The following is a 115343-nucleotide window of genomic DNA, read 5'->3' as shown; positions in this document are numbered from 1 at the left end:
CGTCTCAAAAGAGCAGCACGCAAAGAAAACTTGTACCAGTAGCACGGTCTAATCTGTGTATTTAGAATCAGTTATTAGTACCCTAATATTTTTGTTTACGCTGGGTTGAAGAGCCAATATTCATAGCTTCTCGGTACTTGGCGACAGTTCGTCTAGCGATCTCGATACCCTGCTCTGCTAGCTGCGTTTGTATACGGCTATCGGACAAGGGTTTTTTGGCGTCTTCATCCGTGATGAGCTGCTTGATCATCGCACTGATAGCGGTTGAGGACACATCACCTTCGCTACTACTCACGTGCGATGAGAAAAAGTGCTTGAGTGAAAACAGCCCCTGCGGCGTTAAAATACTCTTGCTAGTGGTCAAACGCGAAACCGTAGATTCGTGCAGTTCAACTTCTTCTGCGATGTCCTTTAAGATGAGCGGCTGCATAGCAGTTGCTCCTTGACGCAAAAACCCTTGCTGGCGGCGCACAATACTGGTCGCCACTTTTAAGAGGTTCTGATTGCGCTCCTCGATACTGCGAATAAATAACCTAGCGTCGGTTAGATTTTCTTTCAAATACTGATTATCAGGACTGTCATCACCGCGCTTAACTAAGCTTGCGTACTCTTGATTGACGCGCAGTTTGGGCAGGGTTTCAGGATTGAGGCGAACGTGCCAGCCTTCATCGGATAGCGATTGTTGATGACTTGATACCTCTTGGTCGGGTAATGTTTGATTTGACGAGTGGTCTTTTTGCCGTATTGGCGTCACCAAAACATCAGGAATATCATAGCTATCAGGAGCGCGGGTATAATCTGGCTGATCACTTTGAAAGGACAAGCCTGGTGAAGGGTTCAAGGTACGCAATAATTCAAGCGCTGGGGTGATACGCGCGGCTGGCAGTCCCGTCATCTCAGTCAAGGCTTTGATATTGTTACTGACCAGATGCTCACTGGCGCTCAGTAGTGCCTGCGCATCTTGTAGATACTGGGTGCTGGCCTCTAATTTGGACAACTGTATGGCTAGGCACTCACTTAGACTACACGCCCCAACGCCTAAGGGATCACAAGATTGAATAATGCGTAGAACCGCTTGTATCTCATCGTATTCAACGCGCTCCTCCCACTGATAGAAGCTGGCCATAGTTGCAAAGCTTTGGGCTAGCTCATCGATATCTAAGCGTACAAAACCCATATCGTCCATAGAATCAATCAAATACTGTGCAATTAGTGCATCGGTACTCGATAGACGTTTAAAGTTGAGCTGCCAGCGCACATAGTCTTGAATAGTCGCCTGCGTGCTGCCTTGATAACGCTCCATCTCATCGAAATCTATTGCGCTTGAGCCTGTACCGCTAGGCGCTGCCGACGCATAGTTACCCGTGTCATAGCTGTCGCTATCGAAACTGTCATTAGAGCTGTCATAGTTATCGTCAAAGCTATCGTCAAAGCTATCATTGTCATCACTAAAAGCATCGGCGTCTTTTGAGGTGTCCTTGTCTGATGCCTGATTCCAAGTTTCAAGCGACAAAGCTTCGCTCAACTCGTCGTCTATATCATCTAAGCGCTCAAACTCCTCTTCTTCATCTTCAATACGTTCAAGCAAAGGATTACTATCGAGCTTGATTTGCACCTCTTGCGCCAGCTCAAGACTTGAGAGCTGAAGCAGTTTGATCGCCTGCTGCATCTGCGGCGTCAGCTTTTGTGAGGTACCAAGACTGGTTGCAAGTCCGAACGACATACTCATGAAAGGGTTATTACACTCCAGTATAATTAGGCTATTGATGGTTGGGATAAATGTGGCTAATGCGGCATTAGCATTATGCATTGGCATTATGCGTTTATGACGATAGCATTTTTTATGATAATTTTGCTATGATAATTTATTCCCTTATCTAAAAACGCTTATTTATCTATAGCTTATAAGTGACTCTAAAATTTAAATATTATTGATAAAAACAACGATTTGATAAATCTTAACAACTACTGAGCTTATTATGAATCATGCTAACCAAGAATCCGTTACCGTCGCCGCCGTACAGCTAAATAGTCAACAGGACGTAGACGCCAACCTTACCGCTATAAAATCTGCTATTAGTGAGGCAAGCGAACAAGGTGCAAGCCTTGTCGTACTACCAGAGAACTGCTGTAGTATGGGCGCGCAACATGCCACCGCCGAGCGCTTTGACGAGATATCGACAACGCTAGCAAGTTATGCTCGCGCGCATAATATTTATCTGTTAGCAGGTACGCAGCCGTGTTTTTCTCGCCCTGATGGCGTGATCGTCCCTGATGGACGTCTGCGTCAAGTCAGTCAACTGTTTGCACCAGATGGCACTCAAATCGCACGCTATGACAAGATTCATCTGTTTACCGCTACCGTTGCTGATAAGCAAGGCAGCTATAACGAAGCGGCGACCTTTGAGCCGGGGACGCAGACGGTGGTTGCGCCGATTGAGATCAATAATAGCGTCTATCAGTTGGGTATGATGGTCTGTTTTGACTTACGTTTCCCTGCACTCGCGCAGCGTTTGCGTCAAGCGGGCGCGGACATATTAAGCGCGCCTTCTGCTTTTACTTATATGACAGGACAGGCGCACTGGTCACTACTATTGCAAGCGCGCGCACTTGATAGCCAATGTATGGTCATAGGCGCGGCGCAAGGCGGTGAGCACTTTGGCAAAAACGGCAATAGTCGTCAGACATGGGGGCATAGCGCTATCACAGACTACAACGGCAAAGTGATAAACAGCTACGATCACAGCGCGTTTGATAGCTCTGATCACGACAATACTAACAAAAAAGACTATACACTTGTATTTGCTGCCTTAAACAAACCTGCGCAAGAAGATGCAAGGCAAAAAATGCCTATCTTTCAATGTCACCGTTTGGCCTGATATTGCTATAACGCTGAGTATTAAAAAGCACTTTTACAAGCCTTACTCTATTTCGTTTTGTGGATGGCTTGCACGTGGATGGGCGCGATCATAGACTTGGGTCAGTTTGGCAAAATCAACATGAGTATAAATCTGCGTGGTACTAATATCACTGTGTCCCAGCATCTCTTGCACCGCCCGCAGATCACCGCTACCTGAGAGCATATGCGAGGCAAAACAGTGGCGTAGCAGATGCGGATACATGTTTTGGGCGATACCTGCGCGCAGAGCGGCAACCTTGAGACGCTGCTGTACCGCTCGAGTTGAGAGCCTAGTGCCCAGCTTTTCACTGATAAATAAAGCGCTATCGACTTGCTCTACCCACAGATTGCGATGCGGTAAGTAGCGCCTAATGGCATCGCTTGCTTTAGCCCCTATCGGCACAAGGCGGGTCTTATTACCTTTACCCGTCACGCGCACGCGCAAATCAGACAGATCGATATCCGTTATATCAAGGGCAACCAGCTCACCGACGCGCAGACCACTGCTATAGAGTAGCTCAAACATCGCCTTATCCCGCAGCCACAAACGCGCTTGTTCTGGCGTATCAGGAGCAGGTTGATCCAGCAGCTGGGTGAGCATATCGATATCAGCAATAGAGGGTAGCGGGCGCGGACTGCGTTTAAGCTGATAGCCTGTCGTTGGATTGATCCGAGCAAGGCCCTCCTCAATGAGCCAGCCATAAAAATGCCGAATCGCTGACAGCTCTTGCTGAACGCTGGCAAGGGCGAGCTTGTCTTCATCTAGGCGCTGGGAGATGTGCTGAGCCAACTGACGCTTATCGCAGCGCGTCCACGTCGAGCGCTTACCGCGCAAAAACAGCGCCAACTGATTAACCCCAGAAAAGTAAGCACTCAAAGTGTGCTCTGAGTGATTGCGTACCTTGAGCGTGCTTAACCAGCGATTGACGGGTATTAATAAATTATTTAACTCAGTATCTAACTCTAGCGTATTGGCTAAGTCTGTCGTTATCCAAGGCTGACTGTTGGCAGTAGACATTTTTATCACCCCTTATTTATCAAGCCTGAGCTATCAAAAATCAGCTATTAAACATTAGCTATCAGGATTAGGCGTAATACCTGCTTGTGCCATGAGACCATCTGGACTAAACACCCCTTCATAAACAAAAGCGGTCGGACCGGTCATCATCACAGAATAGCCCGGTTGCCATTTGATAATCATACTGCCGCCGTATAATTGCGCGCGCACATCTTCGCCTTCATCAAGCCAGCCCTCACGGATACCAATAGCCACCGCCGCGCAGGCACCCGTGCCGCACGCTTGCGTCTCGCCTACGCCGCGCTCGTAGACACGCAAACGGATGTGGCGCTGGTTCATCACCTGCATAAAGCCGACATTGACCCGCTCGGGAAAGGCAGGGTGCGACTCTAACGCCTTACCCAAAGTCTCGACATCGGCCTCGAGCACGTCATCTACCTTTATTACCGCATGTGGATTACCCATGCTCGCCACATAAAGCTGCACCGGCGTACCTTCGACATTTAGATGATAAGCATTTTGAATCTTGGTTGTCGCTTTGGGCGTAAAGGGAATCTCGTCAGGCTCAAATTTGGGCTTACCCATATCGACCTCGACCCAGCCGTAACGATCGGTCGTCAAAGCAATAATACCGCTTGCTGTCTCAACACGCAGACGCTGCTTAAAGGATAATTTTCGCGCTTGCACAAAACGGGCAAAACAGCGCGCGCCATTACCGCACTGCTCAACCTCTGTGCCATCGGTATTAAAAATGCGATAGCTAAAATCCACATCAGGGCGCATCGGCGGCTCAACGACTAAGAGTTGATCAAAGCCCACACCCAGATGCCTATCGCCTAATAATTCTACTAATTCTTTGGTCAAATCCAAGCGCTGCGTCACCAAATCGATGACCATAAAATCATTGCCCAGCCCATGCATCTTTGTAAACTCTATTAACATATCCTTGTGCCCCACTCTATTATTATATGTCGGTTATATTAGCACGCTACCTGATACAATGATAACTACCAGCATGTGCTAATAGCGACTTAAAGTAATAAAAGACTGACCATAAAAAACCCACTGTCATCATGACAATGGGTCTGTTTTTGACTTATTTGTGCAAATGCTAGTTTTAATAATTGTTTATGACTTATCCCGCTACTTGTTTAATCCTGCCAAAGCATCTCATCACGGTATAAGTCCTCAATCGTTTCGCGCTTACGGATCAGTTGATGCTGAGTGCCAGCTATCATAACCTCGCTTGCTCGCCCTCGCGAATTGTAATTACTACTCATAGTAAAACCGTAAGCGCCTGCGCCTGTGATCGCTAAAATATCACCTACGGCTAGTGTCAGCACGCGATCCTTTGCCAAAAAGTCGCCCGTCTCGCAGATAGCGCCGACAACATCCCAAGTCATAGCCTCATTACCAGCATCAGTGCCAGTATCATCACTTGGCAACGTCTCAGGAATCACCGCCATCTCAGCCTGATATAGTGCAGGACGGATCAGATCATTCATCGCCGCATCAACGATAGCAAAGTTCTTGTGCTCAGTTGGCTTTAGAACATCCACGCGGGTGATTAACACGCCAGCATTGGCAACCATGCTGCGACCCGGCTCAAAGAATACTTTTAATCCAAGCGCTTGCAGTTTAGGCAACAAAGCTTGCGCAAACTTATCAATGGTCACAGGCGACTCATCGATATAACGTACCCCAAGCCCGCCGCCCAAATCGATATGACGAAGATTGATACCCTTGTCACGCAGCGCGCCAATCAGCTCAATCAGTTTATCTAACGCAGCAACGAAAGGGGCTACCTCAGTCAATTGCGAGCCAATGTGACAATCGATACCGACGATATCAATATTGTCCATCATAGCCGCCTGCTCGTAGACGCCAACGGCCTTGTCATGAGCAATGCCAAATTTATTATCCTTGAGACCCGTTGAGATATAAGGATGTGTACCCGCGTCGACATCTGGGTTGACGCGTAGCGATATTGGCGCGCGCTTGCCCAACTGCTGAGCGACATCGTTAATGAGTGCAAGCTCGCTGATAGACTCAACATTAAAACAACCAATGCCCTGATTGAGTGCAAACTCGATGTCGTCATAAGTCTTACCTACACCTGAGAATACGATGCGATCTGCGTGACCACCTGCCGCAAGGACGCGCATAAGCTCGCCGCGCGAGACAATATCAAACCCTGCACCTGCTTGCGCTAGTACGCCCAATACCGCAAGGTTAGAATTGGCTTTTACCGCGTAACATATTTGATGATCAAGACTTGCAAAGCTGTCGCTATAGGCTTGATAGACGTCCAATATTGCCTGTTTTGAGTAGACATAGCACGGCGTACCGTAGTGCTCGGCGACATCACTTATGCTGACCTGCCCCATGTGCAGTGCTCGGTCTTGATATTGCAGCGCAGGCAAATGCTTGCTCAAAACGATGGGGTCTATATATAGACCTTGTTCAGTTTGGGTGCTAACAGAATTAGGGGTGCAGGCTTGCAAGGTCGTATTACTCATAGCTAAATCTCAAATGTAGGGCGTGTTTTTAATAGTGGCGCGTGTTTTTACCCGCGCGTGCTTTTAGTTAATAGTCGTTGGGATCATCACTGGCAGTGGGTAGTATTTGCTTTCGCTCAAGATAGCGGGTCTTATCATAATCGGTATCGTCTAAATTATCAAAAGCGGTATCCTGCGGCTGACTACCACTGGCTAGGACTGCAGAGGAGGTCTCGATGGCTGCTTGATCGCTTGTATCGACTAAATACAAAGCACCCTTTTGTCCGCAGCCAGCTAGCCCAAGCGCGGTAATGCTAGCCGTAATGACTAAAGCATTAACTAAAGCATTGGCGCGCCGCGTAGCTCTGCTCGGTAGATAGCGGTTGGTAGAGGATAAACGAGATAAAATAGACATAGGGGTTAACCTTGAGATAAGCCTGCAATAAAAAGTAAATTTTGCATCATTAGCAATGGCGCTAATCATAGCATTATTCAATATCAGTGTCCGATAATGTAAATGACTGTTTGATAAATTTACTTACAACTAATATTTCAATACTTCAATTTTGTGCATAGCTTGCTACGCTTTATATTGAGTGAACATCTGTATTAGATACTTGACCTCTATCACTCCTAAACCTTATAGTTGTCGTGGTATAGCGCCCAAAATATGTTACATTATTGATAATATCTGCTTTGTTTAAATAAGTAGCCCCTATGCTGCTTGCTAAGTGATAAGCGAATAACACCCCACTGCGGCTACTATTAAGCCGATTCACCCCCTACCGACAACCATCTAAGGATAGAGCATGAGCGATAGCACAACCACCCAAACCTCTAAGCAAGAATCTGATACCTCACAATTAACCAATCCTACTTTAGTCTTAAACTGCGGCTCATCGTCCATCAAATACGCCCTCATCAGTGAAGATGAGTCGACGCGTATCACAGGTCTTGCTGAAAACTTAGGACTTGATACTGCGCGTATCAAGCACACAGCTTTGAGCGGTGAAAAATTAGAGATTAGCATTCCAGGCGGTCGCCATAAGCTTGCGCTACAAAAAATCCTTGAGCTCCTTGAGCAATATCATTTCATCGCCGTCGGTCATCGCGGCGTCCATGGCGGGCGTGAATATTCAGAAGCCGTGCAAGTCACCGATCATGTATTATCTGAGGTCAAACGCCTCAAGTCATTGGCCCCGCTGCACAATCCTGCCAATGCGCTAGGGATTGAGGCGGTACAAGCCATTTATCCTGACATCCCGCAAGTGGTCGTCTTTGACACCGCCTTTCACCAAACTATGCCAGCGGTTGCTTATCGCTATCCCATTCCAAAAGCGCTTTACGAGGATCATAAGATTCGTCGTTATGGCTTTCATGGTACCTCACACGCTTATGTCTCAGAGCGCGCCAGCCAAATCACCGAAGCGGGAGGTACGCATGGCTGGTTGACCGCGCATTTGGGCAATGGTTGTTCAGCGGCTGCCGTTTATGACGGCAAAAGCTTAGATACTAGCATGGGTCTGACCCCGCTTGAGGGCCTGATGATGGGTACGCGTAGTGGTGACGTCGATCCAAGTTTGCATATTCATCTTAAACGCCAGCTCGATATGAGCTTGGAGGATATTGACAAGATGCTTAATAGTGACAGCGGTCTGCTGGGTATCTCAGGTCTGTCTAACGATATGCGTACAGTTGAAGAGGCCGCTAATGAAGGTCACAAAGATGCTAAGCTCGCCATTGAGATGTTCGCCTATCGCGCGGGCAAATACTTAGCCAGTCTTAGCTGCGCCTTGCCTGAATTTACAGGTATTATCTTTACTGGCGGTATCGGTGAGAACTCAGCATCGACTCGTGCCCGTATCTTGAATGTTATGCGTCACTTTGGTATCTCGTTTGATGCCGATAAAAACAAAACGCTGGCAGGCGGAGCCGAAGGTAGTTTCCATAGTAGCGATAGTAGTGTTGAGCTGTGGGTGATTCCAACGGATGAGGAGCGCCAGATCGCCAAAGAGACACGCCAAACGCTAGGTTTAGCGTAATCATTTATATATAAAGATAAAAAGAGCGTTTTGCCAATGGCTTTATTCATAGCTTTATAAAACGCTGTACACTATTTAATCAAAATAAATCGTAGGATACGCTATGCAAACTATTTTACTTGTTCCTATTAGCCGCGGTATCGGTGTGACCTCAGCGGCGCTAGGGCTGATCCGTGCCCTTGATTACAACGGTATCAAAGCGGGTTTTATGAAGCCGTTTTTGCAAGATGATACGTTAGATAAACAAAAGAGCTTAGATAGCTCAAGCGCACTTGCTATGCACGCCTTTGGTCTAAAAGCACCTAAATCTATCGGGCGTCAGCGCGCACTACGTATGATCGGTGACGGCAATATCGATGAGCTAATGGAAGAGGTTATCGGCAGCTTCCATAGTATCGGCGATGATCAAGATGTTGTCATTTGTGAAGGCCTAGTCTCAACGACAGAGGCCTCTTATGCCTCGCAAGTCAACCGCGCTATTGCTCATGCTTTGGATGCCAAAATTATCTTTGTCAGCGATGCTGATATCAACAATCCTGCGCACCTAGCGGACAAGCTCGACGTCCATGCGCGTGAGTTCGGCGGTATCGCAAGCGAGCGCACCCTTGGCTGTATTTTGATGCGTGTTGATGTGCCTAACACCTATGACAATCAACCTGTGGCCCCAGGCGAGGCGGTGTTTGAGCTTGATCAAAGCTACATTCAAGAAGTACAGCGCTTATCACCGCATTTTGATAGTGAGCAGTTTCGCCTGATCGGTGTTGTGCCTTTTAGCGATACATTGTCAGTGCCGCGTACTTGGGATATCGCCGCCGAATTAGATGCCACTTGGCTCAATGTTGGCGATGCCAAAACCCGCCGTATCAATAATATCAGCCTAACCGCGCGCTCTATTGCCCGCGTTGATGAAGTCTTTAATCGAGGCACACTGATCGTCGTTCCAGGCGACCGTGATGATTTGCTCCTTGCCGCAGGATTGGCCTGTATCAATGGCGTACCCTTAGCAGGTCTAGTGCTAACGGGCGGCGTGACACCGAACGCTACTGTCGCAGAGCTGTGGATATCAGCCCTAAAGACGGGCATTCCTGTGATGAGCGTCGAAACCGATAGCTTTGAGACCGTACAAAAACTCTTGCACATGAGTGCTGAGATCCCAAGTGATGATACCGAGCGCGCCACCGATGTTACGCGCTACGTCGCGGCTCACTTAGATTTGGCTTGGATCAAAGAGCAATTTAGCGGTGATCATAAGCCGCGTCTGTCTCCAGCGGCCTTTCGTCATCAAGTGGTCAAGCAGGCGCAGCAAGCCAAAAAACGTATTGTACTGCCAGAGGGCTCTGAGCCGCGCACCGTTGAGGCCGCTTGTATCTGTCAAAGCCGCGGTATCGCTGACTGCGTGCTCTTAGCGACGCGTAGTGATGTTGAATTAGTCGCCAAAAACCGCGATTTAATTCTGCCAGAAGGCCTAGAGATTCTCGATCCTGCCAGCCTCGATATGGATAAATACATCGCCGCTGTCGTTGAGCGCCGTAAAGGCAAAACCACGCCAGAGGTTGCCGCTGAGCAATTAGAAGATACGGTGTTTTTGGGTACGATCATGCTACAAATGGACGAAGTCGATGGCCTCGTCTCAGGCGCGATTCATACTACGGCTAATACTGTACGCCCAGCCTTTCAGCTGATTAAGACCGCGCCGCAATACTCGCTAGTATCGTCAGTATTCTTTATGCTGCTACCAGAGCAAGTGGTCGTCTATGGCGATTGCGCCATCAACCCTGACCCGAACGCAGAAGAGCTCGCTGAGATTGCTATTCAATCAGCGCAGTCGGCTGCCGCCTTTGGTATCGACCCCAAAGTGGCGATGATCAGCTACTCAACAGGCTCATCAGGCACAGGCGCTGACGTTGAAAAAGTCATTCGCGCCACCGAAATCGTCCGTGAGCGTGCGCCTGACTTAGCCGTTGATGGACCGCTACAGTATGACGCCGCCTCAGTCATGAGCGTCGGCAAACAAAAAGCGCCTGACTCAAAAGTCGCAGGTCAAGCCAACGTGTTTATCTTCCCGGATCTGAACACAGGTAACACCACGTATAAAGCGGTGCAACGTAGCGCCAACGTCATCAGTGTTGGGCCGATGCTCCAAGGCCTTAACAAGCCTGTGAATGATCTATCACGCGGCGCTCTGGTCGATGATATCGTCTACACTATCGCCTTGACTGCTATTCAGGCTTATAGCGATTTGATTTAAATTAGCTCAAACCGTCTTATTAAACTTAAACGCTCACTATAACGTTATGGTGAGCGTTTTTTGTTAAGTTCGCTCAGCAAAATGTGTACCCAATCGCTATAATAGCGCCATGACTCACTCACCTACTCTTACGCAAAACATTAACCCTTTGATTCGTGTCTATCTAGGCGGCTCGTTTGATCCGGTGCATCTGGGTCATATCCAGATGGCGATGGCAGTTTATGAGTGCTTAGCCCCTATTGCTAGCGAGCAAAATCGCACGCTACATTTGTCACTACTACCCAATGCGCGCTCACCGTTTAAAACCGATAGCACAGACCCTCAGCATCGCTTAGCTATGCTAAAGCTTGCACTGCAAGGCACGCCGCTATGCATCGATGAGCTGGAGCTATGGCAAGCGCCGCCCGTTTATACTATCGATAGCGTTCGCACTCTGCGTAGTCGCTACCCAAATGATAGCTTGATATTTGTTATGGGTATGGACAGCGCGCGTAGCTTGGATAAGTGGCAGGATGGATTAGCACTAATAAATTACGTCAATATTTGGGTGTTTAATCGTGTCGATAGCGTCTTAGACGCTCAGCTATCAACTCAGCAAGATAGCACGCAGCTGCTACCTACCGAGCTACAAGCGCAAACGAGCGACTCTATACAAGATCTGCTCACGCCCTTGAAAAACGATAGCCAAGGGCGCATTTATATAGATCTGCGCCCCATAGCGTCAGTATCGAGTACCCAAATACGCCAAGTACTATCTCAATCTTTGACTAAAGCTGTCAGGCCAATTACACGGCTAGCGCCAATAAATGATACTATTGACACTGTGAACCCTATATCATCTCCTCTGCTCACTAAATGGCTACATCCTGCGGTTTATCATTATATAATCACTCATAAGCTATATTCTAAGACTTAATTCCGTTAAAATTACCTTATCCCTATTTATTTAACCGTGTAGCTTTTGATAGACGCGGTGCACCCATACCCTTTATTTTAGATTTAAGAGACCACTATTTATGACTAATACTATGACCGACGAGCGTTTAAAACAATGCTTAGACCTCGTCAATACTTCATTAGAAGATATGAAAGCTAAAAACATTACCGTACTCAACGTCGAGGATTTAACCGACGTCATGGAACGTATGGTAATCGCTGATGGCACCTCAAAGCGTCATGTACGTGCGATGGCTGATAGTCTCGGCGCTGAATCCAAAAAAGCTGGCTTTATGCCGCTTGGCCGCGAAGGCGGAAATGACTCTGATTGGACACTAATCGATCTAGGCGCAGTCGTCGTCCATATGATGACGCCGCAAGCGCGCGAGTTCTATGACTTAGAAGGCCTATGGTCATCGTCTGAGAGCTTGGCTGAACTGGTCGCTGTACCGCGTGAAAAGAAAGCGGGTCGCCGTAGCTAACATAATCAAAGCTTTGATGACGACTAAAAGACTAGATAACTTATCTGGTCTTTTTTATGCGCGACTATAAATCCGTCAGCAAGTTACAAATGAGCTGAAAGCAGGCTATGATTGCGCTAAGATAGCGCTATTATTGGATCGCCAATTAGGACATGCCATGAGTACAGCAATGACTTCGCAAGCGAAAGCACCTCAAGAATTTAATCAGCCTCTGCCCTTACATATTGCCACTTTGACTTGCGTGCGCGCAGGCAAAGCCATGCCATTCGCGCGTGAGCAAATGAGCGCCATCGACAAAGTCCCGATCAAAGCTCCTGTCGCCGTCGACTTTATGGGTTTGACCACAGACGAGCAAGCCGATCGCCGTCATCACGGTGGCCCGCTAAAAGCGGTACACCAATTGCCGCCTGCGACTTATGAGCAGATTAATACAGAATTTAGCTTAAAAGTACGCGTTGGCACACTCGGTGAGAACCTGACGACTGAGGCGGTCAATGGCCTACCTGAGATGGATGAGAGCAACGTTTGCATCGGTGATATCTTTGAATATGGAGATGACAGCCATAGCGTCCAACTGCGTATCGTGCAGCCACGCCGTCCTTGTTATAAGATCAACGACCAAATCGGGCAGTTTAATAAAGTGCCCAATATCGCCGCTTGGGTGAGCAAACAAGGTATCGCTGGTTGGTATTTCGAAGTGGTACGCGCGGGCATGATTGACGCGGATCTGCCCGTTTATCTAGTAGAGCGTCCCTATCCGTTTGCAACGCTCTCGATGCTATGGCAATTGTCGAACTCAAAAGAGAAATATGCTGCTGAAGTCATTGAGCCTTGGTTAGCGATTGAGTGTTTAGAGGAGAGTTGGAAAGTCGTTTTGGCTAAGAAGATTCGGAAGGATTAATTAGTACTTCCGAACTTTACTTGTGCTAATAATGTTTCATAATTTAAAATGGTATATCTTGATCTATGCTGTACAAACCACGACCGACCTCTTTCATTTCATAACTCAAGTTACTCATACTCATTTTTACATAATCTTCGAAGTCTGTATAAGATGCTGTTGTATTATTACCTACGAGATCAATTCTGTTACCCGATAACCTTGAAAAAACTAAATTATTATCAAATTTCAATGCTGTAGCTATTCTATTATAGACGTCATGAATATTAGACTCAGTGTCATTTATTAATGTCATTTTATGAGCATCTCTTTTTACTTCAAGTTGACTATTAATATGTATCGACCTAGATAGGCTTTGAACTGATGATCTGAGTCCTTTAATCTCATCTAACATATACTTATCAACTGATACTGTTTCCTCGTTAATTATAGGAGTCTTGAAATCTCCAAAATTTTTTAGAAAAGTTGAATAGTTTTCTGGATTTTCGAGATAAGTTTTGTAAGTTTTTTCAATTCTATCTTTTAATTCATCTTTAAATATATCAATCTTATGATGTCTTAAGTCTTTAGGATAGCTTAGATGCTCAATAACTGAAGTATCAAAAGAGTACTGAGTAGCATCATCCTTAATGATTATAGTTGGCTTATCAAACGCTAAGCGCAAGCCAAGTTCAAACATAACATTTGGATTTCTACCACTGATATCACAAACTATCATTGGATTTTCATAAAGGTTTTGTACAATACGTTTATGAATAACTCCAATATCGTCTGACTCACTAACTATTCTAGCTTCAAAACCAGCTCCTCTGATAGCAGATTCTAATATTCTTCTAATATCTTTCCAATGAGATTCAGGGTAACCGTCCATTGAAGATATTGGCATTACAATTCCACATTTTTTACTAATAATAATTTCTTCAGTCAAAACTTCTGTATTATTCTCTTGTTCAGAGTCCTGTGACATTTTTATCCCTCATTAACTTGTTAATATGTAAAATACATCTATTCTAATAAATATTTTAAATTATACATTACTTACAGAGCAATTCATGGCAAAAAACTTTACCGCTTTAGCATTAGCGACCTTCTTATCGCTACCTTTGATAGGCTGTATCACCACTCCCCAACCGCAAATGGCGACGACCGAGACCTTTCGCGTCGATAGCGATACTTATCAATCGCAAGGCAAAAGCGAGCGTATCAAAACTATCGTCCTGCACTATACTGTCTCAGACAACGCGCGCTCAATAAAGACCCTCACCACAGGTCAAGTCAGCGCCCACTATTTAATCTTGGATCAAGGCGATGACAAGATCTATAACTTAGTCCCAGAGTCTGAGCGCGCTTGGCATGCAGGCAACAGCTATTTTGCAGGTCGAACCATCCTCAACGATACTTCTATCGGTATCGAGATTGTTAATGCAGGCATCGCTCAGCAGTATCGAGGCGCGCTAAAATCAGGCGAGCTGGACTATCATCCGTACGAGCATTTTGTCACATTTGACGACTTACAAATCAAAAAGGTCGCGCAATTGGTGCAAGATATCACGCGGCGCTATGGCATCTCACCCAAAAACATCGTCGGTCACTCAGATATCGCGCCGTCACGTAAGATAGATCCAGGCGCAAAGTTCCCTTGGCAACAGTTATACGAGCAGTATGATATCGGCGCTTGGTACGATGAAGCCGACAAAAAGTATTTTATCAGACAAATCGCTATGACCACGCCGACGATAGCTCAGATCAAGCAAGCCTTTCGCGAGTATGGCTACCAGATCAATACCACAAACGCGTGGGATAAGCCTAGCCGTGATGTCATCTATGCCTTTCAATTACACTTTCGTCCTCTAAATCCAACAGGGCAGATGGACGTCGAGACCTATGCTATCCTAAAAGCACTCAATAAAAAGTACGCAGGTCGTGACAACTTTTATTAGCATTTAGTGATTAATAATCAGATAACTATAACGAAAAAGGAAACACTATGAGCACCCTATTTAGCGTCAATTTAAACAAACTCGCTTTAATCCGTAACTCGCGCGGCACCGATTATCCTAATCTTTTGTACTTTGCCCAAAAGCTGATTGATCTGGGTGTCAAGGGCTTTACCGTGCATCCACGGCCCGATGAGCGGCATATCAGATACCAAGATGTTTATGATATTAGCGAATATCTCAAAGACTATAAAGACATCGAATTCAATATCGAAGGCAATCCCAACGAGCAATTTTTAAAACTCATTCGCGAGGTTAAACCGCATCAATGTACTCTCGTACCCGATAGCGAAGATCAACTGACCTCTGATCATGGTTTCGATATTATTAAGCATAGCGATATGCTATCTAAGCTTAGTCATGAGCTTGAAGCGTTCGGCACACGCTGCGCAGTGTTTATCGACCCTGATATTGAGCAGATCAAAGCAGTCATTGAGAGCGACGTACAGACGATAGAGATGTACACCGAGGAATGGGCGCGTGCTCATAGCGACGATAACAATGACGGCGACTTTGCTGCGGTCAAGCAGCGCTTTAGCGACTGTATCAATCTCGCCAGCGAAAACGGCATGCGCGTCAACGCTGGTCACGATTTGAATTTAGAGAACTTAGCCGATTTACTCAGGCTTGGCGATATTGCGGAGGTGTCGATTGGACATGCCTTTACCGTTGAATCGTTAGAGCAAGGCATGGATACGGTGGTTGCGCAATATCTGTCCATTTGTGGTTGAGGTTTTTATAGACAAAAATCAATGATTTAGGACTATAATATTTGTAAGAATATCTAAATAAGAGTAAAAAACAGCTACAAGAGTCTAAATAGATTATTGCTAGCAGCAGTCCTAATATCTACCTCACTCAATAGACACATAAAATACTAAAAAAGGAATTTTTATGTATCAAGCCTTTCAAACCCATCTACAGCAAGAAATCGACGAGATACGCGCGGCAGGGTTGTATAAAACCGAGCGCGTTATTACCTCCCCGCAAGATACGCTAATCAAGATCGCCGATGGTCGTGAGGTGCTGAACTTCTGTGCCAATAATTACCTTGGATTGTCTGACCACCCTGAGATAAAAAAGGCGGCGATCAAAGCCATTGAAAACTCAGGTTATGGTATGTCATCGGTGCGTTTTATTTGTGGTACGCAAGATTTGCACAAGCAATTAGAGGCCACGATTTCTAAGTTTTTTAATACCGAAGATACGATTCTTTATGCCGCCTGTTTTGATGCTAATGGCGGTGCTTTTGAGCCCCTGCTAACTGGCGAGGATGCCATTATTTCTGATTCATTAAATCACGCCTCAATCATCGATGGGGTACGCCTGTGCAAGGCGGTACGCTATCGCTATGCCAATGCGGATATGCAAGATTTAGAGACGCAATTGCAGGCAGCGCAAGCCCAGCGTTTTCGCTTAATTGTCACCGATGCCGTGTTTTCAATGGATGGTAATGTAGCGCCAATGGATGAGATTTATGCGTTGGCTCAAAAGTATGATGCCATGATTATGATTGATGAGTGTCATTCAGCAGGCGTTGTCGGTAAGACTGGCGGCGGCGTGACTGAACTGTTTGATCTGCGCGGTGATATTGAGCTTATTACGGGCACTTTAGGTAAGGCGTTTGGCGGCGCTATTGGCGGCTTTACTACAGGTAAAAAAGAGATGATCGAGATGCTGCGTCAACGCTCACGCCCGTATCTGTTTTCAAATTCCATTCCTCCAGTGGTGGCGGCAGCTGGGATCAAAGCGTTTGAGATGCTAGCGAAGGACAATACCTTGCAAGATAAATTGCATGAAAATACGGCCTATTTTGTTCAGCAAATGCGCGATGCCGGCTTCGATATCAAGCCCACCGAATCGGCAATTTGTGCGGTTATGCTTTATGACGCTAATGTCTCCCAACAAATGGCAGAGGCGCTGCTTGACGAGGGTATTTATGTGATTGGCTTCTTCTATCCTGTGGTACCCAAAGACGAGGCACGCATTCGGGTTCAGCTCTCAGCCGCCCATACTCGTGAGCAGCTCGACCAGTGTATCGCCGCCTTTATCAAAGTCGCCAAGCAAATGGAAGTGATTGCTTAATGCGCTATTCACCTTATTAACGCAGCTAAATAAGAGAAAAATATGAAAGCCTTAGTCAAAACTCACGCTAAAAAAGGCATCTGGATGCAAGACGTGCCAGAACCGACGGTCGGTATTAATGACGTTAAAATAAGAATCAAAAAAACCGCTATCTGTGGGACGGATTTGCACATTTATAAGTGGGATGAGTGGTCACAAAAAACCATAAAGACGCCGATGATTATCGGACATGAATATGTCGGTATCATTAGTGAAGTGGGCGATGGTGTTAAGCATTTTGCAATCGGCGATCGCGTCACAGGGGAGGGCCATATCGCTTGCGGACATTGTCGTAACTGCCGCCGTGGTAAGCTGCATGTGTGCGAAAACACTATAGGCGTGGGCGTCAATCGCGATGGCGCAATGGCTGAATATTTGGTGATACCTGTCGATAATGTCATAAAGCTCGATGAGCGTATCAGCGATGAGATGGCAGCCATTATGGACCCTTTTGGCAATGCCACTCATACCGCCCTATCCTTTCCAGTACTTGGTGAAGACGTGCTAATCACCGGTGCGGGACTCATTGGCTCAATGGCTACGGCGATTTGTCGCTTCGCAGGGGCGCGCAATATCGTGGTCAGTGATATCAGTGATTATCGCTTAGAGATTGCCAAAAAAATGGGCGCGACTATGACCATCAACCCAGCCAAAGGCGAAACCATCGAAGACGCCATTGCTGAGTTAAAAATGCACGGCTTCGATATAGGGCTTGAGATGTCAGGCTCGCCTCAGGCCTTTGATTCGATGATTAGTAACATGTATAACGGCTCTAAAATCTCTCTGCTCGGCATTTTGCCCAACACCACGACGGTGGATTGGAGCAAGATTATTTTTAAGGCGTTAACCCTAAAAGGTATTTATGGGCGTGAGATGTGGGAGACTTGTTATCAGATGGAGCAGATGCTGATTAGCGGTATTGATTTATCACCGATTATTACCCATCGCCTGACCATTGATGACTTCCAACAAGGCTTTGATATTATGGAAAGTGGACAATGCGGTAAGGTGATTTTGAGTTGGGATTGATTTTGGCAGGTTTTAGAAATAAAGAATGTTAGTAACTAAATAATAATATTATAGGTCACTTATCCAACAAGCGCATTGGCACTATCGCTACCTCTGTTGTGAGATATCTGTTTCGGTTTGAATCGATTTGGTATCAGGTATGTCATGACTAAACTTTCGGCTTGGTTCAGCCTCCCTTTTAGCAATCACTAATGCTTGACTGAGTGACGTCGATAGATCATCGTAGAATTCATGAATCATGGTTATAGACCTCTTCAATTTTTTGGGCTGATTTTTTAAGCAAGCTTCTATATTACCTTACTATATCAACAGCGGGTTACGCTCCACTGACCTACCCTGCCGATCCTTCAAGGTATCCGTTTGAACCACAACAAATAGTTGCAAGAACACGATGTCACCGCTAGCCTTGATTGCAGTGGATATACTTAGATGACTACTGGGTTGCGGTGACTTGGTTAGAGGTGGTCGCTCGAATGTTGGAACGCCTCTCACCTTAGTCACCGCCCCAGTAGACAGCTAAGATAGTAGCGAAAATCAGGATTAGCTCTAAAAAAAACGTTGGGTGTCGCAAGCTCCACGCCAACCTACTCAAAATTTCTTGATGATAAAATTAAGCTGATATTTTCAATATCTTAAAGTCTCAAACAAAAAAAGGTGAGCTTTAAGCCCACCTTTTTTATTATCTAAGATTAATTCAAGTTTTCCTAGCGCAACCAAGCCCTTGCGTTACGGAACATACGCATCCATGCACCGTCCTCGATCCACTGCTCAGGTTTCCAGCTGTGGTTATAGGCTTTTAGGTTACGCTCAGGGTGCGGCATCATAATAGTGACGCGGCCGTCAGTGCTACATAGACCCGTGACACCGCCGACTGAACCGTTTGGATTGAGCGGATAAGTCTCGGTTGGATGACCTTGGCTATCGACATAGCGCATCGCCAGCTGACCGTGTTTTGCCATACCATCGATCTCAGTAGCGTTAAGGGTGGCAAAACCCTCACCATGCGCAACAGCGATTGGCAAAATGCTGTCTTGCATGCCTTTGAACAGGATAGACTTGGTGCGCTCGACTTTGACATTGACCGTACGCGCTTCAAATCGTGCCGATTTGTTAGCGATGAAGCGTGGGAAGTTTTCTGCGCCTGGGATCAAGTCTTTCAATTGCGCCATCATCTGACAGCCGTTACAGACACCTAAGCTAAAGGTATTAGGACGGGCAAAGAAGCGTACAAACTGCATGCGCAATTCGTCATGGAACAAGATAGAGTTGGCCCATCCCGAGCCTGCGCCGAGGACATCACCGTAGCTAAAGCCGCCACAAGCGACCAGACCATCAAAGTCGCGCAAATTGATACGGCCTTCAAGTAAATCGCTCATGTGCACATCGATAGCTTCAAAACCCGCTCGAGTAAAGCCTGCTGCCATCTCGGTCTGACCGTTGACGCCTTGCTCGCGCAGGATAGCGACTTTTGGTTTTTCTTCACGACTGGCTAAATAGGGTTCTTCGACCTTTTGATTCAGATCAAAGTTTGGCGCTGCGATAAGGCCTTTATGATTAGTATCGGCAATCAAGTCATATTCTTGTTGCACGCAGTCTGGATTGTCACGACGGCGGGCGATTTGATAACTGACCTGACTCCACTGCTGTTGCAGCTCACTGCGGCTAAAGCTGAGGGTTTTATCGCCTTGATGTAGCGGCGTTTGAATAATGAGGCTATCTTCCTCAGTGCTTTGACCGACGAGGCTTAGCATATCGCTGACATTAAATTCTTCTGCCAGTTGCATCAAGGCTGCGACGTTTTCTGGCATGACTTGGATGACTGCGCCCAGCTCTTCGCTAAACAATTGACCTAATAGGTTATCATCAGTCAATGACAGCTTGATACCTTGGCGGCTAGTAAATTGCATCTCAGCAATAGTGGCGAGTAGTCCACCATCACCGATATCGTGATAGGCGCTAATGACGTCTTGCGCGTTGCCCGCTTGAATAAAGTTAAAGAGGTCGACCAAGTCGCTTGGCTTATCGAGATCAGGACAGTCATTGCCAAGTTGGCTGTGCGTTTGCGCGAGGATTGAGCCGCCTAGACGCAATTTACCTTTGGATAAGTCAATACGATAAAACGCGCTATCACCATTAATAAGCTCAGGCGTTAAAGTTTTTGCCACATCAACCACAGGCGCAAAAGCGGTAATCACCAGACTCATAGGTGAGACGACAGATTTGTCTTGGCTATCCTGCTTAGCATCGCTATCATCCGTCCAGTTAGCACGCATCGATAGCGAGTCTTTACCGACTGGAATAGCAATCCCCAAAGCAGGGCACAGCTCTTCACCAACGGTATATACCGCGTCGAATAATGCCGCGTCTTCCGCGTCATCGCCGCATGCCGCCATCCAGTTCGCTGACATAGTGATATCAGATAGCTGAGCGATACGCGCGCCTGCGATATTAGTAATGGCTTCACCAACGGCTAATCTCGCCGAGGCTTTGGGATCAATGAGTGCAACGGGTGTACGCTCGCCAATACTCATCGCCTCCCCTGTCATCGCTTGACCATCAAGCGCGATGAGTCCCGATGCCGTCACTGCGCAATCGGCGACGGGTACTTGATAACGACCAACATACTGATCGCGCACCACCATACCTGTGATTGAGCGATCACCAATGCTAATCAAAAACGATTTGCTGGCGACAGTCGGATGACGCAGCACGTCTTTAATAGACTGGGCTAAATCAAAATTATTGAGCTCAAGCGGTGGCAGCTCATTGGCTTGCACCTCAAAACTGCGCTGCATCTTTGGTGTACCACCAAGCAGAACTTGCATCGGCATATCGACAGGCTGATCGTCTAGCAATTCATCACTGACATTGAGCTGACGCACTCTAGTCGCCGTGCCCAAGATGGCATACGGGCAACGCTCACGTGTGCATATCGCGTCAAACTGCGCTTTACTCTCTGGGCGAATCGCCAGCACATAACGCTCTTGCGCTTCATTTGACCAGATGGCCATTGGCGACATGCCAGCTTCTAATGACGGAATATGACGTAGATTGAGTACTGCGCCCATCTCATGATCGTTGACTAGCTCTGGCATCGCGTTAGACAGTCCACCTGCGCCGACATCATGTAGTGAGACGATTGGATTGCCGTCAGCGCTATCATTGCTAATTTCAATATCATTACCAGCTAAGGCCCAGCAGCGATCGATGACTTCTTGACAGCGGCGTTCCATCTCGGCGTTATCACGCTGCACGGAGGCAAAGTCTAAGCCTTCGTCAAGTGCGCCACTATCGACTGATGATGCCGCGCCGCCGCCGAGACCGATTTGCATGGCAGGTCCGCCAAGGACGATTAATAAATCCCCTTCGCGGATTGGATTTTTTTCAATGAGGTTACGTTTGATATTGCCATAACCACCTGCCAGCATGATGGGCTTATGATAGCCGCGCATCTCGCTGCCGTCTTTGGCCTCTGACATATCAAGCTGGAAACTACGGAAATAACCGCATAGGTTCGGACGACCAAACTCGTTAGAGAAATTGGCTGAGCCCAGTGGTGCTTGTGTCATAATCTCAAGGCTGGTGGCCATACGCTCTGGCGTACCATAGTCCTGAGTGCTAACTTGTCCAGACTGCTCCCACTTCTCAGGCATATCTGGAATGTGCAGATGCGAGACATGAAAGCCTGTTAGACCCGCTTTTGGTTTGCCGCCGCGACCCGTTGCGCCTTCATCACGAATCTCACCGCCCGCCCCCGTCGCTGCGCCCGCATAAGGGGCGATAGCAGTGGGATGGTTATGAGTTTCGACTTTCATCAGGATATCGATAGCTTCTTGATGAAAATCGTACGGATGCGCAGAATTAGGATCTTGAGGATCAGTAGGAATAGGATAAAAACGCATACCCTCAGCCCCTGCCATTACCGCTGCATTGTCTTTATAGGCCGACAAAATACCTTCTGGACTCGCCTGATAAGTGTTCTTAATCATTTGGAACAGCGATTTGGGCTTTACCTTGCCATCGACGGTCCACTCAGCATTAAAGATTTTGTGGCGGCAATGCTCAGAGTTGGCCTGCGCAAACATCATCAGCTCAACGTCGGTAGGATTGCGCCCCAATTCATTGACGTAGGCATTCATCAAGTAATCAATATCTTCACTCGATAACGCAAAGCCAAATTGGGTATTAGCAGACTCTAGCGCTGACTGACCTTGTCCGATGACATCGATATGATTGAGCGTCGCTGGTGGTTCATCATCGAACAGCTGGCTCACTTTTGCCAAATCATAGACCAAACTTTGCGTCATACGATCAAACAATAAACGCTCAGCAGCGCTCGATAGTTTCTCTTGAGCACTGCCTTCTAGCGTGAGCGTATAAACAATCACGCGCTCAATACGATTGATTTTAAGCTCGCAGTTATTAAAGATATCCGTCGCTTTACTTGCCCACGGCGATATCGTCCCAAAACGCGGACTGACAACCACTTGGATTTGCTGATCTTTTGCACTATTAAAAGACGTCTCACTTTTTACACCCAATAGATCCAGCGCCTTTTGGTGCTCATCAGCGTTTAGCTCACGCGATAACACATAGACTTGCTGAGTATCGATTTGGGTGACATTGAGATCAGTCTTTTGGGCAAATTGAGTGATGAGTTGCTGGGTCTGAAAGTCGGTCAAAAACGGCTGTCCGGCGATAGTCATCATAAAGGCAGGTTTCCTAAGATATAGGCTATAGCAGACGCGCTGCTATATAGAGTCAAGGGTCTGCGCATTATAACAAGAAGCCTTGTAATAATCAGGTAAAAGCCAGAAAATTTGCTGATTAACGGAGCTGGTTTTGAGTAATAAGCGCACTCAAATTTTACCTAACCCTTATACAGCTTACAAACGCTCACATCGCATTACGGGCAGCCTATATAACTACAGGCACCTCTATCGTTATTCTACAACCAGTTAATCATTTAAAACCACAATAATTTTAATCTAATAAGGATATATTATGACTAAGCAAGAGCAAATTGATAAAGTACAAGACGTGATTAAAGACGTAAAATTTGCCATGATGAGCACCGTTAATAGCAAAGGTGATGTTCATGCTTGGCCGATGACTACTAGCGAAACCAGCATCGGTGGTAGAGAGATTTGGTTCATTGGTGACAAATCATCCGATGTTGTCAAAGACATTCAAGACAATCCAAAGGTTGGTTTGTCTTATGCAACGCAAGACGAAAAAAACTACGTCTCGGTGAGCGCGAATGCTGAATTACCAACGGATAGAGCCAAATTAGAAGAGCTGTGGTCGCCTGTCTATAATGCATGGTTTGAGCAAGGTATTGATGATGACGAAGTACAACTGATTAAAGTAGTGCCACACGGTGTTGAATGTTGGATAAGTGGTAGCTCTACAATCAATATGTTCAAAATGGTATCAGCTGCGCTACAAGAAGGTAAAACCGCTGAAGACATGGGTGAGCAGTTCAATATCTCTTTATAATATAACTGATAGCACATCACTTTAACGTCAGTACATTTATTTTACTGGCGTTTTTTTATGACTTAAGGCTTTAAAATTTGATGTCTTTTCAATTGTAAATAGCAGCTTTAAATTACAAACAATCACAGCGTATTACAGAGGACTCGTAGCGTTATACCAGCGCATTTCGTTATATTGATAGTGAACTATCGACATAGTCGCTAAAACAGACGCTATATATCAGAGTCAAAATTTTAGTGACTTTATATCTTAAACTTTTACCGGTAAATAGTAAGGATAACTATTATGAGTAAACAACAACAAATGGATACCATTCAGGCGATGGTCAACGACATCAAATTCACCATGATGACCACGCGTACCCACGAGGATCATCTACATTCTTGCCCAATGAACACTACTGAGACGAGTATTGGGGCTAAAGAGATTTGGTTTATCGGTCACAAACCCTCTGAGACGGTCGATAATATCAATAACAACCCGCAGGTGAACTTAGCTTACGTCAGTCAAGATGATAAAAATTATCTCTCGATCACAGGCAAGGCAGAACTGGTAGAAGATCGAGAAAAGTTAGAGGAGCTCTGGTCTGTCACTTACAATGCCTATTTTGAAAAAGGGATTGATGATCCAGAAGTGCAACTGATCAAGGTTGTTCCACACGGTGCTGAATACTGGGCTAATGGTAATGCTATCGCAAGCGCCGCCAAAATGGCAGTAGCGGCAGCTACTGATACGGCTATAGAAAAAAGCTTAGGAGAGAACTTCTCTATTGAGCTGTGATATAAATTCTAGTAGTGGAATAAATACGCAAATAATAAAAAACGCCAATCGTATAGACAACTGGCGTTTTTTTATTGTAAAGGTATAAAGCTAACCGCTTTGCTTTAAATAAGGCCAAGCCGCTTTGAGATAAATCATCATCGACCATAGAGTCAATACTACCGCTGCCATCATCAGTATATAGCCGAGAGTTTCAAGCGATTCCCAATTGAGTAGTAGCACTGTAATTGCAACCATCTGAAAGGTCGTTTTAAGCTTGCCCACATAGGATACAGCAACGCTGGTGCTATTACCCAGCTCTGCCATCCACTCTCGCAGCGCTGACACTGCAATCTCACGCGAGATAATAACAATAGCAGCAATCGCCATGATGATATTGGGATGCCATTGCACTAATATAATAAGTGCTGCTGCGACCATAAGCTTATCAGCCACAGGATCTAAAAAGCGTCCAAAAGCGGACATGACATTGAGCTTACGGGCAAAGTAGCCATCGAGCCAATCGGTAATTGCCGCGATAATGAATACTGCTGTTAATAGTAAGTGGCGTAGTAAGCTATCGCTAAACTCACTCATGCCAACGCGAGCGATAACATTGTCTGAAATTGCAGGCATACCGATACCCATCGCAGGCGGCCAGTAGGCAATCGCCACAAACAATGGAATCATAACAATTCGTGCTATGGTTAGGTTATTTGGCAGATTAAAGATACTTTTCTGATGGTGCGGCGTTGGCGTGTGCAATGGGGTGCTCTCAGTCATAGTAAATAACAACTTAATAATGGCTGCTAGCTTAGCATTTTTCACGAAGGTCGTCATGGTCTGTGTGCAGACGCACGATTTATAAAACAAGAGCTGAGAGTATGTCGATATGTGACACTGTAGTAAAACTGCTGTAAACGTAAACGGATGTAATGAGAGTCAAATAAAGGTTTGTATTACTATTATAATTAAAAGCGACGTAGACTTTTATCTTCGTAAAACAAATATGTTTTCCTCGGTCTACAGATGGTGATCTGTAGGCTTTTTTTTGGGTGATACTTTATTTAAATATAATAGATTTAAATATAAAAGTTAATGCTGAAGTATGACTTTAACTGTCTGCTGCGCTATCAAATAAGCACTTTCAATATTGCCTTTATGGCACCAATCGCCACTCACAATCCACTGTTTTTGTTTATCTACTAATGTCCCTAACGGCTCGCTGTCCTCGTCGGTCACGGTTGCCGCATAACGCCAGCGATGACAGTCAATTTGACTAGGAGCGCTTTCGTCATTCCAGTTCAGTGCTCGCTGCGCTGCGACTAATAACTGCGCTTTAATAGTGTCGATATCCTCATCAACATGCACCTCTGACCAGTCATTACGGGCGTGAATCGTTATGCTTGGTAGCAGCGTTTTGCGGTCTGGCTTTTGATGCTCAATAAATATTCTATCTAATATAGAGTCCTGCACATAGGCCACGTCCCAGTCAGGCTTGTTACTGATTATCTTTGGTAGATACGCCAGATCATCCCAACCAAGCATCAAGGTATAACAGGCCAGCATCTTAGGCTGCATAATTTGTGAGAGTTCACTAAAGCCGCTCTCTGTCATAAGCTCAAAAGCTTGTACGTTGGGCGCGGTGCAAATGACCCAATCAAACACGCCTAAGCGCTCACCATTCTCATCAAAAAGCTCTGTCTGCTTGCTGATTAAAGTGCTGTCAGTTTGCAAGTGAGCATCCGTTTGCGCATGAGTGTACTGTGCTAATGGCGCAACACGCGTCTTGAATTCAATCGTGCTCTGCTGCAATGTATCGGCCAGCTCTCGGCCCCAACTGGTCATTTTTGGAGTGCTGATATAGCGCGCATGGTCGGTATCCCACTGCTCTTTAGCTTCAATGTTTGAGGCGCCCTCTTTACTATCAGCGGGCGTTAAGTTTACGACTTGTGCAAGCCAAGGCTGCAACAGTCCTGAGTCCAGCCAAGGCGCAATAAAGCGTGAAAACTCAGCTGACTTGGCGGTAAAGAACTGCGCGCCAAAGTCCCACTGCCATTGTTTATCACTGTGTGTACTGCTTGTACGATAACGAGTCGCTAGGCGACCGACGCTACGAGATTTTTCAAAGATAGTAATGCTGACCGTATTGTCACCAAGCGCACGCTCTAACAAAGTCGCCGTAAACAATCCTGTCAGACCGCCACCAATGATAGCTATTTTAGGGTTATTGTGATCATTAGCAGATGCGGTAGGATGAATCATAGGGAGGATAGGCCTTATCAGTAGAAGGGGAATGTATGGGGTATAACTTTATAGTGCAGTAAAAAAAGCCATGCGACTTTTGGTAACATGGCAACTTAGACAAACGTACTAGCAAGAGTGTATATTACTCTCTGCTTTGACGACCTCGATGATGTTATTAATCACTGAGCTGTCCGCAAGCGTTGATAAATCACCTAGCCCGACATACTGTCCAGCAGCCAAATCTCGCAAGATGCGGCGCATGATCTTGCCTGAACGGGTTTTGGGCAGCGCATCGACGAGGTAAATGGCATCGAGGTTGGCAATAGGTCCGATCTCTGTACGCACATGACGGTTGAGCTCTGCCTTTAGCGTATCGCTTGCCACCTCACCCATATTGAGGATAACAAAGGCAGCAATACCGACGCCACGAATATCGTGCGGCATGCCAACGACTGCAGCCTCAACGGTCGAGGGGTGCGAGTCGATAGCACTCTCAACTTCGGCGGTACCCAGCCTGTGCCCTGAGACTTTGAGCACATCATCAACGCGACCTGTAATCCAATAATGATTGTCCTCATCGCGATATACTCCATCCCCTGTAAAATAAAAGCCTGGGTACTGGGTAAAATAAGTCTCTAAAAAACGCTTATGATCATTATAGATGGTACGCATCTGCCCCGGCCAGCTGTTACTAATGACCAGATTACCGCCAGCAGGTCCTTCTAATACAGTATCGTCGGTATCAATCACTTGCGGCACGATACCATAAAGAGGGTTCATCGCAGCGCCTGGCTTGAGCGCGGTCGTGCCTGGTATCGGAGCGAGCAGTATACCGCCCGTTTCTGTTTGCCACCAGGTATCGACGATAGGACAGCGCCCCTGCCCGACCACCTCAAAGTACCAGTCCCAAGCCTCAGGATTGATCGGCTCGCCAACGGTACCGAGCAAGCGCAAGCTTGAGCGATCCGACTCTCGTACGAACGCGTCGCCCTCTTTCATCATCGAGCGTATAGCAGTAGGCGCAGTGTAGAGTACGCTGACATCATGCTTGTCAATGATTTGACCGATACGCGCCCACGAGGGGTATTCAGGCACGCCCTCAAACATCATGGTCGTTGTGCCATTAGCTAGCGGCGCATAAACGCTATAGGTATGACCCGTAATCCAGCCGATATCAGCGGTACACCAATAGATGTCATCGTCTTTTATATCGAACACATCACAAAAGGTCGATAGTGCATAAGTGATATAGCCGCCAGTGGTATGTAGCACACCTTTTGGCTTGCCGGTTGAGCCTGAGGTGTAGAGCATAAATAACGGGTCCTCGCTATCCATAACTTCGGGCTCGCAGTGCTCATTTTCACTACTAATAAGGGTGTGATACCAGACGTCGCGGCGACCACTCATCGGTACCGAATTGCCTGTGCGGTGAACGACGACCACTTGGTTGACGCAGCCTGTGCCTTCCATATTGAGCGCGCGATCGACATTGGCTTTGAGTGGGGTAATCTTGTCACCGCGCAAACCCTCGTCTGCGGTAATGACGAGTTTGGACTGGCTATCGACAATGCGATTGCCTAGGCTCTCAGCAGAGAAGCCGCCGAACACCACCGAATGCACCGCACCAATACGCGCGCAGGCCAGCATAGCGACGATAGCTTCAGGTATCATCGGTAGATAGATAGTGACGCGGTCGCCTTTAGCGATGCCCATTTTGCGCATGGCATTCCCTAAGCGGCATACTTCGTTATGCAGCTCTTTAAAAGAGATAATTTTGTGCTGAGAGGGATGATTACCTTCCCAGATAATTGCAGGCTTGTGGGGGTTGGCTTTGAGGTGACGATCTAGACAATTGGTAGCGATGTTAAGGGTACCATCCTCGAACCACTTGATACGAAAATTGTCTAGATCATAACTGACATCGCTAATGATAGTCGGCGCTTTAATCCAGTCAATCCTTTGAGCACGCTTGGCCCAAAAAGCATCAGTATCATCAGTTGATGCCACTGACGCTTTGTAGTCATTAGCATACTGCTTAGGTGAGGTGTTGGCAGTCGCGGCAAATTCTGCTGGTACAGGGAATGATTCTTGAGTCATGGTCATCTTCCTTTGACGGTATTATAGGGCGCTATATATCATGATGCTCTCTAGCAGTTTGGCAAATAAGCGGATTCGTTGCAAGGTGTTGACTACGAATGACAACAATTTCAATTTATAACGGTACACTTGCAGAATTAGACACTTTACAATTACAGAACTATATACCGATAGCTACTATCGAGCGTTTTTGAGTAGTTATTAAGCTATAACTTGTCAAAATTAAGGCTTAAAACCAAAACAAGCCATACGGGTGTATGGCTTGTTGCTCAAAATCGGAAGACGTAGCAAACTACTTAAGCTGAGTTACGGTTTTCCATGCGCCGTTTTGTACTTGCGATAAGTAAATATCGTTGATCGCGACATGGCTCTCAGGCGAAATAGCTACTGTCGATCCTGTGACCCCATCCACGAAGCTAACGGTCTCCATACCAGTGTTAAAGGTATCGGCATTTAGATCTTTGCCTGCAGCTTTTAGACCTTCAACAGTTACTTTAGCTGAAAGATAACCAAGAATAGCGCCTGCTGATACATCCTCACCGGTTGCTGCTTTGTATTTATCGACAAAAGCTTTGGTCTCAGGCTCGTTCGCTCTTAGCGCTAAATCATTATAGTACGATACGGCATATAGCCCTTCACTAGCGCCGCCTGGAGCCTCGGCAACAGCAGGATGAAACCCTGTGACAGGCGCGATAAATTTGACATCAGTCCAGCCCATAGCGTTTGCGGTACCGACTGCGGTAATGGCGCCGCGAATGGTCAAAGATAACGCAACAAGATCACAATTTGCCTCTTTTAGCTTAGCAATTGCTCCTGCAAAGTCTGTCTCATCTGGACGATGCGAACTTGCCATCACCAAGGTAACGTTGGGGTTGTTATCAGCAATGTCTTTGGCCGCTTCATTGGTCTCTTCACCATAATCTGAAGGGATATACATGACGCATAAATTGCTCATGTTATTTTCGGCAATCAGGTACTCCATGCCTAATTTTATGGAGTCATAATATGTACTACCAGAAGTATAGCGACGGTCAAAATCACCCTCTTCTTGCATGGCGCGAGCAAAGGTGAGCGGCATGACACTAGGGACATTGGCGCGATCCATAATAGGGAAACTCGCTAAGTTGTGCGGGGTACCTAGCGACATTAGCATGGCAAATACTTTATCACGGCTCACAAGCTTATTGGCAGACTGTACCGCTTTTGGTACTTGATAAGAGTGATCTTCGACGATGTAGCGAATCATGCGACCGTTGACGCCGCCTGCTGCATTGACCTCATCAAAGTACATATTAGCGCCTGCTACTGCAGGATTACCAAATCCTGCAAACGGACCTGATAAATCATTAGCACTACCAAGGAGGATCTCAGTATCCGTTACGCCTTGTACAGGTACGTCACTCGTCGTAGCAGCGGTTTCAGTATCTGTGCCGCTCGCCGCTGGCGTCTCTGAATTGCTACAGCCGACCAGCCCTATCGTACCGACAGATAGTGCTAGTAGCGTGGTCTTGAATGTCCATTTCATTGCCTCTCTCCTTGCGACTTAAGTCGCTGTTAGTGTTCACTTTTGATACTGCTTTTTGTGCCAAAAATCTAAACTAGTACATAGAATCGATAAGCGCGCGGTGTTTTTTCTCAACGAGATTTCTTTTGAGTTTCATAGTTGCTGTTAATTCATCATCCTCAGGACTGAGCAGCACATCGATAAGGCGAAAATGCTTGAGCGTCTCCACTTGCGCTAGGGTCTTATTGGTGTCTTGAATCACCTCATCTATCAAGGCGATAACTTCTGGCGCATGACATAGCGAACGAAAATCTGAGAACATGACCTGATTGTCTTGTGCAAACTTTTCGACATTTTCTTGATCGATCATAACCAAACAGCTTAGATACTTGCGTCTATCACCAATGATGACCGCGTCTGAGATGTAAGGCGAGAATTTAAGTTTGCTCTCGATAGCGGCTGGCGTGACGTTTTTGCCGCCTGCGGTAATGATAATGTCTTTGATACGACCTGTGATAAATATATAGCCATCCTTTATCTCACCAACATCACCTGTATGAAGCCAGCCATCACGTATATCCTCAGCGGTTTTTTCAGGCTTATTCCAGTAGCCGGCAAACACGTGACCGCCCTTTACGAGTATCTCTCCATTGTCCGCGATACGAACTTGTGAATTTGGTAGTGCTCTACCTACGCTGCCAGGCATTTGCTCCTCAGGCGTATTTACCGATATTACCCCTGTGCTCTCCGTCATGCCGTAGCCTTCATAGATAGGCACACCTATGGCATGAAACCAGCGGATAATATCGAGCGATATGGGCGCCGCCCCTGTGGTTGCGCGGCGGATATTACTCATGCCTATCAGGTCACGTATTTTGTATAACACCAGCTTATCCCAAAACTGATAACGCAAGCGTTGACCCGCTGTCGGCGTGTTGCCTGCCATCGTGATATCTGCGTAGTCATGACCAGCTTTTATGGCCTTATCAAAGGCCCAACCGTTCAATGCACTGGCATCGCTACGCATATTACTGATGGAGGCATACATCTTTTCCCACAGCCTTGGTACGGCAGTAAAGGTATCGGGCGAGACCTCTTTCATGTTCTCAAATACTGTCTCAGTGCTCTCAGCGAAGTTGACGATACAGCCTCGATGAATAGGAAGATCTACTGAGGTGAGGCGCTCAAGCACATGACATAAGGGCAGAAAACACAGCTGCTCATCAGTGGGCAAAATAGGCAGAGTATCGATGCTGGTTTTTAGCTCAAAGAGGATATTGGCGTGGGTGAGAATAGCGCCTTTTGGATCGCCTGTGGTACCAGAGGTATAGATAAGGGTGCGGACATCGTTAGCGTCTCCTTGATCAATATAAGCGCTAAAACGCTCTATTGCGTTGTCCACGTTTTGACCGATAGTATATAGCTCATCTAAAAATATCACCTGATCATCGTCTAGGCTACGCAGACCTTTGCTATCAAAGACGATGACCTTTTTGACATGAGGCGTCTGCTCACGAATCTCCAAAAACTTATGCAATTGCTCATCGTTCTCGGCGATCAAAAACTTAGAATGACTATCCTTTAATATATAAGCGAGCTGCTCGGGACTGTCTGTGGTGTAGACGCCGTTGGGTATGGCGCCTACGCCGCAGACACCCATATCACAATAGAGCCATTCCTTGTTGTCTTCACTCAGTATAGAGACAGTGTCGCCTTTACTCAGGCCAAGCTCGACGAGCGCCATGCCGATATCGCAGCTGCGCTGATAATAATCTGCCCAGCTGTGACTTTGCCAAATGCCAAAGGCTTTTTCGCGATGCGCAATCTTGTCGCCCCGCGCGAGGCACACTTGTCGCCACAGTTTGCTTAATGTATCGCAGCCTTCTAGGATTTGCGGCTCATGATTGTAGGGCGCATTACGTATATTTTTATGAGTATCATGACTGCTGTTTTGGTCAGATAAATGACGGGGCTGATCGTGAGACGCGGCGCTGTGGTTAGGTGCGATCGTAGTGACCGCCGTAGTAGAAGACAAAGAATCGCGTTTAGCATTAACATTAGTATCAATAGAAGTAGTCATGTCTTATCGCCAAGTCTTTTTGCGTTTCCAGCGAGTGGCTGTCGCAGTGTTGTCTTTGGTTTGTCCCAAATAGAACTCTTTAATATCATCAGAGTGCATCAATTGGTCCGCTGAGCCTGCCATAACGATACGCCCGGTCTCAAGCACATAGCCGTAATCCGCTGCTGCCAAGGCTACCCTTGCGTTTTGCTCAACGAGTAAAATGGTCACGCCTTGCTCTTTATTAAGTCTGCGAATAATTGTAAATATCTCTTGCACCAGTAGTGGCGAGAGTCCAAGAGAGGGCTCATCAAGGAGCATAAGAGAGGGCCGTGACATCAGCCCGCGCCCGATAGCGAGCATCTGCTGCTGACCGCCTGACATGGTGCCAGCCGCTTGGGTGCGCCGATCTTTGAGTATAGGAAAGTACTCATATATCATCTCGACATCACGCTGTATCTCACCTTTATCGCGCCGCGTATAAGCGCCCATCGCTAAGTTCTCAGCGACATTCAAGAACGGAAATACCTCGCGCCCTTCTGGTACGTGCGAGAGCCCCTTTTTGACCAAGCGATCAGGTTCAATGCCATCGATACGCTCACCGTGGAACCATACTGCGCCTTTACGGGGATTGATGACACCAGAGACAGTTTTCATCAGGGTCGTTTTGCCTGCGCCATTAGCGCCCAAGATAGTAACAATCTTGCCCTCTGGCACCTCCAAACTCACGCCTCGCAGCGCCATGACTGGACCATAAGCGGACTCTAAATTACGCACCTCTAACACGTTGTTTTTGATCTCAGAGTCGACCAAATTCATCTGGGTTGCAGGCGCGGCAGAGGACAGCGGCTTTTTAATAGTTGACATCACGCACCCTCCTGACCTAGATAGGCCTCGATAACTTGTGGATTGGCTTGTACATCGGCGGCGGACCCTTGCGCCAAAAACTTACCTTCAGCCACTGCCAATACTCGATCTGATACCCGATTTACTAGGCTCATGTCATGCTCTACCATTAGGATCGTTAGACCAAGATCCTTTTGCATATCCTCAATCCACCACGCCATCTCGGACGTCTCCTCGACGCTGAGACCAGAGGCGGGCTCATCGAGCAAAATAAGCTTAGGATTCGCCGCTAATGCGCGCGCAATCTCGACAACCTTCCTAATACCGTAAGGCAAGCCTGCAATCAGCTTATCCCGATAAGGGGCTAACTCTAAAAAATCGATGATCCTCTCGACATGCAATCGATGCTCGCGCTCACTACGGCGTACTTTTGGTAAAAACAATAAATCTTGTATCCAATTTGTGTTGCGCTGAGAATGGCGACCGATGAGCAAGTTTTGTAGCACGCTTGAATGATCAAACAATTCAATGTTTTGGAAGGTACGGGCGATACCTAGTTTGGCGATATCGTGAGCAGGCAGCGTAGTGATATCGGTGCCATCAAAGGTAATACGACCACTGAGCGGCTCGTACAGACGGCTAATTAAGTTAAAAATCGTTGACTTGCCTGCGCCATTGGGGCCGACAATCGTGAATATCTCGCCTTCGTTTACTTCAAAGCTGATGTTATCCACGGCTTTTACACCGCCAAAGGCAATAGATAAGGAGTCGACTTGTAATAAGCTCATCGCATACGCTCCGTTTTAAGATAAGTTTTGGAACGGCGAAACAGACCTTTTCGATACAGTGGAAACAGCTCAAACCAAGTCCGTATTTTTATCCACATACCATATATGCCGCGCGGCTCATAGATGATCATAATCACGATAACTAGAGCAAAAAGCGCGGTGTCGACACCAGGGATGCTAGTGATGCTAGAGCCTGTGCTTTGACCGACAACGTCGCCTAAGATTGCAATGACTTGCGGTAATAAAACAACAACGACGGCACCGAAAAACGCGCCGTGTATAGAGCCTAGGCCGCCAATGACGATCTGTAATAGTATGGTGATAGAAATAACAACCGTAAAGCTCTCGTAGTTGACCGCTTGCACAAAATGCCCGTACATTGCGCCGCCGATAGCGGTAATCGCGCAAGATAGGCTAAAGGCAAGGGTTTTGGCTTGCGGTACATTGACGCCAAGCGCGCGGGCGGAGACTTCGCTATCTCTAATGGCTAAGAAGGAGCGCCCCGTACCGCTTCTAAGCAAGTTGATATATCCCAAGGTCACAAGTATCACAAGCGCAAGGCACAAGTAATAAAAGGCCTTTGGCGTAATGTAGCGATCGATAGTGTAGCCAAAGAGGTTAATCGGAGAGGCAAAGGTGCCAGAGATGCCGCCGGTAATCGGCTCAGCTACAATCGCAATATCCTCGACGATAATACTGAGCGCTAAGGTTGCAATAGCCAAATAGATACCGCTGGTTCTCAGAATCGGTCTGGCAATGATAGCGCCAATAGCCCCAGTGATGAGCGCGCAAGCAATCAAAGCGGGGAAAAAATTCCAGCCGCGTGCCATCAGTGCCATATGACTAAACGCACCAATAGCCATAAAAGCGGCATGCCCTAAGCTGACCTGTCCGGTATGTCCGGTCAACAGCATCAGACCGAGGCCTGTAATAGACCAGATCAATATAGCGCTCAGCTCACTAATGTAATAGTTGCTAAGTAACCAAGGCGCCATTAAAAGCAGCAAGAGAAGAACGCCGTATTTTATGACGTGACGTTTGTCCTCAAAGATATTGATATCTTGGTCGTAGCTGTGTTTAAACTGGGATTTCATTGGCAGTGTTCATCCTTGAAATGTTTTAGCCATCCTTGGCTTAACGCGTCTATACTTTTTTCTGTTTGACCTGAGAAAAAATACCGCCTGGGCGTACGATTAACACAATAAGCATCACCACATAAGGCGCAATTTGACTCAAACCCAGCGGCAAATAGCGACCTGCAAAGGGCTCTATAATCCCAACTAATAATCCACCAGCTAAAGCTCCAGGCAAGGAGCCTAAGCCGCCGATGACCGCAGCGGCAAAGGCCTTGATACCAAATAGCAAACCAACTGAGGGCTCGATAGCGCCTTTTGCCGCAAACAATATACCAGCAAGGGCGGCGACAACGCCTGACAATGCCCAAACGATACCATTGACCCGCTTAACAGGAATGCCCATATAGTAGGCGGCCATCTGATTTTGACTACTCGCCTGCATGGCAATGCCAAGCCGGGTATGAGCAAAAAAGAAGTATAAAACGGAGGTTAACGCAATGGTGGATATGATGATGATGATATCGACGTAAGCGATACTTAGCGAGCCGAGTGCTATCATCTGGCCTGAAAATGGCGTCTGTAGAGAAACGGGGCTATGTCCCCAGATGACACCGGCGACAAAGCGCATCAAAAAGCCAAGCGAGATGGTCAAGATCACCATAGCAAATTGCGGCTGACCAAAGATACCACGCAGTACAAAGCGATCGAGTAAGTAACCAAATGCGCCCATAATAACGGCAGCAAAGGTAATACCCAATAAGAAAGGAAGGTTAGCTTGATCAGTATTAATAAAGGATATGCCTAAAAAGGCACCGAGCATGAGCATATCGCCTTGAGCGAAATTTACCGCTTCTGAAGCTTTGTAAATCAATACAAAACCTAGCGCCAATAGCCCATAGATACAACCATTAGCAATCCCGCTAATGAGCAGTTGTAGGATATCCATAAAGTCCCTTTTGTCTTAACATTGTCATCCGTGACCCTGTTTAAAGTAGCCATTTAAATAGGCTGCTTTCTGATTGTGCTCTTAAAGAATATCATTTTCTTTAAGTTAAAATTATTTAGATATCAGCAAGCTAGCACCTAAAATACTAGTAACAAATAATCTTAGGACTTTCACTCTATAGCAACTCATTATTGATGTCTATAAAGAATATCGGTTTATTTGGTGGGGTTATTCATTAACATGACATTAGTAGAGAAAGCTTGTTTAAATCTTTCATAAAGCGCATTTATCTTGAAATAAGCGAGCAGGCGCGCCTAAACGTCTCATGACTTACCATGATATAATTTGACCCTTTATCTAATCCTATTCTAAAAGTTGCCACCATGAGTCAAATGCCAAGCCAAACGCCAATAGCCAAGTCAGATAACCAATTCGATGTCATCATCATTGGCGCTGGCGCTTCAGGCTTGTACTGCGCGTTGACCGCAGGTCGTAGAGGTCGCCGCGTACTGGTGCTTGATCACGCCAATAAAGTCGGCAAAAAAATCCTTATGTCGGGCGGCGGTCGTTGCAACTTTACTAATTACTTCGTTGAGCCTGAGCATTTTGTCAGTGACAACCCGCATTTTTGCAAGTCAGCACTGAGCCGTTATCCCAGCTGGGAGTTCATCGCTATGGTTGAGGCGCACAATATCGCCTATCACGAACGTGAGCACGGTCAGCTGTTTTGTGATAATTCTGCGCAAGATATCGTCACTATGCTGCTAGATGAATGTGCGGCGGTAGGCGTACAAATACGTATCAATACACAAATCGATAAGGTGACTGTCATCGACGATACACCTAACAACTTTGTGCTAATGACCCGTAAAAAACTCAGTAAAAAAGATGTCGCAAACGATGTAAAACCCTCAAGCCATACATATAGCTGTGCCTCACTAGTGGTAGCAACAGGCGGTCTATCTATTCCGACGATGGGTGCCAGCGGTCTCGGCTATGAGCTGGCGCAGCAATTTGGGCATACGCTGATTCACACTGATGCCAGCCTCGTACCCTTTACCTTTACGGATAAAACAGGCGAGCTGATTCGGGCTTTGGCAGGTATTAGCTTGCCCGTAGTGGCGAGCAATGAGCGTACCTCATTTAAGTTGCCGCTACTGTTCACTCACCGCGGCCTGTCTGGTCCTGCCATGCTCCAGCTCTCCAACTACTGGGAAACGGGCGAGAATATCACTATTAATCTGCTACCTGATATCGATGTCACTGCCCTACTCCTCGCGTACAAAACCTCTCATCCTAAGCAGCTTATCCGTACGGTCTTAAGCGAAAATACTAATAACGCTTTACCCAAAAAGCTACTGGTTGCCCTGCAATCTATGCTATGGGATGATAGCAAAGACATTGAGCTTGCCAATATCAAAGATGAACGCCTAAGCGAGATCGGCAATGCTATTAATGGCTGGCAGATCAAGCCCTCAGGCACTGAAGGCTATCGCACCGCTGAGGCCACCCGTGGCGGCATCAAAACCGATGAGGTCTCGTCTAAAACCATGCAAAGTCGATTGCAGGAGAATCTGTACTTCATCGGGGAAGTGCTCGATGTCACAGGCTGGCTTGGCGGTTATAACTTTCAGTGGGCTTGGGCGAGTGGTTTTGTTTGCGGCGAGGTGGTTTAAACTGCTAAGCACTAATAATGTCGTGATGATAGAACAAAATGATGAGCTACTTAGCAAACAAAAGATTTTAGTCAATAGAATAATCAGCTATTAAAATAAGCTTAGAAAAAGCCGCGTTACTAACAGAGTAGAGCGGCTTTTATTGTATCTTGATGACCAAAAAATATTTCCCAATCCTAAACAAATTTTTGTTTCTTAATTGTTTCTATTATGTTAGTATGGCAAAAACATTTGTTTGGTCTATCTCTAATTTTTAACATCATTATTTTTATTGTAATTATTAAAAAAGGATTTTTATGATTAAGAAAAAACTTACTAAACCTTATCAATTATTGACGCTAGGGTTAACTGCAACTCTACTGCTTGTAGGCTGTGACGATGACTCAAACAATAATTCAAATACCACCCCTAACATCGAAAATCCTACAAATCCTAGCGAAAATTTGGGAAGTATCTCAGGGTCAGTAGTCGATCAAATAAGTCTAGAGCCAATAGCTAATGCCACTATTATAGTAGCAGGACAGCAGTATACTAGCGACGCTGATGGTAAGTTTCAGTTGACTAATTTAAAGGTTGGCGAAACGGTAACGCTAATAATCAATGCTGAAGGTTATCCAGAGCGTAGCTTTACAACATCAGTATCTAATGGTACTGCCACAGAGGTAGAGTATCAGCTCAATAACGATAATACTGTCGTGTCAGTTACTCAAGTTGCCTCAGAAGCCTTCAATCTAGTTATTGAAGATTTGGGTGCACAAGTACGTATTCCTGCCAATGCCTTACAACGCGCTGATGGACAACCCATCGTCGGTAACGTCACTGTCAGTATGGATGTTGTGACCCCAAGTGTTGATCCAGAAGAGATGCCAGGCGGCTATGGTATCGTAGGCGGCGGTTTTATGGAGAGCTGGGGCGCTTTGATTATTACCGCTCAAGATGATGACGACAATGAGTTGGTATTAGTAGAAGGCAATATGGCCTCATTGGTTATCCCAGTATCCACTAGAAGTTTAGCACCACTACAAGAGCAATTGCCTTTATTCTTTTATGACATCGTACAGCAAAGCTGGGTTCAAACCAGTACTGCTACCTTACAAACCTTAGTCAATGGCACACAGGTTTATGCTGCTGATGTGAATGAGATAGGATCATGGAACGTCGATGTCGCTATGGAGACTGTCAATGTCATTGGCTGCGTTGCAGATACTGATGGCGTTCGGATTGACAATGCATTGGTTAAAGGCGATGGCATCAATTACTCTGCTATTACTACTGCTATTACAGATAGCAATGGCGACTTCTCGTTACCGGTGCGCCGTGATAGCAAAATGCTCGTTTTTGCTCAAAACGGTAATCGCACTTCTAACGCTCAATCTATTATTACTGCAAGCGGCAACTATCGTATTACCGAAGGATGCTTAACCGTTAGTACAGAGAACGATAGTCTGTCTATTCGTCTCACTTGGGGCGAGCAGCCAGAAGATGTCGACTCGCATCTTCTAACCCCTTCAGGTGGTCATATTTTTTTCGCAAATGAGGGAAGATTGAGTGCAGCGCCGTTTGCTAATTTGGATGTTGATGATACCGATAGTTTCGGTCCTGAATTTATTACAGTACGTAATCTGATGATAGGACGCTATCGTTACGGCGTAGAGAATTTTAGCGAGACTAAAAATCCTGGTCTTAAAAACTCTCCTGTTAATGTATTTCTAGCCGGGCCAACTATTCGTAGCCGTACGCTAACACCAACAGTAAACGATGATAACATTAACAGTATCTTCTGGCATTCGTTTGATTTAGTTGTAGATGAGAGCTGTAACATCACTTACGAGTCTGTAGATCGTTGGTTAACAGATGAAGAAGCATTCAATACGTTTGAGGTTGTAGCCTCTACTCCTCGTTATTGTGTTGCTCCTTAAGTTATTTTAAGTTGCTCGTCTCTTTCATTAAAAAAGCCACCTTACTACTACAGTAAGATGGCTTTTTACTGTCTTAGTTTTTCAAAACTAAGCCTGCTTTTGTTTCAAATACGGATAGTCGGTATAGCCCTCGCTACCGCCGCCATAAAAGCTTTCTGGATGCTGCTCATTAAGCGGTGCATTTTGACGGATACGCTCTGCTAGGTCAGGATTAGCGATAAAGTCACGACCAAAGGCGACCGCATCAATGTAGCCTTCGCGTACATTTCTCTCAGCCTTTTCGGCAGTGTAGCCACCCGCTGCAATAATGGTATTATCAAAAGCATCACGAATACGCTGACGGAAACCATCATTGTACGGCGTACCACCCGCCCAATCTGGCTCCGACAGATGAAGATACATCAGATCACGTTTGTTGATTTGCTCAATCAGCCAGATGTTGTCGTCTTCCTCATAGCCTGCTTCTACGGCGTTAAACGTACCTTGTGGCGAGAGTCTGACACCGACATGATCGTTGTCCCACTCTTTGACACAAGCATCAATGATATCTAACGTTAGACGCGCGCGGTTCTCACGACTACCGCCATACTCGTCATCACGCTTGTTGGTTTGCTCCACCCAAAACTGATGCAACAGATAGCCATGAGCGCCATGTACTTCTACGCCATCAAACCCTGCCTCTTTCGCCGTTTTGGTTGCATGAGCAAAGTCTGCAATGACTTGTTTGATCTCATCGAGCGTCGCAGCGCGTGGCGGCGTGGTCTCAACGCGGATCGCTTTATTATCACTATCACGCAATGAGGTGCGAGCGCCGACTTCAACGTCTGATGCTGAGATGGGCGCTTTGCCATCAGGTTGTACGCTATCATGCGATACCAGACCCGTATGCCATAGCTGTACGACGATCTTACCGCCCTTGGCATGGACATTGTCAACGATCGCTTTCCACGCGGTCATTTGATCTTGCGTATGCACGCCAGGCGCGCCCGCGTAGCCTTTGGCTTGGAACGACACTTGCGTGGCCTCTGCAATCACCAGACCTGCGCCAGCGGCGCGCTGCGAGTAATATTCGCCCGCTAGAGCAGTTGGTACATCGCCTGGCTCAACTGCGCGCAGACGGGTGAGCGGTGCCATAATAATGCGATTTTTTAGAGTTTGAGTACCCATTTTTACGGGTTCAAATAGATTGTCATATGCCATAAAAGTGCCTTGTTTGTCGTTGTTGACTTGTAGTTGTTGAATGAATGCTCAATACGATATGTTCAGTACTATATCAATACGATATGTTCAGTACTATATCAATACGATATGTTCAGTACTATAAAGGAATCTGCTAGCGACTCTGAAAAGTTTATAAGTGATTAAGTCAACAGAATGTATCTTTACGTGCTGTGAGCGTAAAATAACTGGTGAGCGAGTGATTTGCTTGATGAGGCACGAGCGCTGCTATTCAAGTTTGATTTACAAACGAATACATGAAGCCAAAGTATCTCATCAAACCTAAAATATATTCTCAAATCTTACGATCTCATTTATTGACTATAGGAGCACCCTTAGTGCAAAAAACCCTAATGCCTTTGATAATAGCTATTAGCTTATTACCTCTGACGGCTTGCAAGCCCAATCCAGACATGACCCATCCTGCGCCTGCTCAAACAGATAACACTGCGATTACAGAAGCCACAACGGCAAAATCACTGACCAAAGCGGTCGTATCTGCGTCTGAAAATCAGCTGACAAATGAGCTTATTTGTACAAGGCTGAGTCAGACTATAAATAAGATCGATAATACGAGTAAAATTGAGGACATTTATGCCCTTGAGCGCCAGTTAAACGCCTGCCTACCCATCGCCAATAATTCTGAGATATTAAAGTGGCTCACGGACTATCAAGCGATGTATGCTCGCTTTTTGTCCATCGATCACGATATGGACGATGAAAACTTTTATACCATCATGAGCCTAGCAGAACAACACATCGAAGTGCCATCAGAACACCTAAAAACGACCAGCCCGCGTTTGCGCTATCTGATCAAGCTGGTGGAGAGTGATGCTGACGTGAGCATATTGTATATCGGTGAGGGTCTATATGTCTTTCACCACGATCTACAAGCTATGGCAGATCTTTTTGCTCCTTACTTGCCTAGTGATCAAGCCAAGTTTGTTGAGCGTATGGCCATGGATAATCAAGATATTTTTTGGAACGATGCGGCGGTTGCCGTGCCTTTTGCAGAAGTGATTGATCGTGCCATCTTTTGGGAGAACTACATACAGACGTACCCAGACAGCTATTTCATTAAAAATGCAAAAAACTTGTTTAAGATGTATCGTTATACCCTCTTTTTCGGTTCTGACAATACGGATTGGATCGATGACTTATCTCGCGAATTTTATGATCCTGCGTACGAACCCATGATAAGAAAACTTAGCGCGCGTCCTAATAGCATATTGGCTAAAGATGCCAAAACCTTGCTCAAATTTATGGCAATGTCTGATAATGAACGTAAACAAAAATATCCAACGGACGCTCAAAATGAAGAGAATAGCGAATGGGCAGCTTGGGCAAAAGCCTCTGAGCAATTAAATCAAGCCCTACCTATACCGTCACCGTGGGGGGATAATGACGATAATAATTATAGAGATTGCCTGAGCAGTATCATTTGCATAGATTATGATTATTAATAAAAAAACGTTTGATAGTATGCTCTATCAAACGTTTTTTTATATCAAGAGCAGATAAGATTTGTATTCTATAGCGTCACTTTGTCCAAAATAAAATCAATATCTTTATCGCCGCGCCCTGATAGATTGACTAATATAGTCTCATCAGGCGACATGTCTTTTGCCACTCGCATCGCATAGGCAATCGCATGTGCGGTCTCAAGCGCTGGGATGATACCCTCTAATCGTGACAACGCCATAAAAGCGTCCAAACACTCGCTATCGGTTGCCGACTCATAAGTCGCCATATTGTTATCTTTTAGTAGCGAATGCTGCGGGCCGACGCCCGGATAATCAAGACCTGAGGCGATTGAATGCACAGGCGCAGGCTCGCCCTCTTTATCAAGTAGCACGTAGCATTTAAAGCCATGAATCTCACCCTTGATCCCAAGCGTCATCGTCGCCGCATGATTGGGGGTATCCAAGCCCTCACCCGCAGGCTCGACGCCGACTTTTTCAACGTCCGTATCACCCAAGAACCCACTGAATATACCGATAGCATTGGAGCCGCCACCGACACAAGCCACTACTTTATTGGGCAACTGACCAGTCGTCTCCAAGAACTGTGCGCGCGCTTCACGGCCAACGACCGACTGAAAGTAGCTGACGATTTCAGGATACGGCGCAGGGCCTAACGCTGAACCAATGGCAAACATACTGTTATCTAAATCACCAAGATAGGTCTCAAACGCGCTATCGACCGCTTCTTTGAGCGTGCCTGCGCCGCGCGAAACAGGTACTATTTTGGCGCCTAAGATTTTCATTCGGCTAACATTGGGATGCTCTTTTTCGATATCGACCACACCCATATGGATCTCACACTCAAGGCCCATTAGTGCTGCTGCGGTTGCTAATGCCACACCATGTTGTCCTGCACCTGTCTCGGCGATAACTTTAGTTTTGCCGAGCTTTTTGGCGAGCAGTACTTCACCTAGGCAGTGATTAATCTTGTGCGCACCCGTATGGTTTAAGTCTTCACGCTTAAAATAAATCTGCGCGCCGCCGCAATGCTCGGTTAAGCGCTTAGCATGGAATATCGGACTAGGTCTGCCGACGTAAGTCTCGCGCAGACGTTTCATCTCTTTGATGAAGTCATCATCTTTGATGATCTCACGAAAACCTACCTCAATCTCCTCCATAGCTTTTGCCAATTCGGGATGACCGATCTTGCCGCCAAACTCGCCATAAAGACCGTCGCTGCTGGGCAGGAGTAATTGATGTAAGCCGTAACTGTTTGCCGTATTTTCAGTTGTCATCGTTAAACCTTAGTTTTTGGGATTTTAGTCTTTGGAATTTTAGTTTTGAAGCTTTAATATCTGGAAATTATCCAAGCAAATTATTTTTGTGGCGTTATAATAAGGCCGTTGTATCCATGTTCTAGTACACTGAAACGTATTTTAAGTTAAGTCCTGTATAAGGTCAATAACTAGAGTTGATTTGCACGTATTTATAGTGAGCTTTTATTAGCTGGTTTGATTCATTTAAGAGGATGTTGAAATGCGACAAGATGACCATCAGGCAAAAAATCAGGCAAGCGATGCTTATGATTATCTACTTAAGCTACTGGTAGAGACGGATGACAGAACGCGCCTATCAGCGATATTTAATGCGCTCATGACGGAAAAAGAACAAACAGAGCTGGCCAACCGCTTAACTATATTTGTGCTATTGCAACAGGGCATGACCCAAAGAGAGATTAGCGCCCAGCTTGGTGTCGGTATCGCAACTGTATCAAGGGGTGCTAAGGTGTTTGAGCAGCATCAGGTTGATGCGTGGTTAACTGATATTGGTAAAGAGATTAAGCTGTGAAGTCTGCATAGCGGCTGCGTATTGGGATTGGGTTTGGCGACTGACGAAGTTGGCCGCGTCAAAAGGCACAAAAATATTTATGTGCAAGACGGCGCGTTAATCCTTGGCAGCGCAGGCGTCAATCCGTATGTGTTTATTACCGGACTTGCTGAGCGTAATATGGCGAGGATTTTGAGGGAAGATTTTGGGTAGGGTTTGTGGGTGTTAGGGTCTGGTTAGATGAAAAACGCTCTTTATGGGCGTTTTTTATCTAACTAATTTTTATAGCAATAACTTATTGGCCGTTTGTCACTCTTACCTGCGCCAAGCAAAGAATTACGTGCATAACCCTATCTGCTACAGAGCAATTGAATGCTTCTGATGGACTTATCGCATGGCATACGTCATTACGTATATTCCAACCTCTCTGTTCTGTGAGTAATATCCTAAAATAAAATGATAAATCAATACCAAAGCATTCTTGGACTTTCTCATCTCTAAGTAAGTCATCAAAGGTTCTTAACTGCAACCCACCTTGCCTATTTCTTTTTGAAGTTGCCCCTCCTGTTAATTCGACTAACGACCGAATAGCAGCTTCTGTTTGAGGTACTAATATATGTATTGCTGAAATATAATCTTGATCCAAATACGCTTGTAAACCAGCATGTATAAGATCCTTTTTTGTTTCTTCAAATATAGGTGACGCTAATACAAAGTCAGCCAAATCTTGCACTTTTATATTATAAACTTCTAAGGCCTTTTTTAATGAATGCTTAAGAAAAAAGGCGTTAGTATTTAAATTACTAGAAAGTTGGTGAATCACGTGCCCTTCTAAATCGTCTTCAACGCTGCCAATATTTGCGATAGGTCTGCCTTTGTGATCTTGAAGTGTCTTAGTAAACAAGTATGTCAGCGGATAATTTTTTGCTAGCTCTAAAACCTGCTCCTCTACTTGATCTTTCTTTGGGATAAAATGTGCTGCAATTCTTACAAGTGTATTTTCTAGACCACCATTTGTCATTGAGTCGAGATAAGCTTCTAACTGTTCTTTTGGTATCTCTATGCTGTGAGAGAAGGATTGCATACTATCTACAACTTTTGGACCTATCTCAGTTATCTTTCTCGTTACTCGCTCTATGTCACTTTTCATATTGAAGCTAACATATATATTGTGCACATGTTGCAACCATGAAGAAGCTTGTATAGGTGCCACGTCATCGCACGCATCCTCGAAACTTTTACCAACTACCTTTATTACTCGAGTTGCTTCTTCTTTATTTCCTTTAACTCTATAATAATCTGCTAAACGGACGCCTGCTGACTCACACCCCCATGGAGAGCTATCTTTAGAAAGTCGAGTTAATCGCTGCTCAAGATCTTCTATCAATTTTTCTCTTTGATCCTCAGATAGATACTTGCTCTTACCTAAAACAAAAAGATCGAAGCAAAACCCCCAAAGTCCTGCTTTACTATCCTCCGCTATACGATCTTCAAGGTTAATAGCACTTTCAATACACCTTTTTATGAGATCGCTATTATTTAAGCCAACTGCAACCTTGTAAGCTCTAATAATTTTTTTAATAGCTTCAGTCGGATTCTTACAAAGATCTTTATCTGTTATCTCAAGAAGCGCGTTTATATAATCAACGGCAATAGTATATTCAGGTTTTTTATTAATGGCAGGTTTAGAAAAATCCCATATAAGACCACAATAACGTGCTTTTAATATTGGGTTAGAGGTACTTTTTGATCTACTTATCCAGTGTTCCACAACTTCTTCAGTAATCGAAGAAATGCTAGGGCTTTCATAAGCCTTACCGTCATCTCCAAACCATACCATCATAGGACCAAAGTAAGTACCCCAACCACTCTGTTTATGCTGATAGTCTTCACAAAATCCAAATGCAATTCTCTCTGCAATAGACTCCGAACTTGGATCTTCGTGTGTAACTTCATTAATCTTTGTTGCAATGGATGACTCGGTAATCTTTTCATCTGACTTATCCAACTCACTAATTAGCTGGGCTAGCTCAATATTCATCGCCATTCTCCGTTAAAACCATTCAAGACTTTACTCAGCGAAATAGTTTTTTTATTTACTTAAGTTTAGTCCTAATAATAGCATAGGAGTAAGTGAAGCTTTAAGATATCAATGGTCAACTTGGGGAGCGTTTTAGCCCTGATAGTAGCGGTATCCTCACGCAGACGATGGCGATGCGGAATATGGCTGGAGGTGGTCGCTCGAATGTTGGAACGCCCCCAGACAAACCAGTCCGCACGCCATCGACAAGTTAGATACAAGCGGATAGCAGAATTGGCTCCAACAAATACTTTTCTTTCAAAACCTATAAAATCTCGTCCAAAATACTCCGCCTCCCCCTACCACACACCCATTGAATTAAAACCTCACATCAGCAACAATAAAGGGTATCTACTATTAATAATAAAAAGGACAAAAAATGAAACTGCGCATTCTAAAATCTGCCGTGACTAACCCTTGGTTTAACCTCGCCACCGAGGATTGGATATTTAATACGCTCAATCCCGACTCGCACACGCTATTTTTATGGCGCAATTCTGAGACCGTGGTCATTGGGCGCTCGCAAAACCCATGGGTAGAATGCAAAATCGATAAGATGGAAGCCGACGAGGTGTTTTTGGCGCGGCGTCAGAGTGGCGGCGGCGCGGTGTTTCATGACTTGGGCAATACCAACTTTACTTTTTTATCGCCTAGAGACAATTACGACCAAGAAGCGAACTTTACCATTATCATCAATGCGCTAAAAAAATTGGGTATAGACGCGGAGTTATCTGGTCGTAACGACATGCAAGTCGGTGATAAGAAGATATCAGGCAGCGCCTTTAAATATGCGGCGGATCGTAGCTTTCATCACGGCACGTTGCTGGTGAACGCCAATATGCAAAAGCTGGGCGATTATCTCAATCCGCATCCGCTTAAGCTTAAAGCTAAAGGCATCAAATCGGTGCGTTCTCGCGTCGCTAACCTCGTTGAGTTTAATGCAGACATCAATCATGAGACTTTATCCGAGGTGATTATCGAGGCATTTTGTGAGTATTATAATGATATCGCGCCAGTCGAAGAATTAGATGAAGCCAGTCTCGCCAAGCAGCCAGCGCTTAATAAATATTATCAGCAAATGGTAGATTGGGATTGGCGCTTTGGTAAGACGCCGCAGTTTAGCCATCATATCGAGACTCGTTTTGATTGGGGTATTATTGATTTGCATATGGACGTGCAGCAGGCGGTGATCACTGAGGTGGTTATCTTCTCGGATGCGCTAAATGTAGAATTAATTGAGCTATTAAAAGAGACTTTAACAGGTATTAAATATGATAAACATGAAGTAAATGCCAAGCTTGGCGAGCTAGCTAAAGCGCATGCTGAGTTGGCGGCGCAAGTTAGTGATGTCTCGGAATGGTTGCTGAGTGAGATGGAGGGTTAAGGTTTTGCGGTTATAAACAAGGTACAGTCTTACAACCGCTACTATTTTATTCTAAGCCATCCAAAACGGCTTTAACCTCAGTGACATACTGACCCAAATCTGGCTCCAAATTGAACCCTTCAACTGGCGTGGGCAAGCCCTTTTGCTTCCCTAATCTAACGATAATCGCGTTCTCCTCTGGGAGCACGAGCACGCGCTGGCCTAAATGTCCCAGCATCGCATAATAAGGTATCGGACTGTCCATATCCGTCCATACTGAATGTCCGTAGATTGGCGCATAACCGTCAGGAAAGGCATCTTTATTGGGCGTAATCATAAAATCTATATGCTCTTTGGTGAGTAATTGCTCGCCCTGCCACTCGCCACCGTTCACTAGTAATTGCCCAAATTTGGCAAAATCAAGCGCACTGGCATTGAGGCAGCAATATACCTTTTCGATATTCGCAGCGCCATCAAGCGACCAGTAGGCGTCGCCTTGCATGCCTAAAGGTTGCCAAAACTTCTCTTCCAAGTAACTAGAAATAGTATAACCGTGCGGTTCTAACGCCCTTGATAATGCAATCCCCAGCATTTGCGTATCGCCGGAGGAGTATTCAAATTGACCACCGCATGGCTCAACAAAATCACGATTGACCATTTGCTTGACCAAGTCATGACCGTAATAAGATTCAGCCGTCGGGTTAATGGGGAAGTAATAATCCTCGGTCCAATCATAACCTGAGGTCATCGCTGAGAAATCTGCAAGGGTACAATTCTGCGCGTATTCGCTATCTGCGTATTCCGGCAACCACCTAGTAATCGGCTCATCGACGCTGCCAATATAGCCGTCTTCTACGGCTTTGAGATAGAGCATAGTGGTGACAGTTTTTGCCATCGAAAAGCTATTGGTGTGCGAATTGGCATCGTAACCTTGCCAGTAGTTTTCGTACACTAGCTTGCCGTCTTTGATAATTGCAAAGGCCACCGTTTCGTCGGTATCTAAGGCGTTTTGTAAGGTTGGCGTGAGTTTGACTTGCTCAAAGCTTGGATCTTTTTCCCAAGCGATAGCGTCTTTGGCGCGAATCGTACGATTATCAAAATCAATATAATCATCGATATTGGCAGTGGCTTCACCTTTAAGATAAGTGAGCTGTAAGCCGCGGAAGATATAGCCATTGCCTGTCACTACTAGACCTAAACTGATAATAATAAGCAGCGCTAAGATAGGTAACACAATCCATTTAAACAGAGTCTTTAACACAGCCATGTTCAAATCCTTTTTTATGGCGTGAATGATGAGTACGATTGAGTATCATTGATAGGATTTAATCTAGCATGAATGGAGTGTTTTGGGAGGTGGATTTTTGAATGGTGAGCTTAGAGTGTAGGCTGGGTTTTTAGCCCAGCTTTGAAACTTTGCAAAGTCAAAATGCTGGGTCAAAAACCCAGCCTACACATAATTTTATGATGCGCTGGACGTACCCTATGACCACGACCAATACTTGCAAGAAAACAGCTCTTACCGCTAGCCCTGACGGACGCGGTATCCTGTCGCTGATGATGGCGCTGCGGACTCTGGCTAGGGACGGTATCGAGGTAACAGGAACGTCACTAGACAGTTTAGTCCGCACGCCATCAGCAAGGCAGATACAAGCAGACGGCAGGAAATTGCTCCCCTACCGTCTGCTAACTTGCCCTAAGAGTTTAAACCAACCCTAAATCTGCACCGCGACCTCAGCTCCATCACGAATGGCACGTTTGGCATCCAGCTCAGCGGCCAGTTTTGCGCCACCAATCAAATGATACTGCGCATTTGGCGCATCGCCAACGTTTGGCATCAGTTCAGCGACAGACTCTTGACCGGCGCAGACGACGACGCTATCGACACGCAGTAGCTGGCTTTGACCTTGTGGATTAGTCACCCAAATGCCTTCGTTGGTAATTTTGTCGTACTGCACGCCTGAGACTTGAATGACGCCGTGCGATTTGATATGCGCGCGGTGTACCCAGCCTGAGGTTTTATTTAACCCTGCACCCAAACGGCCCTTGCTGCGCTGCATCAGATACACTTGGCGAATCGGGGTGATGCCTTCAGGCTTAATTAAGCCGCCGTCCGTTTGATAGTTGGTGTCACTAGTGACGCCCCATTCTTCGCGCCACTCCTCAACAGATTGTGGCTCGGGGCGATAGTTTGGATCTTTGAGCGTTTCAGGGCCGAGCTCATCTAGCGGCTGACCGTGACGCGCAGTGAGGTATTCGCTCACATCGAAGCCGACGCCGCCAGCTCCAATGACTGCAACGGTATCGCCGACAGATTTTTCACCGGATAATAATTCGGCATAGCTGATCACTTGCGGCAGGTCTGCACCTTCGAGTTTGCCATCTAAGCTTTTAGGCACCACGCCTGTGGCGACAACGACGTGTTGAAATTTACCCTCCTCAAGCATGGCTTTGTCGACTGTAGTATTTAGGTTAATCTCAACGCCTAAATGCTCAAGCTCATTGATGTAGTAGCGAATGGTCTCAAAGAATTCTTCTTTACCTGGGATGACTTTGGCGTAGTTGAACTGCCCGCCCAAGATATCTTTAGCTTCAAAGAGCGTGACGTCATGACCGCGTAGCGCAGCTACGTGAGCCGCTGACATACCTGCGACGCCGCCACCGACGACAGCCACTTTTTGTGGCTTTTTGGTTTTGGTATAGACCAGTTCAGTCTCATGACAGGCTTGTGGGTTGACCAGACAGGTTGAGCGCTTATTGGCAAAGGTGTGATCGAGGCAAGCTTGGTTACAAGCGATACAGGTATTGATACGATCGGCTTGACCGTTTTTGGCCTTGTTGACCCAGTGCGCATCAGCGAGGAAGGGACGCGCCATTTGAATGAGATCGGCTTGGTTACTTGCGACAATATCTTCTGCCGTATCTGGCATATTGATACGGTTTGCCGCCATCATTGGAATACTGATGTGCTTTTTGATCTCGCTTGTGAAGTCAACAAAAGCGGCGCGCGGTACGCTAGTCACAATAGTCGGTACGCGTGCTTCATGCCAGCCGATACCCGTATTCATAATGGTCACGCCAGCAGCTTCTAGTGCTTTAGCGACGGTGATGACCTCATCCATGACGTTGCCATCTTTGACCAAATCGATGACAGATAGACGAAATATGATAATAAAATCTTCACCAACCGCAGCGCGCACCGCTTTGACGACGTCAACGGCGAGTTTCATACGTCCTTTAATATCACCACCGTACTCGTCATCACGCTGATTAACATGGCTTGATAAAAACTGATTGAGTAAGTAACCCTCAGAGCCCATGATCTCCACGCCATCATAGCCTGCTTGCTTAGCCAATTTGGCAGAGCGCGCATAATCTTCAACCGTTTGCTCGATTTTGCTAATACTCATCTTACGTGGTTTAAATGGCGTAATCGGTGATTGAATCGGGCTTGAGGATAGGATAAATGGATGATAGCCGTAACGACCACTGTGCAATATTTGCATAATGATTTTGCTATCGTACTTGTGCGCGGCGCGAGTCACGCGTTGATGATTGATAACATCTGCTCGCGTATTCATAGTGCCGCCAGCAGGCAACAGCCAGCCTTCACGATTGGGCGAGATACCACCCGTAATCATCATCGCTACGCCGCCTTTAGCACGCTCAGCGAAATAGGCGGCAAGCTTGCCATAGTTATAAAAACGGTCTTCAAGTCCAGTGTGCATCGAACCCATAACTAAGCGATTCTTAAGCGTAGTAAAGCCTAAATCTAGCGGCTCAAAAAGATGAGGATAATGCGCGTTAGCATTAGCAGTGTCTATTGTATCTGTCGTGCTGGCAGTGCTTTTAGCTGAGGTGCTGGCGCTCATAGGGTCGTCCTTGTCAACGAGATAAAATTAAAAATTATAGTTATCCTACCACACCGCTACGACTATCAGCTATGCGGACAAACGACTGATGAGTGAGCATTAGATCAATATCAATATCAGTAGGCTCAAGGCCTCTTAAAAATCATCCCAAATTAAGCCCACTTTTGACGTGTCTTTGGCTATAATAAAGGCTAGCTGTTCGCCTAAGAGCCGTTATTATAAAGACAATCGCCACCCAAATACGATAAAGGACTATCATAATGACCGACTTTCACACAGGTCTTGGCAAAAACGCTGCCAATTACCAGCCGCTCACCCCTATTGATTTTATTATTCGTAGCGCTCAAGTTTATCCTGATAAGACCGCTATCATCTATGATGACCTTGAGCATAACGAATTAACTCAAACTTGGGCGCAGACCTATACCCGTTGCCGCCAGTTATCTGATAGCTTGCGCAAATTAGGTGTGGATAAAAACGATACGGTGGCTGTCATGCTGCCTAATACGCCAGCCATGGTAGAGGTCGCTTTTGGTGTGCCCATGTCAGGCGGCGTACTGTGTACGCTAAATACACGCCTTGATATCAATGCGCTAACCTTTTGCGTGCAGCATTCTGAAGCCAAAGTTTTGATCATGGATAGCGAGTTTGCTGACTTGGCTGAGATTATCGATGAGACCTTTCCTAATCTGATCGTCATTCATGCCACAGATAGCGCTCTTGATGTGGAACGCTTTGGTAAAATGAGCTATGAAGAGCTAATCGCCAGCTCAGATCGTCTGGATAATTGGGAAAAACCTGAAGACGAATGGGAAGCGATCGCCCTCAACTACACCTCTGGTACCACAGGCACCCCCAAAGGCGTGGTCTATCATCATCGCGGCGCCGCGCTAAACGCAGTCTCCAACATTCTAGATTGGGATATGCCAAAGCATCCGCTGTACCTATGGACGCTGCCTATGTTTCATTGTAACGGCTGGTGCTTTCCGTGGACTATCGCTGAGCGTGCAGGCACTAACGTCTGCCTGCGCAAAATCGATGGCAATTTGATATTACAGATCATCGCTAAGCACAAGGTTAGTCATTACTGCGCTGCCCCTATCGTCCACAATATGATCGCAGGTGGGGAGGCAAGGCATAAAGACGCTATTAATCATAACGTCAAAGGCTGGGTCGCAGGCGCGCCGCCGTCAGAAACCATGCTTGCTGCTATGGAAGCTATGGGCTTTGATATCTCTCACGTTTACGGGCTGACCGAAGTGTATGGACCCGTCACTGTCTGTGCCGAGCAAGACCAGTGGGATGATCTTGATGTGACAGGACGCGCGCAAATGAAATCGCGTCAAGGCGTACGCTCGCATCTAATGACAGGGTTTGAGGTGCTTAGACAAGGTACGAGCGAACCGGTTGCCGCTGATGGTGAGGAGATGGGCGAGCTGGCACTACGCGGTAATATGATCATGAAAGGTTATCTCAAGAGCCGTAAAGCGACTGAAGCAGCATTCAAAGATGGTTGGTTCCGTACTGGTGACTTAGGAGTCAAATACCCTGATGGCTATATCAAAATCATGGATAGACTCAAGGACATTATCATCTCAGGTGGTGAAAATATCTCCAGTATCGAAGTCGAAAACGTCTTGTACAAAATGCCTGAGGTCGAAAGCTGCGCAGTAGTCGCCGCCCCTGATGAGCGCTGGGGTGAAGTGCCTGTCGCCTTTATCGAGATTCATGAAGGCAGCACGCTACAACGCGATCACGTCATCGCGCATTGCAAAGAGCATTTAGCAGGTTTTAAAGTACCTAAATATATCGTCTTTGCCGAAATACCCAAAACCAGTACCGGTAAAGTACAAAAATTTGAGCTGCGCCAAGCGGCTATTTCACTTGCTCACGAGACACCAAAGGTGACCTCCAGTGCAAAGTAGCGATATGGTTTTAAATTATCTGCGCTAAAATATCAAAAAGGCTCCGTCTATTTTTTAGACGGAGCCTTGTTTTATTTGCTTTGTTAATACTAGCTTATTTTTGGCTCAAGCCATTGAAAGGAAAGCATCCCAACGATCATCGCAGGGATAAATATAAAGGCTTGCCACGCTCCTGTACCCAGTAACACGATACCTGGGCCTGGGCAAATACCAACCAGACCCCAACCGATACCGAACATCATGGCACCGATAATAAGTCTTTTGGTGATGACTGTTTTGCCTGGCATATCAATTTCAGTACCGATCCAGCTCAGCTTTTGACGCCGCGCCAATTGCACACCAACCAGAGCTACCGCTAAGCCGCTGCCCATGACAAGTGCTAGTGAGATATCCCAAGCGCCAAAGACATCCAAAAACCCTAAGACCTTTTCAGGATTGGTCATGCCTGATATCAGCAGCCCAAACCCAAATAGCAAACCAACTAGTAATCCGATTATATTTTTTAGCATTGTCTTCTCTTTATCATCTATTATTGACTATGGCCTCTCAACCAACTCACCTTTTAAATCAGTTTAAGGCTAAATCAAACCCAATACTTGTCTGCCGATATAAACGGTGAGAATGCCAAAGAGCATAAAAGTTACGGTCGCCACCATTGAGCGTGGTGACAAGCGCGCGTTACCACAGATACCATGACCACTGGTGCAGCCAGAACCCAAACGCGTACCAAAGCCAACCAGTAGCCCTGCGCCAATAAGTAACGGCAATGAGCCGGTCACCTCCATAGGCGGTAGCGGCGCGATAAGCTGATACAGTATCGGCGAGACAATCAGACCTAAGACAAATAATATCTGCCACAGCTCAACGCGTTTAGGTTTAAGTAAGCTTGCACTAATGCCACTAATGCCCGCAATGCGCCCGATGCCTAACAGTAGCACTACGGTGGCCACGCCTATGATAAGACCGCCTACCAAGGAGATAGGCGTAAAGGCTTGCCAATCAATTTGTATGCTCATAATTGTTACTCAATTTAAATATGCTAGTTAGAGGCGTGCCGATATCAAATACCTATAAAATCGACAGCATCTATTTATAAAAAAACATTATATTATAAAACATAACAAATAGCCAAAAAAAGTGCTAAGCCATAAAATAGATAGACTCAGCACTTTTTAATTCATCAAAACTTAATGGGTTTAACACTTAGTGAATAGAGTGATTACTTAGCAACGACCTCATCAAGAACTGACTCAAAACGCGCTACCGCACCGTCGACATCTGTTAGTTTATCAAGACCAAATAGACCCAAACGGAAGGTCTTAAAGCTCTCAGGCTCACCGACTTTTAGAGGAACGCCTGCGGCAATCTGCATGCCCGCCTCAGCGAAGGCCGCGCCTTTATGCATATCGTCACGATCGGTATAAGAGACCACAACGCCTGGCGCTTTGAAACCATCAGCCGCTACGCTTTCAATGCCTCGGCCCTCTAGTACGTCGCGAACACGCTTGCCAAGCTCCCACTGCGCATCAGATAATGTATCAAAGCCGACTGCTTTGGCCTCCAAAATAGTATCGCGGAACTGACGCAAACCATCAGTTGGCATCGTGGCATGATAAGCATGACCGCCGTTTTCATAAGCGCGCATGATAGTGAGCCACTGCTTTAGATCTAGGCTGAAGCTGGTAGATTCAGTCTCCTCTACCTTTTTGACAGCGGCATCGCTTAGCATCACAAGACCGGCGCAAGGGGTGCTGCTCCAGCCTTTTTGCGGGGCGCTAATGAGTACATCAATACCCAAGTCTTTCATATCGAGCCAGACGCAGCCTGAGGCGATACAGTCGATGACGAGTAGACCACCCACGCTATGCGTGGCATCACTCAATGCCTTGATATAGTCATTAGGCAAAATGATACCCGCTGAGGTTTCAACATGCGGCGCAAAGACAATCGCCGGTTTTTCGGCTTTAATCTTGGCGACAGCTTCATCGATATCGACTGGCGCAAAGGGTTTTGGCGCCTCAGTGTCATCAGTACGATTGGCTGTCAAAACGGTAGAGGATTTGGCGATCTTGCCTTTTTCTAAAATCTGTGTCCAGCGGTAGCTAAACCAACCATTACGGATGATAAGGCAGTCCTCATCACGGGCCAACTGATTGGCAACCGCTTCCATACCATAAGTGCCCGCACCAGGGACGATGACCACAGCGTCAGCGTTATAAACTGACTTAAGCTCACTAGATAGATCATTCATGACCTGCTGAAATGCCTTTGACATATGGTTTAAAGCGCGATCGGTGTAAACCACTGAATACTCTAATAAGCCGTTGGGATCGATATCTTGACGTAATGCGGTCATGGCGTGCTCCTAGTTGGTAATTTATTAAAATAGAATTTAAAAGTGTTATGGTAAAGATTAAGGCGTATTTGATAATTCATAAATGAGCACTGCTGATCGCTAAAATGGTTCCAGACACGGCGCGAGTCGAAGATAATGTCCAGACCTTAGCTAGACTTGCAACACAGTATGGAGCAATTTTAGCATCAGCCTGGAAGGACAGGACTCTTTTTTGCCGCTCCTTTGATAAAAATAGACGCTTAGAATGACTAAACTTACTTTTTTTATCTTGCTTCTAATTTAAGAGCAGCGACTAAAAAATAGTCTCTGTCAGTGCCATGATCGAATATCAAACACGCCTTAAGTCATACTCGTTTAAGCGCTCACTTAGTTTGAGCTTGGCAGCCTAGATCATGATGCTGTTTGTATCGTATCGATTCTAGCATATATTAAACAAAAGCCTAACGGCGACGGTAGGATTCATTTAATCCTGAAACCACAAAATTTAGCAATTCACTATCACCTTCTCGCGCCGCTTTACGCATCAATTTCGATGGCGCGTGAGTGAGTGTCTGCGTTAAACGGCGCGTCAGCTCGATGACGATATCCTCAGCATTAGCTTCACCATCTGTAAGCTTTGCGATGGATTCACTTAGCAATTTGTCGACTTGATCGTGAGTGCGCAAGCGATACTCTTGAATATCACGGCCCACTTGACGCACAGCGAAACTTCGCTCCATCTCAACGACGAGCTGACTGACTAATAGCTCAGCGTCAACAGCGGCTTGGCGACGCTGTTCGATGTTGCCAGCGATAACGTGTTGCAAGTCATCAACTGAGTACAAGTAAATGTCATCTATCTGACTAATACTAGCATCGATATCGCGTGGTACTGCCAGATCCACCATCAGCATCGGCTGATAACGGCGACGTTTGAGCGCTTGCATCGCCATACTTTTATCAATCAATAGATCCATGCTACCGCTACAACTGCTGACAATGTCCGCCTCAGATAACACTTGCGGCAAATCTTGGAGCGTACGCACCTCAACTTGACAGTTTGCGTGTCGTAGCTCATCGGCCAAAATTTGAGCGCGCTCAGGACTGCGATTACAGATGATAACGCGCCCGATACCTAAACCTGCGATATGGGTCGCTACCAAGCGATTCATCTCGCCTGCGGCAACAACCAATAGCGTGCGACTGGGCAGGTTATCAAATATCTGGGTGGCAAGCTTAGCCGCTGCAAAGCCGAGTGATACTGCTTGGGCGCCCACTTGCGTCTCATTGCGGACGCGCTTAGCGGAGGCGAAGACCTGATCGACAATCCAGCCTAGCTGATTGGTCAGAGCTTTCTCATTTTGCGCTAAATGCACTGCTTGCTTGATTTGGCCAAGTATCTGCGGCTCACCGAGTATCATAGAATCCAGACCTGCGGCCACTCGTAGCCAGTGCGTTAAAGCATGAGTATCACGGTGCACATATAGATAGTCATCAATCTCAGTAAGCGCGATCTGCTTAAAAGTAGCAAGCCAAGTTTTTATACGTAAAATGTGCGCACTCACTAAAGCTGAGGATACAGAAGTTACAGAACCTGCATCAGCCTCTTGCGGCACGAGCGCATAGATCTCAGTACGGTTGCATGTAGAGACAATTACGCTACCATCGGTAAAGCGTTCCAACTGCTCAAGCGCAGTATTGACATCCTCACCAACAAGCGCCAAGCGCTCACGTAGAGCGACTGGTGCGGTTTTGTGATTGACCCCAATGACCACTAATCTCATTATCGATAGACCGTCTATATAACTCGCCCGTCAAGACTCACTTGACTTATAAAGGCGTTATTAAAGGCAACTGCTACACCTATGCACGAAAAGACAGATGCAATAAAAGTCGCCTATTGTATCACTCTTACAAGGTTTATTTAATACTTGCCCAGTAACCCTAGTGCTGTTTATCTGTATCTGGGCGCTGACAGCACAAATCAACTACTCCAAGGCGTCTTAGCAGTCATTTATTGAGCGCATTTATTGCCCTTGTTAGGGCAAATTTTAGCCCTACTTTTTGAGTAACAAGGACGCTATTGTTTATCACAAACGTCTCCTCTTATAATGAGCTGAGCTACTAACTCTAGTAAGAACAGTAAGAACAGTTACGTTAAACTAAATCGGCTTGGCTATAATAAGTCTAATCGCTATCCATAATATGATAAGACTACTTCCTCGTTTAGCCGCTTTTGATGCGATCACAGGCAAGCACTGCTATATATGAAACTTTTTGGTACTTCGTTGCAACTACAGCGCGCGTATGATGATATAAACCTTCGAGCGCTATGGCGCAAGATTGTCGATCGTCTGTGTCATCAGCACAAGCTAACTTTGGTGTTGGCCGCTTGTCTGTGCTTAGGAGCACCTGCTTATGCCAGTGCCAGTGCCAGTGCCAGCCTTAATGATACCTTATCAATTACCCAAGATATCAATATACAACGCGCTGATACTTTTGAGGATGAAGACGAGTTTAGTGATGATTTGATAAATAAATCTGCAACGATTAATGAGCCAAGCTTATATGCACTGCTCGACGCTGAGTTTGCAGCAGATCGCAGTAATATGCCGCGCGCGCTGGCTATTTATAAGCAGCAAGCCTTTAAAGAAGAGGCAACGGCGGTCTTTGAGCGCGCGCTGAGCTTATCGCTGCGCAGTGAAGGGTTTGAGTCATCCTTAGCCTTTGCCAAAGCATGGCAAGAGCGCAATCCTGAGCACGCGCCCGCTTGGTTTTATGTCGCCCATTTAGCGCTCAAAGCGCATGATTATCCTTTAGCCGCCGAGACGCTCACGCTGATATTGCAAGATGATCCAAGAGCGGATTTGAGCGAAGTTTTGGTCGGTATTTATCCTGAAACTGATGAGGACAGACGCGAGCTACTAGCGGCTTTGCAGCTTATTGATAGCGCGCAAAACGCCTCGCTATCAGTACTCAAAGCAGGCTTATCATTGCAGTTCGACGAGCCAGAAGTCGCCCTTGTACATATCGACCGTGCCCTACTGCGTCAACCAGACTACGTGCCTTTTATTACCCTCAAAGCCGATATCTTACGTAAGCTTGAGTCCTCAAGCACTGTTACCAACTACCTTACTCAATCGCGCCTGCGCAATCCCTCTAACAAGAGCTTGTACCTATATGAGATTCGCTACTTACTCGATTTAAATCAAAGCCGTGAAGCGTGGGAGTTGCTGCTTGTTGCCAATAAGCGCTTTGAGGATGATGCGGAGATTACTTTGCTTGCTGCCCTTGTGAGCTTAGATATCGAAGAATACCCTAGCGCAGATAGGCTGCTTAACCAACTGGCAAAGAGCACCAGTTATCTCGATCAAGCGTATTATTACCTAGGTATTAGTGCCGAGCGCCAGCAGCGCTTTGATCAGGCCAAATATTATCTAAGCGGCGTTATGCAAGAGGATTTAGTGCTTGCTGCCCGCAAAAAAGTAGTGGCCTTTGAGCTCAATGATAATAATATCGAGGCGGCTATTGCCACTTTAGAAAAGCTACGCCAGCAGTTTGAGATATTTGCACCTGAGGCTTATATTATGCAGGCAGATATCTTGTGGCAGCAAGAGCAAAAGGACAAAGCACAAATGCTCTTGGCACGTGCTAGCCGCGAGTATCCTGATAACGAAGACCTGTTATTTGCGCGCGTACAATTACTTGATGATCGCAGTGATTATGTCATCAAGCGCACTTTACTCAATCATTTGCAGACGCTTAAGCCCAATAACTTATCTTATAAACTAAGCTACGCACGACTGTTACTTGCCAATGATAGAAATTCTGAGCAAGGCTTAGCTCTAGCAAAAGCTATCGTTCAGATTCGCTATGATGACCTGCGTTACGATAACGGTTTGCACTTGCAAGCGCTCAATGTGCTGGCAGATAATGCGCTTGCAAACGATAATTACGCACAAGTGATCAGCTATCTGCAAACGCCTTATGATGTGCTACCAACCTTAGAGTCTGGGGTGCTGCTATTGCGAGCTTATCAGGGCTTAGGCGATGATGACAGAGTTAGAATGCTACTCATAGACCTGCAAAAACGCTTCTCTTTTGGACAACAAAACGTCAATGACCGTATTCAGCTTTACTGATTGTCAGAAGTTATCAGCAGCAAAACGTTCAAAAACAATGTCGCTTATAAAAGGCATAACCGAGTAACAAATGGCGCGTAAGCTGTACTGCTAAGCACATCACTGCTAAACACACAAAAATTTGCATCCCTTTTGAGGAATAATCATGTCATCTTTATTATCAAAAACGCCATTGAACACCCGTCTATCTACATTGGCTGCCATAACTTCTGCTATATTGATTACCTCTGGCTGCCAATCGTTACAAAGCGCTAAAACGCCTATTACCAGCAGCCCTACCGTACAAGCGCAAAAACTCGATGACTTTACTATTAATGGCAAGATTGGCGTCACTATGCCTACCCCTAGTGATAGCGCACAAAACCCTGGCACGCAAGGCGGTAGTGCATTCTACGCTTGGGGTCAACAAGACGATCGCTTCGCTATTGAACTCATTGGCGCGTTAGGCATTGGCAAAACCAATATTGAATACAATGGTCAAACGGCGACACTGGTCAGCGAAAAGACAGGTACGCTCACCGCTGATGATCCAGAGACATTATTGCTAAAGGCCACAGGCTGGCAAGCGCCTATCTCACAAATGCCCTACTGGATATCGGGTCGCCCTGCGCCCTCAGATAGCGATGCACAAGTGGACGCGCAAAACCGCCTGATCAGCTCAGTCAATGGGCCTTGGACTGCAAACTTTACATATAAAGGCGCTGATACGTTGCCTAACAAAATTAGCGCCACGCAGCCGCAAGGTCAAAAGGTCATTATGACCATTAATCATCAAGATCGTTAAATTGCACTGCTGATATATTGACCCTACTTTATCTACGACGCAAAACTATATGACGACTCACACTATCACGCGCTTGTCCCCTGCCAAGATTAATCTGTTTTTGCATATCACAGGCAAACGCGGCGATGGTTATCATAATCTGCAAACCGTCTTTCGTCTGCTTGATTGGGGCGATTATTTGCATTTTTTGCTCAGTGCGCAGGTCGATATCAGCGCGGTAACTACAGATAGCGCGGATGCGAATCAGCAAGCGACTCGCCTTTGTCATCAGCTCATCATCCTTGCTGGCGCGGATAGCATTACTGACAATGTAGAACAAAACCTCATCTTTAAAGGGGCAAAAGCGCTGCTATCTTCTATTATTACAATAGGAGAGATGCCAAAATCCCTGCAAGCGGTTCGCATTACTTTAGATAAGCATCTGCCTATGGGCGCAGGCTTGGGCGGTGGCTCCTCTAATGCGGCGACCACTTTGCTAGCGCTCAACGAGCTGTGGCAATTTAAACTCAATCAAAACGAGCTAATCAAAATCGCTACCACTATTGGTGCGGATGTGCCTATATTTATTTATGGGCAGGATGCTATCGCTATGGGAATCGGTGAGGAGCTAACGGCAATTGATTTGCCTGCTCATCACTATCTGATTCTTACGCCCGATGCGCATGTGAATACTGCTAAACTATTTGCCCATCCTAAATTAAGTCGTAATATTACGCCTTTATCTATCGACGCTATAAAAAATCAAACCCATGATTATGTGCAACATTTAAATGCACCTTTTAAGAATGTCTTTACGCCTGTGGTCACAAGCTTAGCTCCTGCGGTTGAAAAAGCACTAAATTACTTGCAAGGTTTAGAGTCGCAAGCTCTAGGCACAGCGAGAATGACGGGGTCTGGTAGCGCCGTTTTTTTGCCGTTAGAGGCGAGTGTGGCTGCTGATAAAAGCATACTGACGAAGTGGACTCACGGCGCGCCTTGTCCAGCTTATGTCGTAAATAGTCTGCCACCCTACAATCAAATCTAACTTATTCAAATATCTCATCGTTAATCTGTTAATAATAAACCCTGTAAAAAGGCCGAAAAGCCTTGCAAAATCTGCAAATTTGATTATAATAGGTCGCCTTAAAGGGGTATAGCCAAGTTGGTAAGGCATCAGGTTTTGATCCTGACATCCGTTGGTTCGAGTCCAGCTACCCCTGCCATTTTTAGTTTGTATTGCTGCATTTTATGATAGCAATTGACAACACCCTCCTACTTTCGGTATAGTTCGCAACGAACACCGTTAGGATAAGTCAGCGATAAATAACTTTATTTTACTGCTGACATGATCGACTATCATGCCATTTTGATACTTTTCAAATAGTACTGGTAGAGCAAGACCTTACAGGGGTATAGCCAAGTTGGTAAGGCATCAGGTTTTGATCCTGACATCCGTTGGTTCGAGTCCAGCTACCCCTGCCATTTTCTACTGTAATGATATACCCCTCTTTTTTCTACATTTGAGCAGTTAGATACTGCTTTGCGGTCGCTGCTTGAGTCAATCAATAGGACTTCAGTCATGCCTTATTTGGCAATTTTTACGGGTAGTGCCCATCCAGAACTTGCGAAAACCGTAGCAGACCACCTACATATTCCTCTTGGTAAAGCTGATATTACCCGTTTTTCTGATGGCGAAATTGCTGTGGAAATCAAAGAACACGTGCGCGGTAAAGACGTGTTTATCATGCAGCCCACCTGTGCACCTACCAACGATAACTTAATGGAAATCATGATGATGGCCGACGCTTTGCGCCGCTCTAGCGCCGGTCGTATTACCGCTGTCATGCCCTACTTCGGTTATGCACGCCAAGATCGCCGTCCGCGTTCTGCTCGCGTACCCATCTCAGCCAAAGTCGTCGCTGATATGCTCAACATCGTTAGTATCGATCGCGTGATGACTGTTGATTTGCACTCAGATCAGATTCAGGGTTTCTTTGATATTCCAGTCGATAACATTTATGGTACGCCGGTACTGTTAAACGATCTCAAAAAACAAGATTACGACAATATCATGGTCGTCTCACCTGACGTTGGCGGCGTAGTTCGTGCTCGCGCTATGGCCAAGCAATTGGGCGATGCTGACCTCGCTATCATCGACAAGCGCCGCGCGCGCGCTAATGAGTCACAAGTGATGCACATTATCGGTGATGTCCGTGACCGTGATTGCGTTATCGTCGATGACATGGTCGATACAGCAGGAACATTGTGCAAGGCTGCTGAAGCGCTCAAAGAAAATGGCGCGCGCCGCGTACTCGCTTATATCACTCACCCTGTATTATCGGGTAAAGCGCTCAAAAACATCAGTGAATCAGAGCTTGATGAGATCGTCGTCACCGATACGATTCCGTTATCTGACGCCGCCAAAGCTTGTACCAAGATTCGTCAAGTGTCTATCGCTCCGATGCTCGCTGAGAGCTTGCGCCGTATCAATAACGAAGAGTCTATTAGTGCGATGTTTGATGCCTAATTGTTTTGATTCATAATTCTCAATCCGTAACTTTCATCAATTGAGATATGATTGAATAAAAATAGCGTTAAGACCCTATGAGTCTTAGCGCTATTTTTATTTAAAAGTGGTAAAAGGCATAAGCCTTTATTATTGCTACAAAACCACGTATAATGCGCGCCTGTATTCATCTTTAGCTGACGTCTGTTTTTTGGCGCTAGTAGCATGATTTATACTCTTTAAGCTTTACTTTATAAGTATCAATTATCTGGTGATAGACTGGTCGCAAGTCTTAGATCACTAGTAGATACTTCACATACACTCTATAGGATTAATTCCATGGCTATTGATCATTTTGCAATTAACGCAGTTGACCGCTCTGCTGAGCAACAAGGTAAAGGTGCGAGCCGCCGCCTACGTAAGCAGAACCTAGTCCCTGCTATCATTTATGGCGGTGGTGCAGAACCAACCGCTATTTCAATCAAACTAAACGAGATGGTAAAGTCACTTGAATACGAAGCGTTCTTTTCACAAATCTTGACCATCACTACAGACAAAGGCGATGAGCACCAAGTCGTTATTAAAGACTTGCAGCGCCATCCTGCCAAAGGCTTCCCAATGCATGCTGACTTTCAGCGCATTGTTAAGGGCCAGAAAATCAACATGAACATCCCAGTTCATTTCAGTGGTCGTGAAGACGCGCCAGGTACTGCTAATGGAGGTATCTTGTCTACGCTAGTGTCTGATGTCGAAATCATCGCACTACCATCACAGCTTCCTGAATATCTAGACGTTGATGTGTCAAGTATGGAGATTGGTGATCTATTCCGTCTATCAGATATCAACTTGCCAGAAGGCGTGGTTATCGCTGAGCTTGAATTAGAAGACGGTCACGACCGTACTATCGTCAACATGCAGCCACCAACAGTCGAAGAAGTTGACGAAGATGCTGACGAAGTTGATGCTGACGAAGTTCCTGCTACTGAGCAAGGCGGCGAAGGCGAAGAAGCGACTGACGACGATTCAGAGTCAGATAGCGAGTAATAAGTTATGGGTTGCTACGGCGTTTTAGTCGCTTTGTAGCATTCAGACTTACGCCGTATACGCAGCAGGGGATAATCGTCTCCTGCTGTTTTTGTCAGTACATTTTGAAAAGCTAACAGCTATCTTTTCAAAATATATTTATAGCAAATATGAGTATTTTATGGCCATTAAACTTATTGTGGGTTTGGGTAATCCTGGTGAGCAGTATATGTTCACCCGTCACAATGCTGGATTTTGGTTCGTGCATCATTTAGCGCAGCAATTTAATATCAGCTTGAGCCATGACAAAAAATTCCACGGTATCACTGGACGCGGACAGATTCATGGACATGATGTGCGCCTGCTACTACCGCTGACTTTTATGAATAAATCGGGGCAGTCAGTAGTGCCTATGGTCAACTTTTATAATATCGATAATCATGAGCTGCTGATCGCTCATGACGAATTGGACATCCCAGCAGGCAGTATCAAGCTCAAAACGGATGGCGGGCATGGCGGACACAATGGTTTGCGCGATATTACTCCGCATATCGGTAACGACTTTCATCGTCTGCGTATCGGTATCGGTCACCCAGGTCATAAGTCAAAGGTCAGCGGTCATGTACTCTCAAAAGCGGCGCCTGATGAGCAGATTGCTATTGATAGCGCGTTGTCTGCCAGTTTTGAGGCATTGCCGTTGCTGTTAGCTGGCGATATCGAAAAGGCACGCTCCCAGATTAATAGCTTTAAATTACCTGAATAAAAGAGAGGTAATAACGCGCCCTTTTAATTTAGTGATCATACCCCCATTAACCTCTTGAATTGATTCATTTAGCACCCGTCACACTTTTAATACTCGTTACACTAAGGAAGCAACCTATGCTACTTAATATGCTCAAATGCAAACTACACCGTGCCCGCGTCACTCATGCAGAGCTTCATTACGAAGGTTCATGCGGTATTGATGGCGACTTGTTGGACCTCGCCGGTCTTCGCGAGAACGAGTCGATCGACATCTATAACGTTACCAACGGCAAGCGCTTTCGCACTTATGCTATTCGCGCAGAAGCGGGCTCTGGTATCATCTCGCTAAACGGCGCCGCAGCACATATGGCAGATTTGGGCGATATCGTTATCATCTGTGCTTATGCGCATTTTGATGAAGTTGAAGCGTCAACCTATCAGCCAAAGCTGGTCTATTGCAATGAAGACAATACGGTCAAAGACACGGCGAACATAATTCCTGTACAAGTGGCTTAGTTACAAGTGGCTTAGTCTGATTCGTTGCTAGTCTGCTACTTGCAAAACTAGTGAGTCAGACACTTATTCTTATTGTATTCGTAGTACGCATGCTAGTATTCGGGCTGAATCCAAATGGGTTCAGCTTTTTTTATGTCTGTAGAGGTATGATTTATGTGGCTAGCGATAACAGCGGTGATTATTGGACTGGCGATCTTGGTCTGGAGTGCTGACGTTTTTATTGATGGCGCTGTGGTCTTAGCTAATAAATTAAACGTACCCAGTTTTTTGATTGGTGTGGTCATCTTAGGACTTGGCACCTCAGCACCTGAAATGGTCGTCTCAGTGCTCGCTGCTTTAGAAGGCAGCCCTGAGCTGGCACTGGGTAACGCTTATGGCTCCAATATCATTAATATCGCTTTGGTACTTGGCGCAACGGTACTTATCAGCCCTATTATCATACGCAAGAGCATTATCAATCGTGATATGCCGCTACTGCTACTCGTCACTGGCGTTGCGGCATGGCAGCTTAACGATGGCGTCTTAAGTAATACTGACGGCATTGTGCTCATTGCTTTGTTGATAGCGGTATTAGGTATCCAGATTGTACTGAGTTTGAAAGAGGGTAATCACGAACATGAAGACGACCCTGTATTAGATAGTGCTCAGGAAACCAGCGCTATTCGTGGTCTTGGCGCGCTGCTATTGGGCCTCTCGGTATTGATTTTAAGCTCCCGTGCGATCGTTTGGGGTGCAGTCGAGCTTGCTACGCTTTGGGGACTTAGTGAACTGATTATTGGCTTAACCATCGTTGCTGTGGGTACATCCTTGCCTGAGCTGGTTGCAAGCTTGTCTGCCGCGCGCAAAGGCGAGCATGATATGGCGCTTGGAAATATCATCGGCTCCAATATCTTTAACACTTTAGCTGTTGTGGGACTTGCCGCGCTCATCGCACCGATTAATATTAGCCCCGTTATCTTATCGCGTGATGTGTTAGTAATGGGTGGTATCACGGTGCTACTTTTTGTGATGTGCTTATTTGCTTTTATATCCAAACGTCAATTTGGCCGCGTCTCTGGTATGACTTTGATATTGGCATTTGTAGGTTATACGTTATGGCTATCGCAAAGTGTCGCTATATAAATAAGCAAAAACAAGCCTGTGTTTATTCACTGTCTTTACGGTTGCGTAGCACGCGCCATAAGCCTTCATTCTCTGTTCTTGGCATTTTAAGGGTAATGGTGTTTGAGATCATGTCTTGTACCGCAAGGCCACGACGATTGAACAGACAAAAGGCGTAATTAAACATCAAACCCAAAAACGCACTGGTCAGCATAACAGCGCGCGAGCCGCCGATTAGGCTACCGATAAGACCAAAGATAAGCGGCATGATACTTGCCGCTAAGATACGCTTAAATGCCTGTCCCCAGCTAAGCAAATGACCGGTGTCGTTAACGGTCTTTAACCGCCACGTCTGCATACCCAGCGTCTGACCACCGCGCCGCCAAAACAGTCCATAAAAACCCACTAAGGTTAAGATAAAAGACGGCGTCATTACCGCATTTTGGTACCAAACGGGTAAGGTCTGCGCTTGATTGGACTCCGTCCCTGTCTGCATAGTCGCAAGCGTTCCTATGACTGTCAGCGCCGTCCCTACCAAGAACAGTAATGCCAGTATCAACATACCGTCATAGACGATAGCGGCGATTCTAGTCGTTGGTTTAGCAATCGTCGGCTCATCGCTCTTATGCGCCAGCTTTGCAGCTACTTTTGGCTTTGCTTGCGTAGGTGATGATATTTTGCTTCTTGATTTGGTCTTGGCAGAGGGCTTTTTGGAGGTTTTTGGCATGGCAGGCGCTCACAACAGGTAGGCAATAGGTCTATTGTACCGCAATTGCGCCTGTTATCATAAACGGATGACAAAACGAGCAGACATAAAAAAACCGCCAAATATCTAAAGATAGGCGATTGATTTAGAGTTCTCTATAATGCTTTTAGACATTAATAATGCAAATGGTGCGCCCGGAGAGATTCGAACTCCCGACCCCTTAGTTCGTAGCCAAGTGCTCTATCCAACTGAGCTACGGGCGCGTTTTGCACATCATTTACTGAGCAGTGACATAGCACTTTTCTAGCAAATTAGGTTGGCTATTATATAGAGTACAAACTTAATGTCAATGCTTTTATCAGTTAAAATAAAAATTACTGTCAAAACACATCAAACTCTATATATCGCCGAATAAGATGGCGGTGAAGGAGGGATTCGAACCCTCGATACGCGTTAACGTATGGTTCCTTAGCAGGGAACTGGTTTCAGCCACTCACCCACTTCACCGAAACGAGATAAGACATTTGTAAAAACAAACTTTGTAGTAACAAATACAGTATCGTTGCTATCGATACGTCCTAGTCGTGGGCGAGTATTATAACAAAGACATCGCCAATTGCAAGCCTTGTCATGCGTTTAATCCTGCTTTGATAGTTATTTAATAAAATGATGTCTGATCAGTTTCAGTTGTGGATTATTGATAAAGCCACTATTGATACTAGTCATTTATATTTTAGCCATAAAAAACGCCCTACCTTAGCAGAGCGTTTGATTATGACGTATAAATTATCTTAAAGGATAGCTTAGCCTAACATAGGCATAAAGCTGGCGGCAAAACCACCGATAAAGATCTCAAGCAGATAAAAGGCAAGAAAGGCGACAATCGGTGAGAGATCTAGCATGCCTAGATTTGGGGTAATACGGCGAAACGGCGCAAGGATAGGTTCTGCTAAGCGCATAATGATATTAACAATAGGATGCACGGAACCTGTAAATACGACAATCCAGCTGACGATAATAGAGCCTATCACCAAATAGCGACACATACGCAAAAAGTCTAATACCAAACTGATGGTACCCGTAAAAAATAGCGGTACAGGGGCGATGCCTTGCTGAGTCAAAGCCGCCTTGCCTGATATATCAATCAGGCGAATAAGCAGCATCAAAACAATAGCTGCAATGCTAATGCGACCTTGCGCTACGGTAGGAAAAATACGACCAAACACATCGACGATATGGGTGGCTCGATAAGCGGGCGCGATCATAGGGTCGCTGGCGTCCATATCCGCAAACTGCAGCATAAAGCGTATAAACACCAGCAGCATGGCAAAGGTGGTGACCAGATCAAAAACTTGTAATAAGGCGTTATTCATGGAGCATTACTCAGTATCGATAGTTTTGCGTTAGCAAGTGCTAAGTTTAATTCAAAAAGCATCTATTGACTCATCTCATCGCTTAGCGCTTCACTGCGCTGATAGCACGCTTGCATAGCTTCAGCGATTTGACGTCCAATCTCATTGGCTTGCATCGATTCGATCGCCGCCTGCGTCGTACCATTTGGCGAGGTGACCTTGCGGCGTAGCTCACTCGGTGCGTCATCGCTATCCATGGCCATTTTAGACGCGCCTAGCATTGTTTGCATAGCGAGTGCGGAGGCTTGCTTGCGACTTAGCCCTAAATCGACTGCGCCGTCAATCATCGACTCAATAAAATAAAAGACATAGGCAGGCGCTGATCCTGATACAGCGGTCACTGCATGCATATGCGCCTCATCATTGACCCACATGACCAGCCCTGACGCCGCCATTACTGCCTCTGCCAGTTGCTTGTCATCATCATTTGTCGCAGCACTGGCATATAGACCAGTTGCGCCCATTTGAATCATAGCAGGAGTGTTCGGCATAGCGCGGACGATGTTGCTATAGCCGCCGAGCATCGCGGATAAAATATCCGTCGATAGACCCGCTGCCACTGAAATGATGAGCTGCTTGTCGAGCACCTCTGTAAAAGCGCTGACCACCATTTTCATCACTTGCGGCTTGACCGCGAGTACGATGACATCTGCACTAATCACAGCGGATGTGGCATCCTCAGTGGGATCTACCGTATTGATTCCTTTAGCCGTGAGCGTTTGACGTATCTCGCTACTAGGATCTGCAACTGTAACCAGCTTAGGATTAACGCCGCAGCCGATCAGACCACTGATCAAAGCCTGCGCCATATTACCACCACCGATAAAGCTTATCTTTTTATCATTTAATACTGACATAATTTATCCTTTATAACGTCGCTAACGGCTGCGCTTATGATCTTATTATAATTTTCATCAAACGCGCAGCAGTAGGGCATGCAAAATGACACTCAGTTTATCATACTGCCATTCTTGGCGTTTGATAAATTAAAAACCCCTAGTCAACATGCAAACTACTTTTTAACCCTTGCGCTATGGCATTGAATGCTGGGTTGTCGTTGTCCAATATCCAAGTCTCAAACGGTGATATCAATGCCAGATGAATGATATGAGATTTGTTCTCGCTGTCAGGCAATATTAGGCTCACTACTACCAAACTATCGCGTAGCCATACAGGTATACCTAAGCTCTGATACAGCTTTTTGCCTGACTGCGCTCGACTGTTTAGCGCAGTTTTTACCTTTTGCTGACGACCAAGCGGCGCAATGCTTAAAGCAATAGTATCACTCATATTTATAGGCGACTTATCAAGCACCACCTTTAATTGCCAATGGCACCTTTGATCTTGGCGTACCGTAATGAGTGTTGCTCTATGAGCAGTATGCAGCGGACAGGTTTGCGCAGGTATATCATTGTTGAGCCATGCAAGCCACTGATTGCTTAATCGATATAGCTTTTGACGATAACGACGAATCGTATAAGCTCGCTGGCGTCCTTGCCAAAATAGCTGGGTCTGATGATCAAAATCGGTGCGCTTGGTTAAGTGAATAACGTCATCTATAAGCTGCTTTGACGGCGGTAGCGGCTCATCTAGTGCCAGCCAGTAGTGCATTAATTGACTCAGGCGAGCGCTTGGCAAGGCATTCAATGAGTCGATATCGATAACGCGCTGCACAGGCGGCATTTGTAGTGGTGCAAAAGATGAGGCGGATACTTGTATAAGATCTTGCTTCGCTTGCGCATGAATAATGTCTTTGGCATCCGCTAATAGCTGCGCGCTACGAGCAATATTCTGGGTTGCGTTAGCATTATAGTGTGTGAGCATAGGCAAGACATCACGGCGCAGACCACTACGTACATTATCTCCGCTATCATTCGTAGGATCATCGATATAGGGCAACTCCATCCGCTTAGCATAGGCAGTGATATCACTGCGGCGCACGTTGAGCCAAGGTCGCCATAACACATGTTGCCGCGCGCCTGTCTGTTGCAGGCGAAGGGGCATCATGCCTGCCAGTCCATTGACGCCCGCGCCTTGAATGAGGCGCATCAGTACCGTCTCAGCTTGATCATCGCTATGATGACCGAGGATCAGTACATCACCTTGATTGATATGCGCTAGCATGGCGGTATAACGGGCTTGGCGCGCAGCTTGCTCATCAGCACCGTCCACCTGAGCTTGCAAGATATAACACCGCATTTGCTGCGCGCGCGCCCAATTGGCTACGTGTATCGCCCACTGCGCGCTACCTGCTTGCAAGTTATGATCGACATGCAGTAGCTGCGGCAAAAATGGCACCTTGCCTTGTCTATAAAGCTGCACGCATGCAGCAGCTAACGCTAACGAATCACGGCCACCACTACAGGCCAGCCAAATACGGCGACCGTGCAGGTGCTCATAGTGCTCAGCGGTACTGGCTAGTAGCGCCTGACTGAGCTTTTTATCTACTGGCAGAGTCGATGACAGCGTTCTGATGGGATGATGACGGATAGCAGAGCTATTCATAAAATAATCTTATTAAAATATGGTTTATTGATCTGCTTAACAATAATAAACCTTTAGATATAAAAAAACGTGCCTTTATAGGGACACGTTTATTTTAACAAAATACTAAAGAGTTAAATCGACCTTTTAGGCAGGCAGCATCACCTCAGAATTAAAGGTTTTAAGCTTTTCATAACGTTGCTCACAGCGCACGTCTGCATCCATATCAACAAGCTCATTCAACTGCTCAGTAATCAGCTCCTTTAGCGCGTTCATAACTGGCTGCGGATGGATATGCGCGCCCTCGCCTTCTTCAATAACCGCGTCAATAAGTCCTAGCTGATACAAGTTAATGGCATTAAGCTTTAGCGCTTCGCTAGCGTCTTTGGCTTTTTCAGCGGTTTTCCATAGGATAGAGGCGCAGCCCTCAGGAGAGATAACTGAGTAGATACTGTTCTGGAGCATATTGACTTTGTCACCAACGCCAATAGCTAGTGCACCACCTGAGCCGCCTTCACCGATAATCGTCACGATAATTGGTACTCTAAGGCTTGAGAATACCGCAATACTCTCAGCGATCGCTTGCGCTTGTCCGCGCTCTTCTGCGCCAATACCAGGATAGGCGCCTTGGGTGTCGACAAAGGTCATCACAGGAATATTAAAGCGCTCAGCCATTTTGACCAGACGGATCACTTTGCGATAGCCTTCAGGATTTGCCATGCCAAAATTATGAGCGATGCGCTCGCGCGTACTACGCCCGCGGTGTTGACCAACTACCATAACCGGCTCGCCATTGAAGCGCGCAAGGCCTCCGACAATCGCCTTGTCATCAGCGAAAGCTCGATCGCCATGAAGTGCGTCAAACTCTGTGAATAATTGATTGACGTAGTCCATAAACAATGGACGTTTGGCATGACGTGCCAGTTGTACGCTATCCCAGACGGTACTCATAGACTTATCCTTTTTGTCATTTTTTCTGTGATGACTGATATGATCTAGGCGCTATTGCAATACAAAGCGCTATTGTTAATTAGGGCATTCAACCACTATCAGCATCATGGCAGTACAGTTGTAAACTCAATAAAAACTATAGTAGCACATCTTATAAGCTATGGCATTAGCACAACTTTACGTTATTGACATTTATAACGTCGTGCTTATCTATCGTTCAAAAGAATAATGACGTTTACAGGTAACGGATTTCTAGCAATTTTATAATGTATAACTTTTCAATGTATAAAAGCGATAAGTCATATTATTTATCCGCTTTAACAATTATCTACTTCAGTGATTATCCACTTCAATAATTATCCGCTTCAACAATGTCAAGCTTGACGCCCCACTTAGCGAATTGATCAGTCTCCGCATAAAGATCGGTAAGCAAAGACGTATAGTGCTCGTTACCATTGGTCACCGTAATTTGCCAGTGATTGCTCTTAATCACCTTGATACTCATTGTCGGCGGAATATATTCGCTGCGACCATGATGGGCTAATACGGCTAACCGAAGCAGCAGGCACAGATACACTAAGGAATCACCGCCAATGCTGCAAGCCTGCTCAAGCGCATCGGATTTAAGCCGCCGCCTGTGGCTAAGTGCCAGCTGCGCCATACGCTTTTGGTCCACTTGTGAGAACCCTGGAATATCTGAATGCTCTAACAAATAGGCACTATGTTTGTGATAACCGCTATGACTAATCGCTAGACCCACCTCATGCAAATAAGCGGCGCGGCGCAATAGGTCAGCGTCATCGGTATTTAATTTTAAATCTTTTGCCACTTGTTCAAAGAGTAGATGGCTGCTCTTGACCACTTGCTTGGCTTGTTTTTTATCGACCGAATAACGCTTGATGAGTGCCAGCACGCTACGATCGCGCACATCTTCACTGCTAAAGCGCCCAAGCATGTCATACATCACCCCTTCTCGCAGCGCGCCATCTGAATAGGTCAACGTCTCAATCCCAAGTACTTTCATAACCGCGCGCAGTACCGCCACCCCTGCTGGGAACACCGCTTTTCGGTGCTCTTTGACGCCTTCTAAGTCAATATCGTCAACGTTACCTATTTTAGTTAACAGCTTTTCAAGCTTTTTGAGACCCTGATACGTCACGCGCTCTTGATCATCAGACCAACCTTTTGATACCAGCACATTACGCACCGCCTTAATCGTGCCGCTTGAGCCGATTACACTGCTCCAGCCCGCTTTTTGGTAGCGACCATTAATCGCCAGCACCTCTTTGCGCGCCGCGCCAATAGCTTTGGTAAAGGCGTCTTTGGTGATTTGGCCATCAGCAAAGAACTTTTGAGTGAAGGCGACGCAGCCCATTTGCAAGCTCTCAGTGAGTATCGGCTCAAAACCTTGACCAATGATGAACTCAGTCGAGCCGCCGCCAATATCTATAACCAGACGCTTATCGCTACTGGCATTGGTGTGCGAGACGCCCAAATAGATCAGACGTGCCTCTTCGCGACCAGCGATAATCTCAATAGGTTTGGGCAATATCTCATTAGCACGAGCGATAAAGTCGTTGGCGTTTTTGGCTTGGCGCAGGGCATTGGTCGCAACGATACGCACGCGCGCAGGTGGTACCGCATCAAGACGCGCCACGAACCGACTCAAACAATCCAAACCTCGGCGAGCGGCTGCCGCACTCAATATATTGTGCTCATCTAACCCTGCTGCTAATTGTACCTTTTCAGACATGGAGACTACTTTTCGTACCTCACCATGATCAAGACGAGCAATCGCTAAATGAAAACTGTTGGAGCCGATATCGATAGCAGCCATCAATTCATCTTCGGCAAGCGGCGGATTGGTAAGGTAGTTGTTGGGCATAAAAAGCGGTTACCGTAGGTTGCAGGTTGAATGCCTCAAACAATCAACGAAAAGAGATACAAATAACCTCAAACCCTGATTGTAAGGTATCAAGCGTTATCAATGAGTGCTGTCATTAAAGCATTTATGCCCAATAGGGGCAAGCGCTCGACTGTCCTATATATTCAAGAGCGGATATGAGATTTAGCTATTGCGATGTGCTAGGTTATATCGCAATAACAACGGCTATGTCATAATTAACAATTACTTAGCCTTAATTTTGTTATATGATAATGATCTATCTACACCCTTTATAACGCATAAAAAGACGAGCAAGGACGCTACTATGAACACTCAAACCAAACACACCGTTTTTAGCCGTACAGACCTAGAGACCAACAACAAAATCAGAAACGTCAAACCAACTGAGCAAAGGTTTTATGACTTCTATTTAGAAGAGCATCAAAATATGGCTTGTCGGCGTTTGCATTTTGCGGGCAGTAGTTTTGGTTTATTAGGCTTGGCAAAATCTATCAAAACCCGTTCGCCAAAACCTCTACTCAAAGGGATTGCCGCAGGCTATGGCTGCGCTTGGGTCGGACATTTTTTCTTTGAAAAAAACAAACCTGCCTCGTTTAAATTTCCGCTCAAAAGCTTCGCTAGTGACTTTCGCATGTATGGCGATGTACTACGCGGCAGATTAAGTCTAAAAGATACTAAGTTTGATAAGATCAAACAGCGATAACTCTTTATCCGTCAGCAACTCTTTATTCGTCGGCCCTATTATCCGTCAGCTTTTACCTGACACAAAAAAGCCAGTACGTTTTATCGTACTGGCTTTCTTCTTATGACATTTTAGATCAAAAACTAACCTTTTGCCATCTGAGCAAAGATCTCATCAGCCGCTTTGACCGAAGCATCCAGATCTTCATCACTGTGCTTGATAGACATAAAGCCTGCTTCATAAGCAGAAGGCGCAAGATAAATACCACGATCTAGCATACCGTGAAAGAAAGTATTGAACACGTCCATATCGCACGCAGTCACATCATCAAAATCAAGCGGTGTTGGCGTGTCGGCGTCTTTTACAAAGAACATGCCGAACATGCCGCCAAGCTTATTGGTACGCAGATTGATACCGTGCTTGTCGGCAGAGGCTTGAATACCATCGACTAAATGGTCGACTTTGGCAGAGAGCTCCTCATAGAAGCCATCAACAGTTAAGTCCTCAAACATCGCGATACCTGCCCGCATGGCAAGCGGGTTGCCTGACAATGTACCCGCTTGATAGACGCCGCCCATCGGTGCGATACATTCCATAATCTCTTGCTTACCGCCAAAAGCGCCAACCGGCAGGCCTGCCCCAATGATTTTACCAAAGCAAGTCAAATCAGGCTGAATGCCAAAATGCGCTTGCGCGCCGCCAAGTCCAACGCGAAAGCCCGTCATCACTTCATCAAAGATCAGAACCGCACCATGCGCTGTGCACTGCTCGCGCAGGGTATCGTGAAAACTCTGCTCTGGGATGACCATGTTCATGTTACCGGCGATGGGTTCCACGATAACGCAAGCAATCTCGTCGCCCCATTTCTCAAAGCACTCTTTGATCGCATCTGGGTTATTAAAGGGAATGGTAATGGTATGCTTAGCAAAATCAGCGGGCACGCCTTTGGAGGTGGGCTCACCGATATCGAGCATGCCAGAGCCTGCCTTGACTAGCAGACTATCTGAGTGCCCATGATAGCAGCCTTCGAACTTGACGATTTTGTCGCGTCCTGTATAGCCGCGCGCTAGGCGAATAGCACTCATCGTCGCCTCAGTACCTGAGCTGGTCATGCGTATCATCTCAACGCTTGGTACGATCTCGCATATTTTGTCGGCGACAGTCGTTTCAAACGGCGTTGGTGTACCAAAGCTGAGACCATCGTCGGCAGCTTTTTTGACGGCATCGATTACTTTTGGGTGGGCATGCCCCAAAATCATTGGCCCCCAAGAGCCGATGTAATCAATATAGGCGTTGTCTTCGGTATCATAGATTTTGCTGCCCTTGGCACGGTGCATAAATACAGGCGTACCACCGACCCCAGCAAAGGCGCGAACGGGTGAATTGACCCCACCTGGAATGTGCTTGCGGGCTTGGGCAAAGAGTTGTTCGTTTTTAGTGCTCATAATGTACCTTTATTTTGTTTTACTTTTAAATTCAAAGTGAGTTCTACACTCATGATTTGAGTATTTGCTTATAAAATTACGTTGTAAAAAAGACTCTTATTAATTTTGTAACAACATAAGTTTGATAGCGCTAGCCGTTTACGCTTTTTTGACCACTGATGATTTAAGCTTCATCTGTCCAAAGCCGTCTAATTTGCAGTCGATATCATGACCATCTACAGGATCATCAAGCAGGCGAATGCTCTTGGCTTTGGTGCCGACTTTGATAACTATCGACGAGCCTTTTACCTTTAGATCTTTGATGACGGTGACCGCATCCCCATCTTGCAACGCATTACCTACCGCATCACGTACGATGCCATCCTCTTGCGTTTTTGTGTCAGCCGCATCACTCTCAGCTGCCGTCCATTCATGAGCGCACATCGGGCATACAAGCAGCGCGCCATCTTCATAAGTGTAATCAGCCGCGCATTTGGGACAATTAGGTAAGCTCATAGCAGTCTCGCAGCTCGTTATTAATAGAGTATTTTATGGCCCTCATTGTAGCGCAAATCCACTATTTTAACCAATGAGTCAGGTTACGATAAGATGTATTACTAAATCGTTACGATAAGTGAGACATCTCTTTTGTGCTCACTTTTTGTGCTACTCTCCATATTAAGCTGTCATTTAGCTCCCCACACAATTAACCTCTAACTAAATTGATAAACATACCGTTTGTATTAGGAATAATAACAATGACTGACTCTCACTTACCGCAGTTTTCTCAGATCACCATCGAAGGCGAGGATGCCGAAAAGTTCTTGCAAGGTCAAATTACTATTGATGTGACCAAGCTTGGACTCAGCTATCAGCCAACTGCACTTAGCAATCTAAAAGGCCGTATCGAGTTTGGCTTATGGATCAAAAAGCAAGACGAGAAGCAGTACGATGTAGTGATTAGTACTGATTGCGTCGACGCTTTGCTGGCACATTTAAACAAATTTGGTGCGTTCTCCAAGTTTACAACCAGCGCACCTGTCACGATTTACCCTTGTGTACTTGATCATGAGCCGACCTTTAGCCATAGCTCAGATAACGCTGACGGACAACAATGGGCGGCGATAAGTATTGCTACGGGTAACTATTGGATAGTGGCTAAGACGCAAGGTGAGTTTCAACCGCAAGAATTGCGCTTGCATCAGCGCGGCGGTATGGACTACGACAAAGGCTGTTATCTAGGACAAGAAGTGATCGCTCGTATTTACTTTAAAGCGGCGCCAAAAGCATTTTTGCACCGAGTTAAAAGCTCAGGTGAGACGCCTTTGGCAGGTGAGAAGCTGGGTAAAATACAAGTGGTCAATGCCATATCTACCGATACAGGGTTTGAGGCTTTAGTAGTGGCACGTCCTGAAGCTTTGGGTGATAGTGAGATGCGTGTTCTTGATCTGCCAGAGGCGCTACAAGCTGACGTGGCCCGACCTCAATGATACAACTTTAATTATCAATATAAATAAAAAAAGGTACTAACTAAAGGGAGGCTTATGACGCACATCGCGGTACTAGGAGCAGGCGTAGTCGGTATCACTACCGCATGGTACCTACGTCAAGCCGGCTTCGATGTGACAGTTATCGAGCGCGAATCAGCGCCTGGTATACAGACTTTATTTGCAAGTGGCGCTTTATCAGTAGGGGGTATGAATCCGTGGGCTAACCCTAAAACCCCACTTGCCACCCTTAAAGGATTTTTTCGAGAAGATGCGCCGCTCTTGTATCACCTGCGCGCTGATAAATCACAGCGCCAATGGGCACTACAGTTTTTGCGTGAGCGCCGCGCTGAGCAAGCAGATGCCAATTTGACTCAAATGGTGCGCTTAGGACTCTACTCGCAAACCGCCTTAAAACAGTTGCGCGTAGATACTGATCTCAGCTATGAGCACAAAACTCGCGGCGTCATGCATTTTTATACTCATCAGGCGTATTTTGAAGCAGCGGCTGAGCCAACTAAACGGCTACAAGAATTAAGCTGTGAGCGCCGCTTTATCGATATTAATAATGCGGCAAGTTTGGAGCCTGCGCTATACCCTGTTGCTCATAGGCTCGTTGGTGCAACCTTTACGAGCTGCGATGAGTCAGGCAATCCGTACCTGTTCACTCAGCGCTTGACTGAAAAGTGCATACTTGCAGGGGTGCGCTTTTTGTATAACACTGAGGTTGTCGCCATCAGCATGGATGACGATACGAGCAAATCTCGTGTCCACAGCATTACTATCCGTCCCATCGATGAAAACGCGCAAACCTTTAGCGCGGACAGTTATGTATTAGCGCTTGGTCACGATAGCATGGCGCTTGTCAAACCTTTAGACATTCATCTACCTATTTTCGCTGCAAAGAGCTACTCTGCAACTTACAAGGTCAATCCGCGCGCGCCGCATTTAGCGCCTTTTATCAGCCTTATTGATGATGAGTACAAGCTCATCATATCGCGAATGGGTGATAAACTACGAGTGACCAGCGCTATCGAATTTAGTGGTCATAGTTTGCCGCTCAATTTAGCGCAATGTGAGGCGATTACTGATCGTATTCAGCATCTATTCCCCAAAGGCATTATCGCCAATTCGGCTAAGTACTGGGCGGGCATTCATCCGATGACCCCATCAAGTGTGCCGTTAATTGGGCGCGCGCACGCAGGCTCTGTAAGGCGTGGTAGTCAAAACAGTGAGGCGACTTTTGAAAATTTATGGCTCAATACAGGACATGGTACGTTAGGCTGGACCTTTGCTTGCGGCTCCGCCAAGGCACTAAGTTTGCTGATACAAGATAGAGTACCCGACATCGATTTTAACTTTGTCGGTATCTCACACTCTTAAAAAATAGAAAATCAGACATTAAAAAGGGCGCTTACGGTTAAGCGCCCTTTTTGCATTTTTATGAGAGCATCGAAGCTTCACTTTCTGCTTCTACTTGATCTTTAACTGCAATAGCCTCTAGTTTCACAGGGACGCCGTTGACCGCCGCATTACCGCACAGCTCATCGATCAAAGTATCATCGGTCAAATCGTTGACGCTGACCCCAGCATGCGCTTGGGCGATTTTTTGCTTAACGCCACTGCGGCCGTGACCCCAGCCGTGCGGAATACTCACTACTCCTGCCATCAGCTCATCAGTGACTTCAGCGCTGATCGTTACTTGACCGACGCGCGAGGTGACTTCTACGTCTTGCCCATCCTCAATACCATACTCGCGTGCCGTATCAGGATGCAGCATCAATGTGCAGCGCGGTTTGCCTTTGACCAAACGCTGACTATTATGTAGCCAAGAGTTGTTACTACGCACATGACGGCGACCGATCAGCAAAATTTGCTCGTCATCGTAATTTGCCATCATCTCCTGCACTCGCGCCAAATCCGCTTGATAAAAATCAACATTGAGAGCAATCTGTTTGTCTTTATGCTTAATCGCTTGCGGTAGCATACGTTTGAGTGGTCCTAGATCCATGCCATGAGGGTTTTTCTTAAGCTTGCCTAGTGTCATACCTTGATAAGGTCCGCGGCGCAGCCCTTGATCAAGGACGAACTTGGGCCCTAGTCGCGCGGTGAGCTCACGCTCTACTCGGGTTGCTAGAGCAGGTTTTTTGTCCAAGCGCTTGGCAAGCTCTAGATATATCTGCCAGTCGTGCCTAGCATCTTTGTGCTTGGTAAACAGTGCGGGTGAGTATTTGGCGACATTATGCACTGCAAAGCCATTAAAGGTCACATCATAATGCTCGCGCTCTAGCGGCGAAGCTGGCGGCAATATAATGTTGGCATGGCGACTGGTTTCGGTCACAAAATAATCGATGGCGACCATAAAGTCCAATTGCGCCAAGGCCTCATCTAACTTCTCACCATTTGGGGTACTGAGCACCGGATTACCCGCCACACACATAAAGGCCTTGAGCTGCCCCTCGCCTGTCACTAGCATCTCATCTGCCATAGCGACGACTGGGTAATCGCCGTTAAAATCAGGCAGATTGCTCACGCGCGTATGACGTTTACCCAGATACCCTGGGCCTGAATTATTGACCAAATCAACCGCAGGATTAGGGAACATCAAGCCGCCTACTTCATCCAAGCGTCCAGTGACGATATTGATGATCATAATCAGATACTGACATAGCAGACCAAACTCTTGCACTGAGACGCCCATACGCCCGTAACAGACTGAGCTGTCCGCCTCGCAAAACTCAGCGACCAAACGTTTGATCTCATGCGCACTTATACCCGTGATACTCGCCACCAACTCAGCGCTATAGTCTTTGGCAAAGTCTGCCATACGCTCAATCTCTGGCGTCAAAGCAATTGCCTTGTTGTTTTTGGCACGTACTTTGTCCGCGTAGCCTTGGATATAGATCTCGTTGAGCATAGCGAGCAGCAACAAAACGTCGGTGGCTGGACGGATAAAATGGTGCTCACTTGCCAGCTCAGCCGTCTCTGTACGTCTAGGGTCAATGACCACTACTTTGCCACCGCGTCCTTTGATATCTTTGATCTTTTGACGCATATTTGGCGCGGTCATGATACTGCCGTTGGAGGCTAGTGGATTGCCGCCGATAATCAGCATGTGCTGGGTACGGTTGACATCAGGCACTGGGATACGCAGCATATGCCCAAACAGATGCATGCTGACGATATGGTGTGGCAGCTGATCGATTGAGGTCGCAGAGAAGCGGCTACGGGTCTTTATACTATTAAGCAGGTGCTTGACGGTGAGCATACCGCCCATGTTATGCACGTTTGGATTACCCAAATAGATACCAAGGGCGTTTTTGCCGTACTTGCTCTGTACGTCGCTGATACCAGCGGCAACTTTATCTAATGCCTCCGGCCAGCTGATTTTTTTCCAGCCGCTCGCAGTACGTTCTACCGGATGACGCAGGCGATCAGGGTCTTCGTGCAAATCTTGCAGTGCTGTCGCTTTGGGACAGATATAGCCTTTAGAGAAAGGATCATCTTTGTCGCCTTTGATGGACAATACCTTGTTGCCATCGTGTTTGATGACAATGCCGCACATGGCTTCGCACAAAGTACAGGTTCTAAGATGCGTTTTTTCGTTGGCTTTATTTTGCTGCGTTTTACTTTTCGTCGCCATAATCATACTTCCTTGTACTTTAAAATAGACATTCCATTTTGGGGTCGTTCTTATTAGCTAACAGTTGACTGCACTCAAACTATCTATAAGAGTCGCTTAAAAAGTCAGTCTACAACGTAATATCTTACTTGTCTGTTTTTTCTCATCATATTAGGACGTGTTGAACATTCACAAATACGCACTGACAGAGACTATTTTTTATGCGGTTCGCAGTTAAACATAGTAAGTTTAGTTATTCTAAGCATCTATTTTTAACCATGAAGCGTCAAAAAAGAGTCCTGTCCCCAGCTATTTATAAAGAGGGGCTGATGCTAAAATCGCTCTATTCGTTGTAAAAATCTAGCCAATACATCAGTATTACCTGCAATTTTTACTTAGACTAGAACAATTTTAGCTATCAGCAGTGCCATGGTTGAATGTTCAACACGCCCTAATAAATTGATATATAAAACAAGAAATTACCCGTCATTATCCTTAAGTTACACTACCAACATTCCTTATACAGACAAAACAGTCGTCAATTTATATAGTGATGACAGTAGTTGAGTATTTAAATATTTCGATAACTAAACTACTAAAAACATTTATAAGGAAGTGGTGGCACAGACTACTATACCAATAACTAAAAGGAGCACCACAATGAACGAACATACTCTAAAAGGTGACTGGAATCAGATGAAAGGCTCGGTCAAACAAAAATGGGCGGACTTGACAGACGATGATCTCATGCATGTAGAAGGTAGCCGTGACAAGCTCGTTGGCCGCGTGCAAGAGCGTTACGGACATAGTAAAGAAGACGCCGAGCGTGAAGTTGATGATTGGCGCCGCGAGCACAAATACTAAGTCATAAGTTAAATACTTAAACATAAAAACCGCATTGAGATTCAATGCGGTTTTTTTGTACTCTCATCGCTCAAAATCAAGTCAAACACCAGACACGATAAAACCGCATAGCAAATCACTGTTATGCGGTTTTATCGTTGACTATCCGTGTCACCTGTTACGACTTTCTTCACTACATCCGTGTAGCCTATGTCGTAGCAGTTGGGCATCTTGCCCATTACATTGTACCTTTGGCATTACTACCATCAACATAGGGTTGTGTACCTACCTCTATTATTTTTGTCATCCTGACGCTAATAATAGACTCATCATCCTTGATACGGTCAACTCAATCCGTGAGTCACATTCCCTGATGCCGTGGATATATAATGCCAAATTGTTATCATATTGTTAAGAGGTGTTAACGTCATTGCTTGTAAGCATATGCTTACAAGGTAATTTTTACTGGCAAAAAAATAAAACTTACCTCTTATAAAATATTATACAAAACAATAATTTACCTATTTTCACTTAGATTAACAATGATTATGCTAACCCATCGCATTAGCACTTATTTTGAACATATTATTAAGGCGGTTTACATTTTATTAACAGTAATGACATCTGCTATCAAGTTATGCGCTCTATGCTAAAAATGTAAGAAGATATTTCATAGCCGTACTTCTAATAATGTCTCTAATATCTATAAAAATGATAAATTTACTTGGAGTAATCTCATGGTAGCTGTCCCACGCACAATCATCAAGTCAGGCCTTATCGCTGCATTATCAGCCGTTGTATTAGGTGGAGCGGTCGGCTGTACAGTGACATCTGGCTACGACAATCAGCCTATCTATCGTGATAACAGCGTTAATCGCGCAAGCCAACAGCTCAGGCAAGATTTGCGCCGCAGCGGCTACACTGTCATGGATATCAAACGTGACAATTACCGTGGTCGTCAAGTGTTAGTTGCCTATGCCAAAAAAAATAACCAGTTCTATGATTTTATCTATAGCTACCCTGATTTAAAGCGCTTAAGCGTTAACAAAAGAGATGTCAAAGACAATTGGAAGAATGATAAAAATAAGTCTGACAACAATCGCTATAAAAACAAGAACAAAAATAAAGGCAAAAAATATAAGAACAATAAAGACGATAGACTACAACAAGAAGCCCGTTACCCTGCTATCAAGCAGCGCGCTATACGCAAGGTGCGCGCTATGGGCTACCGTGTGACAGATATCGACTTTGAGAGTAAAAAAAATCGTGGTGTTTTTGAGATTGAAGCGCGGCGCGGCGGGCAAGATTATGAGATTGAGCTGAGCTATCCAAATTTAGACGTCATCAAATTGAAAAAGGACTAAATGAACAAAGACAATGTACTGCAGTTGTAACGCTTGCTCGCTTTGGTCAAACAAACTTTAATGTTTGTTTGACCTTTTTTTGTCGATCAAAAATCAAGCACTGCTATAACATCATAGGCAGGGGTCTCATAAGGGTGCGCTGATTTTAGAGCCTTGATAACCTCATCAATCACTTTTTTGTCAACGACCATCTCAACTCGCCACTCCTCAACCTGAGCCAAGTTATCGTGCGCGCCTATATGCGGATCACTACCTGCTAGCGGCATAAACTGCCCTACTCCCTTAACTTGCCAGCAGCACTGCTCATAGTTGCCAATACGACCAGCACCTGCCGCAAATAGTGCAGCTTTGACGCTCTCAAGCGCCTCTTTGGGAATAAAAACGGTGAGCTTATACATAAGCGTTTCTCCTTTAAGCTATTATTTTATAGCAGCTTTGGTGAATACTACTTTTTAGACAATGAGGGGTGATCGGTCCAGACATAACGCAGCAGCCAATCTTTGGCCTCTCCAGCATAATCAATGCCAATACGCGGGCGCAGTGAGACTGGCGGCGCGCAACCATCGTCCTCAATCCAAACCGCTGAATTAGGATCGATAGGCTTATCATACAGCGACTTATCAATCTGCAAACGCTTAGTCAGCTTACCAGGACCTGCAAATTGCTTGGGATGAGTGAGCTGCTTGTCAGCGCTAAGTGTTTGCTCATCAGCCAGTCGGTCACTCTCAGCACTCAAAAACCCTGCCCGAATAAGCACCGATTCAGGAGAGTTAGCAGCCCCTGTGACTAGGTTGAGCATAAGATGCACGCCGTAGGTCAGATAGACATAAAAGACGCCACCTGATTGATACATGAGCTTGGCTTGATCTTTTTTGATGTGAGCGGCGACTGAACCATCAGCCTCGCCAATATAGCCTTCTGTCTCTGAGATACGCATGCGCAAGGTTTTTTGCGTGCCATCGCTGTCTACTAGAGTGCGGCATAGCACTTTGCCGATCAGATCAGCGGCGACGACGCAGGTCGGGCGAGTAAACCATAGAGGCGGTAAAACTTTGGATGTTGTGGTTTTTGGCATAAAGGCAAACCTTTTACTGACGCAGGTGAGCTTTATTATAAAAATATCCTAATACGTTTATCGTGCCTATTTGATAAGGATTGCGTAAGTTTTTGCATAAAAAAACTGAGCACATGGCCCAGTTTATCCGTATAACCTATGGCGTCTAGCTTACAGTGCTGGCACTCCAATACGCTTAGCGACCTCTTCATAGCCTTCGATGACATCACCTAACGATTGACGGAAGCGATCTTTATCGAGCTTTTTCTTGGTCGCTTTATCCCAGATGCGGCAGCCATCTGGTGAGAACTCATCACCTAAGACGATACGGTCATGGAACACGCCAAATTCTAACTTAAAATCAACGAGCATCAAGTCGCCATCATCAAATAACCCTTTGAGTACCTCATTAACTTTATACGTAAGCTCCTTCATTGCAGCTAGCTGCGCATCAGACGCCCAGCCAAGAGATACTGACAGCGACTCATTGACCATCGGATCGCCCAACGCGTCGTCTTTATAAAACAGCTCGTAAGTTGGTGGATTGAGCGCTTGGCCTTCTTCAACACCCAAACGGCGCACTAGGCTGCCTGCAGCAAAGTTACGCACCACGCACTCGACTGGTATCATATCTAGGCGCTTAACCAATACTTCGTTATCCGATAATTGCTCTTTAAAATGAGTCTCAATACCTGCCTCATCAAGCTTTTGCATAATAAAAGCGTTAAAACGGTTATTTACTGCGCCCTTACGTGCCAACTGCTCTATACGCTCACCATCAAAGGCTGAGGTATCATCACGAAAATGCAGGATCAGTAGATCACTATCATCAGTTTCATATACAGATTTGGCTTTGCCTTTATAGAGCAGTTGTTGCTTTTGCATGATTAGGTTTCCTATTCGTTCACGCTTAAAGTAGTAATACGAGCAGCTTTTTGTCGATGTCTAAAGGATTTATACTCTTGTTAGATACTGACAAAAACCGTATAAAAAAATTATTGTGGCACGACAGCGACAGTACGCTCAGGCTTTGGCAATTGATACTGCTTGCCTGCTTCGTTCTCTAAAGTTAACGTATTTACGCCCGCTCTAGGAGTCGGATATAAAGGTATAAAAGCTGCAGTGTTTTGAGCTACTGGTAGCTCCAATGGCGCAAGCTTTTGGCTATCTTGATACTCTAAGCTACCGTTGTCTCGTTGTGACAACCAGCCTTTGGCAATTTGACAGCCGCTGAGTACCACGGTACTACCTAGCACTAGCGCCAATAAAGCGGCAAGAGGTTTTGAAGTCGTAAATGATGTCTTCATCATAGTATCTCTGTTGTAAGGTCTGTTGTATTTGATAAAGGCTTAAATCAAGTTAGCCTGTACCAAAGCTTTATCAATAGTTGCGTGATGCTGGTCTGCAAGCCACACTAGCGGCAAGCGAATGCCTTTTTCTATCATGCCCATTTTGTGCAGGGCATACTTGGCAGGAATAGGGCTTGACTCAATAAATAGGTCGCGGTGCAAGTGCTTGACCACATCATGCGTAGCAGTCGCCGACTCAAAATCACCGCGCAGTGCCGCACTAAAGGTTTCGCTCATGGCTTTTGGCGCGACATTGGCGGTAACTGAGATATTACCTTTGGCGCCCATGTGCATGAGATCAAGCGCTGTGCCATCATCGCCAGATAACACCACCAAGCGCGAACCAACGGTTTTTATGAGCTGCTCGCCGCGACCGACCGAGCCTGTCGCATCCTTAATGGCAACGATATTATCGATATCGGCTAAGCGCTCGACAGTCTCCTGACTGATATCAACGACAGTACGCCCAGGAACATTGTAGAGCATTTGCGGCATGTCGACCGCCTCAGCGATAGCCTTATAATGCTGATACAAACCCTCTTGCGGCGGCTTATTGTAATAAGGCGCAACTAAAAGCGCACAGTCTGCGCCCGCATCTTTGGCATCTTGCGTTAATTTGATGGCTTCCATAGTATTGTTCGCGCCCGTACCTGCTATGACAGGGACGCGGCCTTTGACATGCTGCACAAAATAGCGGATAACTTCGCTGTGCTCTTGCATAGACAAAGTGGCCGACTCGCCTGTAGTACCTACCGCAACCAAGCAATGCGTGCCCTGCTCAATCTGCCAGTCTATAAGCGCGGCCAGACGTTTATAATCTACCTGACCACCGGGCATCATAGGCGTGACTAAGGCGACCATGGAACCTTGTAATCGGGTTTTCATATCGTCGTATGCTGTACTCATAACTGCGCCTTTGTATAGTATTTTAGCTTAAGTATTTTAGCTTGAGTGTTTTAGCAGCACCAAAGCTGCTGTATTAGCGAAAACAGGGCGTTAAGTGGCTCGCCTTGTTCGATTATTTATCATCATAAATGAGCGCTAGTGTAGCATATTTTGATTTGCCTACCATCTCTCAATTGCCACTAGGCTACGCAAAAGTAAAGGGTCAATTACTCGATACGCAGTCCGATAATGGCAGGAATACCTTGACGAATAACTTCAATGGTGACCACGCCACTTTTGGGCAATGAGGACAAGGCATCGGTAAAGTCTGTCACATTGGCAATAGATTTTTGATGCAAGTTGGTGACCATATCACCCGCCATAAGACCTGAACGCGCAGCAAGTCCTGTAGGATCGATAGCAGTGACGATAATACCTGCTTTATCGTTTGATTTGAGCTCTGCCTGCTCATCTGGCGTCAAATTGCGCAGGCGCAGACCTAGGCGTATCTCGTTATCTTGCCCATCTCGACTCTGCGCTTGTACATCGCTTGGCGCTAGGCTAAAGGTGCCATTTACCATCAGCGGTTTGCCATCGCGCTGTATTTGCGCGGCAAAGGTCTCATTAGGACGCGCGCGATTGATCATATTGAGCAGATCTGAGGCGCGCATAATATCAGTATCGTTGAACTTTAATATAATATCGCCCGTCTTGAGTCCCGCTTTTTGTGCAGGAGAATCAGGAGATATACGAGTCAGTAGCGCCCCTTGTGGCCGAGATAGGTTATACGCCTCTGCCAAGTTACGATCGATATCTTGCGGGTAGATACCCAAATAAGCCCTTGCCACCTCGCCGTTCGCTTTGAGCTGCTCATAGATATCCATCGCCGCATCCATAGGAATCGAGAACGACAGCCCCATGTAGCCGCCCGTACCGCTAAAGATACGTGAGTTGATCCCAACGACCTCGCCGCGCTGATTAAATAGCGGCCCGCCCGAGTTACCTGGATTGAGTGCTACATCCGTTTGAATAAACGGCACGCTGGTCTCACGCGAAAAGCTACGTGATTTGGCACTAACGATACCTGCCGAAGCTGAATAATCAAAGCCAAAGGGCGAGCCAATAGCTAGTACCGGCTCTCCTACCCTGATAGTGTTGGAGTCGCCAATAGGTAATGCTGGGAACCGCGTACCTGCTACTTTGAGTACCGCTACATCCGAACGCTCATCACTACCGACAAGTGTAGCGTCAAGCTCAGTACGATCATTAAGGGTCACTGTTATCTTGTCCGCGCCCTCGACCACATGGTGGTTGGTGAGCATATAGCCATCAGCGCTGATAAAAAAGGCGGTGCCATAAGCATGCTCTATAGCTGGGGTGGCAGGCCTATTCGGCAGGCGCACGCGATCGCCAAAGAATTGACGCAGCAGCTCAGCGGTCTGTGCTTGTGCCAGCTCAGCTTCGCTGACTGTCTTGGTGACGTTCACGCGTGCAACCCCTGGCGTCACTTGTTGTACCAAGTCAGAAAAATCAGCCGTAGTCACTGCTGCATGAGCATCCGCTATCGCTGCCACATTGATGCCCGTCAATACCGTCATACTCATAGCCAGCGCTAGAGTAGTACGCGGTAGCCAGTGCTTACGACGTGATTGGGGCGCGGCGCTAAAGGTTTGAGCAGATGGTGACAAAGTTGTGATAGGCATGAGAGACTCCTGATAGATGGTTTTTTATAGTTGTTGTAAGACTGTTTTATAAGTTATTGCTTAAAAGTTATAGTCCAAAAAACCACAGCTCAAAGGTGCAAATAAGCGATGGCGCATGGCAGTATAGTATTGTTTTACTTTATAACATGTTTAGATAGCAGGCAATAATAGCGCGTAAAAGACGCTCAACATAAAAAAAATAAAATCATGATATGATAACAAACCCAAGAATTTACTTAGCGAGCTAATACTAGTCAATGTCCACTATCAATCATAGGCGTTTGACTATTATTGACTTTGTTTATTATTTTTTCCGTATCGGCTTGTATCTACTTGTGACAGGCAGTTTTTTGTCTTTATGACTATAGCATTTAAGGTTATCTGTAACCTCACTTAAATGTTGACTGTGATAAGACAAGATTATAAAAGGATTAATTTATGGATACCGCCCTATTGTTATCTGGCGTGGTTGGGCTTGGCATCGCCGCCCAATGGTTAGCTTGGTATCTCAAGCAGCCGTCCATTTTGTTTTTATTATTGATAGGTATTATCGTAGGTCCCGTATTAGGCTACTTTGATCCTGATTTGGTACTAGGCGAGCTGATGTTCCCTTTTATCTCATTGGGCGTCGCTATCATCTTATTTGAAGGCTCTTTGACCTTGGAGTTCGATGAGATCAAGCAACATGGATCGGTGGTGCAGCTACTAGTCTCGGTCGGCGTGGTCATCACCATCGCGATTGTCGCGCTCTCAACTTATTTGTTATTCGATGTCGATCCTCTAATCGCTTTACTATTTGGCGCTCTGGTCTGCGTGACAGGGCCAACGGTTATTATGCCGCTACTGCGCAGCGTACGCCCGAACAAGACTATCTCCAATATCCTTAAATGGGAAGGCATTATCATCGACCCTATCGGTGCAATCGCCGTGGTATTGGTGTACGAGTACATCATCTCAGGTGGTGAGGCTAGTAGTATATTACTATTTGCCAAGATCGTCGTTTTAGCGACAGCGATCGGTATGGCAGGCGCTTGGCTATTAGCCTTTTTGATGCGTCGCCATATGATTCCTGAGTTTTTGCGTAATGTCTTTACGCTAGCCTACGTATTATTACTATTTTCAATCTCAAACCATATAGAGCACGAGTCTGGACTCTTGGCCGTGACGGTGCTGGGCGTGGCCTTAGCCAATTGGCCCAAGTTCCCACGCGATACGATTTTGGAATTTAATGAGTCGTTGACCGTCCTGCTTATCTCAGTATTGTTTATTATTTTGGCGGCGCGTGTCGAGCTGGCAAGTTTGCTTAGCGTCGGTTTTGCAGGATTAGTGCTACTCGCTATTGTGATGTTTATCGCGCGTCCCTTATCCGTTTGGGCATCCTCTATCGGCTCTAATCTTAAAACCAATGAAAAGCTGATGATCAGCTGGATTGGGCCGCGTGGTATCGTTGCCGCGGCTATCTCATCCCTGTTTGCTATTCGCCTGCAAGAGTATGATATTCAAGGTGTCGAGCTGCTCGTACCACTGGTATTTATGGTCATTATTGGTACGGTGATGATTCAGGGTCTTGGCGCAAAACTGGTCGGCAATCTACTTGGCGTACGCGAGCCTGAGACCAACGGTATTTTGGTCGTCGGCTCAAACCCGGTGGCGCTGCTCGTCGCTACTTCCTTAAAGGATCAAGGTTTTGATGTTATCGTCGCGCACAACAACTATACCAACATTGCCAAAGCACGTATGAGCGGTCTACGCACCTACTTTGGTAATCCTATCTCAGACCACGCCGACAATCATTTAGACCTCATCGGTATCGGTCACTTATTCGCTATGAGTATGGACAAAGAGATGAACACGCTGTCGGAGATTCACTATCGTCACGAGTTTGGCGAGCGTAAACTCTACCGCCTCAAATTTAGTGATGAAAAAACCAAAAGCGAGCGCGATGATAAGCAATCTAACTTTAAATCGCAGTGGCTATTTGGCAAAGATGTCACTTACACCAAGCTTGCCAGCATGATATCCAAAAAAGCGCGCATCAAGATTACCAATATCACAGACAGCTATAGCTTTGAGCAGTATCGAGCGGACAACAAGCAGTTCGTGCCGCTATATACGATAGACAAAGAGGGTAAGCTGAGCGTCATTACCGACAAGTTCGACGGTGTGGTAGCACGCGATCGCAAGCTTATCGCCTTGGTCGTTGATGATGAGGTACAACCAAAAGAAGTCGATGTCACTGCCAAGCAAATACAAGCGCGCGCGGACGCGGACGCTCAGTTTGAGGCTGAATACAAAGCGCCTGAAAAACGTAAAGAAAAAGAGCTGATCGCTGATGTCAGTGACGAGCCACTCGTTGAGCAGGCGCCTGTCAGTGATAACACCGCAGAAGCTAAAGTGATAGATCCTGAGCTAATCGACAAAAAACAGCCTGTCAATACAAACAAAGGGGCTACGACGAATAATGCAGACAAGCTATCAAAGGATACGACGATAAGTAGCAGCAACGCTAATGGTAGTGGTACCGCGCCAAGAACTAAAAGTGGTGATTTAGATCCCAATCGCTTGCCAGATACGGATGATGTCATAGATGACAAGGCGAATAAATAGCCAAGTTACCTATAGCCGATATTCTTATGTAAAAAAGCCCCAGTTCTCGATGAGTGCTAGGGCTTTGCTTTAATTGTTTATAGGTTAAAGCACATGCTAGGTGATATTGAACCTATCCTCAACCGCCTGCCATACCCGCGCGCCAACCTCATCGCTAGTACCAGAGGCATCAATACGGCAGATACGCTCAGGATAAGCTGCTGCCAACGCCTCAAACCCTTTATATACCCAAGTAAAAAACTCAGTCGCCTGCTGCTCAAACCTATCAGCAGTGCTGCGCTTACCTGCGCGCGCCATGCCCTCATGCACTGGTAAATCCAGCCATAACGTCAGCTCAGGCAGAAGCGGGACAAACTGCTCGCTAAGCTGCGCTATTTTTGCACGCATAAGCGGCTCACCATGAGCGCGGCCATAGCCTTGATAGGCCATTGTAGAGTCAACAAAGCGATCGCAAATGACCCAAGTACCGCGTGCCAGCGCTGGCATAATCACCTGCTGAACGTGATCGCAGCGCGCGGCAAATAGTAGTAGTAGTTCGGTGTCGTCATTGATATCGGTAGCAGGGTCGAGCAGTATGGCGCGCAGACGCTCAGCGAATGGACTACCGCCCGGCTCACGCGTGCGCAAGTAGTCAATACCCGCTGCTTGCAAGCGCGTACACAACTGCTCAATTGCGGTAGTCTTGCCGACGCCTTCGGTGCCCTCAAAGCTAATAAAGCGCCCTTGAGCGGACGCGGCTTGAGTAGAGATCATTGCTGATACTGGCATTGGGTAGCCTTATTGATAAAATCTGTAACGAATTTTAGAATAAATTGAACGATTGGATCAGCGCTAGCTAGATCAATGACACCAGCAAGCGCTTATATTTATTCAGGCGGCGTTTGTGATTTTTTCTCCCGCATGACTTTGAGGTACTCTTGTACCGCGCGGTTATGATCCGCCAAATTATCGGTAAATTTGTGCCCGCCCGTTCCTGTTGCCACAAAGTACAAGGCGTCACTCTCTGCTGGGTGCAAAGTGGCCTCGATGGAAGCTGGCGACGGTAAGGAGATGGGCGTTGGCGGTAGACCATCAATCTGATAGGTATTGTAGCTGGTGGTTTCATCGATATCGGCGCGGCGAATATTGCCATCATAACGGCTACCCATACCATAGATAATGGTTGGATCCGTTTGCATGCGCATGCCTTTTTTAAAGCGGTTATTAAACACCGCTGACACTAGTGGACGCTCATCAGCAACGCTGGTTTCTTTTTCGATAATGGAGGCCATAATAAGCGCCTGATACGGCGTCTCATAAGGCAAATCTGGCGCGCGATTCTCCCACGCTTTGGTCAGGGCTTGTTGCTGGCGCTTGTACAGATCGGTGAGCACCTGCGTGTCCGTTGCACCCTCGCCGTAGTAATAGGTATCTGGGGTGAACCAACCCTCCAAGTTATAGCTGACGATAGGATCATTACTACCCGTTACCGAATCTGGCAGGATACCGACCAAATCTAGCGCCTCAGCGATGCTCTGATTGTCCGCGTCTGCTGTGAGTACTTCTTTTTTGATGCCTGAATTGTCACGTAAATTCTGATACAGATCGTTTGCCGTTTTGCCTTCGATAACTTGTACTTTGACCATCGCCACTTTGGCGCCTTGCTCTAGTACGTGCAACACTTCTGCCATCGTTGGGTTCTCAGGGAGCTGATAAATCCCTTCATGCAAAGGGGCATCAACTTGCGATTTGATATACAGCTTGCCAATTGTCGCTGAGAATAGCGGAATCTGCTGCTGCCACTGCGGCAACAATCCATAATAGGTATCACCCTGCTCAATCGTGACTTTTTGCGCGGGCTGGTCAAGTCGCCCAAACAAGGTTTGGTAGACCATGACGAGTAAAAACGCTGCGATAAGTCCAAGGACGAGCAATATCTGATAGCCACGCTGCATAAAGAACGAGGGATTATCTTTTTTGTATTTACGCGGTTTGGTTTGGCCACTGATTAAGGACACATCAGTGATAGGTGCTTTGTCCTGCATATCGTCATGTAGGGACGCATCGGTACTCGCATCAGTCACAGAATCCGCCGTGTTGTTATCATAGCCTGCGTCATCAATGCGCGTATTCGGCGAGGTATCATCGGTGTCGTCAGTTTTATTTGGAGGTATTGGTGGTGTTGGCGTGCTCATGGCAACTCTAAAGGCAGATGTTTGCTAGAATTTAGCACCGAACCGCTTGGTTTTCAATGGCATTTGCTTAGCTTGTGGATTAACTTGGCGTTTAAGACCAGATATATAGCCTATTGGTCATCATTTTATTTATACTTTTATAGTGATATTCTCAACATTTTAACGATAATCTCTTATGAATCTAAACTTTAATCAAAGCCTTGCCAAGAATTATACGTCTGGACCGCAAATTATTCGTGTTTTAAGCGAGGCGTGGGTAAAAGACAATGGTTATTGTCCCAACTGCGGTACTCAACCCTTAGCTGATTTTGCCAATAATAAGCCCGTAGCGGACTTTTATTGTGCAACTTGCACCGAACAATATGAGCTGAAAAGTAAAAAAGCCAAACTGAGCCAAATTATCAATGATGGTGCTTATGACACGATGATTGAGCGTATCAGTAGCGATGATAATCCCAGCTTTTTCTTTTTGACTTACTCGCCACAGCTAAGCGTCAATAACTTCTTAATTATACCTAAGCAATTTTTTAAACCTGACATCATTATCAAACGCAAACCCTTGTCCGCGAGTGCCAAACGTGCAGGTTGGGTCGGCTGTAATATTGACTTGCGTAAGGTACCTGATTCTGGAAAAGTGTTTTTGGTAAAAGATAAACAGGTGATAACGCGCGAAAGTGTCACTCAGCAATTTCAAAAAACCTTGTTTTTGCGCGAGCAGTCGATAACTTCACGTGGCTGGACATTGGATGTCTGGCACTGCATCGACAAACTGGATGATAAATTTAATTTAAAACAGGTCTATGCGTTTGCCGACGAATTACAGCGTAAACACCCTGATAATAATCATGTTAAGGACAAAATTCGCCAGCAGTTGCAGGTGCTACGGGACAAAGGGGTTATTGAGTTTTTGGGGCGTGGTTGTTATCAGAAACTGAGCTAAGCTTACTATAATGAATTCGAGAAATAATAAAATTTCTATCTTTTAAACTACAGTCACTATAAGCGACCATAACCAAATATCGTTGATTTTTATCACTTTTAGTTCGTTAATTTTCAATAGTAATCTAGCGTTTTCAAGCGTAAGCTTAGTAGCATCTTGCCAACCAATAACTTGAGCTAACTGTAACACCTCTCTATTTTCAATAGCTTTTGGAGATAAAAAATCTGATTCAAAATGAACGTCATCCTCAATAAACATCCAAGACTCTTGCAGCCACAAAAAGTCGTTTTCTGCTCCTAATGGACATTCAACTACTATATAACTTTCTAAGGGATTACCCTCATTATCGACTCCTTCCCACCAATGTTTGTTCGACAACTCACAAGGCCTGTTACTATCATCTTTTTTAAACCCTTTACCATCATAGCGCACAGGACAATTAGAGAATATGTCAATTTTTTGATATAGCTGATTTAATTTTTTCGTATGCAGCAAGTAAGAGGTTTGGGCATCACACACTATAGGGTTGATTCGCATTAGGAATTACCTTTTAACTTAGTTATTTAAAGGCAATCATTGATCGATTAGCGTTATGACACAAGTAGGGTTAACAAAAGACGATCACTTATTCATATAATACGATCACTTCTCCAAAGTTCCTTTGCTAGGATCATCTGTACAAATTATTGGTGAAAGTGAGAGAACTGATGACGATTAAAAAAGACTTATACACTTACGAGATAGAAATAGTCGAGACGATGAGCGCTATTATAGAGGTCGTTGCCGAAGACGACTCATCAGCGATTTTAGAAGCGCGCGAAAGGTATAAAAATGAGGATATAGAACTCAACTACGATGATTTGATTGATACCAAATTTAATATTTTCGGGTTGGAATGATTAGCAAAACCTCACCACCTCACCCGTCAACAATGTTAAATCAGATACAGGCATGATGCCGCGTACCGCATTGCAAAAGAACATCTGGCTTAGCTTGGGCAAATCCTCATTTGCTAGCGGACGGATGATAACAGGTTTATCCGTAGTAGCTAGAGCATCAATGATGACTTGGCGCATCACTCCTGCAACTCCAGAGCATGCCATCGACGGTGTGTACCATTGACCACTCGTTAGACCGTCCATCGAGTACGGTACGTTTGCGCCTTTATCATTAGCTTTTATGTTATCGCCCGCCTCTATGAGCTGATAGAACACATTGCTCATCGTACCCTCAATCCAAGCATTGGTCACGTCGCGTACCAGCCCCTCTCCCCATTCCTTATTGGTATGTGCTTGCACGCGTTGCAGCTCGCCACTTGCCAGCACACTATCGAGTCGATTTAGCGTTTTGAGTCCAGCGAGTGTTGGTGGCAGGCAAGCAAGCTGCGCGGATAAGCAGATAGCGCGTTTAAAGGGCTGCTGAAACACCGTGCGCCCATCTGGCAGAGACAAATGCACTGATGTGGTAAGCGATAACGTGGATGATTTGAGCCATATCTCACAAGCGTGCCCTATATTATCAGGGCTATAACCATAACCGCGCGTGCGCTGCGGCGTGCGAGTGATAATAAGCTTGAGCATGCCTTTATTAAGACGCTCGGCAATAGGTTGTAAGTGATGTATCAAAGCTTGCGCGTCTACACCTAGCTCTAATGCCGCGCTATGTGATATTAGGCGGGCGGCATGATAGTCTTGCCAGAGTATCATGCCATCTATAACGCCCATCGTCGTAAAAAAGCCATCGCCATAAGCCATGCCGCGATTGTCTGGCGTTAGGGCGGCAGGCTCGTCTATTACTGGCTCAAAAGACGACTCATCTTGCATCGTCAGACGTATCCAAGCGCTCGACTGAACCTTCATGACTCAAAGCTCATGATACAGGCTTCATGGATTTAAGCGCCTGACTTATTGAGTATGAGCATACAGCTATAGAACTCGCACTTTGCCAGCTCGACCTTTTGACCACCGATAGTTTCGTTTTTGATGATTTGACCACTGAGCATATTGGCAAGCAGCTTACTGCCATCGTTGCCCATGAGCTGGCGTACGGCTGTATGCGCTTTTTTGGCATGGTTAAGGCTCAGCTCTTTTTCGGCATCTGAGTCAGTAGGATTGGCGTAGTACCAGCCCAGCTCCAGATACTTATCTGAGTCAATGACATCTAAATAAGGCTGATCGGCTGCCATCAAGCGGTATTTGGACGCCGGATTACTCGCGTAGTCCAAGCTGTTTTCATCGGTACTGACGACGCTGCCCAAAGTAGCGGTAATACCGTCCAAATCGTTTACCTCTACAGGCGTGACCGCCTCAGTGCTCCAAGTGGATACCTCGTAGACAACGGGCGTGCCTTGATCACTGACAGCGCCGTCCAAATCGGTAGCGTCGGTTGAGGTCTCGACCACAACCTGCTCGGTATTCTCTGGCGTCTCAGTCTCGCTGACTTGGGTCTCAGAACCACTACAAGCACTCAATGAGAGGCCAGCGGCCATCATTATAGTCATGGCAAAGGTCTGTAAAGGGGTGTTCCACATAGGTTATTTACTCACACTTAAGGGCTTGTCGTTGTAAAGCTTAGGGTTCAAAGCTAAGGATAGTATGTTTACTTAGAGCGTATTGAGCTGTTTTTGCGTCAGCTCGCATAAGCTACACTAAATCACTACTGCTATTGATGAGTGCAATAATTGCGCCAATCATTGAGCGCATAGCGTATTGTCATAGTAGACAATTAATATTAAAGTCCACAGTTTACCTAAGTGTCTAAGCCTTGACTAGTCATGACGTTACAGATAACAATCGCTGCGAGTACAAATTTGTTAAAGGGTTGTTTATCCCTTATCATAGCTTTTTCTGCTTAGGATAGACTCGGTATGACTCAGCACTTTATCGTCATTGGCAATCCCATCGCTCATAGCAAATCACCCCATATTCATCAGCGTTTTGCCGCGCAGGCGCAGCTTGATATCTCCTATCAGCGTCAGTTTTGCCCCGATAGCGAGGACAGCTTTGTCGCTGTGATTGAGGCATTTTTTAACGGCGGCGGCGTGGGCGCTAATGTGACTGTACCCTTTAAACAAAGCGCTTTTGCTTGCTCTCAAGCACGTGGCGGCCTATCTGAACATGCCAAAGTCGCAGGCGCAGTCAATACCTTAATGCTCAATCAAGCGCTGTTAGATCAAGGCATACCTGCTGTTGAGGCAATCTACGGCGATAATACCGACGGTCAGGGACTCATCAATCATATCAATAGTCTTAGCTGGTCTTTGGCAGGGGCGCGAGTGGCTATTATCGGTGCAGGCGGTGCGGCGCGCGGGGTCATATTACCGCTTATCGAAGCGGGCATCACCCAGCTTACCCTTGCTAATCGCACTGTAAGTAAGGCGCAAACCTTGGTCAATGAGCTAAGCGCTGCCAGTGATCAGATTGCTCATCATGATATACAAGTCTGTACGACCAGCGAATTAAACGGTGATTTTGATATTATTATCAATGCCACCTCAATTGGCCTGACCGAGGCTACTTTGCCCTTATCTGACCAGCTAAATACCCGCTACGCCTACGATATGATGTATGGCAAAACCTTACCTTTTTTGCAGCATTTTGAGACGCGCGGCGCACAAACCTCAGACGGCTATGGCATGCTCATACACCAAGCGGCTTTGAGTTTTATGCGCTGGACGGGTCACACTGTCGATGTTGAGCAAGCTTTTGCAGCGTTAAGTGCTGATTTATAAATAGCTTTGATCATAGGTTTTAATAGTTACCAAATCTATAGAGGTTTAGGCATTTGAGCACCTATAAAATATATATTGTGACCTAACACGTCATTTAATATAACTTAAATGAATACTTGGACTATTGAAATATGAATTATATTTATGTATTGTGTCTTTGTGATCAAATAAGACTTATACTGACGCTATCACAGCTGCCCTTGTACGACGTCGATTGATTATCAGCATGATTCATTACCGATAATTATAGAGGCAGGTGGGGCTGACAATGGTGCGATTAGCACCATTTATGGGTTATTTATAAAGAAACAGTTTACAAAAAATGACCTCAGAATTCTTTTACCTATCGTATCGCTATTAGACAATAGTGACTTTCATTTATACAGCGGATTCTTTGCTGTTGGACTGATTTGAGCGAATCCATCAAAGAGACTTAATTATGTTGACTTATAAAGCACCTTTACGCGATATCAAATTTTTGATAAACGATGTTTTTGACTTTCAGACGCATTACAAAGACCTAGACAATGGTGAAAATGCCGATCCTGAAACCGTTGACATGATCTTGCAAGGCATGGCCGACTTTGCTGAGAATATTCTCTCGCCTTTGTACCAGCCTGCTGACGAAGAAGGCTGTCATTTTGAAGACGGCGTTGTGACTACGCCTAAGGGCTTTAAAGAGGCGTATGAGCAGTTCGTTGAAGGCGGCTGGCAAGGTATCTCATATCCTGAAGCCTACGGCGGTATGAACTTGCCAATGTCTATCAACCTCATCAAAGCTGAAATCATCGGTACAGCTAACTGGCCTTGGTCGATGTATCCTGGCTTATCAACGGGTTGTATCAATACGATGATGCAATACGGTTCTGATGAGCAAAAAGAGACGTACCTGCATAAATTGGTTGAAGGCTCATGGGCAGGTACCATGTGTCTAACTGAGCCGCATTGCGGTACCGACTTGGGTCAGGTCAAGTCAAAAGCTATTCCGCAAGATGACGGTAGCTACAAGCTTAGTGGCACCAAAATCTTTATCTCAAGCGGTGAGCATGACTTAACTGAGAACATCATCCATATCGTATTAGCGCGCTTACCAGATGCGCCAGGTGGTACCCGTGGTATCTCACTATTTATCGTGCCAAAATTTTTGCCAAATAGTGATGGCGAAGTGGGCGAGCGTAACGGCGTTACTTGTGGCTCTATCGAGCACAAAATGGGTATCAGCTCATCAGCGACTTGCGTACTCAACTTCGATGAAGCGACTGCCTTTCTTATCGGCGAGCCTAATCGCGGCCTAAAAGCCATGTTCACCTTTATGAACACTGCCCGTATCGGTACCGGTATCGAAGGTCTGGCTCATACTGAGCTGGCGTTTCAAAACGCACTTCCGTATGCCAAAGATCGCCGCTCTATGCGCGCCCTGTCAGGTACCAAAGATCCTGAAAAAGTAGCGGATGCCATTATTCATCACGCTGACGTACGTCGTATGCTGCTTACGCAAAAAGCCTTTGCCGAAGGCGGTCGCTCGATGATTTATCATGCGGCGCGTTATGCGGACAAAATGGCGCAAGGCGTGGCTAATGGCAATGATGAAGAGTTTGAAAAGTGGGATGACAAATTAGGATTCTACACCCCTATCCTAAAAGGCTTTTTGACTGAAACAGGTATTGAGGCGGCCAAGCACGGTCAGCAAGTATACGGTGGTCACGGCTATATCAAAGAGTGGGGCATGGAGCTGATCGCTCGTGATGCTCGTATCGCAACCATGTACGAAGGTACCACAGGTATTCAGGCGCTTGATTTATTAGGTCGTAAGGTTATCTTGCAATCTAAAGGTAAAATCATCCGTGATTACACCTCAAGCATCATGAAATGGTGCGGCGAGTATGCGCTTGATAAAGACATGCGTAAATTCGTCTGGGCACTCACCAAGCTATGTGCTGAATGGAATACGTTGACGGTACGCTTAATGCTAATGGCACGTAAAGATCGCGAAATCATCTCAGCGGCATCAGATGACTTCTTGATGTATTCAGGCTATGTGATGATGGGTTATCATTGGGCTCGTATGGCTGCAGTCGCTTATGACAAATTAGAGAATGGCGGCGTTGAAGCGCCAGAGTTCTATGAAGCTAAGATTCAAACAGCAGAATTTTACTTTGATAAGTTATTGCCACGTACTTCAGGTCACGCAGAAGCCATGGTCGCGCCAAGCGAGAGCATGATGAATATGCCTATCGATAGCTTTGCCTTTTTAGACTAGAGCTGAACTTATACCCATAAGTCAACACCCATAAGTTAATAACAAAAGCGTCTCAATTGAGGCGCTTTTTTTGACTTAAAAAATATGAATATCAAACATGCCCTAGGGTAAGTCAAAAAACTTCTTATGATAGACCGCACTAATCTCTTCAACCTCAGCGCATACTTGTATACTCGCGCGGCCTGACTGCTCATCTTTAAGTAGACGCTCAGCGGTGGTGACGATGAGCTCGCAGAGCTGATTGCGCGCAACGATATCGCGCCCTGCCATTAGTTTTAGATGCAGATAAATAAAGCCGTTTTCTTGCTCATCATCCTCCACTCCCACCAAAAACGTATCGATAGGCAGTATGCGCGCTTTGATATCCGTGCGTTTGCCAAAGTGTCCACTCTCCCAAAGTGCAAGGTTGAGCGCCTTTAGCAAAGACTCCTCATGAGGGATAGTGACGTTGGGCGTGGCTTGAACAGTAAGATGCGGCATAGGTAGTCTCTTATATATAGTGTGTTTGGAGTTCAATAAATATCAGCTCATAGAGAGTATTGCCAAGAGTATGAGTGTTTAGCTGTCGACAATATCTGCAAAACGGGCGTCAATCGTCTCAGCCAACTGCTGAGGAGGTAGCTCAATTTCAAGGCCGCGGCGACCTGCGCTTACGTAAATGCTTGCCTGATCAGTAGCGGCGTTATCAATAATAGTGGCTAGGCGCTTTTTTTGTCCCAAGGGGCTAACGCCGCCGAGCACGTAGCCTGTACTACGCGCCACTTGTTTGGGGTCTGCTAGTTGTACTTTTTTGCAGGACAAACCGTGATCGATAGATAAAGCTTTGGCCATTTTTTTAAAGTTTAAGGTGTTATCTACGGGCAGTACAGCAACGGCAAGCACGCCTGTGTCACTCGCTACTACCAAGGTTTTGTAGACTTGAGCGCTTGCTACGCCAAGCTTATAGGCGGCCTCGAGTCCATAAGACGCTGCATTGCTGTCATGAGTATATTCATGCAATTGATAATCAAGATGCTGTTTTTTGGCAGTATTGATAGCTGGAGTCATAAGCGCTAACCATGCAAGTGAGAGTATCCATGTTGACGTCAGTATTTTGCTATTTGTATCTTAAATGATTGAGCGACACTGAAGATAGTGAAGGGGTACCTTAAATAGTCAAGATCGACGCTGGTAAGATTATATTAACAGTGAATACAGACAGGATATATCGTTTTATAGCATTTTATGGCATCATGCCTGTATTACATTTTACAACTTTTGATACCTTATTATGATACCTAAGTTTATAAAAAAACGCCTGTTTAAAGCCCCTATTAAGGACAACTCAGCGCAGTTGATAGACAAGCCTCAAGGCAATACGCCCATCAGTCAGCTGTATCGCAAGTTGTCTGGGCAAGCGCTAGATGTCGCAGTCAAACCTAAACTGTTAGGCGAGGTCCCACAATTTGATGAGGGCGACCAAACGCTGACCTTTTATGTGCTACAAGACTATTCACGCTCTAATAGCTTACTTATTGATCTACAAACCCAGGAGCACGGTCTACCGCCAGCCTTGATTGAAGTCGACGACAATACACATAATGTCTATGAGAACGCGGGTATCATTTTTTTGCATCATCCTAAGGCTAAAGATGATGAGCTCTCACCGCGTTTGGCACGACTGATTGCCGCTGTTTTGCAGTATCCAGATCTAAACATTCGGCTCATACCTGTCTCCATACTGTGGGGACGCGCGCCTGATAAAGAAGACTCGCTGTTTAAGCTACTCATGACCGACAACTGGGAAGACCCGGGTATTACCAAGCAGTTATTCAATATCGGGGTAATGGGCCGTGATACTTTTGTACAGTTTCATGCGCCGCAGGACCTACGTCAAGCTATCTATAAGCGCCTGCCTGATGATTTAATAGCCGATGAGCTGATGGAGGATATATCGGAATCAGTAGCAGTCGATATTGCTGATTTAACAGCAGCAGATATTGTAAGTCCTTTTGAATCTAGTATCTCTGACACTAATACTTCTAGTATAGGTAAAGTAGATAGTGATGCTGCGCCGCACGCACTTATCACAGCCAGTGATGGTCACCGTGAGCTGGTACGCTCATTACAGCAGCAGCTTAATATTTATCTCGATAAACAGCGCGCCAGCATGCTTGGTCCTGACTTATCAGACAGACGCAATCTAGTCGATAAGCTTATCTACTCCCCTGCTATCAAACACGCGATAGAGGTTGAAGCAGCGGCGAGCGGCGTGAGTGATAAAGAGGCGCGAGCGACGGCCAAAGGTTATGCCAATGAGATGGTCAACGACTACTCCTATCAAGTGATTCGTATCTTTGATAAGTTTTTGACTTGGCTATGGACGCAGCTCTATGACGGCGTTGAGGTGCATCATTTTGAGCGCGTGCGCGCGCTGGCAACCGATCATGAGATCATCTACGTGCCTTGTCATCGCAGCCATGTCGACTATCTATTGCTCTCTTACGTCATCTACAAGCGCGGCCTGAGCATCCCTTATGTCGCTGCTGGTGACAACTTGGACGTTCCTGTATTGGGGCCGCTACTGCGCGGCGCTGTGGCTTTTTACATTCGCCGCAGCTTTCGTGGTAATGCGTTATATACCGCCGTTTTGCGCGAATATATGCATACGCTTATCACGCGTAATACGCCTATTGAATACTTCGTCGAAGGTGGGCGTTCGCGTTCAGGGCGCTTACTACCGCCTAAGATGGGCATGCTCGCCATGACCATTCATAGTCAGCTGCGCCATACCAATAAACCTGTGGTGTTTATTCCAACCTACATCGGTTACGAGCGCATTATGGAAGGCGTTACCTACATTGGTGAGCTTAAGGGTAAGCCTAAAGAGTCCGAGTCGCTCATAGGTCTGCTCAAAGTCGGCCGTAAGATCGAGCGAATCTTTGGGTCAGTACATCTGAGCTTTGGAACGCCGCTACACATCGAGGACTTTATGCAAAAGTTCGATGTGCCCGCCAATAGCTTGCCCGCCGATCGTACCGATACACCGCTTGATGATAATACGAGTGCAATGGTCGATAATATCGGTATCAAGATCATGCAGCACATCAATAAAGCGGCGGTCGTTAACCCAGTATCGCTACTCTCCTTAGTATTGCTATCAGCTCCAAAGGCGGCTTTGGATGAAGATATCTGCCGCGAGCAAATCGCGCTTTATCACAATATCGCCAGTCATATGCCCTACTCTGACGATACTATCGTCACCGACATGAACCCGCAGCAGATTATCGATTATGGTATCAAGCTCAAACTCATTGAACGTATACCGCACATTTTGGGTGATATCATTCAAGTTGCAGGCAAGCAAGCGGCACTACTGAGCTACTTTCGCAATAACATCTTGCATGTCTTTATCTTGATGTCATTTTTAGCGGCACTCGTTGCCCGTAATGGTCGTATCGAACGCAGCCGTCTTGATAACATCGTCGAGCAGTTATATCCGTTCTTACAAAGTGAGCTGTTCTTGTACTACCCAGCGCATGGTCTTGCGGACACGCTCAATAAAAAGATCGATAATATGATCGCGCATGGTCTTATCGTTGAGCTTAGCGATGGTATGCTAAGCACTCCTGAAGCCAATAGCAGCAGCTATCAGCAGCTACAAGTGCTCGCAACGCCTGTTGAGCAAAGCCTTGAGCGTTATTTTATGACGCTGGCCCTACTTGCGCAGCAAGGCTCTGGCAATCTAACTGAGGATGAAGTGGTCGATCTGTGTCACCTGCTCGGTCAGCGCTTATCAGTACTCTATGCTGATGATATTCCTGACTTCTTTGACCGCGCGCTGTTTACTAGTTTTGTCACCGCGCTCATACGTCTCGATTACCTCAAAAAAGATGCTGAAACAGGCGTGCTAAGCTTTGATCAGCGTATCAATGATATCGCGCAATATGCCAAGTATGTGCTCAGTACTGATATCATGCAGACCTTGCAGCAAGTGGCAAGCCTCGATGAAGAAGAGATATCCCACGCCATTACCGAGATTAGTAATAAAAAACAGCGTAAGTTTGGGCGTAAGCGTTAATCCGTACGAATTACTCTATAGTTTTAATTTCTTTATAGTTTAATACAAAAAAAGACCTCTAATCATTAGAGGTCTTTTTTATCGGAATAAGTCAAATAATTGGCTTAGGTACTAATCTTCTTATACTTCATGCGCTTAGGCGTTGCATCGTCACCCATGGTCTTTTTACGATACGCTTCAAACTCAGTATAGTTACCATCGAACCATACAGGGCCTTCCTCTTCAAAGGCTAAGATATGAGTCGCGATACGGTCAAGGAACCAGCGATCATGCGAGACGACCATGACTGTACCTGGGAATACTTGAATCGCGTCCTCAAGCGCACGCAAGGTTTCGATATCCAAATCGTTTGAGGGTTCATCAAGGAGCAATACGTTTGCGCCTTGCTTTAGCGTCTTCGCTAGTTGCAAGCGGTTACGCTCACCACCTGATAATTGACCGACGTGCTTTTGCTGGTCTGAGCCTTTAAAGTTAAAGCGGCCAATATAAGCGCGGCTTGGCGTCGTATAGTCACCAACGGTAATGATATCTAGGCCGTCAGACACTTCTTCCCAAACCGTCTTGCTATCGTCTAGGTTATCACGTACCTGACCGACGTAAGCGACCTTGACGCTCTCACCCAAATCGACTGATCCTGTATCTGGCGTATCGCGTTCAGTAATCATGTTAAACAAGGTGGTTTTACCCGCCCCATTTGGACCGATAATACCAACGATAGCGCCCGCTGGTACGTTAAAACTCAAGTCTTTGTACAGCAAACGATCGCCAAATGATTTAGAGATATCGTTGACTTCGATGACCTTGTTGCCAAGGCGTGGACCTGGCGGGATATAAATCTCCGAGGTCTCATTACGCTTTTGAAATTCCGTTGAATTTAACTCTTCAAAACGCTGTACACGAGATTTGGACTTCGTCTGTTGACCTTTTTGATTCTTACGGATCCACTCAAGCTCTTTTTTCAGCGCTTTAGCGAAGGATTCTTCTTGCTTATTTTGCTGCTCTAGGCGCGTGTTCTTCTGCTCTAGCCACTCCGTATAGTTGCCTTCGTACGGATAGCCATGGCCACGATCTAGCTCCAAGATCCACTGCGCGACGTTATCTAAGAAATAACGGTCATGGGTAATAGCCACGATAGTACCGCTGTAGTTCTGTAAGAACTGCTCAAGCCAAGCGACAGATTCGGCGTCCAAATGGTTAGTTGGTTCGTCAAGTAATAGCATATCAGGACGTGATAGTAGCAAACGGCATAGTGCTACGCGGCGTTTTTCACCACCAGATAGTTTGCTGACATCAGCATCCCATGGCGGCAGGCGCAAAGCATCAGCAGCTTTTTCTAATTGAGTGTTTAGGTTGTGGGCATCCCACGCTTGAATGATGTCCTCCATCTTGCCTTGTTCCTCAGCAAGCTTATCAAAGTCTGCATCAGGTTCGGCATATTCAGCATAGATAGCGTCCAGACGAGCTAGCGCATCTAACGCTTCACGCATGCCGTCTTCGACATTACCACGGACGTCTTTACTATCATCAAGCTGTGGTTCCTGCGGTAAGTAACCGATTTTGGTGCCCGTTTGCGCGCGTGCTTCGCCGCTAAATTCGGTATCTACGCCTGCCATGATACGTAGTAAGGTTGATTTACCCGAACCATTGATACCGAGTACCCCGATTTTGGCACCTGGGAAAAATGATAAATTAATATTTTTTAGAATCTCGCGCTTAGGCGGAACAAGTTTTGACACGTTGTTCATCGTGTAGATATATTGAGCCATTGATACTCCGATGGACTACCTAGAGAGAGCAATTGGGCGCGCATAACGCTTATCATGCGAGTAGCAACTGCTTTGGAATAAGATATAAATTGTCTGCCATTATCGCATTGTCCTCTAGCCCCTGCAAGCTGAGAGCTTGTTTTCTGGCAGGTTCAGTCGTTTTTGCAGGCTATCGTCTTTTTTTTGCACAAAAGCAGTCATTAAAACTCGGGCTTTACAATAATAATGATAGCTAAGCGTAAGCGCTGATAGATTTCTGTTTTATAAGTCCTACAAAATTTTGCATCAAACTTACTATAGAATTAATCAATAAAGTCTATTATGTTAATATAACTTAATAAATTAGTGCTGCTGTTTAAACTATGATTAGCCTAATAATGATAGCTTTGAGGTAGTAGATGTCGGCAGTGACGCTAAGTTAAAGGGGCTCTATTTATGTCAACTGGCTACCATCCTGAGCTTATTCAGCGTGCTTTTATAGACTTTGTTGGTACTCGCGTGCATCCCTTTTGGTCTTTGATGTCGCCTAAACTACGCTTATTAGCCAAGCATAGGCTAGGCGATAATCTAGTCGCGCTTCAATTTGAGACCAATTATGCATTTCGTCAGCAATCGGGAAATAACTGGGATGGTGGGCAGCATCTTAGTCTTATTGTACCGATTGACGGTGTTCGTCATCAGCGCCAGTACTCGATAGTTGGACTCCCGCAGCAGCCGTTATGGTGGCATAGCAAAAAGGCGCATACACTAACTATAGCGATAAAGGCTCAAGGTTTAATCTCTCAACATTTAACGCAGCAAGCAGCGCTTGGTGATGTATTTGAGTGCAGCACTCCAAGCGGTAGTTTTATACTGCCATCTGCTCTAGATGACTCTGCGCCCATGTTATGTATCGCCAGTGGTAGCGGTATTACGCCGATGTTAGGACTGATAACTCAAGCCTTAAAGAATGGGCGGACGGTTACGCTATTGCATTACAATCGTACGCCTATATTGACGTCTTTTTGGTCAGTATTGGCATCGACTTATCCTGCGTTTCGTTATCATTTGATAATCACTAAAGATTCTAGTACTTATCTTGCCAGTAGTCGTCATCTAAATACTCACAGCTTGTTATCACTAGGACTGCCACTTGAGCAAACGCAAGTATATGCCTGCGGCGCGCAAGAACTGTTATCAAGTTTATACCAAGCAGCAAGCGAGATTGATTTAGACGACGTATCACTGCGTGATAATATCACTGTAGAGCGCTTTGGTAGTAGTGATTTTGGATATAGTAAAGAGCAAAGCGCGGCTGATATCGTAGAGCGAACCATATCTCTACGCGCGCGCCAGCGACAGTTCACAAGTGATACTACTTTACTTGCTGGTGCTGAAAAGGCAGGTATACGTCTGCCCTATGGTTGTCGTCAAGGTATCTGTCATTTATGCCGCTGCCAAAAAATCAGTGGTCAGGTCAAAAATATTCAGACAGGCTCAATTAGTAGTGATGGTTTTGAGTCCATTCAGACTTGTATTACAGTGCCTTTAACAGACGTCGTGCTCGACGTTTAACTCAGTAACTGAGGAGTTTTTATGCGTTTATTATCGCCTATGTTTAGTGCTCAATCTGCGCTGCCTACTGCGTCTTTTTCGCCCGTTGATGACAAGCTATGGCCGCAAAAGCCCTACCCTACCTTGAGCGCTGCGCCGCTATCAAAAGCGCAAACCAAAGCTATGGCTGATGAATTAGACGCTTTATACAAAGAGGTGATGGCTTCTCTTGGCTTGGAGGATGCTCGCTATATTCAGCGTATTTATAGCGCGGTCGTTTATAGCGAAACTCTAGCACGCGCTGTGCTTAGCATTGCCGCTATTCCCGCTTCACGCCGTAAGCAATTGGGTCTCTGGCTACTAGGCACCTCCCTGCTCAGCTTTAGCAAGATACTCAACAATATGGAGCTTGGGCACAATGTCATGCATGGTCAATATGACTGGATGGGGCACCCGCATCTAAACAGTCAAAAATTTGATTGGGACATTGTTTGTCCCGCCCCGCTCTGGCAGCATTCGCACAATTATTTGCACCATACCTTTACCAATATTGTTGGTCGTGATCATGATGTCGGCTATCATCTGATTCGAGTGACCGACGAGCAGTCTTGGACGCCAAGCGATCGCAACAACTTGTTGAGTACAGCGATACTAGCACTAGGGTTTGAGTGGGCGGTAGCGTTTCACGATATTCAAATCAGTGTTGATGAATACGCCAATGACGCGCGCTTGGTCGATATTATGACGCCTAAGTCTCAGGCATTATTTAGCAAAATAAAGCGGCAAGTAGGCAAAGATTATGTGGCATTTCCTGCGCTTTCAGGGCTGGTATTTGGTACACGCAGTGCTATGATGACCGTTAGCGGTAACGTGACTGCTAACCTTGTACGTAACGTCTGGACTTGGGCGGTGATATTTTGTGGTCACTTTACCGAGCAGGCTCATATTTATACCCATCTTGACGACCATGAAAGCCGCGGCGACTGGTACACCAGACAGATACTAGGCTCAAGTAACCTTACAGGTCGCAAGTGGTTTCATATCTTGACCGGTCATTTATCGCATCAGATTGAGCACCATATCTACCCTGACATGCCAGCCAATCGCTATACGCGCATCGCCCCGCAAGTACAAGAGATATGCAAAAAATACGGCTTACCATACAATACTGGCAGCTTCGGTCAGCAGCTCAAACAGGTGATTAAGCGTATTCATCATTTTAGCAAGCCAAGCGCTGCTGAGTGGCAATCATACTTAACAATGCAAGCTGTAGAGAATAAAGAGGTCACCAAGGCTGTGACAACCGCGCGTGGTCTGAGTAAATATTTGCCACCAGTCATGCGTAATGCTTTATTCTATGCTTAATCAGCTTTATATTAAAATAAGTCATTTAGTAAACGGAGAGAGATATGAATAATAATGAATCACTAGATATATCCCACAACCAAGATGCCAAGCGTTTTGAGACCTCTATCGACAATAAGACAGGTTACATCAGCTACCAAGAACGCGGCGACACGCTCGTCTACGATCATACTATTGTGCCTGCAGCTCTAGGCGGGCGCGGTGTGGGCTCAGCACTGGTCAAGCACGCTTTAAACTATGCGCGTGACAACGACAAAAAAGTCGTGCCGCAGTGCTCGTTTGTTGCCTCATATATCAGCAAGCACCCTGAGTACAAAGATTTAGTTTAAGTATAAAAGCTTATTCTAATATGTACTCAACGGATTTCGCTCCTGTTGTATCTATTCTTATAAATTTTAACTTTTTTATCACTATCATAAGGACAGCATCATGAGTAGTTTATCTGATAAACAAGTGGATATGCAGCTTGAGGATCTAGCAGGCTGGCAGCGTGATGGCAGCAGTATCGTCAAGACCTATCACTTTAATGATTTTATCGAAGCTATGAGTTTTATGAATCAAGCAGCTTTTTATGCTGAGGCGCTCGAGCATCATCCCGAGTGGCGCAACGTTTATAACATCGTCGAAGTACGTTTGACGACGAATGATACTGGCGGTATTACCAGTCATGATATTCGCCTAGCTAAGCGCATGGAATATATTATTCAGCCTAAAAGACTATAATCTGTACTTACAAACTCTTTAAGATTATGAGTCCTTGTTTGCTTAAACCAAAAAACCGTCTCCTTAGAAGACGGTTTTTTGATTATAAAGAATAAGTTTTTTGCAGATCTACATCTTGCGGCTAACAAAGGCCACAATGAATAAGATAACAGCTACAGCTAATAGTACGTAAGCAATATTGGCAGATAAGCCTGCAACGCCGCCAAATCCAAGTAAACTTGCGATAAGTGCGACAATGGCAAAAATGATAGCCCAACGAAACATAAAATTCTCCTTTAATTGTTAATGTAGGTAGCTTTGGTTATAAGTAGCTTTAATTAATTGTTTTTAATACTATTCTTAAGAATCAAATAGTACTAAATCACCTCTAAAAGTATCGTTTGATTTGGTAATTAAACATTGAATTATGTAACTTTTGTAAGTTTAAAAGTATCGATGTAGTAGATACTTAAGTACGACCGTTTTATGTGTCTATATATAAATAGCATCTAGTATGCCTACCTATATTGACGTAAAATCCATTTAACACCAAAATCGGCCAATGAGAGCTCTGCAACAAGAACCTTAATAAACCAGCTCTTGTAACTATATTTAATAATTATAAGTAATTATCTGCTCAACATCTCACAGCTCAAATTTTTTAAGGCTCAAACATTACTTTTTTAATCACTCTATCTTCTTTAATCACACTATAAGGATACTATTATGTCTACCTCAAATCAGATAAACACTGACACGCGCGAATATGCCGTTGTCTTGTACGGTTCTACTAGCTTTGTCGGTCAAATTACGGCGCATTACTTATCAGAGTTTTTGTCTGAGAATAATGACGCAAAAGCGACTTGGGCGATTGCAGGGCGCGATGAAGACAAACTCAAAAAACTACAGTCTGAAATCAGTGGCTCTGACTCTACGCAAAAAGTCGACATTATCATTGCCAATAGTAACGATGACGCCAGCTTAGATAAGATGACCAAACAAACACAGGTCATTATCTCAACCGTCGGTCCTTACCTAAAGTACGGTGAGCCTTTGATCAAATCTTGCAGCGCTAATGGTACTGATTATGTTGATCTGACGGGCGAAGCTATCTTTATTAAGGACATGATGGATAAGTATGAGGACGCCGCCAAACAAAGTGGCGCTCGTATCGTCAACTCGTGCGGCTTTGACTCTATTCCCTCAGATTTGGGCGTGTACTTTACTCAGCAGCAAGCTCAAGATAAGTTCGATGATGTTTGTAGTATCATTCACATGCGCGTAAAAGCAGCTAAAGGCGGTCTCTCTGGTGGTACGATTGCCTCAATGGCGACTATATTTGAAGAAGTCGGCGAAGACAAATCACGCCGCAAGCAAGTGACGAATCCTTATCTACTCAATACTGATGATGATGCGCCAAATACTCGTCAGTACAATGTCAGCAAACCTGAATATGATGATAAGCACAAGCGCTGGCTAGCTCCTTTTGTGATGGCAAGTATCAATACGCGTATCGTACATCGCAGCAATCAGTTATCAGATTATGAGTATGGTCGTGACTTTAAGTACGACGAAGCCATGTGGATGAAAGATGGTATCAAAGGTCAGATGACCAGCTACGCATTAAGTGCAGGTCTTATGGGTTTTGCCGCCTCTATGATGTTTAAGCCCAGCCGTGAATTACTCTCAAAGCATGTCCTACCTAAGTCAGGTAGCGGTCCTTCAAAGTCTGAACAAGACAACGGTTATTTTGATATTCGCTTCTTTGGCGAAACGGCTAAAAATGAGCATATCAGTACCAAAGTTACAGGGGACAAAGACCCAGGCTATGGCAGCACCTCACGTATGCTGGCACAATCGGCGCTATGCTTGGCACAAGATATCTCAAAAGAGAGCGTTGAAGGCGGCTTTTGGACGCCAGCTTCTGCTATGGGCGAGCATTTAATCAAGCGCCTAGAGGAACACTCTGGTTTAAGCTTTGAAGTTGTTGATAGCTAATATTGATACTTTTTTTAGCGCCTATTTTGTTTTAACGCCAAAAATTTAAAGACACAATCAACCGCATCTTATTGTTAAGGTGCGGTTTTTTTATCGGTTGATGACACAAGTATGAGTTTTAGGTAACTGACATTGCCGTATTGCGCGTTTTCACTACATTACGCTACATAATCTTAGCCTATTGTCACAGCGTACTGGCAATCATTTGGGTAGTATAAATTTTGTTAAGCACAACTTATTTATCTATATCTTAATCAGCGCTTGTAAAGTACAGCGTTTATCCAAGCTCTATAGATAGATATTTCACATAAAAAAGGTATATGCAGCTTTTGCTGTGGAACATCACAAAGCTACTAAATAATACATAACCTATTAAGAGGATAAAATTATGAAATTGAATATATTAACTGCAGCGGTACTCACGTCAGGTTTGGCTATGGCAGCCACAGGCGCTAATGCTGGTATGACTACTGATCGTAACGGTAATGTCGGCTATGATACTTATGATGAATGCGTCATGGCGGTAAAAGACGGCTCTGCTAAGTTCTATACTCCTTATACTTACCAAAACCCGATGCGCCGCACAGGTGAAGTCAGCGTAGCTAAGATGAGCCTATCTGAGGTTATGATCCCCCAAAGCGTAGTCAACAATAATAATTTACGTACCAGCGACTATGAAGCAGGTGCTTGTGATATGGGTGTTGGTCAGTCTAATGGTCGCTACGGTGTTTCAGGTGCGCTAGTAGGTAAATATGTTCCTTTTGCCTCTGACATGCCAGTTAACGTCTATATGGATAGAAATGGCAATCCTGTACGTGTCACCATGCAGCAGTGTGATAACCATTTCGGTAGCAACTTCCCAACTCCTGTTATCAGTGAAGTCAAAGCGCCAGAAGCACAGCTTGCAATCCAAGAAGAGCGTAGTATGGAAGCAGTCGTTATCGAGACCAAGCGTACTATTCGTCCAACGCAGTATCAAGTCAGCGAAGTCATCATAGCGCCTAGTGATCAGGTTCAACGCGTGAATACAGCAGCAGGTACAAGAGTTGCTGTAGAGACAGCAGATGGTCGTACGGTATATGTTGGTCAAGAAGCAGATGCTCAAGCCATCAGAAACACTGATATCAATCAGACTTATCCTGTGATTCGTGTGCCAGACAATAACATGCAAAACAACATGCAGCAGCGCATCATCGATCCAAACACAGGTAGAACTATCATAGTTGAGTAATACTTTAACGCTAGCGATATTATAGTTATAATCTGCAACGTGACATCAACACTTTTGAGTGATAAGCAGGTTTTGGACATATATCTTGCACGTTATAACAACTTAGATTGACTCTGTGAGAGTATTAATCTCTTTACTACTGAAATACCAGCCATCGAGCTGGTATTTTTGCGTCTAAGACATTATCAATGGACATCAAATTTTTATAATGTTTTATTTTACCTGACATAAACGTTGTAGCAATGATGACTCAGTTGTTGTCTTTATAGGTCTTTTGCTTTTAGGGCGTAAGACCTATAGCTCAATTAGCATAATAGGAAATCATGCTAGTTTACTTAAAAGTCTAAACTCATTTTGGACTTGTCTTAGATTTGCAACTCAAGGAATACCCTAATGCAAAACCGTACTTTATCTCTACTTTTCGGCACTACTCTCATGATGCCTATCTTTGCCTTCGCTGCTACTGATAGTAGTGTGACACCCGCTGATATACGTACCACTGCTGTAGACAATACTTTGCAAGCTCAAATTGAAGGTCCTGATGGGGAGCTACTAGCCACTCAGCCCAGTGAAATCGAAGTCGATACAAACCCTGCGCAATTAGATCCGAAAATGATGGAAGATTCAAGCATGATGGAAGATCCAAACATGATGCCAAACTCTGTAACGCCATTAGAGTCAGAGCAAAGAATTGAGGGTGCAGATAGTACAACGACAGTTCCTGTAACTCTACAAGAAACTCGTCGTATCATAACCCAGTAATGTTAGACCACTGGAGTACTTAGACATATGGTGTCGTCCTAAGATAAGTCGTTTATCGTATCCTTACTTTAGAACGGCGCACATGAAAAAAGGCAGCCAGTGGCTGCCTTTTCTGTGTGTTAAATAAAGATTGAGCAGTTACTTCTTGCCCTTGGTGACCCCTGCTTCTTTAAGCAGCGCGCCAAGTGTACCCATTTTGACCGGCGTATCTGCCTTAGGCTTTTGCGCCTGCTGACGATTACTCGCGCCGCCTTTATTGTTGTCACCTCTACTCTTGTCACCTTGGCGCGGTGCGCCAGAGCGTTTGTCTGCTGGTGGACGCTTGCTGCGCGCACGGCTCGGCTTATCGTCACTACTAGTAGAGTCCGTACGGCTCGTAGCTGGTTTAGCTGGCGCGCGCGCAGGTTTGTCGTTTTCAGGTTTCATGCTAAAGCCAATACGGCCACGTTTTTCGTCGATAGAGATGACTCGAACTGAGATAATATCACCAGGTTTGACACGGTTCATAGGGTCTGCGACAAAGTCATTAGCCATCTGAGAGATATGTACCAGACCGTCTTGATGTACACCAACATCGACAAAACAACCAAAGGCGGTAACATTGGTTACAACGCCTTCTAAAGTCATGCCCTCAGTAAGGTCTTTGATACTATTGATATCATCACGGAAATTAGCCGTTTTGAACTCAGGACGCGGGTCACGAGCAGGTTTTGCCAGCTCGTCCAAAATAGCTTTGACACTGATGTTGTCATCATTAGCCAAAGCTGTAGTATCGATAGTACCCAGCACACTATCGTTACCGATAATCTCGCTTAGAGACTTGTCCGTTTGCGCAAGTATGCTATCAACCAGCTCATAGCTCTCTGGATGAACACCTGTGGCATCAAGTGGATTGCTACCCTCGTGAATACGCAAAAACCCTGCAGCTTGCTCAAAGGTTTTGACCCCTAAACGGGGCACATCTTTGAGCGCGTCCCGAGTAGCAAATGCGCCATGCTCACGTCTATAAGTGACGATTTGCTGCGCGACGTTTTTATTCAAACCAGCAATATGTGCCAAGATAGCAGGGCTTGCTGTATTGACATCAACACCGACGGCATTCACGCTGTCTTGCGTGACTTTGTCTAAGCTATCAGCCAATTGGTTTTGGTTGACATCATGCTGGTATTGACCGACGCCAATGGCTTTTGGATCGACTTTGACCAGCTCTGATAAAGGATCTTGCAGGCGGCGCGCGATGGAGACTGCTCCGCGTACGGATACATCTAGATTGGCAAGCTCATCACTAGCAAGCTCGCTTGCAGAATAGACAGAGGCGCCTGATTCATTAACGATGACCGCTTTTGCTTTAAGAGCAGTATTGGCAGCCAAGATCTCTTTAATCATCGCATCGGTTTCGCGACTTGCCGTGCCATTACCGATAGCCACTAGATCAACGTTATAAGTACTTAACAGCTCATCAATGACAGTTTTGGCTTCATCCATTTTATTATCAGGCGCAAAAGGATAAACGGTTGCGATAACTGGCTTGTCATCAGCCATTATGACATGACCTTGTGCATCGATAACCGCCATTTTGACGCCATGGCGAATACCAGGATCAACGCCTAAGATGACTTTGCGTCCAGCAGGCGCTGACATCAGTAGATGCTGCAAGTTACTGGCAAACACATCAATAGCATCCGCCTCAGCACTTAAGCGTTTTTCGGTCAACAAGCGATGCTCGATATGCGGACGCCACTTATCTTTCCAAAGACTAGTTGCCGCCTCAACCAAAAACTCGCGGCGTGCGTCTGGCGCTTTAGCCTTAATATCAAAATGACTCACGATTTTATCGATAAAGGGCGTATCTTCGCCTTCAATTTTTAGACCTAA

At 45.8% G+C, this 115343-nt stretch carries 97 protein-coding genes and 4 tRNA genes (1 of these 101 cut by a window edge); 48 read left to right on the top strand and 53 right to left on the bottom strand.

Annotation, left to right across the window (positions count from 1 at the left end; genetic code table 11):
* Window positions 1–82: 82 nt before the first annotated feature.
* On the bottom strand, window positions 83–1729 hold the full coding sequence (locus tag ACR64J_RS01290; protein ID WP_435950134.1) for an RNA polymerase factor sigma-54: 1647 nt from the start codon (window positions 1727–1729) through the stop codon (window positions 83–85).
* Window positions 1730–1979: 250 nt separating this feature from the next.
* Between ACR64J_RS01290 and ACR64J_RS01285 the strand changes: the two genes are divergently transcribed.
* Complete coding sequence (locus ACR64J_RS01285; RefSeq protein ID WP_435950133.1) at window positions 1980–2879, top strand: carbon-nitrogen hydrolase family protein; 900 nt, start codon at window positions 1980–1982, stop codon at window positions 2877–2879.
* Between the two features lie 42 nt (window positions 2880–2921).
* On the opposite strand, the gene ACR64J_RS01280 is transcribed toward ACR64J_RS01285, so the two are convergent.
* From ACR64J_RS01280 to lptM, 4 genes are all read right to left on the bottom strand, one after another.
* Window positions 2922–3917, bottom strand: coding sequence for a tyrosine recombinase XerC (locus tag ACR64J_RS01280; RefSeq protein WP_435950132.1), 996 nt, complete (start codon window positions 3915–3917; stop codon window positions 2922–2924).
* A gap of 54 nt (window positions 3918–3971) precedes the next feature.
* Window positions 3972–4859 (bottom strand): diaminopimelate epimerase, encoded by an 888-nt coding sequence (dapF, locus tag ACR64J_RS01275; protein WP_435950131.1) that lies wholly within the window; start codon window positions 4857–4859, stop codon window positions 3972–3974.
* Between the two features lie 209 nt (window positions 4860–5068).
* The gene (gene lysA / locus ACR64J_RS01270; protein WP_435951000.1) at window positions 5069–6304 is read right to left on the bottom strand and encodes a diaminopimelate decarboxylase; all 1236 of its coding nucleotides are present in this window, start codon (window positions 6302–6304) and stop codon (window positions 5069–5071) included.
* 199 nt (window positions 6305–6503) lie between these two features.
* Window positions 6504–6830: an LPS translocon maturation chaperone LptM gene (gene lptM, locus ACR64J_RS01265; protein ID WP_317199541.1), complete on the bottom strand. Its 327-nt coding sequence runs from the start codon at window positions 6828–6830 to the stop codon at window positions 6504–6506.
* A 394-nt stretch (window positions 6831–7224) separates the two neighbouring features.
* Between lptM and ACR64J_RS01260 the strand changes: the two genes are divergently transcribed.
* The 5 genes from ACR64J_RS01260 to ACR64J_RS01240 all read left to right on the top strand — a co-directional run bounded on the left by ACR64J_RS01260 (window position 7225) and on the right by ACR64J_RS01240 (window position 13024).
* Window positions 7225–8457 (top strand): acetate/propionate family kinase, encoded by a 1233-nt coding sequence (locus ACR64J_RS01260; protein ID WP_435950130.1) that lies wholly within the window; start codon window positions 7225–7227, stop codon window positions 8455–8457.
* A 103-nt stretch (window positions 8458–8560) separates the two neighbouring features.
* A complete protein-coding gene (pta, locus tag ACR64J_RS01255) occupies window positions 8561–10705 on the top strand; it encodes a phosphate acetyltransferase (RefSeq protein ID WP_317199543.1) in 2145 nt (714 codons plus the stop codon).
* Between the two features lie 109 nt (window positions 10706–10814).
* Entirely contained in the window at window positions 10815–11621 is an 807-nt protein-coding gene (locus ACR64J_RS01250; RefSeq protein ID WP_435950129.1) for a nicotinate-nicotinamide nucleotide adenylyltransferase, read from the top strand.
* Between the two features lie 100 nt (window positions 11622–11721).
* A complete protein-coding gene (gene rsfS, locus ACR64J_RS01245; RefSeq protein ID WP_317199545.1) occupies window positions 11722–12123 on the top strand; it encodes a ribosome silencing factor in 402 nt (133 codons plus the stop codon).
* 157 nt (window positions 12124–12280) lie between these two features.
* Complete coding sequence (locus tag ACR64J_RS01240) at window positions 12281–13024, top strand: MOSC domain-containing protein (protein WP_435950128.1); 744 nt, start codon at window positions 12281–12283, stop codon at window positions 13022–13024.
* 43 nt (window positions 13025–13067) lie between these two features.
* Here ACR64J_RS01240 and ACR64J_RS01235 read toward each other — a convergent pair whose 3' ends face one another.
* Complete coding sequence (locus ACR64J_RS01235; protein ID WP_435950127.1) at window positions 13068–13991, bottom strand: hypothetical protein; 924 nt, start codon at window positions 13989–13991, stop codon at window positions 13068–13070.
* Between the two features lie 85 nt (window positions 13992–14076).
* On the opposite strand from ACR64J_RS01235, the gene ACR64J_RS01230 reads away from it, so the two are divergent.
* The 4 genes from ACR64J_RS01230 to tdh all read left to right on the top strand — a co-directional run bounded on the left by ACR64J_RS01230 (window position 14077) and on the right by tdh (window position 18174).
* A complete protein-coding gene (locus tag ACR64J_RS01230) occupies window positions 14077–14964 on the top strand; it encodes an N-acetylmuramoyl-L-alanine amidase (RefSeq protein ID WP_435950126.1) in 888 nt (295 codons plus the stop codon).
* A 47-nt stretch (window positions 14965–15011) separates the two neighbouring features.
* Entirely contained in the window at window positions 15012–15752 is a 741-nt protein-coding gene (locus ACR64J_RS01225) for a pyridoxine 5'-phosphate synthase (RefSeq protein WP_435950125.1), read from the top strand.
* A gap of 163 nt (window positions 15753–15915) precedes the next feature.
* Window positions 15916–17106, top strand: a complete 1191-nt coding sequence (kbl, locus tag ACR64J_RS01220) for a glycine C-acetyltransferase (RefSeq protein ID WP_435950124.1) — start codon at window positions 15916–15918, stop codon at window positions 17104–17106.
* 42 nt (window positions 17107–17148) lie between these two features.
* Window positions 17149–18174, top strand: a complete 1026-nt coding sequence (gene tdh / locus ACR64J_RS01215; protein ID WP_435950123.1) for an L-threonine 3-dehydrogenase — start codon at window positions 17149–17151, stop codon at window positions 18172–18174.
* 87 nt (window positions 18175–18261) lie between these two features.
* Here tdh and ACR64J_RS01210 read toward each other — a convergent pair whose 3' ends face one another.
* Complete coding sequence (locus ACR64J_RS01210; protein ID WP_435950122.1) at window positions 18262–18414, bottom strand: hypothetical protein; 153 nt, start codon at window positions 18412–18414, stop codon at window positions 18262–18264.
* Between the two features lie 464 nt (window positions 18415–18878).
* The gene (gene purL / locus ACR64J_RS01205) at window positions 18879–22883 is read right to left on the bottom strand and encodes a phosphoribosylformylglycinamidine synthase (RefSeq protein ID WP_435950121.1); all 4005 of its coding nucleotides are present in this window, start codon (window positions 22881–22883) and stop codon (window positions 18879–18881) included.
* A 295-nt stretch (window positions 22884–23178) separates the two neighbouring features.
* On the opposite strand from purL, the gene ACR64J_RS01200 reads away from it, so the two are divergent.
* Window positions 23179–23673 (top strand): pyridoxamine 5'-phosphate oxidase family protein, encoded by a 495-nt coding sequence (locus ACR64J_RS01200; RefSeq protein ID WP_435950120.1) that lies wholly within the window; start codon window positions 23179–23181, stop codon window positions 23671–23673.
* A gap of 285 nt (window positions 23674–23958) precedes the next feature.
* On the top strand, window positions 23959–24453 hold the full coding sequence (locus ACR64J_RS01195) for a pyridoxamine 5'-phosphate oxidase family protein (protein WP_435950119.1): 495 nt from the start codon (window positions 23959–23961) through the stop codon (window positions 24451–24453).
* A gap of 90 nt (window positions 24454–24543) precedes the next feature.
* On the opposite strand, the gene pgsA is transcribed toward ACR64J_RS01195, so the two are convergent.
* From pgsA to ACR64J_RS01150, 9 genes are all read right to left on the bottom strand, one after another.
* Window positions 24544–25215 carry a CDP-diacylglycerol--glycerol-3-phosphate 3-phosphatidyltransferase gene (gene pgsA / locus ACR64J_RS01190; RefSeq protein WP_435950118.1) on the bottom strand — a complete coding sequence of 224 codons (672 nt, stop codon included), beginning with the start codon at window positions 25213–25215 and terminating at the stop codon, window positions 24544–24546.
* A gap of 312 nt (window positions 25216–25527) precedes the next feature.
* Window positions 25528–26697 carry an NAD(P)/FAD-dependent oxidoreductase gene (locus ACR64J_RS01185; RefSeq protein WP_435950117.1) on the bottom strand — a complete coding sequence of 390 codons (1170 nt, stop codon included), beginning with the start codon at window positions 26695–26697 and terminating at the stop codon, window positions 25528–25530.
* Between the two features lie 108 nt (window positions 26698–26805).
* On the bottom strand, window positions 26806–28776 hold the full coding sequence (gene acs, locus ACR64J_RS01180; protein WP_435950116.1) for an acetate--CoA ligase: 1971 nt from the start codon (window positions 28774–28776) through the stop codon (window positions 26806–26808).
* Between the two features lie 292 nt (window positions 28777–29068).
* Complete coding sequence (locus tag ACR64J_RS01175) at window positions 29069–30301, bottom strand: ABC transporter substrate-binding protein (protein ID WP_435950115.1); 1233 nt, start codon at window positions 30299–30301, stop codon at window positions 29069–29071.
* 73 nt (window positions 30302–30374) lie between these two features.
* Window positions 30375–32360 (bottom strand): AMP-dependent synthetase/ligase, encoded by a 1986-nt coding sequence (locus ACR64J_RS01170; protein WP_435950114.1) that lies wholly within the window; start codon window positions 32358–32360, stop codon window positions 30375–30377.
* A gap of 3 nt (window positions 32361–32363) precedes the next feature.
* The gene (locus ACR64J_RS01165) at window positions 32364–33206 is read right to left on the bottom strand and encodes an ABC transporter ATP-binding protein (RefSeq protein ID WP_435950113.1); all 843 of its coding nucleotides are present in this window, start codon (window positions 33204–33206) and stop codon (window positions 32364–32366) included.
* Window positions 33206–33973, bottom strand: coding sequence for an ABC transporter ATP-binding protein (locus ACR64J_RS01160; RefSeq protein WP_435950112.1), 768 nt, complete (start codon window positions 33971–33973; stop codon window positions 33206–33208). Before ACR64J_RS01160 ends, ACR64J_RS01165 begins: the two co-directional genes overlap by 1 nt.
* Entirely contained in the window at window positions 33970–35067 is a 1098-nt protein-coding gene (locus ACR64J_RS01155; protein ID WP_435950111.1) for a branched-chain amino acid ABC transporter permease, read from the bottom strand. The genes ACR64J_RS01160 and ACR64J_RS01155 overlap by 4 nt, the downstream gene beginning before the upstream one ends.
* A 49-nt stretch (window positions 35068–35116) precedes the next feature.
* Window positions 35117–35995 (bottom strand): branched-chain amino acid ABC transporter permease, encoded by an 879-nt coding sequence (locus ACR64J_RS01150; protein WP_317199564.1) that lies wholly within the window; start codon window positions 35993–35995, stop codon window positions 35117–35119.
* A gap of 383 nt (window positions 35996–36378) precedes the next feature.
* Between ACR64J_RS01150 and ACR64J_RS01145 the strand changes: the two genes are divergently transcribed.
* Complete coding sequence (locus ACR64J_RS01145) at window positions 36379–37671, top strand: NAD(P)/FAD-dependent oxidoreductase (protein ID WP_435950110.1); 1293 nt, start codon at window positions 36379–36381, stop codon at window positions 37669–37671.
* Window positions 37672–37967: 296 nt separating this feature from the next.
* Entirely contained in the window at window positions 37968–39590 is a 1623-nt protein-coding gene (locus ACR64J_RS01140; RefSeq protein ID WP_435950109.1) for a carboxypeptidase regulatory-like domain-containing protein, read from the top strand.
* Window positions 39591–39677: 87 nt separating this feature from the next.
* Here ACR64J_RS01140 and ACR64J_RS01135 read toward each other — a convergent pair whose 3' ends face one another.
* Complete coding sequence (locus ACR64J_RS01135; protein ID WP_435950108.1) at window positions 39678–40790, bottom strand: alkene reductase; 1113 nt, start codon at window positions 40788–40790, stop codon at window positions 39678–39680.
* Between the two features lie 356 nt (window positions 40791–41146).
* Here ACR64J_RS01135 and ACR64J_RS01130 point away from each other — a divergent pair, with 356 nt between their 5' ends.
* Entirely contained in the window at window positions 41147–42271 is a 1125-nt protein-coding gene (locus ACR64J_RS01130) for a hypothetical protein (RefSeq protein WP_435950107.1), read from the top strand.
* Window positions 42272–42339: 68 nt separating this feature from the next.
* Here the strand turns inward: ACR64J_RS01130 and trpB are convergent, their stop codons facing one another.
* Window positions 42340–43566, bottom strand: a complete 1227-nt coding sequence (trpB, locus tag ACR64J_RS01125) for a tryptophan synthase subunit beta (RefSeq protein WP_435950106.1) — start codon at window positions 43564–43566, stop codon at window positions 42340–42342.
* Between the two features lie 241 nt (window positions 43567–43807).
* Here trpB and ACR64J_RS01120 point away from each other — a divergent pair, with 241 nt between their 5' ends.
* Both ACR64J_RS01120 and ACR64J_RS01115 read left to right on the top strand, forming a co-directional pair.
* Window positions 43808–44119: a Trp family transcriptional regulator gene (locus ACR64J_RS01120; protein ID WP_435950105.1), complete on the top strand. Its 312-nt coding sequence runs from the start codon at window positions 43808–43810 to the stop codon at window positions 44117–44119.
* Between the two features lie 33 nt (window positions 44120–44152).
* Window positions 44153–44311: a hypothetical protein gene (locus tag ACR64J_RS01115; RefSeq protein WP_435950104.1), complete on the top strand. Its 159-nt coding sequence runs from the start codon at window positions 44153–44155 to the stop codon at window positions 44309–44311.
* Between the two features lie 82 nt (window positions 44312–44393).
* Here ACR64J_RS01115 and ACR64J_RS01110 read toward each other — a convergent pair whose 3' ends face one another.
* Window positions 44394–46139 (bottom strand): DUF4209 domain-containing protein, encoded by a 1746-nt coding sequence (locus ACR64J_RS01110; RefSeq protein WP_435950103.1) that lies wholly within the window; start codon window positions 46137–46139, stop codon window positions 44394–44396.
* Window positions 46140–46557: 418 nt separating this feature from the next.
* Between ACR64J_RS01110 and ACR64J_RS01105 the strand changes: the two genes are divergently transcribed.
* Window positions 46558–47562: a lipoate--protein ligase gene (locus tag ACR64J_RS01105; RefSeq protein ID WP_435950102.1), complete on the top strand. Its 1005-nt coding sequence runs from the start codon at window positions 46558–46560 to the stop codon at window positions 47560–47562.
* A 46-nt stretch (window positions 47563–47608) separates the two neighbouring features.
* Here ACR64J_RS01105 and ACR64J_RS01100 read toward each other — a convergent pair whose 3' ends face one another.
* The gene (locus ACR64J_RS01100; protein WP_435950101.1) at window positions 47609–48808 is read right to left on the bottom strand and encodes a serine hydrolase domain-containing protein; all 1200 of its coding nucleotides are present in this window, start codon (window positions 48806–48808) and stop codon (window positions 47609–47611) included.
* Between the two features lie 197 nt (window positions 48809–49005).
* Here ACR64J_RS01100 and ACR64J_RS01095 point away from each other — a divergent pair, with 197 nt between their 5' ends.
* Window positions 49006–49260, top strand: a complete 255-nt coding sequence (locus ACR64J_RS01095; protein ID WP_435950100.1) for a hypothetical protein — start codon at window positions 49006–49008, stop codon at window positions 49258–49260.
* On the opposite strand, the gene ACR64J_RS01090 is transcribed toward ACR64J_RS01095, so the two are convergent.
* Entirely contained in the window at window positions 49257–51413 is a 2157-nt protein-coding gene (locus ACR64J_RS01090) for an FAD-dependent oxidoreductase (RefSeq protein ID WP_435950099.1), read from the bottom strand. The two genes, ACR64J_RS01095 and ACR64J_RS01090, sit on opposite strands and share 4 nt — an antisense overlap.
* 260 nt (window positions 51414–51673) lie before the next feature.
* Here ACR64J_RS01090 and ACR64J_RS01085 point away from each other — a divergent pair, with 260 nt between their 5' ends.
* A complete protein-coding gene (locus tag ACR64J_RS01085; protein ID WP_435950098.1) occupies window positions 51674–53338 on the top strand; it encodes an AMP-binding protein in 1665 nt (554 codons plus the stop codon).
* Window positions 53339–53427: 89 nt separating this feature from the next.
* On the opposite strand, the gene ACR64J_RS01080 is transcribed toward ACR64J_RS01085, so the two are convergent.
* The 4 genes from ACR64J_RS01080 to hemA all read right to left on the bottom strand — a co-directional run bounded on the left by ACR64J_RS01080 (window position 53428) and on the right by hemA (window position 57457).
* Entirely contained in the window at window positions 53428–53847 is a 420-nt protein-coding gene (locus ACR64J_RS01080; protein ID WP_435950097.1) for a DUF6691 family protein, read from the bottom strand.
* A gap of 69 nt (window positions 53848–53916) precedes the next feature.
* On the bottom strand, window positions 53917–54354 hold the full coding sequence (locus ACR64J_RS01075) for a YeeE/YedE family protein (protein WP_435950096.1): 438 nt from the start codon (window positions 54352–54354) through the stop codon (window positions 53917–53919).
* Between the two features lie 203 nt (window positions 54355–54557).
* The gene (locus tag ACR64J_RS01070; RefSeq protein WP_435950095.1) at window positions 54558–55694 is read right to left on the bottom strand and encodes an aminotransferase class V-fold PLP-dependent enzyme; all 1137 of its coding nucleotides are present in this window, start codon (window positions 55692–55694) and stop codon (window positions 54558–54560) included.
* Between the two features lie 440 nt (window positions 55695–56134).
* Window positions 56135–57457 carry a glutamyl-tRNA reductase gene (gene hemA / locus ACR64J_RS01065; protein ID WP_435950094.1) on the bottom strand — a complete coding sequence of 441 codons (1323 nt, stop codon included), beginning with the start codon at window positions 57455–57457 and terminating at the stop codon, window positions 56135–56137.
* 483 nt (window positions 57458–57940) lie between these two features.
* On the opposite strand from hemA, the gene ACR64J_RS01060 reads away from it, so the two are divergent.
* From ACR64J_RS01060 to ACR64J_RS01015, 10 genes are all read left to right on the top strand, one after another.
* Complete coding sequence (locus ACR64J_RS01060; RefSeq protein WP_435950093.1) at window positions 57941–59815, top strand: tetratricopeptide repeat protein; 1875 nt, start codon at window positions 57941–57943, stop codon at window positions 59813–59815.
* Window positions 59816–59960: 145 nt separating this feature from the next.
* Window positions 59961–60599, top strand: a complete 639-nt coding sequence (gene lolB, locus ACR64J_RS01055) for a lipoprotein insertase outer membrane protein LolB (RefSeq protein ID WP_435950092.1) — start codon at window positions 59961–59963, stop codon at window positions 60597–60599.
* Between the two features lie 49 nt (window positions 60600–60648).
* Window positions 60649–61623 carry a 4-(cytidine 5'-diphospho)-2-C-methyl-D-erythritol kinase gene (gene ispE / locus ACR64J_RS01050; protein ID WP_435950091.1) on the top strand — a complete coding sequence of 325 codons (975 nt, stop codon included), beginning with the start codon at window positions 60649–60651 and terminating at the stop codon, window positions 61621–61623.
* 102 nt (window positions 61624–61725) lie between these two features.
* A tRNA-Gln gene (locus ACR64J_RS01045) sits at window positions 61726–61801 on the top strand.
* A 183-nt stretch (window positions 61802–61984) separates the two neighbouring features.
* Window positions 61985–62060: transfer RNA gene (locus ACR64J_RS01040), tRNA-Gln, on the top strand.
* A 97-nt stretch (window positions 62061–62157) separates the two neighbouring features.
* Entirely contained in the window at window positions 62158–63105 is a 948-nt protein-coding gene (locus ACR64J_RS01035) for a ribose-phosphate pyrophosphokinase (protein ID WP_317199585.1), read from the top strand.
* 318 nt (window positions 63106–63423) lie between these two features.
* The gene (locus ACR64J_RS01030) at window positions 63424–64128 is read left to right on the top strand and encodes a 50S ribosomal protein L25/general stress protein Ctc (RefSeq protein ID WP_317199586.1); all 705 of its coding nucleotides are present in this window, start codon (window positions 63424–63426) and stop codon (window positions 64126–64128) included.
* A 160-nt stretch (window positions 64129–64288) separates the two neighbouring features.
* Window positions 64289–64870, top strand: a complete 582-nt coding sequence (pth, locus tag ACR64J_RS01025; RefSeq protein WP_435950090.1) for an aminoacyl-tRNA hydrolase — start codon at window positions 64289–64291, stop codon at window positions 64868–64870.
* Window positions 64871–64986: 116 nt separating this feature from the next.
* Window positions 64987–65367: an aspartate 1-decarboxylase gene (gene panD, locus ACR64J_RS01020; RefSeq protein WP_010196068.1), complete on the top strand. Its 381-nt coding sequence runs from the start codon at window positions 64987–64989 to the stop codon at window positions 65365–65367.
* 153 nt (window positions 65368–65520) lie between these two features.
* Window positions 65521–66489 carry a calcium/sodium antiporter gene (locus ACR64J_RS01015; protein WP_435950089.1) on the top strand — a complete coding sequence of 323 codons (969 nt, stop codon included), beginning with the start codon at window positions 65521–65523 and terminating at the stop codon, window positions 66487–66489.
* 22 nt (window positions 66490–66511) lie between these two features.
* Here the strand turns inward: ACR64J_RS01015 and ACR64J_RS01010 are convergent, their stop codons facing one another.
* From ACR64J_RS01010 to ppx, 8 genes are all read right to left on the bottom strand, one after another.
* A complete protein-coding gene (locus ACR64J_RS01010; RefSeq protein WP_435950088.1) occupies window positions 66512–67195 on the bottom strand; it encodes an RDD family protein in 684 nt (227 codons plus the stop codon).
* 165 nt (window positions 67196–67360) lie between these two features.
* Window positions 67361–67437: transfer RNA gene (locus ACR64J_RS01005), tRNA-Arg, on the bottom strand.
* Window positions 67438–67591: 154 nt separating this feature from the next.
* A tRNA-Ser gene (locus ACR64J_RS01000) sits at window positions 67592–67681 on the bottom strand.
* 296 nt (window positions 67682–67977) lie between these two features.
* Window positions 67978–68547, bottom strand: coding sequence for a YggT family protein (locus tag ACR64J_RS00995; RefSeq protein WP_317199590.1), 570 nt, complete (start codon window positions 68545–68547; stop codon window positions 67978–67980).
* A gap of 62 nt (window positions 68548–68609) precedes the next feature.
* Complete coding sequence (proC, locus tag ACR64J_RS00990; RefSeq protein ID WP_435950087.1) at window positions 68610–69443, bottom strand: pyrroline-5-carboxylate reductase; 834 nt, start codon at window positions 69441–69443, stop codon at window positions 68610–68612.
* A 139-nt stretch (window positions 69444–69582) separates the two neighbouring features.
* A complete protein-coding gene (gene tilS / locus ACR64J_RS00985; protein ID WP_435950086.1) occupies window positions 69583–71091 on the bottom strand; it encodes a tRNA lysidine(34) synthetase TilS in 1509 nt (502 codons plus the stop codon).
* 126 nt (window positions 71092–71217) lie between these two features.
* Window positions 71218–72021, bottom strand: a complete 804-nt coding sequence (locus ACR64J_RS00980; protein WP_435950085.1) for an acetyl-CoA carboxylase carboxyltransferase subunit alpha — start codon at window positions 72019–72021, stop codon at window positions 71218–71220.
* Between the two features lie 349 nt (window positions 72022–72370).
* Window positions 72371–73906: an exopolyphosphatase gene (gene ppx, locus ACR64J_RS00975; RefSeq protein ID WP_317199593.1), complete on the bottom strand. Its 1536-nt coding sequence runs from the start codon at window positions 73904–73906 to the stop codon at window positions 72371–72373.
* Between the two features lie 325 nt (window positions 73907–74231).
* On the opposite strand from ppx, the gene ACR64J_RS00970 reads away from it, so the two are divergent.
* Window positions 74232–74630 carry an Mpo1-like protein gene (locus ACR64J_RS00970; protein WP_435950084.1) on the top strand — a complete coding sequence of 133 codons (399 nt, stop codon included), beginning with the start codon at window positions 74232–74234 and terminating at the stop codon, window positions 74628–74630.
* 122 nt (window positions 74631–74752) lie between these two features.
* On the opposite strand, the gene hemL is transcribed toward ACR64J_RS00970, so the two are convergent.
* Window positions 74753–76054, bottom strand: coding sequence for a glutamate-1-semialdehyde 2,1-aminomutase (gene hemL / locus ACR64J_RS00965; protein ID WP_435950083.1), 1302 nt, complete (start codon window positions 76052–76054; stop codon window positions 74753–74755).
* A 138-nt stretch (window positions 76055–76192) separates the two neighbouring features.
* Window positions 76193–76549, bottom strand: a complete 357-nt coding sequence (locus ACR64J_RS00960; RefSeq protein ID WP_435950082.1) for a zinc ribbon domain-containing protein YjdM — start codon at window positions 76547–76549, stop codon at window positions 76193–76195.
* Between the two features lie 242 nt (window positions 76550–76791).
* Between ACR64J_RS00960 and ygfZ the strand changes: the two genes are divergently transcribed.
* The gene (ygfZ, locus tag ACR64J_RS00955) at window positions 76792–77523 is read left to right on the top strand and encodes a CAF17-like 4Fe-4S cluster assembly/insertion protein YgfZ (RefSeq protein ID WP_435950081.1); all 732 of its coding nucleotides are present in this window, start codon (window positions 76792–76794) and stop codon (window positions 77521–77523) included.
* Window positions 77524–77577: 54 nt separating this feature from the next.
* Window positions 77578–78903, top strand: coding sequence for an FAD-dependent oxidoreductase (locus ACR64J_RS00950; protein ID WP_435950080.1), 1326 nt, complete (start codon window positions 77578–77580; stop codon window positions 78901–78903).
* 58 nt (window positions 78904–78961) lie between these two features.
* Here the strand turns inward: ACR64J_RS00950 and ACR64J_RS00945 are convergent, their stop codons facing one another.
* Window positions 78962–81163, bottom strand: a complete 2202-nt coding sequence (locus ACR64J_RS00945) for a molybdopterin oxidoreductase family protein (protein WP_435950079.1) — start codon at window positions 81161–81163, stop codon at window positions 78962–78964.
* Between the two features lie 639 nt (window positions 81164–81802).
* Between ACR64J_RS00945 and ACR64J_RS00940 the strand changes: the two genes are divergently transcribed.
* Both ACR64J_RS00940 and ACR64J_RS00935 read left to right on the top strand, forming a co-directional pair.
* Window positions 81803–82006: a CsbD family protein gene (locus ACR64J_RS00940; protein ID WP_317199600.1), complete on the top strand. Its 204-nt coding sequence runs from the start codon at window positions 81803–81805 to the stop codon at window positions 82004–82006.
* 716 nt (window positions 82007–82722) lie between these two features.
* Complete coding sequence (locus ACR64J_RS00935; protein ID WP_435950078.1) at window positions 82723–83349, top strand: hypothetical protein; 627 nt, start codon at window positions 82723–82725, stop codon at window positions 83347–83349.
* An 86-nt stretch (window positions 83350–83435) separates the two neighbouring features.
* On the opposite strand, the gene ACR64J_RS00930 is transcribed toward ACR64J_RS00935, so the two are convergent.
* The 6 genes from ACR64J_RS00930 to ACR64J_RS00905 form a co-directional block, all read right to left on the bottom strand.
* Window positions 83436–83747 carry an NGG1p interacting factor NIF3 gene (locus ACR64J_RS00930; RefSeq protein ID WP_435950077.1) on the bottom strand — a complete coding sequence of 104 codons (312 nt, stop codon included), beginning with the start codon at window positions 83745–83747 and terminating at the stop codon, window positions 83436–83438.
* Window positions 83748–83794: 47 nt separating this feature from the next.
* Window positions 83795–84424, bottom strand: coding sequence for a DNA-3-methyladenine glycosylase (locus ACR64J_RS00925; RefSeq protein ID WP_435950076.1), 630 nt, complete (start codon window positions 84422–84424; stop codon window positions 83795–83797).
* Window positions 84425–84574: 150 nt separating this feature from the next.
* Window positions 84575–85288: a phosphoribosylaminoimidazolesuccinocarboxamide synthase gene (gene purC / locus ACR64J_RS00920; protein ID WP_435950075.1), complete on the bottom strand. Its 714-nt coding sequence runs from the start codon at window positions 85286–85288 to the stop codon at window positions 84575–84577.
* 110 nt (window positions 85289–85398) lie between these two features.
* Window positions 85399–85713: a hypothetical protein gene (locus ACR64J_RS00915; RefSeq protein WP_435950074.1), complete on the bottom strand. Its 315-nt coding sequence runs from the start codon at window positions 85711–85713 to the stop codon at window positions 85399–85401.
* Between the two features lie 39 nt (window positions 85714–85752).
* Window positions 85753–86658, bottom strand: coding sequence for a 4-hydroxy-tetrahydrodipicolinate synthase (gene dapA, locus ACR64J_RS00910; protein WP_435950073.1), 906 nt, complete (start codon window positions 86656–86658; stop codon window positions 85753–85755).
* A 206-nt stretch (window positions 86659–86864) separates the two neighbouring features.
* On the bottom strand, window positions 86865–88241 hold the full coding sequence (locus tag ACR64J_RS00905; protein WP_435950999.1) for a Do family serine endopeptidase: 1377 nt from the start codon (window positions 88239–88241) through the stop codon (window positions 86865–86867).
* 537 nt (window positions 88242–88778) lie between these two features.
* On the opposite strand from ACR64J_RS00905, the gene ACR64J_RS00900 reads away from it, so the two are divergent.
* Entirely contained in the window at window positions 88779–90947 is a 2169-nt protein-coding gene (locus ACR64J_RS00900; protein ID WP_435950072.1) for a cation:proton antiporter domain-containing protein, read from the top strand.
* Window positions 90948–91043: 96 nt separating this feature from the next.
* Here the strand turns inward: ACR64J_RS00900 and tmk are convergent, their stop codons facing one another.
* Entirely contained in the window at window positions 91044–91715 is a 672-nt protein-coding gene (tmk, locus tag ACR64J_RS00895; protein ID WP_435950071.1) for a dTMP kinase, read from the bottom strand.
* A 98-nt stretch (window positions 91716–91813) separates the two neighbouring features.
* A complete protein-coding gene (gene mltG / locus ACR64J_RS00890) occupies window positions 91814–92971 on the bottom strand; it encodes an endolytic transglycosylase MltG (RefSeq protein WP_435950998.1) in 1158 nt (385 codons plus the stop codon).
* A gap of 325 nt (window positions 92972–93296) precedes the next feature.
* Between mltG and ACR64J_RS00885 the strand changes: the two genes are divergently transcribed.
* Window positions 93297–94061: a DpnI domain-containing protein gene (locus ACR64J_RS00885; RefSeq protein WP_435950070.1), complete on the top strand. Its 765-nt coding sequence runs from the start codon at window positions 93297–93299 to the stop codon at window positions 94059–94061.
* A gap of 42 nt (window positions 94062–94103) precedes the next feature.
* Here the strand turns inward: ACR64J_RS00885 and ACR64J_RS00880 are convergent, their stop codons facing one another.
* Entirely contained in the window at window positions 94104–94598 is a 495-nt protein-coding gene (locus ACR64J_RS00880; protein WP_435950069.1) for a hypothetical protein, read from the bottom strand.
* A 170-nt stretch (window positions 94599–94768) separates the two neighbouring features.
* On the opposite strand from ACR64J_RS00880, the gene ACR64J_RS00875 reads away from it, so the two are divergent.
* Entirely contained in the window at window positions 94769–94960 is a 192-nt protein-coding gene (locus ACR64J_RS00875; RefSeq protein ID WP_435950068.1) for a DpnD/PcfM family protein, read from the top strand.
* Here the strand turns inward: ACR64J_RS00875 and ACR64J_RS00870 are convergent, their stop codons facing one another.
* Both ACR64J_RS00870 and ACR64J_RS00865 read right to left on the bottom strand, forming a co-directional pair.
* Window positions 94961–95920: an aminotransferase class IV gene (locus ACR64J_RS00870; protein ID WP_435950067.1), complete on the bottom strand. Its 960-nt coding sequence runs from the start codon at window positions 95918–95920 to the stop codon at window positions 94961–94963.
* Between the two features lie 32 nt (window positions 95921–95952).
* Window positions 95953–96591 carry a hypothetical protein gene (locus ACR64J_RS00865; protein WP_435950066.1) on the bottom strand — a complete coding sequence of 213 codons (639 nt, stop codon included), beginning with the start codon at window positions 96589–96591 and terminating at the stop codon, window positions 95953–95955.
* Between the two features lie 336 nt (window positions 96592–96927).
* Here ACR64J_RS00865 and aroE point away from each other — a divergent pair, with 336 nt between their 5' ends.
* Window positions 96928–97791, top strand: coding sequence for a shikimate dehydrogenase (gene aroE / locus ACR64J_RS00860; protein ID WP_435950065.1), 864 nt, complete (start codon window positions 96928–96930; stop codon window positions 97789–97791).
* Window positions 97792–98230: 439 nt separating this feature from the next.
* Window positions 98231–100051 (top strand): acyl-CoA dehydrogenase C-terminal domain-containing protein, encoded by a 1821-nt coding sequence (locus ACR64J_RS00855; RefSeq protein ID WP_435950064.1) that lies wholly within the window; start codon window positions 98231–98233, stop codon window positions 100049–100051.
* Between the two features lie 102 nt (window positions 100052–100153).
* Here ACR64J_RS00855 and ACR64J_RS00850 read toward each other — a convergent pair whose 3' ends face one another.
* Both ACR64J_RS00850 and ybaK read right to left on the bottom strand, forming a co-directional pair.
* Window positions 100154–100531: a 5-carboxymethyl-2-hydroxymuconate Delta-isomerase gene (locus tag ACR64J_RS00850; RefSeq protein WP_435950063.1), complete on the bottom strand. Its 378-nt coding sequence runs from the start codon at window positions 100529–100531 to the stop codon at window positions 100154–100156.
* Between the two features lie 78 nt (window positions 100532–100609).
* On the bottom strand, window positions 100610–101098 hold the full coding sequence (gene ybaK, locus ACR64J_RS00845; RefSeq protein ID WP_435950062.1) for a Cys-tRNA(Pro) deacylase: 489 nt from the start codon (window positions 101096–101098) through the stop codon (window positions 100610–100612).
* 223 nt (window positions 101099–101321) lie between these two features.
* Here ybaK and plsB point away from each other — a divergent pair, with 223 nt between their 5' ends.
* The gene (gene plsB, locus ACR64J_RS00840; protein ID WP_435950061.1) at window positions 101322–104111 is read left to right on the top strand and encodes a glycerol-3-phosphate 1-O-acyltransferase PlsB; all 2790 of its coding nucleotides are present in this window, start codon (window positions 101322–101324) and stop codon (window positions 104109–104111) included.
* A 104-nt stretch (window positions 104112–104215) separates the two neighbouring features.
* Here the strand turns inward: plsB and ettA are convergent, their stop codons facing one another.
* Window positions 104216–105877 carry an energy-dependent translational throttle protein EttA gene (gene ettA, locus ACR64J_RS00835; RefSeq protein WP_317199620.1) on the bottom strand — a complete coding sequence of 554 codons (1662 nt, stop codon included), beginning with the start codon at window positions 105875–105877 and terminating at the stop codon, window positions 104216–104218.
* A 435-nt stretch (window positions 105878–106312) separates the two neighbouring features.
* Here ettA and ACR64J_RS00830 point away from each other — a divergent pair, with 435 nt between their 5' ends.
* From ACR64J_RS00830 to ACR64J_RS00815, 4 genes are all read left to right on the top strand, one after another.
* Window positions 106313–107431, top strand: coding sequence for a flavin reductase family protein (locus ACR64J_RS00830; protein ID WP_435950060.1), 1119 nt, complete (start codon window positions 106313–106315; stop codon window positions 107429–107431).
* A gap of 21 nt (window positions 107432–107452) precedes the next feature.
* Entirely contained in the window at window positions 107453–108775 is a 1323-nt protein-coding gene (locus tag ACR64J_RS00825) for a fatty acid desaturase family protein (RefSeq protein ID WP_435950059.1), read from the top strand.
* Between the two features lie 44 nt (window positions 108776–108819).
* On the top strand, window positions 108820–109104 hold the full coding sequence (locus tag ACR64J_RS00820) for a GNAT family N-acetyltransferase (protein WP_435950058.1): 285 nt from the start codon (window positions 108820–108822) through the stop codon (window positions 109102–109104).
* A gap of 100 nt (window positions 109105–109204) precedes the next feature.
* Window positions 109205–109498, top strand: a complete 294-nt coding sequence (locus tag ACR64J_RS00815; protein ID WP_317199624.1) for a 4a-hydroxytetrahydrobiopterin dehydratase — start codon at window positions 109205–109207, stop codon at window positions 109496–109498.
* A 108-nt stretch (window positions 109499–109606) separates the two neighbouring features.
* On the opposite strand, the gene ACR64J_RS00810 is transcribed toward ACR64J_RS00815, so the two are convergent.
* Window positions 109607–109762 (bottom strand): DUF1328 domain-containing protein, encoded by a 156-nt coding sequence (locus ACR64J_RS00810; RefSeq protein WP_317199625.1) that lies wholly within the window; start codon window positions 109760–109762, stop codon window positions 109607–109609.
* 441 nt (window positions 109763–110203) lie between these two features.
* Between ACR64J_RS00810 and ACR64J_RS00805 the strand changes: the two genes are divergently transcribed.
* From ACR64J_RS00805 to ACR64J_RS00795, 3 genes are all read left to right on the top strand, one after another.
* A complete protein-coding gene (locus ACR64J_RS00805; RefSeq protein WP_435950057.1) occupies window positions 110204–111475 on the top strand; it encodes a saccharopine dehydrogenase family protein in 1272 nt (423 codons plus the stop codon).
* Window positions 111476–111863: 388 nt separating this feature from the next.
* Window positions 111864–112706 carry a hypothetical protein gene (locus ACR64J_RS00800; protein ID WP_435950056.1) on the top strand — a complete coding sequence of 281 codons (843 nt, stop codon included), beginning with the start codon at window positions 111864–111866 and terminating at the stop codon, window positions 112704–112706.
* A 393-nt stretch (window positions 112707–113099) separates the two neighbouring features.
* Complete coding sequence (locus ACR64J_RS00795) at window positions 113100–113468, top strand: hypothetical protein (RefSeq protein WP_435950055.1); 369 nt, start codon at window positions 113100–113102, stop codon at window positions 113466–113468.
* A gap of 138 nt (window positions 113469–113606) precedes the next feature.
* Here the strand turns inward: ACR64J_RS00795 and ACR64J_RS00790 are convergent, their stop codons facing one another.
* Window positions 113607–115343, bottom strand: partial view of a Tex family protein gene (locus tag ACR64J_RS00790; RefSeq protein WP_435950054.1) — the 3' portion only. The gene runs 798 nt beyond the window's last position; 1737 of the gene's 2535 nt are visible here — the last part of the coding sequence; the start codon falls outside the window, past its right edge; its stop codon occupies window positions 113607–113609.

This window comes from Psychrobacter sp. DM8 (genome assembly GCF_051307025.1).
Taxonomy (GTDB): domain Bacteria; phylum Pseudomonadota; class Gammaproteobacteria; order Pseudomonadales; family Moraxellaceae; genus Psychrobacter.
This window is presented reverse-complemented; position numbering and strand designations above follow the sequence as displayed.

Coding starts and splice junctions, on each gene's coding strand:
- ACR64J_RS01060 (WP_435950093.1), top strand. CDS start 57,941: ATGAAACTTTTTGGTACTTCGTTGCAACTACAGCGCGCGTATGATGAT.
- rsfS (WP_317199545.1), top strand. CDS start 11,722: ATGACTAATACTATGACCGACGAGCGTTTAAAACAATGCTTAGACCTC.
- ACR64J_RS01160 (WP_435950112.1), bottom strand. CDS start 33,973: ATGAGCTTATTACAAGTCGACTCCTTATCTATTGCCTTTGGCGGTGTA.
- ACR64J_RS00925 (WP_435950076.1), bottom strand. CDS start 84,424: ATGCCAAAAACCACAACATCCAAAGTTTTACCGCCTCTATGGTTTACT.
- ACR64J_RS01285 (WP_435950133.1), top strand. CDS start 1,980: ATGAATCATGCTAACCAAGAATCCGTTACCGTCGCCGCCGTACAGCTA.
- ACR64J_RS00945 (WP_435950079.1), bottom strand. CDS start 81,163: ATGGCGACGAAAAGTAAAACGCAGCAAAATAAAGCCAACGAAAAAACG.
- ACR64J_RS01035 (WP_317199585.1), top strand. CDS start 62,158: ATGCCTTATTTGGCAATTTTTACGGGTAGTGCCCATCCAGAACTTGCG.
- ACR64J_RS01080 (WP_435950097.1), bottom strand. CDS start 53,847: ATGCTAAAAAATATAATCGGATTACTAGTTGGTTTGCTATTTGGGTTT.
- ACR64J_RS01015 (WP_435950089.1), top strand. CDS start 65,521: ATGTGGCTAGCGATAACAGCGGTGATTATTGGACTGGCGATCTTGGTC.
- ACR64J_RS00935 (WP_435950078.1), top strand. CDS start 82,723: ATGGTAGCTGTCCCACGCACAATCATCAAGTCAGGCCTTATCGCTGCA.
- ACR64J_RS01090 (WP_435950099.1), bottom strand. CDS start 51,413: ATGAGCGCCAGCACCTCAGCTAAAAGCACTGCCAGCACGACAGATACA.
- ACR64J_RS00915 (WP_435950074.1), bottom strand. CDS start 85,713: ATGATGAAGACATCATTTACGACTTCAAAACCTCTTGCCGCTTTATTG.
- ACR64J_RS01075 (WP_435950096.1), bottom strand. CDS start 54,354: ATGAGCATACAAATTGATTGGCAAGCCTTTACGCCTATCTCCTTGGTA.
- ACR64J_RS01145 (WP_435950110.1), top strand. CDS start 36,379: ATGAGTCAAATGCCAAGCCAAACGCCAATAGCCAAGTCAGATAACCAA.
- ACR64J_RS01185 (WP_435950117.1), bottom strand. CDS start 26,697: ATGATTCATCCTACCGCATCTGCTAATGATCACAATAACCCTAAAATA.
- ispE (WP_435950091.1), top strand. CDS start 60,649: ATGACGACTCACACTATCACGCGCTTGTCCCCTGCCAAGATTAATCTG.
- ACR64J_RS01225 (WP_435950125.1), top strand. CDS start 15,012: ATGAGCACCCTATTTAGCGTCAATTTAAACAAACTCGCTTTAATCCGT.
- hemA (WP_435950094.1), bottom strand. CDS start 57,457: ATGAGATTAGTGGTCATTGGGGTCAATCACAAAACCGCACCAGTCGCT.
- ACR64J_RS00815 (WP_317199624.1), top strand. CDS start 109,205: ATGAGTAGTTTATCTGATAAACAAGTGGATATGCAGCTTGAGGATCTA.
- lysA (WP_435951000.1), bottom strand. CDS start 6,304: ATGGGGCAGGTCAGCATAAGTGATGTCGCCGAGCACTACGGTACGCCG.
- ACR64J_RS01140 (WP_435950109.1), top strand. CDS start 37,968: ATGATTAAGAAAAAACTTACTAAACCTTATCAATTATTGACGCTAGGG.
- ACR64J_RS00810 (WP_317199625.1), bottom strand. CDS start 109,762: ATGTTTCGTTGGGCTATCATTTTTGCCATTGTCGCACTTATCGCAAGT.
- mltG (WP_435950998.1), bottom strand. CDS start 92,971: ATGCAGGACAAAGCACCTATCACTGATGTGTCCTTAATCAGTGGCCAA.
- ettA (WP_317199620.1), bottom strand. CDS start 105,877: ATGGCTCAATATATCTACACGATGAACAACGTGTCAAAACTTGTTCCG.
- ACR64J_RS00885 (WP_435950070.1), top strand. CDS start 93,297: ATGAATCTAAACTTTAATCAAAGCCTTGCCAAGAATTATACGTCTGGA.
- tilS (WP_435950086.1), bottom strand. CDS start 71,091: ATGAATAGCTCTGCTATCCGTCATCATCCCATCAGAACGCTGTCATCG.
- ACR64J_RS01100 (WP_435950101.1), bottom strand. CDS start 48,808: ATGGCTGTGTTAAAGACTCTGTTTAAATGGATTGTGTTACCTATCTTA.
- ACR64J_RS01235 (WP_435950127.1), bottom strand. CDS start 13,991: ATGTCACAGGACTCTGAACAAGAGAATAATACAGAAGTTTTGACTGAA.
- ybaK (WP_435950062.1), bottom strand. CDS start 101,098: ATGACTCCAGCTATCAATACTGCCAAAAAACAGCATCTTGATTATCAA.
- ACR64J_RS00870 (WP_435950067.1), bottom strand. CDS start 95,920: ATGAAGGTTCAGTCGAGCGCTTGGATACGTCTGACGATGCAAGATGAG.
- ACR64J_RS00980 (WP_435950085.1), bottom strand. CDS start 72,021: ATGAGTACCGTCTGGGATAGCGTACAACTGGCACGTCATGCCAAACGT.
- ACR64J_RS00830 (WP_435950060.1), top strand. CDS start 106,313: ATGTCAACTGGCTACCATCCTGAGCTTATTCAGCGTGCTTTTATAGAC.
- hemL (WP_435950083.1), bottom strand. CDS start 76,054: ATGAGCACTAAAAACGAACAACTCTTTGCCCAAGCCCGCAAGCACATT.
- ygfZ (WP_435950081.1), top strand. CDS start 76,792: ATGACTGACTCTCACTTACCGCAGTTTTCTCAGATCACCATCGAAGGC.
- dapF (WP_435950131.1), bottom strand. CDS start 4,859: ATGTTAATAGAGTTTACAAAGATGCATGGGCTGGGCAATGATTTTATG.
- ACR64J_RS00795 (WP_435950055.1), top strand. CDS start 113,100: ATGCAAAACCGTACTTTATCTCTACTTTTCGGCACTACTCTCATGATG.
- ACR64J_RS01280 (WP_435950132.1), bottom strand. CDS start 3,917: ATGTCTACTGCCAACAGTCAGCCTTGGATAACGACAGACTTAGCCAAT.
- ACR64J_RS01110 (WP_435950103.1), bottom strand. CDS start 46,139: ATGAATATTGAGCTAGCCCAGCTAATTAGTGAGTTGGATAAGTCAGAT.
- ACR64J_RS00855 (WP_435950064.1), top strand. CDS start 98,231: ATGTTGACTTATAAAGCACCTTTACGCGATATCAAATTTTTGATAAAC.
- ACR64J_RS00850 (WP_435950063.1), bottom strand. CDS start 100,531: ATGCCGCATCTTACTGTTCAAGCCACGCCCAACGTCACTATCCCTCAT.
- ACR64J_RS01290 (WP_435950134.1), bottom strand. CDS start 1,729: ATGAGTATGTCGTTCGGACTTGCAACCAGTCTTGGTACCTCACAAAAG.
- acs (WP_435950116.1), bottom strand. CDS start 28,776: ATGACTCAAGAATCATTCCCTGTACCAGCAGAATTTGCCGCGACTGCC.
- pgsA (WP_435950118.1), bottom strand. CDS start 25,215: ATGACTGAGAGCACCCCATTGCACACGCCAACGCCGCACCATCAGAAA.
- ACR64J_RS01095 (WP_435950100.1), top strand. CDS start 49,006: ATGATGCGCTGGACGTACCCTATGACCACGACCAATACTTGCAAGAAA.
- ACR64J_RS01120 (WP_435950105.1), top strand. CDS start 43,808: ATGCGACAAGATGACCATCAGGCAAAAAATCAGGCAAGCGATGCTTAT.
- lptM (WP_317199541.1), bottom strand. CDS start 6,830: ATGTCTATTTTATCTCGTTTATCCTCTACCAACCGCTATCTACCGAGC.
- ACR64J_RS01010 (WP_435950088.1), bottom strand. CDS start 67,195: ATGCCAAAAACCTCCAAAAAGCCCTCTGCCAAGACCAAATCAAGAAGC.
- purC (WP_435950075.1), bottom strand. CDS start 85,288: ATGCAAAAGCAACAACTGCTCTATAAAGGCAAAGCCAAATCTGTATAT.
- ACR64J_RS00900 (WP_435950072.1), top strand. CDS start 88,779: ATGGATACCGCCCTATTGTTATCTGGCGTGGTTGGGCTTGGCATCGCC.
- kbl (WP_435950124.1), top strand. CDS start 15,916: ATGTATCAAGCCTTTCAAACCCATCTACAGCAAGAAATCGACGAGATA.
- tdh (WP_435950123.1), top strand. CDS start 17,149: ATGAAAGCCTTAGTCAAAACTCACGCTAAAAAAGGCATCTGGATGCAA.
- ACR64J_RS00950 (WP_435950080.1), top strand. CDS start 77,578: ATGACGCACATCGCGGTACTAGGAGCAGGCGTAGTCGGTATCACTACC.
- ACR64J_RS00930 (WP_435950077.1), bottom strand. CDS start 83,747: ATGTATAAGCTCACCGTTTTTATTCCCAAAGAGGCGCTTGAGAGCGTC.
- ACR64J_RS01070 (WP_435950095.1), bottom strand. CDS start 55,694: ATGACCGCATTACGTCAAGATATCGATCCCAACGGCTTATTAGAGTAT.
- ACR64J_RS00805 (WP_435950057.1), top strand. CDS start 110,204: ATGTCTACCTCAAATCAGATAAACACTGACACGCGCGAATATGCCGTT.
- ACR64J_RS00880 (WP_435950069.1), bottom strand. CDS start 94,598: ATGCGAATCAACCCTATAGTGTGTGATGCCCAAACCTCTTACTTGCTG.
- ACR64J_RS01200 (WP_435950120.1), top strand. CDS start 23,179: ATGACTAAGCAAGAGCAAATTGATAAAGTACAAGACGTGATTAAAGAC.
- ACR64J_RS00825 (WP_435950059.1), top strand. CDS start 107,453: ATGCGTTTATTATCGCCTATGTTTAGTGCTCAATCTGCGCTGCCTACT.
- proC (WP_435950087.1), bottom strand. CDS start 69,443: ATGTCAGTATTAAATGATAAAAAGATAAGCTTTATCGGTGGTGGTAAT.
- ACR64J_RS01150 (WP_317199564.1), bottom strand. CDS start 35,995: ATGGATATCCTACAACTGCTCATTAGCGGGATTGCTAATGGTTGTATC.
- ACR64J_RS01170 (WP_435950114.1), bottom strand. CDS start 32,360: ATGACTACTTCTATTGATACTAATGTTAATGCTAAACGCGATTCTTTG.
- ACR64J_RS01250 (WP_435950129.1), top strand. CDS start 10,815: ATGACTCACTCACCTACTCTTACGCAAAACATTAACCCTTTGATTCGT.
- ppx (WP_317199593.1), bottom strand. CDS start 73,906: ATGCCCAACAACTACCTTACCAATCCGCCGCTTGCCGAAGATGAATTG.
- ACR64J_RS00800 (WP_435950056.1), top strand. CDS start 111,864: ATGAAATTGAATATATTAACTGCAGCGGTACTCACGTCAGGTTTGGCT.
- ACR64J_RS01135 (WP_435950108.1), bottom strand. CDS start 40,790: ATGGCATATGACAATCTATTTGAACCCGTAAAAATGGGTACTCAAACT.
- ACR64J_RS01030 (WP_317199586.1), top strand. CDS start 63,424: ATGGCTATTGATCATTTTGCAATTAACGCAGTTGACCGCTCTGCTGAG.
- ACR64J_RS00995 (WP_317199590.1), bottom strand. CDS start 68,547: ATGAATAACGCCTTATTACAAGTTTTTGATCTGGTCACCACCTTTGCC.
- ACR64J_RS01210 (WP_435950122.1), bottom strand. CDS start 18,414: ATGATTCATGAATTCTACGATGATCTATCGACGTCACTCAGTCAAGCA.
- ACR64J_RS00865 (WP_435950066.1), bottom strand. CDS start 96,591: ATGTGGAACACCCCTTTACAGACCTTTGCCATGACTATAATGATGGCC.
- ACR64J_RS01195 (WP_435950119.1), top strand. CDS start 23,959: ATGAGTAAACAACAACAAATGGATACCATTCAGGCGATGGTCAACGAC.
- tmk (WP_435950071.1), bottom strand. CDS start 91,715: ATGCCAGTATCAGCAATGATCTCTACTCAAGCCGCGTCCGCTCAAGGG.
- ACR64J_RS00820 (WP_435950058.1), top strand. CDS start 108,820: ATGAATAATAATGAATCACTAGATATATCCCACAACCAAGATGCCAAG.
- lolB (WP_435950092.1), top strand. CDS start 59,961: ATGTCATCTTTATTATCAAAAACGCCATTGAACACCCGTCTATCTACA.
- dapA (WP_435950073.1), bottom strand. CDS start 86,658: ATGAGTACAGCATACGACGATATGAAAACCCGATTACAAGGTTCCATG.
- panD (WP_010196068.1), top strand. CDS start 64,987: ATGCTACTTAATATGCTCAAATGCAAACTACACCGTGCCCGCGTCACT.
- purL (WP_435950121.1), bottom strand. CDS start 22,883: ATGATGACTATCGCCGGACAGCCGTTTTTGACCGACTTTCAGACCCAG.
- ACR64J_RS01260 (WP_435950130.1), top strand. CDS start 7,225: ATGAGCGATAGCACAACCACCCAAACCTCTAAGCAAGAATCTGATACC.
- pta (WP_317199543.1), top strand. CDS start 8,561: ATGCAAACTATTTTACTTGTTCCTATTAGCCGCGGTATCGGTGTGACC.
- ACR64J_RS01175 (WP_435950115.1), bottom strand. CDS start 30,301: ATGAAATGGACATTCAAGACCACGCTACTAGCACTATCTGTCGGTACG.
- ACR64J_RS01085 (WP_435950098.1), top strand. CDS start 51,674: ATGACCGACTTTCACACAGGTCTTGGCAAAAACGCTGCCAATTACCAG.
- ACR64J_RS00940 (WP_317199600.1), top strand. CDS start 81,803: ATGAACGAACATACTCTAAAAGGTGACTGGAATCAGATGAAAGGCTCG.
- ACR64J_RS01165 (WP_435950113.1), bottom strand. CDS start 33,206: ATGTCAACTATTAAAAAGCCGCTGTCCTCTGCCGCGCCTGCAACCCAG.
- ACR64J_RS01230 (WP_435950126.1), top strand. CDS start 14,077: ATGGCAAAAAACTTTACCGCTTTAGCATTAGCGACCTTCTTATCGCTA.
- plsB (WP_435950061.1), top strand. CDS start 101,322: ATGATACCTAAGTTTATAAAAAAACGCCTGTTTAAAGCCCCTATTAAG.
- ACR64J_RS00905 (WP_435950999.1), bottom strand. CDS start 88,241: ATGAGTATGACGGTATTGACGGGCATCAATGTGGCAGCGATAGCGGAT.
- ACR64J_RS00875 (WP_435950068.1), top strand. CDS start 94,769: ATGACGATTAAAAAAGACTTATACACTTACGAGATAGAAATAGTCGAG.
- ACR64J_RS01240 (WP_435950128.1), top strand. CDS start 12,281: ATGAGTACAGCAATGACTTCGCAAGCGAAAGCACCTCAAGAATTTAAT.
- pth (WP_435950090.1), top strand. CDS start 64,289: ATGGCCATTAAACTTATTGTGGGTTTGGGTAATCCTGGTGAGCAGTAT.
- trpB (WP_435950106.1), bottom strand. CDS start 43,566: ATGACAACTGAAAATACGGCAAACAGTTACGGCTTACATCAATTACTC.
- ACR64J_RS01105 (WP_435950102.1), top strand. CDS start 46,558: ATGAAACTGCGCATTCTAAAATCTGCCGTGACTAACCCTTGGTTTAAC.
- ACR64J_RS00960 (WP_435950082.1), bottom strand. CDS start 76,549: ATGAGCTTACCTAATTGTCCCAAATGCGCGGCTGATTACACTTATGAA.
- ACR64J_RS01155 (WP_435950111.1), bottom strand. CDS start 35,067: ATGAAATCCCAGTTTAAACACAGCTACGACCAAGATATCAATATCTTT.
- aroE (WP_435950065.1), top strand. CDS start 96,928: ATGACTCAGCACTTTATCGTCATTGGCAATCCCATCGCTCATAGCAAA.
- ACR64J_RS00970 (WP_435950084.1), top strand. CDS start 74,232: ATGAACACTCAAACCAAACACACCGTTTTTAGCCGTACAGACCTAGAG.